General features: G+C 70.2%; 106 protein-coding genes, 4 tRNA genes and 5 pseudogenes. 59 read left to right on the forward strand and 56 right to left on the reverse strand.

The features are described from left to right. From ACGF4C_RS25850 to purS, 3 genes and pseudogenes are all read right to left on the reverse strand, one after another. A pseudogene (locus tag ACGF4C_RS25850) lies at positions 1-338 on the reverse strand (phosphoribosylformylglycinamidine synthase II); the annotation flags it as partial. Further along, entirely contained in the window at positions 338-1,018 is a 681-nt protein-coding gene (gene purQ / locus ACGF4C_RS25855; protein ID WP_393569203.1) for a phosphoribosylformylglycinamidine synthase subunit PurQ, read from the reverse strand. The pseudogene ACGF4C_RS25850 and the gene purQ, both read right to left, overlap by 1 nt. Then, a complete protein-coding gene (purS, locus tag ACGF4C_RS25860) occupies positions 1,015-1,260 on the reverse strand; it encodes a phosphoribosylformylglycinamidine synthase subunit PurS (RefSeq protein ID WP_030414485.1) in 246 nt (81 codons plus the stop codon). The genes purQ and purS overlap by 4 nt, the downstream gene beginning before the upstream one ends. A gap of 300 nt (positions 1,261-1,560) precedes the next feature. On the opposite strand from purS, the gene ACGF4C_RS25865 reads away from it, so the two are divergent. From ACGF4C_RS25865 to ACGF4C_RS25880, 4 genes are all read left to right on the forward strand, one after another. Then, on the forward strand, positions 1,561-1,881 hold the full coding sequence (locus ACGF4C_RS25865; protein WP_030414484.1) for an Lsr2 family protein: 321 nt from the start codon (positions 1,561-1,563) through the stop codon (positions 1,879-1,881). Positions 1,882-2,000: 119 nt separating this feature from the next. Further along, positions 2,001-2,072, forward strand: a tRNA-Gly gene (locus ACGF4C_RS25870). Between the two features lie 74 nt (positions 2,073-2,146). After that, positions 2,147-2,219 (forward strand) — tRNA-Gly (locus ACGF4C_RS25875). A 443-nt stretch (positions 2,220-2,662) separates the two neighbouring features. Then, positions 2,663-2,738 (forward strand) — tRNA-Gly (locus tag ACGF4C_RS25880). A 70-nt stretch (positions 2,739-2,808) separates the two neighbouring features. Here the strand turns inward: ACGF4C_RS25880 and ACGF4C_RS25885 are convergent. Both ACGF4C_RS25885 and ACGF4C_RS25890 read right to left on the reverse strand, forming a co-directional pair. Continuing rightward, positions 2,809-3,708, reverse strand: a complete 900-nt coding sequence (locus tag ACGF4C_RS25885; RefSeq protein ID WP_030414483.1) for a phosphoribosylaminoimidazolesuccinocarboxamide synthase — start codon at positions 3,706-3,708, stop codon at positions 2,809-2,811. 87 nt (positions 3,709-3,795) lie between these two features. Continuing rightward, positions 3,796-4,134 carry a DUF3140 domain-containing protein gene (locus tag ACGF4C_RS25890; RefSeq protein ID WP_362144826.1) on the reverse strand — a complete coding sequence of 113 codons (339 nt, stop codon included), beginning with the start codon at positions 4,132-4,134 and terminating at the stop codon, positions 3,796-3,798. Between the two features lie 185 nt (positions 4,135-4,319). On the opposite strand from ACGF4C_RS25890, the gene ACGF4C_RS25895 reads away from it, so the two are divergent. Beyond that, positions 4,320-4,511, forward strand: a complete 192-nt coding sequence (locus ACGF4C_RS25895; RefSeq protein ID WP_362144823.1) for a DUF2795 domain-containing protein — start codon at positions 4,320-4,322, stop codon at positions 4,509-4,511. 66 nt (positions 4,512-4,577) lie between these two features. After that, positions 4,578-5,030 carry a DUF2267 domain-containing protein gene (locus ACGF4C_RS25900; protein WP_393569204.1) on the forward strand — a complete coding sequence of 151 codons (453 nt, stop codon included), beginning with the start codon at positions 4,578-4,580 and terminating at the stop codon, positions 5,028-5,030. Between the two features lie 82 nt (positions 5,031-5,112). Here the strand turns inward: ACGF4C_RS25900 and ACGF4C_RS25905 are convergent, their stop codons facing one another. From ACGF4C_RS25905 to purD, 3 genes are all read right to left on the reverse strand, one after another. Continuing rightward, complete coding sequence (locus ACGF4C_RS25905) at positions 5,113-6,594, reverse strand: N,N-dimethylformamidase beta subunit family domain-containing protein (protein WP_393569205.1); 1,482 nt, start codon at positions 6,592-6,594, stop codon at positions 5,113-5,115. 273 nt (positions 6,595-6,867) lie between these two features. Next, a complete protein-coding gene (locus ACGF4C_RS25910) occupies positions 6,868-8,682 on the reverse strand; it encodes a hypothetical protein (RefSeq protein ID WP_393569206.1) in 1,815 nt (604 codons plus the stop codon). A 346-nt stretch (positions 8,683-9,028) separates the two neighbouring features. Continuing rightward, positions 9,029-10,294 carry a phosphoribosylamine--glycine ligase gene (purD, locus tag ACGF4C_RS25915; RefSeq protein ID WP_393569207.1) on the reverse strand — a complete coding sequence of 422 codons (1,266 nt, stop codon included), beginning with the start codon at positions 10,292-10,294 and terminating at the stop codon, positions 9,029-9,031. Positions 10,295-10,597: 303 nt separating this feature from the next. Here purD and ACGF4C_RS25920 point away from each other — a divergent pair, with 303 nt between their 5' ends. Beyond that, complete coding sequence (locus ACGF4C_RS25920; protein ID WP_393569208.1) at positions 10,598-11,359, forward strand: SLATT domain-containing protein; 762 nt, start codon at positions 10,598-10,600, stop codon at positions 11,357-11,359. A 38-nt stretch (positions 11,360-11,397) separates the two neighbouring features. Here the strand turns inward: ACGF4C_RS25920 and ACGF4C_RS25925 are convergent, their stop codons facing one another. The 5 genes from ACGF4C_RS25925 to ACGF4C_RS25945 form a co-directional block, all read right to left on the reverse strand. Beyond that, complete coding sequence (locus tag ACGF4C_RS25925; protein WP_030414475.1) at positions 11,398-12,048, reverse strand: hypothetical protein; 651 nt, start codon at positions 12,046-12,048, stop codon at positions 11,398-11,400. 140 nt (positions 12,049-12,188) lie between these two features. Beyond that, positions 12,189-12,857 (reverse strand): GntR family transcriptional regulator, encoded by a 669-nt coding sequence (locus tag ACGF4C_RS25930; RefSeq protein WP_393569209.1) that lies wholly within the window; start codon positions 12,855-12,857, stop codon positions 12,189-12,191. A gap of 142 nt (positions 12,858-12,999) precedes the next feature. Next, entirely contained in the window at positions 13,000-14,370 is a 1,371-nt protein-coding gene (locus ACGF4C_RS25935) for an aspartate aminotransferase family protein (protein WP_393569210.1), read from the reverse strand. Between the two features lie 173 nt (positions 14,371-14,543). Then, positions 14,544-14,789 (reverse strand): hypothetical protein, encoded by a 246-nt coding sequence (locus ACGF4C_RS25940; RefSeq protein WP_393569211.1) that lies wholly within the window; start codon positions 14,787-14,789, stop codon positions 14,544-14,546. Further along, positions 14,786-14,968, reverse strand: coding sequence for a hypothetical protein (locus ACGF4C_RS25945; RefSeq protein ID WP_393569212.1), 183 nt, complete (start codon positions 14,966-14,968; stop codon positions 14,786-14,788). The genes ACGF4C_RS25940 and ACGF4C_RS25945 overlap by 4 nt, the downstream gene beginning before the upstream one ends. Positions 14,969-15,299: 331 nt before the next feature. Here ACGF4C_RS25945 and ACGF4C_RS25950 point away from each other — a divergent pair, with 331 nt between their 5' ends. Beyond that, positions 15,300-16,187, forward strand: a complete 888-nt coding sequence (locus ACGF4C_RS25950) for a Scr1 family TA system antitoxin-like transcriptional regulator (protein WP_393569213.1) — start codon at positions 15,300-15,302, stop codon at positions 16,185-16,187. Next, positions 16,090-16,314 (forward strand): DUF397 domain-containing protein, encoded by a 225-nt coding sequence (locus tag ACGF4C_RS25955; RefSeq protein WP_393569214.1) that lies wholly within the window; start codon positions 16,090-16,092, stop codon positions 16,312-16,314. The genes ACGF4C_RS25950 and ACGF4C_RS25955 overlap by 98 nt, the downstream gene beginning before the upstream one ends. On the opposite strand, the gene ACGF4C_RS25960 is transcribed toward ACGF4C_RS25955, so the two are convergent. The 3 genes from ACGF4C_RS25960 to ACGF4C_RS25970 all read right to left on the reverse strand — a co-directional run bounded on the left by ACGF4C_RS25960 (position 16,298) and on the right by ACGF4C_RS25970 (position 19,276). Next, positions 16,298-17,101 (reverse strand): VTC domain-containing protein, encoded by an 804-nt coding sequence (locus ACGF4C_RS25960; RefSeq protein WP_393569215.1) that lies wholly within the window; start codon positions 17,099-17,101, stop codon positions 16,298-16,300. The genes ACGF4C_RS25955 and ACGF4C_RS25960 overlap by 17 nt on opposite strands. Before the next feature lie 130 nt (positions 17,102-17,231). Further along, the gene (locus tag ACGF4C_RS25965) at positions 17,232-17,819 is read right to left on the reverse strand and encodes a Uma2 family endonuclease (protein ID WP_393569216.1); all 588 of its coding nucleotides are present in this window, start codon (positions 17,817-17,819) and stop codon (positions 17,232-17,234) included. A gap of 170 nt (positions 17,820-17,989) precedes the next feature. After that, positions 17,990-19,276, reverse strand: a complete 1,287-nt coding sequence (locus ACGF4C_RS25970) for an adenylosuccinate synthase (RefSeq protein WP_362144797.1) — start codon at positions 19,274-19,276, stop codon at positions 17,990-17,992. A 237-nt stretch (positions 19,277-19,513) separates the two neighbouring features. Between ACGF4C_RS25970 and ACGF4C_RS25975 the strand changes: the two genes are divergently transcribed. Next, positions 19,514-20,614, forward strand: coding sequence for a hypothetical protein (locus ACGF4C_RS25975; RefSeq protein ID WP_393569217.1), 1,101 nt, complete (start codon positions 19,514-19,516; stop codon positions 20,612-20,614). Between the two features lie 99 nt (positions 20,615-20,713). Here ACGF4C_RS25975 and ACGF4C_RS25980 read toward each other — a convergent pair whose 3' ends face one another. Next, positions 20,714-21,265, reverse strand: coding sequence for a GbsR/MarR family transcriptional regulator (locus ACGF4C_RS25980; RefSeq protein WP_393569218.1), 552 nt, complete (start codon positions 21,263-21,265; stop codon positions 20,714-20,716). A 94-nt stretch (positions 21,266-21,359) separates the two neighbouring features. Between ACGF4C_RS25980 and ACGF4C_RS25985 the strand changes: the two genes are divergently transcribed. Further along, entirely contained in the window at positions 21,360-22,304 is a 945-nt protein-coding gene (locus ACGF4C_RS25985) for an ATP-binding cassette domain-containing protein (RefSeq protein ID WP_393569219.1), read from the forward strand. Beyond that, positions 22,301-23,938, forward strand: a complete 1,638-nt coding sequence (locus ACGF4C_RS25990) for an ABC transporter permease (protein WP_393569220.1) — start codon at positions 22,301-22,303, stop codon at positions 23,936-23,938. Before ACGF4C_RS25985 ends, ACGF4C_RS25990 begins: the two co-directional genes overlap by 4 nt. 130 nt (positions 23,939-24,068) lie before the next feature. Here the strand turns inward: ACGF4C_RS25990 and ACGF4C_RS25995 are convergent, their stop codons facing one another. From ACGF4C_RS25995 to ACGF4C_RS26060, 14 genes are all read right to left on the reverse strand, one after another. Next, positions 24,069-24,725: a response regulator gene (locus tag ACGF4C_RS25995; protein WP_393569221.1), complete on the reverse strand. Its 657-nt coding sequence runs from the start codon at positions 24,723-24,725 to the stop codon at positions 24,069-24,071. After that, complete coding sequence (locus ACGF4C_RS26000) at positions 24,722-26,035, reverse strand: sensor histidine kinase (protein WP_393569301.1); 1,314 nt, start codon at positions 26,033-26,035, stop codon at positions 24,722-24,724. The genes ACGF4C_RS25995 and ACGF4C_RS26000 overlap by 4 nt, the downstream gene beginning before the upstream one ends. Before the next feature lie 148 nt (positions 26,036-26,183). Next, complete coding sequence (locus ACGF4C_RS26005) at positions 26,184-26,945, reverse strand: alpha/beta hydrolase family protein (protein WP_393569222.1); 762 nt, start codon at positions 26,943-26,945, stop codon at positions 26,184-26,186. After that, positions 26,942-28,201, reverse strand: a complete 1,260-nt coding sequence (gene kynU / locus ACGF4C_RS26010) for a kynureninase (protein WP_393569223.1) — start codon at positions 28,199-28,201, stop codon at positions 26,942-26,944. The genes ACGF4C_RS26005 and kynU overlap by 4 nt, the downstream gene beginning before the upstream one ends. After that, positions 28,194-29,036 carry a tryptophan 2,3-dioxygenase family protein gene (locus tag ACGF4C_RS26015; protein ID WP_393569224.1) on the reverse strand — a complete coding sequence of 281 codons (843 nt, stop codon included), beginning with the start codon at positions 29,034-29,036 and terminating at the stop codon, positions 28,194-28,196. The genes kynU and ACGF4C_RS26015 overlap by 8 nt, the downstream gene beginning before the upstream one ends. 176 nt (positions 29,037-29,212) lie before the next feature. Next, positions 29,213-29,626 (reverse strand): DUF3151 domain-containing protein, encoded by a 414-nt coding sequence (locus ACGF4C_RS26020; RefSeq protein WP_030809918.1) that lies wholly within the window; start codon positions 29,624-29,626, stop codon positions 29,213-29,215. 225 nt (positions 29,627-29,851) lie between these two features. Continuing rightward, on the reverse strand, positions 29,852-31,408 hold the full coding sequence (locus ACGF4C_RS26025) for an MFS transporter (protein ID WP_393569225.1): 1,557 nt from the start codon (positions 31,406-31,408) through the stop codon (positions 29,852-29,854). Between the two features lie 250 nt (positions 31,409-31,658). Then, positions 31,659-32,681: a class II fructose-bisphosphate aldolase gene (fbaA, locus tag ACGF4C_RS26030; RefSeq protein ID WP_362144766.1), complete on the reverse strand. Its 1,023-nt coding sequence runs from the start codon at positions 32,679-32,681 to the stop codon at positions 31,659-31,661. A 217-nt stretch (positions 32,682-32,898) separates the two neighbouring features. Further along, a complete protein-coding gene (gene pyrE, locus ACGF4C_RS26035; RefSeq protein WP_393569226.1) occupies positions 32,899-33,441 on the reverse strand; it encodes an orotate phosphoribosyltransferase in 543 nt (180 codons plus the stop codon). Positions 33,442-33,451: 10 nt separating this feature from the next. Beyond that, positions 33,452-34,300, reverse strand: coding sequence for an aldose 1-epimerase (locus ACGF4C_RS26040; RefSeq protein WP_393569227.1), 849 nt, complete (start codon positions 34,298-34,300; stop codon positions 33,452-33,454). A 58-nt stretch (positions 34,301-34,358) separates the two neighbouring features. Continuing rightward, positions 34,359-35,204, reverse strand: coding sequence for a carbon monoxide dehydrogenase subunit G (locus tag ACGF4C_RS26045; RefSeq protein ID WP_393569228.1), 846 nt, complete (start codon positions 35,202-35,204; stop codon positions 34,359-34,361). A gap of 151 nt (positions 35,205-35,355) precedes the next feature. Further along, the gene (locus tag ACGF4C_RS26050; RefSeq protein ID WP_393569229.1) at positions 35,356-37,053 is read right to left on the reverse strand and encodes a polyamine aminopropyltransferase; all 1,698 of its coding nucleotides are present in this window, start codon (positions 37,051-37,053) and stop codon (positions 35,356-35,358) included. Between the two features lie 197 nt (positions 37,054-37,250). Continuing rightward, entirely contained in the window at positions 37,251-37,772 is a 522-nt protein-coding gene (locus tag ACGF4C_RS26055) for a DUF2617 family protein (protein WP_030414451.1), read from the reverse strand. 307 nt (positions 37,773-38,079) lie between these two features. Further along, entirely contained in the window at positions 38,080-38,346 is a 267-nt protein-coding gene (locus tag ACGF4C_RS26060; RefSeq protein WP_393569230.1) for a hypothetical protein, read from the reverse strand. Between the two features lie 233 nt (positions 38,347-38,579). Here ACGF4C_RS26060 and ACGF4C_RS26065 point away from each other — a divergent pair, with 233 nt between their 5' ends. Next, on the forward strand, positions 38,580-39,782 hold the full coding sequence (locus tag ACGF4C_RS26065; protein WP_393569231.1) for a pyridoxal phosphate-dependent aminotransferase: 1,203 nt from the start codon (positions 38,580-38,582) through the stop codon (positions 39,780-39,782). Between the two features lie 106 nt (positions 39,783-39,888). Here the strand turns inward: ACGF4C_RS26065 and ACGF4C_RS26070 are convergent, their stop codons facing one another. Then, positions 39,889-40,425 carry a YbjN domain-containing protein gene (locus ACGF4C_RS26070; protein ID WP_030414448.1) on the reverse strand — a complete coding sequence of 179 codons (537 nt, stop codon included), beginning with the start codon at positions 40,423-40,425 and terminating at the stop codon, positions 39,889-39,891. Between the two features lie 161 nt (positions 40,426-40,586). After that, positions 40,587-43,223 (reverse strand): ATP-dependent chaperone ClpB, encoded by a 2,637-nt coding sequence (gene clpB, locus ACGF4C_RS26075; protein WP_393569232.1) that lies wholly within the window; start codon positions 43,221-43,223, stop codon positions 40,587-40,589. Between the two features lie 209 nt (positions 43,224-43,432). On the opposite strand from clpB, the gene ACGF4C_RS26080 reads away from it, so the two are divergent. The 3 genes from ACGF4C_RS26080 (at position 43,433) to ACGF4C_RS26090 (ending at position 44,638) form a co-directional block, all read left to right on the forward strand. Further along, positions 43,433-43,837 carry a pyridoxamine 5'-phosphate oxidase family protein gene (locus tag ACGF4C_RS26080; RefSeq protein ID WP_393569233.1) on the forward strand — a complete coding sequence of 135 codons (405 nt, stop codon included), beginning with the start codon at positions 43,433-43,435 and terminating at the stop codon, positions 43,835-43,837. Between the two features lie 163 nt (positions 43,838-44,000). Then, a complete protein-coding gene (locus ACGF4C_RS26085; protein WP_078866274.1) occupies positions 44,001-44,237 on the forward strand; it encodes a hypothetical protein in 237 nt (78 codons plus the stop codon). Beyond that, the gene (locus ACGF4C_RS26090) at positions 44,234-44,638 is read left to right on the forward strand and encodes a hypothetical protein (protein WP_030414445.1); all 405 of its coding nucleotides are present in this window, start codon (positions 44,234-44,236) and stop codon (positions 44,636-44,638) included. The genes ACGF4C_RS26085 and ACGF4C_RS26090 overlap by 4 nt, the downstream gene beginning before the upstream one ends. A gap of 124 nt (positions 44,639-44,762) precedes the next feature. Here the strand turns inward: ACGF4C_RS26090 and ACGF4C_RS26095 are convergent, their stop codons facing one another. The 4 genes from ACGF4C_RS26095 to dnaK are packed head-to-tail and all read right to left on the reverse strand — an operon-like array spanning position 44,763 to position 48,944. Further along, on the reverse strand, positions 44,763-45,215 hold the full coding sequence (locus ACGF4C_RS26095; protein WP_362144726.1) for a heat shock protein transcriptional repressor HspR: 453 nt from the start codon (positions 45,213-45,215) through the stop codon (positions 44,763-44,765). Between the two features lies 1 nt (position 45,216). Then, a complete protein-coding gene (gene dnaJ, locus ACGF4C_RS26100) occupies positions 45,217-46,392 on the reverse strand; it encodes a molecular chaperone DnaJ (RefSeq protein WP_362144723.1) in 1,176 nt (391 codons plus the stop codon). 45 nt (positions 46,393-46,437) lie between these two features. Further along, positions 46,438-47,094, reverse strand: coding sequence for a nucleotide exchange factor GrpE (gene grpE, locus ACGF4C_RS26105; RefSeq protein ID WP_393569234.1), 657 nt, complete (start codon positions 47,092-47,094; stop codon positions 46,438-46,440). Beyond that, entirely contained in the window at positions 47,091-48,944 is a 1,854-nt protein-coding gene (dnaK, locus tag ACGF4C_RS26110) for a molecular chaperone DnaK (RefSeq protein ID WP_201811623.1), read from the reverse strand. The genes grpE and dnaK overlap by 4 nt, the downstream gene beginning before the upstream one ends. A gap of 277 nt (positions 48,945-49,221) precedes the next feature. Here dnaK and ACGF4C_RS26115 point away from each other — a divergent pair, with 277 nt between their 5' ends. Both ACGF4C_RS26115 and ACGF4C_RS26120 read left to right on the forward strand, forming a co-directional pair. Continuing rightward, positions 49,222-51,489, forward strand: coding sequence for a (Fe-S)-binding protein (locus ACGF4C_RS26115; RefSeq protein ID WP_393569235.1), 2,268 nt, complete (start codon positions 49,222-49,224; stop codon positions 51,487-51,489). A 353-nt stretch (positions 51,490-51,842) separates the two neighbouring features. Further along, the gene (locus tag ACGF4C_RS26120; RefSeq protein WP_393569302.1) at positions 51,843-52,769 is read left to right on the forward strand and encodes a Yip1 family protein; all 927 of its coding nucleotides are present in this window, start codon (positions 51,843-51,845) and stop codon (positions 52,767-52,769) included. A 160-nt stretch (positions 52,770-52,929) separates the two neighbouring features. Here ACGF4C_RS26120 and ACGF4C_RS26125 read toward each other — a convergent pair whose 3' ends face one another. The 3 genes from ACGF4C_RS26125 to dcd (ACGF4C_RS26135) all read right to left on the reverse strand — a co-directional run bounded on the left by ACGF4C_RS26125 (position 52,930) and on the right by dcd (ACGF4C_RS26135) (position 55,897). Next, the gene (locus tag ACGF4C_RS26125; RefSeq protein WP_393569236.1) at positions 52,930-54,447 is read right to left on the reverse strand and encodes a ricin-type beta-trefoil lectin domain protein; all 1,518 of its coding nucleotides are present in this window, start codon (positions 54,445-54,447) and stop codon (positions 52,930-52,932) included. A gap of 281 nt (positions 54,448-54,728) precedes the next feature. Beyond that, entirely contained in the window at positions 54,729-55,226 is a 498-nt protein-coding gene (locus ACGF4C_RS26130) for a phosphoribosyltransferase (protein ID WP_393569237.1), read from the reverse strand. Positions 55,227-55,321: 95 nt separating this feature from the next. Then, positions 55,322-55,897, reverse strand: coding sequence for a dCTP deaminase (gene dcd, locus ACGF4C_RS26135; protein ID WP_030809865.1), 576 nt, complete (start codon positions 55,895-55,897; stop codon positions 55,322-55,324). Between the two features lie 623 nt (positions 55,898-56,520). On the opposite strand from dcd (ACGF4C_RS26135), the gene ACGF4C_RS26140 reads away from it, so the two are divergent. The 3 genes from ACGF4C_RS26140 to ACGF4C_RS26150 all read left to right on the forward strand — a co-directional run bounded on the left by ACGF4C_RS26140 (position 56,521) and on the right by ACGF4C_RS26150 (position 59,879). Then, a tRNA-Gly gene (locus ACGF4C_RS26140) sits at positions 56,521-56,594 on the forward strand. Positions 56,595-56,895: 301 nt separating this feature from the next. After that, on the forward strand, positions 56,896-57,222 hold the full coding sequence (locus ACGF4C_RS26145) for a trypco2 family protein (protein WP_393569238.1): 327 nt from the start codon (positions 56,896-56,898) through the stop codon (positions 57,220-57,222). 8 nt (positions 57,223-57,230) lie between these two features. Beyond that, positions 57,231-59,879 carry a serine protease gene (locus ACGF4C_RS26150; RefSeq protein ID WP_393569239.1) on the forward strand — a complete coding sequence of 883 codons (2,649 nt, stop codon included), beginning with the start codon at positions 57,231-57,233 and terminating at the stop codon, positions 59,877-59,879. A gap of 48 nt (positions 59,880-59,927) precedes the next feature. Here the strand turns inward: ACGF4C_RS26150 and ACGF4C_RS26155 are convergent, their stop codons facing one another. From ACGF4C_RS26155 to ACGF4C_RS26165, 3 genes are all read right to left on the reverse strand, one after another. Further along, positions 59,928-61,079, reverse strand: a complete 1,152-nt coding sequence (locus tag ACGF4C_RS26155; protein ID WP_393569240.1) for a tyrosine-type recombinase/integrase — start codon at positions 61,077-61,079, stop codon at positions 59,928-59,930. After that, positions 61,079-61,303, reverse strand: coding sequence for an excisionase family DNA-binding protein (locus ACGF4C_RS26160; RefSeq protein ID WP_393569241.1), 225 nt, complete (start codon positions 61,301-61,303; stop codon positions 61,079-61,081). Before ACGF4C_RS26160 ends, ACGF4C_RS26155 begins: the two co-directional genes overlap by 1 nt. 179 nt (positions 61,304-61,482) lie before the next feature. Then, a complete protein-coding gene (locus ACGF4C_RS26165; RefSeq protein ID WP_393569242.1) occupies positions 61,483-62,025 on the reverse strand; it encodes a helix-turn-helix domain-containing protein in 543 nt (180 codons plus the stop codon). 345 nt (positions 62,026-62,370) lie between these two features. Here ACGF4C_RS26165 and ACGF4C_RS26170 point away from each other — a divergent pair, with 345 nt between their 5' ends. The 5 genes from ACGF4C_RS26170 to ACGF4C_RS26190 all read left to right on the forward strand — a co-directional run bounded on the left by ACGF4C_RS26170 (position 62,371) and on the right by ACGF4C_RS26190 (position 67,403). Continuing rightward, the gene (locus tag ACGF4C_RS26170; protein ID WP_393569243.1) at positions 62,371-63,285 is read left to right on the forward strand and encodes a hypothetical protein; all 915 of its coding nucleotides are present in this window, start codon (positions 62,371-62,373) and stop codon (positions 63,283-63,285) included. Further along, entirely contained in the window at positions 63,282-63,989 is a 708-nt protein-coding gene (locus tag ACGF4C_RS26175; protein WP_393569244.1) for an ATP-binding protein, read from the forward strand. The genes ACGF4C_RS26170 and ACGF4C_RS26175 overlap by 4 nt, the downstream gene beginning before the upstream one ends. Positions 63,990-64,074: 85 nt before the next feature. Beyond that, positions 64,075-64,896, forward strand: coding sequence for a DUF2637 domain-containing protein (locus tag ACGF4C_RS26180; protein WP_393569245.1), 822 nt, complete (start codon positions 64,075-64,077; stop codon positions 64,894-64,896). Between the two features lie 432 nt (positions 64,897-65,328). Further along, complete coding sequence (locus ACGF4C_RS26185; RefSeq protein WP_393569246.1) at positions 65,329-65,691, forward strand: plasmid mobilization protein; 363 nt, start codon at positions 65,329-65,331, stop codon at positions 65,689-65,691. Further along, entirely contained in the window at positions 65,688-67,403 is a 1,716-nt protein-coding gene (locus ACGF4C_RS26190; protein WP_393569247.1) for a relaxase/mobilization nuclease domain-containing protein, read from the forward strand. The genes ACGF4C_RS26185 and ACGF4C_RS26190 overlap by 4 nt, the downstream gene beginning before the upstream one ends. Here the strand turns inward: ACGF4C_RS26190 and ACGF4C_RS26195 are convergent, their stop codons facing one another. From ACGF4C_RS26195 to ACGF4C_RS26205, 3 genes are all read right to left on the reverse strand, one after another. Next, positions 67,404-67,961 carry a flavoprotein gene (locus ACGF4C_RS26195; RefSeq protein WP_393569248.1) on the reverse strand — a complete coding sequence of 186 codons (558 nt, stop codon included), beginning with the start codon at positions 67,959-67,961 and terminating at the stop codon, positions 67,404-67,406. A 142-nt stretch (positions 67,962-68,103) separates the two neighbouring features. Then, on the reverse strand, positions 68,104-68,517 hold the full coding sequence (locus tag ACGF4C_RS26200) for an NUDIX hydrolase (protein WP_393569249.1): 414 nt from the start codon (positions 68,515-68,517) through the stop codon (positions 68,104-68,106). Next, the gene (locus ACGF4C_RS26205; protein WP_393569250.1) at positions 68,514-69,173 is read right to left on the reverse strand and encodes an NUDIX hydrolase; all 660 of its coding nucleotides are present in this window, start codon (positions 69,171-69,173) and stop codon (positions 68,514-68,516) included. Before ACGF4C_RS26205 ends, ACGF4C_RS26200 begins: the two co-directional genes overlap by 4 nt. Before the next feature lie 404 nt (positions 69,174-69,577). Between ACGF4C_RS26205 and ACGF4C_RS26210 the strand changes: the two genes are divergently transcribed. The 12 genes from ACGF4C_RS26210 (at position 69,578) to ACGF4C_RS26265 (ending at position 82,134) form a co-directional block, all read left to right on the forward strand. Further along, on the forward strand, positions 69,578-70,087 hold the full coding sequence (locus ACGF4C_RS26210; protein ID WP_393569251.1) for a nucleoside-diphosphate kinase: 510 nt from the start codon (positions 69,578-69,580) through the stop codon (positions 70,085-70,087). Positions 70,088-70,165: 78 nt separating this feature from the next. Beyond that, positions 70,166-70,465 carry a hypothetical protein gene (locus tag ACGF4C_RS26215; RefSeq protein WP_393569252.1) on the forward strand — a complete coding sequence of 100 codons (300 nt, stop codon included), beginning with the start codon at positions 70,166-70,168 and terminating at the stop codon, positions 70,463-70,465. A gap of 162 nt (positions 70,466-70,627) precedes the next feature. Further along, positions 70,628-71,212 carry a CYTH domain-containing protein gene (locus ACGF4C_RS26220; protein WP_393569253.1) on the forward strand — a complete coding sequence of 195 codons (585 nt, stop codon included), beginning with the start codon at positions 70,628-70,630 and terminating at the stop codon, positions 71,210-71,212. Between the two features lie 40 nt (positions 71,213-71,252). Continuing rightward, positions 71,253-72,017 (forward strand): hypothetical protein, encoded by a 765-nt coding sequence (locus ACGF4C_RS26225; protein ID WP_393569254.1) that lies wholly within the window; start codon positions 71,253-71,255, stop codon positions 72,015-72,017. A 2-nt stretch (positions 72,018-72,019) separates the two neighbouring features. After that, positions 72,020-73,411: a hypothetical protein gene (locus ACGF4C_RS26230; protein WP_393569255.1), complete on the forward strand. Its 1,392-nt coding sequence runs from the start codon at positions 72,020-72,022 to the stop codon at positions 73,409-73,411. Between the two features lie 57 nt (positions 73,412-73,468). After that, positions 73,469-74,206 carry a class I SAM-dependent methyltransferase gene (locus ACGF4C_RS26235; protein WP_393569256.1) on the forward strand — a complete coding sequence of 246 codons (738 nt, stop codon included), beginning with the start codon at positions 73,469-73,471 and terminating at the stop codon, positions 74,204-74,206. A 210-nt stretch (positions 74,207-74,416) separates the two neighbouring features. Next, complete coding sequence (locus tag ACGF4C_RS26240; RefSeq protein ID WP_393569257.1) at positions 74,417-75,034, forward strand: ATP-binding protein; 618 nt, start codon at positions 74,417-74,419, stop codon at positions 75,032-75,034. Positions 75,035-76,286: 1,252 nt separating this feature from the next. Further along, positions 76,287-77,081 (forward strand): hypothetical protein, encoded by a 795-nt coding sequence (locus tag ACGF4C_RS26245; protein WP_393569258.1) that lies wholly within the window; start codon positions 76,287-76,289, stop codon positions 77,079-77,081. Further along, positions 77,068-78,237 (forward strand): helix-turn-helix domain-containing protein, encoded by a 1,170-nt coding sequence (locus tag ACGF4C_RS26250; protein WP_393569259.1) that lies wholly within the window; start codon positions 77,068-77,070, stop codon positions 78,235-78,237. Before ACGF4C_RS26245 ends, ACGF4C_RS26250 begins: the two co-directional genes overlap by 14 nt. A 452-nt stretch (positions 78,238-78,689) precedes the next feature. After that, positions 78,690-79,178 (forward strand): hypothetical protein, encoded by a 489-nt coding sequence (locus ACGF4C_RS26255; RefSeq protein ID WP_393569260.1) that lies wholly within the window; start codon positions 78,690-78,692, stop codon positions 79,176-79,178. A gap of 301 nt (positions 79,179-79,479) precedes the next feature. Continuing rightward, positions 79,480-81,300, forward strand: coding sequence for a murein biosynthesis integral membrane protein MurJ (gene murJ, locus ACGF4C_RS26260; protein WP_393569261.1), 1,821 nt, complete (start codon positions 79,480-79,482; stop codon positions 81,298-81,300). Between the two features lie 40 nt (positions 81,301-81,340). Next, positions 81,341-82,134, forward strand: a protein-coding gene (locus ACGF4C_RS26265; RefSeq protein WP_393569303.1) for an IS5 family transposase whose coding sequence is annotated in 2 segments (ribosomal slippage) — positions 81,341-81,683 and positions 81,683-82,134 — 795 coding nt in all. Because the reading frame shifts where the segments join, the coding sequence is not laid out codon by codon here. A gap of 799 nt (positions 82,135-82,933) precedes the next feature. Here ACGF4C_RS26265 and ACGF4C_RS26270 read toward each other — a convergent pair. From ACGF4C_RS26270 to ACGF4C_RS26290, 5 genes are all read right to left on the reverse strand, one after another. After that, positions 82,934-83,413 (reverse strand): ASCH domain-containing protein, encoded by a 480-nt coding sequence (locus ACGF4C_RS26270; protein ID WP_393569262.1) that lies wholly within the window; start codon positions 83,411-83,413, stop codon positions 82,934-82,936. Then, a complete protein-coding gene (locus ACGF4C_RS26275) occupies positions 83,410-85,476 on the reverse strand; it encodes a GNAT family N-acetyltransferase (protein ID WP_393569263.1) in 2,067 nt (688 codons plus the stop codon). Before ACGF4C_RS26275 ends, ACGF4C_RS26270 begins: the two co-directional genes overlap by 4 nt. A gap of 174 nt (positions 85,477-85,650) precedes the next feature. Further along, the gene (locus ACGF4C_RS26280; protein WP_393569264.1) at positions 85,651-86,877 is read right to left on the reverse strand and encodes a tyrosine-type recombinase/integrase; all 1,227 of its coding nucleotides are present in this window, start codon (positions 86,875-86,877) and stop codon (positions 85,651-85,653) included. Continuing rightward, complete coding sequence (locus tag ACGF4C_RS26285) at positions 86,877-87,104, reverse strand: helix-turn-helix domain-containing protein (protein WP_393569265.1); 228 nt, start codon at positions 87,102-87,104, stop codon at positions 86,877-86,879. Before ACGF4C_RS26285 ends, ACGF4C_RS26280 begins: the two co-directional genes overlap by 1 nt. Before the next feature lie 176 nt (positions 87,105-87,280). Continuing rightward, entirely contained in the window at positions 87,281-87,823 is a 543-nt protein-coding gene (locus tag ACGF4C_RS26290; RefSeq protein WP_393569266.1) for a helix-turn-helix domain-containing protein, read from the reverse strand. A 350-nt stretch (positions 87,824-88,173) separates the two neighbouring features. Between ACGF4C_RS26290 and ACGF4C_RS26295 the strand changes: the two genes are divergently transcribed. The 5 genes and pseudogenes from ACGF4C_RS26295 to ACGF4C_RS26315 all read left to right on the forward strand — a co-directional run bounded on the left by ACGF4C_RS26295 (position 88,174) and on the right by ACGF4C_RS26315 (position 93,214). Continuing rightward, positions 88,174-89,091 carry a hypothetical protein gene (locus ACGF4C_RS26295; protein WP_393569267.1) on the forward strand — a complete coding sequence of 306 codons (918 nt, stop codon included), beginning with the start codon at positions 88,174-88,176 and terminating at the stop codon, positions 89,089-89,091. Next, a pseudogene (locus ACGF4C_RS26300) lies at positions 89,088-89,794 on the forward strand (ATP-binding protein). Before ACGF4C_RS26295 ends, ACGF4C_RS26300 begins: the two are co-directional and overlap by 4 nt. A gap of 87 nt (positions 89,795-89,881) precedes the next feature. Then, positions 89,882-90,703, forward strand: coding sequence for a DUF2637 domain-containing protein (locus ACGF4C_RS26305; RefSeq protein WP_393569268.1), 822 nt, complete (start codon positions 89,882-89,884; stop codon positions 90,701-90,703). A 403-nt stretch (positions 90,704-91,106) separates the two neighbouring features. After that, complete coding sequence (locus ACGF4C_RS26310; RefSeq protein ID WP_393569269.1) at positions 91,107-91,502, forward strand: plasmid mobilization protein; 396 nt, start codon at positions 91,107-91,109, stop codon at positions 91,500-91,502. Further along, complete coding sequence (locus ACGF4C_RS26315; RefSeq protein WP_393569270.1) at positions 91,499-93,214, forward strand: relaxase/mobilization nuclease domain-containing protein; 1,716 nt, start codon at positions 91,499-91,501, stop codon at positions 93,212-93,214. The genes ACGF4C_RS26310 and ACGF4C_RS26315 overlap by 4 nt, the downstream gene beginning before the upstream one ends. On the opposite strand, the gene ACGF4C_RS26320 is transcribed toward ACGF4C_RS26315, so the two are convergent. Continuing rightward, positions 93,215-93,769 (reverse strand): flavoprotein, encoded by a 555-nt coding sequence (locus ACGF4C_RS26320; protein WP_393569271.1) that lies wholly within the window; start codon positions 93,767-93,769, stop codon positions 93,215-93,217. After that, a complete protein-coding gene (locus ACGF4C_RS26325) occupies positions 93,766-95,028 on the reverse strand; it encodes a multiprotein-bridging factor 1 family protein (protein WP_393569272.1) in 1,263 nt (420 codons plus the stop codon). The genes ACGF4C_RS26320 and ACGF4C_RS26325 overlap by 4 nt, the downstream gene beginning before the upstream one ends. Before the next feature lie 176 nt (positions 95,029-95,204). On the opposite strand from ACGF4C_RS26325, the gene ACGF4C_RS26330 reads away from it, so the two are divergent. The 10 genes from ACGF4C_RS26330 to ACGF4C_RS26375 all read left to right on the forward strand — a co-directional run bounded on the left by ACGF4C_RS26330 (position 95,205) and on the right by ACGF4C_RS26375 (position 106,437). After that, positions 95,205-95,648: an ATP-binding protein gene (locus ACGF4C_RS26330; protein ID WP_393569273.1), complete on the forward strand. Its 444-nt coding sequence runs from the start codon at positions 95,205-95,207 to the stop codon at positions 95,646-95,648. After that, on the forward strand, positions 95,645-96,967 hold the full coding sequence (locus ACGF4C_RS26335; RefSeq protein WP_393569274.1) for a UDP-N-acetylglucosamine 1-carboxyvinyltransferase: 1,323 nt from the start codon (positions 95,645-95,647) through the stop codon (positions 96,965-96,967). The genes ACGF4C_RS26330 and ACGF4C_RS26335 overlap by 4 nt, the downstream gene beginning before the upstream one ends. Further along, positions 96,964-98,178 carry a metallophosphoesterase gene (locus ACGF4C_RS26340; protein ID WP_393569275.1) on the forward strand — a complete coding sequence of 405 codons (1,215 nt, stop codon included), beginning with the start codon at positions 96,964-96,966 and terminating at the stop codon, positions 98,176-98,178. The genes ACGF4C_RS26335 and ACGF4C_RS26340 overlap by 4 nt, the downstream gene beginning before the upstream one ends. Continuing rightward, entirely contained in the window at positions 98,175-98,714 is a 540-nt protein-coding gene (gene dcd, locus ACGF4C_RS26345; RefSeq protein WP_393569276.1) for a dCTP deaminase, read from the forward strand. The genes ACGF4C_RS26340 and dcd (ACGF4C_RS26345) overlap by 4 nt, the downstream gene beginning before the upstream one ends. Beyond that, positions 98,711-99,247: a deoxycytidine triphosphate deaminase gene (locus tag ACGF4C_RS26350; protein WP_393569277.1), complete on the forward strand. Its 537-nt coding sequence runs from the start codon at positions 98,711-98,713 to the stop codon at positions 99,245-99,247. Before dcd (ACGF4C_RS26345) ends, ACGF4C_RS26350 begins: the two co-directional genes overlap by 4 nt. Further along, positions 99,244-100,341 (forward strand): glycosyltransferase family 4 protein, encoded by a 1,098-nt coding sequence (locus tag ACGF4C_RS26355; protein WP_393569278.1) that lies wholly within the window; start codon positions 99,244-99,246, stop codon positions 100,339-100,341. The genes ACGF4C_RS26350 and ACGF4C_RS26355 overlap by 4 nt, the downstream gene beginning before the upstream one ends. Before the next feature lie 83 nt (positions 100,342-100,424). Beyond that, complete coding sequence (locus ACGF4C_RS26360) at positions 100,425-101,471, forward strand: serine hydrolase domain-containing protein (protein WP_393569279.1); 1,047 nt, start codon at positions 100,425-100,427, stop codon at positions 101,469-101,471. A 258-nt stretch (positions 101,472-101,729) separates the two neighbouring features. After that, the gene (locus ACGF4C_RS26365; protein WP_393569280.1) at positions 101,730-102,338 is read left to right on the forward strand and encodes a hypothetical protein; all 609 of its coding nucleotides are present in this window, start codon (positions 101,730-101,732) and stop codon (positions 102,336-102,338) included. Next, positions 102,338-103,000 carry an ABC transporter ATP-binding protein gene (locus ACGF4C_RS26370; protein WP_393569281.1) on the forward strand — a complete coding sequence of 221 codons (663 nt, stop codon included), beginning with the start codon at positions 102,338-102,340 and terminating at the stop codon, positions 102,998-103,000. Before ACGF4C_RS26365 ends, ACGF4C_RS26370 begins: the two co-directional genes overlap by 1 nt. Then, positions 103,000-106,437, forward strand: coding sequence for an ATP-binding cassette domain-containing protein (locus tag ACGF4C_RS26375; RefSeq protein ID WP_393569282.1), 3,438 nt, complete (start codon positions 103,000-103,002; stop codon positions 106,435-106,437). The genes ACGF4C_RS26370 and ACGF4C_RS26375 overlap by 1 nt, the downstream gene beginning before the upstream one ends. 23 nt (positions 106,438-106,460) lie before the next feature. Here the strand turns inward: ACGF4C_RS26375 and ACGF4C_RS26380 are convergent, their stop codons facing one another. Then, the gene (locus ACGF4C_RS26380) at positions 106,461-107,756 is read right to left on the reverse strand and encodes an ATP-binding protein (RefSeq protein WP_393569283.1); all 1,296 of its coding nucleotides are present in this window, start codon (positions 107,754-107,756) and stop codon (positions 106,461-106,463) included. Positions 107,757-107,758: 2 nt separating this feature from the next. Further along, positions 107,759-108,442, reverse strand: coding sequence for a response regulator transcription factor (locus tag ACGF4C_RS26385; RefSeq protein WP_393569284.1), 684 nt, complete (start codon positions 108,440-108,442; stop codon positions 107,759-107,761). 310 nt (positions 108,443-108,752) lie between these two features. Between ACGF4C_RS26385 and ACGF4C_RS26390 the strand changes: the two genes are divergently transcribed. Beyond that, positions 108,753-109,631 carry a hypothetical protein gene (locus ACGF4C_RS26390; RefSeq protein ID WP_393569285.1) on the forward strand — a complete coding sequence of 293 codons (879 nt, stop codon included), beginning with the start codon at positions 108,753-108,755 and terminating at the stop codon, positions 109,629-109,631. A 591-nt stretch (positions 109,632-110,222) separates the two neighbouring features. Here the strand turns inward: ACGF4C_RS26390 and ACGF4C_RS26395 are convergent. Further along, positions 110,223-110,384 (reverse strand): hypothetical protein, encoded by a 162-nt coding sequence (locus tag ACGF4C_RS26395; RefSeq protein ID WP_393569305.1) that lies wholly within the window; start codon positions 110,382-110,384, stop codon positions 110,223-110,225. 235 nt (positions 110,385-110,619) lie between these two features. Between ACGF4C_RS26395 and ACGF4C_RS26400 the strand changes: the two are divergent. The 5 genes and pseudogenes from ACGF4C_RS26400 to ACGF4C_RS26420 all read left to right on the forward strand — a co-directional run. Beyond that, positions 110,620-110,679, forward strand: a pseudogene (locus tag ACGF4C_RS26400) (hypothetical protein); the annotation flags it as partial. 70 nt (positions 110,680-110,749) lie between these two features. Beyond that, positions 110,750-111,172, forward strand: coding sequence for a PP2C family protein-serine/threonine phosphatase (locus ACGF4C_RS26405; RefSeq protein ID WP_393569304.1), 423 nt, complete (start codon positions 110,750-110,752; stop codon positions 111,170-111,172). Next, a pseudogene (locus tag ACGF4C_RS26410) lies at positions 111,127-112,021 on the forward strand (HoxN/HupN/NixA family nickel/cobalt transporter); the annotation flags it as partial. The gene ACGF4C_RS26405 and the pseudogene ACGF4C_RS26410, both read left to right, overlap by 46 nt. A gap of 468 nt (positions 112,022-112,489) precedes the next feature. Further along, on the forward strand, positions 112,490-113,158 hold the full coding sequence (locus ACGF4C_RS26415) for a DedA family protein (protein WP_393569286.1): 669 nt from the start codon (positions 112,490-112,492) through the stop codon (positions 113,156-113,158). Next, positions 113,155-113,756: pseudogene (locus ACGF4C_RS26420) on the forward strand (phosphatase PAP2 family protein). Before ACGF4C_RS26415 ends, ACGF4C_RS26420 begins: the two are co-directional and overlap by 4 nt. Positions 113,757-113,773 lie beyond the last annotated feature (17 nt).

The raw sequence follows: 113,773 nt of genomic DNA on the forward strand, positions 1-113,773 counted from the left end.
TAGGGCTCGATGTAGGAGGGGTGGTTGTGCGACTCGACCTTGAAGGTCACCGCATAACCCTGACCCACATCCACCACACCGGCGTTCTCACCGATGCCCACCAGCAGCGCATCGTTCTCGGGGGCCTTCTCCCCGAACTGCTTCAGATGCACCTTGCTGGACTTGTACGAGCAGTGCTCGGACCACATCACCGAGTACATCGCCAGCTCCGCCCCGGTGGGACGGCGACCCAGGATCTCCCGGATCCGCGCGTACTCGTCCTCCTTCAGCCCCAGTTCGGCCCACGGCTGGGCGGCCTCGGGGGACTCGGTGGCGTGCTTGACAGTGTCGAGAGTCATCAGGCGCCCACCAGCTTCTTCAGGATCGAGGTGAAGAATCCCAGGCCGTCGGTCCGGCCGGTCCCGATCAGCGGCTCCACCGCGTGCTCGGGGTGCGGCATCAGGCCGACCACATTGCCCGCCGCATTCGTGATGCCGGCAATGTCACGCAACGAACCGTTGGGGTTGCCCTCCAGATAACGGAAGACCACCCGGCCCTCCGCCTCCAACTCGTCGAGCGTGCGCTCGTCTGCGGTGTACCGGCCGTCGATGTTCTTCAGCGGGATGGAGATCTCCTGCCCCGCCTCGTAGTCCGCGGTCCAGGCCGTGGCGTCGTTCTCCACCCGCAGCTTCTGGTCCCGGCAGATGAAGTGCAGATGGTTGTTGCGCAGCATCGCGCCCGGCAGCAGATGCGTCTCGGTCAGCACCTGGAACCCGTTGCAGATACCCAGGACGGGAAGACCGGCCTTCGCCTGCTCGATGACGGTCTCCATCACCGGCGAAAAGCGCGAGATCGCTCCGGCGCGCAGGTAATCGCCGTAGGAAAACCCGCCGGGCAGGACCACGGCGTCGACCTGCTTGAGGTCCTTGTCACGGTGCCACAACGGCACCGCCTCGGCGCCCGCCAGAGCAACCGCGCGCTGGGTGTCGCGGTCATCGAGCGTGCCGGGGAAAGTGATCACACCGATACGCGAGGTCATGACTCGACCCGCACGGTGAAGTCTTCAATGACGGTGTTGGCGAGGAACGTCCCGGCCATCTCGTGGACCCGGGCGAGGGCGGCGTCATCGACCGGTCCCTCCACCTCTAGTTCGAATCGCTTGCCCTGACGGACATCGGCGATCCCTTCGAAACCCAGACGAGGCAGTGCGCGCTGCACCGCCTGCCCCTGCGGGTCGAGGATCTCCGGCTTGAGCATGACGTCGACTACGACGCGTGCCACTGGCACTCCCGGTGGTGTGGTGCGTAAGGCGGTGACATCACAGTACCGTGTTCGAAAATCTACGCGCATAGATATCCTGCCTGCCCGATCACGGTGCGGTATCGGGCGGAGTGCCCCCCAGGGAAAATCCTCGAAAAGATCCGGAGGCCGGATTGCGGGAAGACACGCTGACGAAATTAACTGGGCTTCACAATGCAATGCCCATCGCTGTACAAATGAAAAAGCATTGATCCCAATCAGCCGGATCCGGAGCATCACCCCACGTCAACACGGGGTCGCTCCACGAAAGGACCGATATCCGTGGCGCAGCGCGTAGTAGTAACGCTCTCCGATGACATCGACGGAGGAGAAGCCGCAGAGACGGTCGCCTTCGGATTGGACGGGAAGTCGTACGAGATCGACCTCAATCCCGCCAATGCGAAGAAACTGCGCGGCGCCCTCGCTCCCTTCGTCGAGGCCGGCCGCAAGCGGGCCAAGTCCGGCAAGGCCTACACCCGGACCGCGGTGACCCCCGACCCGGCCGCCGTCCGTGCCTGGGCCCGCTCGCACCAGATGGACGTCCCGCCGCGCGGCCGGATCCCCAAGAAGGTCTACGAGGCCTTCAACGCGGCGAACCACTAACCGACTTGCCGGCGTCCGCCGGCCCGGGCGCAGCCGACTTGCACAGCACCCCTACTGATCAGCTAGAGTCTGGAGCACGCCGAGGGGCGAGGCCGAAAGGCCGGGCCCCGAGGAGTCACGCGGGTGTAGCTCAGTAGTAGAGCGCCCCCTTTCCAAGGGGGAGGCGCAGTGTGCAATCCCTGTCACCCGCTCTGACAGTCTCGACCAGTCCTTTGGATCAGGTAGAGTAGCTGTCGCGCCACCGGTGAAAGCCGAGTGGATGCCTGCGGACGTAGCTCAGTTGGTAGAGCGCAACCTTGCCAAGGTTGAGGTCGCGAGTTCGAGCCTCGTCGTCCGCTCAGAATGAAGGCCCCGGTCCTTGTGACCGGGGCCTTCTGCATTTCCCACCGCCGCCCGGAATCGTGATCTGCGGGAATTGGCGTGATGGATGTCACGGGCGAGTGATCGAGAGGGAAGATCCGGAGAAGATCCGGCCCACAGATCGTTTTCCAGCTTCCGGGCCCGGCCGACGGAGCGGATGCGGAGAGGGTTTGGGCTCTTCCTCGGGCCGTTCTTGCCGGAAGCGGTTTTGCCGGCTGGGGAGTTGGTGTCGAGGGGGGCGGGAGAGGGTGTTCGGGGGCGCCGGGGTCCGGCGCGCGTCTGTCGCCGTCGGCGATGGCCGGGGGCCGGGCGCAGGGGCACCCGGCCTTCGGTGGCGGTCCTGGGAAGCCCTCGGGGTTGGCTATAGTGGACCCCGCACCGCGCGGTGAGCGACTGGGAACAGGAGCTCGGCACGGAGCATGCGGACGTAGCTCAGTTGGTAGAGCGCAACCTTGCCAAGGTTGAGGTCGCGAGTTCGAGCCTCGTCGTCCGCTCCACAGAGGGAGAGCCCCCGGTCGGTGACCGGGGGCTCTCCCCTTTTGTGTCCGGCTGGGTGCCCGGCGGCCGTTACGACCAGCTCAGGCCGGTGAGGCGCTCGTACGCCTCGATGTACTTGGCGCGGGTGCGCTCGATGACTTCCTGCGGGAGGGCGGGCGGCGGCTGTTCGGCGGTGCGGTCCCAGCCGGAGGCGGGCGAGGTCAGCCAGTCGCGGACGTACTGCTTGTCGAAGGACGGCTGGGGGCGGCCGGGCTGCCACTGGTCGGCGGGCCAGTAGCGGGAGGAGTCCGGGGTGAGGACCTCGTCGGCCAGCGTGAGGGTGTCGCCGTCGAAGCCGAACTCGAACTTGGTGTCCGCCAGGATCAGTCCGCGTTCCCGGGCGATGTCGCGGGCCCGGGCGTAGAGGCCCAGGGTCAGCTGGCGGAGGTGGGCGGCGGTCTCGGCGCCGACCTGGCGGGCGACCTCCTCGTAGGAGACGTTCTCGTCGTGGTCGCCGACCGCGGCCTTCGTTGCGGGGGTGAAGATCGGAGCGGGGAGCTCGGAGCCGTCGTCCAGGCCCTCGGGGAGCGCCAGACCGCAGACCGTGCGGGTCCGGCGGTACTCGACGAGGCCGGAGCCGGCGAGGTAGCCGCGGGCCACGCACTCGACGGGGACCATCCGCAGCGACTTGCAGACCAGGGTGCGGCCCGCCCAGTCGGCCGGGGCGCCGGGCGGGAGCTCGGTGGACAGCACGTGGTCGGCGGCCAGGTCGGAGAGCTGGTCGAACCACCACAGGGACAGCTGGGTGAGCACCCGGCCCTTGTCGGGGATCTCGCTGGGCAGCACCCAGTCGTAGGCGGACATGCGGTCGCTGGCGACCATGATCAGCTCACCGGCGGCGTTCTGGTAGAGGTCGCGCACCTTGCCGGTGTGGAGGTGGGTGAGCCCCGGGACCTCCACGGGCTCAGGCTTTTCTACAAAACCGGACACGCTTCCTCCGCGTAGGTTGATCCAGGAGTCGTACCGATTCTCCCGTACGCCGAGGTACGGCGATGTCGCAGGGGTGGGAGTGCTCGTCTAGGCCGGCTTGAGGGGGTCGTGGCCGATGCTCATCAGGCCGTGGCGCCAGGAGTCGCCGCCGGCCTGGGGGTCGCGGGAGGCGTCCCGTTGGGAGCGGATGGTGTCGCAGACCCGCTCCATGATCCGCGCGTCGTCCTCCGTGAGGTCGGTGCGGCGCTTGCCCAGGATTCCCAGGACCCGGCGGCCGGTGGGCTTGCCGGCCCGGTCGGGGACCTCCTCGGTCTCCTCGCCCGCCGCGTCGGTGCTCAGCCAGTCCTGCAGCTCGCGCGAGGTCATATTGACCAGGGCGTGGAACTCGTTCCAGAGCGTGTCGCTCACGGGTCCGGACTCCGCCATGACATGCCTCCTGAAAGTCGGCCGTAGGTCGGGATCTGTCGATGGGTTCCCGGCGTCCGGTGACGACAAACCCGGAAGAAAGGGGCGCTCTGGCGGGCGGGGCAGGCCGGCGGCCGGTTGAGCTCTTGAGGTGGATTGCGGGCGGAGGCGGTACGGGCCGCGCGGGAGCGGTTATCCCTCCCCGCATGAAGGTGAACCCCATCGAAATGCAGAAGTGCCTCGGCGGCGTCGAGTACCCCGCTTCGAAGGACGAGATCGTCAACGAGGCCGGTCGCCACGGCGCCGGCAAGGACATCATGGACGCGCTGAAGAAGCTGCCGGCGAAGGAATATCCCTCCCCGGCGGAGGTCAGCAAGGAAATCGGCAAGGAGAGCTGAACCACCCCGCCCGTGGTGGGCGGCGCGTGCCCCGGGTAGGCGACGGCTGGGAAGGGAGGCAGAACCATGCAGCATCACGAGTTCCTCGCTCTGGTGCAGGAGCGCGCCTCACTGCCGGACCGGGGCGCGGCAGAACGGGCGGTCCGCTCGACGCTGGAGACGGTGGCCGAGCGGGTACCGGCCGGGCTGGCCCGGCACATCGCGGCGCAGTTGCCGCACGAACTGGCAGGTCATCTGACCCGGGAGCCGCAGCAGGCCGGGAGGTCCGCCGGGCCTTCGGCGGAACGGCCCGGCGGGGCGGCCGCTCCCGGCGACGGCGAGCGCTTCGACCTCACGGTCTTCGCCGCGCGGGTCGCCTGGCGCGGCGGGGTCTCCGAGCAGGCGGCCCTGCAGGAGGCGGCGGCGGTCTTCGAGGTGCTGGACGCCGCGCTGGCCCCGGAACTGATGGAGCGGCTGAGCCACTCACTGCCGCACGACATCCGGGAGCTGCTGCCCACCACCAGGGCGGAGGACGCCTGAGACGACCACGGACCTCGCAACGGGGCGGGCCTTCGGGCCCGCCCCGGTCGTGTACGGGGCCGGGGCGCGGCACGGGTCCCCGTCAGTCCCGTTTGCAGATGCGGTCGAGGAGGTTGGCGGTGGCGCGCTGGATGCGTTCGTCGACGTGGCCGGGGCGGTCCAGGGCCGGGGACCAGGCGAAGGTGCCGGAGGCGAAGACCAGGGCGCCGCTGGGGGCGCGGTAGAGGGAGGTCTCCTGGTGGCGGCGGGTGCCTTCACCGTCGCGGTACGGGGAGTGCGCGAGCAGGATGCGGCGGGTGTGGTCGGGGAGGCTGGTGCGCGGGAAGTAGCGGTCGGCCTCGCCGGCGACCAGGCCGGGGAGCTCATCGCCTTCGTGTGCGCCGGTGGCCTCCCAGAGCCAGTGGTCGCCGTTGCGGACGATCAGCGGGGCCGGCTCGGGGACCCGGCCGGCGTACTGGATGCCCATCAGGCGCTGCTCGGGGTCGCCCAGCTCGCGCCACAGGGCGGGGCGGCCGGGGCCCTGGCGTTTTCGGCAGGTGAGCAGGGAGTCGGGGCTGCCCGAGGGGGACGGGGCGAGGTCGACCTGCCAGTACATGGTGTTGGCGGAGAGGAAGACCAGGGAGGTGCCGGTGTCCCGGGCCAGCTCGACCGTGCGGCGCATCGGCACCGACCAGTACTCGTCGTGGCCGGGGAAGACCAGGCCGCGGTAGCGGGACGGGTCGACCCGGCCGGCGTGCAGGTCGCGGGCGTCGGCGTAGGCGAGGTCGTAGCCGTAGCGCTCGGCCCAGCGGATGAAGTCGTAGGCGTGGCCCACATGGAGGGGGAGGCCGGCGCCGGCGTAGGGGCGGTCGAAGGAGACGGTGGTGGCGGCGTCCTGCTCGCCCAGCAGCGCGCCCTTCTCGTCCCAGGCGTGGTAGAGGCTGGCGCCCGTACGGCCGTCCTCGGGGAAGAGGTTGTACGCCTGCCAGGTGATGTCGGGCAGGAGCAGCAGGAGGTCGGCGGCGCGGTCGTCGCGGACCGTGAAGGGGATGTGGGAGCGGCAGCCGTCGGCGGTGGTCAGGACCGCGACGTAGGCGCCGAGCCGCCAGTACGCGGGAACCTGGAGGCGCCAGGACTGCCACCAGTGGTGGCAGGAGACGGTGCGGCCGGCGGCCATCGGGGGCGGCTGGACGATGCCGGACAGCCGGGGGCTGGTGGTGATCTTGGAGGCACCGGTGCCGGCGTAGTGGCCGATGCGGTAGACGTCGATGCTGAACGGCTGGGGCGGGTCGACCGACACCCGGAAGTCGATGGCCTCGCCGGGCGCCACCGCGCCGGTATTGGCGAAGCCCTTGATCTGGCCGTGGACGTCATCGGCGGTGCGCGGGCCGTTGATCTTGCGGGGTGTGGGCACCCGCAGATCGCCCTGGGCAACGGCGGGGTCGACGTACCAGGGGATGATGCGGCCGGATTCGAAGTAGTTCTCGCTGCCGCGCAGCCAGGGCAGCGGGCCCTGGCCGAACGGGTCCGTGACCGCGTGGGCGAGGGCGCCCGACTCCCAGCGCCTGATCTGTTCCGTCGCCACCTTCCACTCCCCTCCCGCGTCCCCCACCGGCGGCGGCCGATCGGGCCGGTGTTGCGTCCGGCTGGGTGAACCCGGCCATCCCCCAGCACATCACATTACGCACTTGCTTCGTCACCCTTCGTCGTGAATTTAGATGCCTTTGGCTCCGAATCACGAACTGGAGGTGTGCGGCCGGCGATCCGGTCGCGTCAGCCGCCCGTCAGCGCCGGGCAGCGCATCCATCCGGAGCGGCGAGGCCCTGCCCGGTGCGGCGAGGCCCTGCACGGCCCCGCGTCATACCAGGCGGACCGGTTTCTCCGGGCGCACGCCGACCGTCGTCAGCCAGCCGCGGAGCGGGCCCGCGTCGCCGTCGTCGACCAGGCTGAGCACCGGGCTGCCCAGGTCGGCCCGGCGGGCCCCGTCGACCAGCAGCGCCGGGCCGTCGAGCCAGTCCAGACCGGGGACCGCGCCGGCGGTGTCCACGGCGGCGCAGCAGACCATGGCCGTGACGTGGTCGGCGAGCAGCTCCCGGCCCGTCCGGGGCGGTTGCAGCGGGAACAGTGGCAGGCCGCCCTCGGCCAGGCCGTCGCCCCAGGCCACGCCCGCCGCGGCGTCCTCGGCCAGGCTGCCGCGGGCGGCCTGCCGGGCCGCCTCCTCGCGCTCCTCGCGCTCGACCTCCGCGCCCAGCCGGGCGGCGACCAGGTCGCCGGCGTGCGCGTCATGGGCGAGCCGGTCGATGACCCGGTCGAGCGTCGGGCCCGGCGGCGCGGTGGGCGCGGACGGCGGGCCGCCGGGGCGCCCGTCGCCGGGCCGGTGGTCCGCCGGACCGCCGCGCCCCGCAGGGGGACCGGCCGGGCCACCGGCGTACGAGAAGGTCGGGGCGGGGGACGGCTCCACCGGGGGCGGGGCCGGTGCGGGGCCGAGCGCCGGGGCCGGGAGGTCGTCGAGGACGCGGTGGAGGCGGGCGGCCTCCAGGCGCCACTTCCGGTCCACGACCTCTTCCGGGTACTGGTTCCAGCCGACCGGGGACCAGTCGGGCCCGGTCTCGGCCGGGCCGCCGTGGAACAGCCGGGCGGCCAGCAGGGAGGCGGCGCGGTCGATGGCTCCGGGCTCCTCCAGAAGGTCGCAGGCCGGGCGCTCGCCCAGCCGGGAGGCGAAGCCGTCGGCGAGGCGGTCGCGGCGGGAGAGCTCGGTGAGCGCGGAGACCACGCCGGCGTCCAGGCGGGACGGCCAGCGGCCCATCCGCCAGGCGGGCAGCGCGACCCGGGTCAGCAGTCGGTCCCAGCCCGCGTAGGCCAGCCCGACCTGCTCCTGGGCGACGATCCGCAGGCCGTAGTCGACGGTCTGGGCGCGCTCGGAGGCGGCGGCCGCGACGGCCCGCTCCATGATCGTGGCGTGTTCGCGGCAGGCGCGGAGCAGCAGCCGGGCCACCTTGCCGACGAAGCGGAGCGCCGGGCCGCGCAGCGGGCCCCGGGCCCGGGCGGCGACCGCGACGGCGGCGTCCAGGCCGCGGATGAAGCGGCGGGCGGCGGCTATGTCCGGATGCGCGGACGGGCCCGTGCCGGCCACTACGGGGGCCAGCAGGGCACGCAGCTCGGCGACCCGCATCCACCACAGGAACGGCGAGCCGATCACCAGGACCGGGGCCTCGGCGGACCGGCGCCCGGCACCGGGCTCGGGCCCGCCGGCGCCGCGGGGCGGGCCGTGCGCGCGGTGCGTACGGTCCTCCAGCCAGCTGTCGCAGTCCGGGGTGAGGGCTATGGCGGAGGGCGCGGGGACCTCCAGCCGGTCGGCCAGGTCACGCACGAGGCGGTAGAGGTCCGGGGCGGATTCCTCGGCGATCGGCACGGAGGGGCTGAGCGCCGGCCGGGCACGCGCGACCACGGCCCCGACCAACGCGGCCAGGAGCAGGCCGACCAGCGCGAGGCCGCCGGCCACCCAGCCGGCCGGGTCCCAGCCCGCGCCGAGACGGCCGGTCGCCCGGCCGACGGCCAGCACCACCGCCACCGCCGCGGGCAGCAGCGCCACGGCCAGCGCGGCGCCGCGGATCCGCAGCACGGCGAGGGCACGGGCACGCGCCGCCAGGACGCCTGTTTCCGGACTTGCCACGAGCCTGTACACCCCCTGCTGTCCTGATGGAGCCGGACGGAGAGAACAGTGGACGGACGCCTTCGAACATTGCGCGTTGTGGTGCGAGCGAGCTCACTCACCACCACTCTGGCACCGGCCACTGACATCGCAATGCCGGTGAGCCACTTGCCGGACGTCCCTGTGGCCACCGCACCGGTAGCGGGCGCAGCGGCGGCAGGACGCTTGCGCGGCACCCTAGTTGGGGGGCTCCGTCACGTCAGCCGGAATCTGGCGTGGTCACTCGATGGAATGGCTTTGGGCAAAGCCGGGAACCGGCGGTGGGGCGCCGTGGGCCCGGGGGTGCGGGGCCCACGGCGCGGGCGTCTCAGGCGCCCGGGGCCTCCGCGGCGGCCTTGGCGGCGATGTCCGTGCGGTGCTGGGAGCCGTCCAGCGAGATCCGGTCCACGGCCCGGTAGGCGCGCTCACGGGCGGTGGCGAGGTCGGCGCCGGCGGCGGTGACGGACAGCACCCGGCCGCCCGCGCTGCGCACCGCGCCGGCCTCGTCGAGCTTGGTGCCGGCGTGCAGCACGTAGGCGTCGGGGGCGTCCTGCGCGGCGACCTCGGCCAGGCCCTCGATGACGTCGCCGGTGCGCGGGGTGTCCGGGTAGTTGTGGGAGGCGATGACGACCGTGACGGCCGCGTCGTCGCTCCAGCGCAGCGGCGGCAGGGCGGCGAGGTTGCCGGTGGCGGCGGCCCGCAGCAGCCCGCCGAGCGGCGTCCTGAGGCGGGCCAGGACGACCTGGGTCTCCGGGTCGCCGAAGCGGGCGTTGAACTCGATCACCCGGACCCCGCGGGAGGTGATCGCCAGGCCGGCGTAGAGCAGACCGGAGAACGGGGTGCCGCGGCGGCGCAGCTCGTCGACGGTGGGCTGCAGCACGCTCGCCATGACCTCGTCGACCAGCTTCGGGTCGGCCCAGGGCAGCGGGCTGTACGCGCCCATGCCGCCGGTGTTGGGACCCTCGTCGCCGTCGTAGGCGCGCTTGAAGTCCTGGGCGGGCTGGAGCGGGACGACGGTCTCGCCGTCGGTGATCGCGAAGAGCGAGACCTCGGGCCCGTCGAGGAATTCCTCGATGACCACGCGGTCGCAGGCCAGCGCGTGGGCGCGGGCGGTGTCCACGTCGTCGGTCACCACGACGCCCTTGCCGGCCGCCAGCCCGTCGTCCTTGACCACGTACGGCGCGCCGAAGGCGTCCAGGGCCTCGTCGATCTCTTCCGGGGTGGTGCAGACGTAGCTGCGGGCGGTCGGGACGGCCGCGGCGGCCATCACGTCCTTGGCGAAGGCCTTGGAGCCCTCCAGCTGGGCGGCGTCGGCCGACGGGCCGAAGACCGGGATGCCGCGCTCGCGGACCGCGTCCGCGACGCCCGCCACCAGGGGGGCCTCGGGACCGACGACGACCAGGTCGGCCGCCAGGCCCGCGGCCAGGTCGGCGACGGCCCGGCCGTCGAGGGCGTCGACCCGGTGCAATTCGGCCACCTCGGCGATGCCGGCGTTGCCGGGGGCGCAGTGCAGCGCGGTGACGTCGGGGTCGAGGGACAGAGAGCGGCACAGGGCGTGTTCGCGGGCGCCGCCGCCGATGACGAGGACCTTCACGACAGGCAGCCTAGACGAGTGGCCGGGACGGCCGGACGGCGGACGGGCGGTCCGGAAACCGTCCGTCGCCGCGGCGGCAACTCTTTCGGGTGAGATCCGGCGCCGTCCCCTACCCGACCCCGCACCACTTCTGGGCGGAAATAGCGTGATCTTGGAGCTGGGGCCAGCCGTTCGGCGGTAGGAAGGGGGCGGCGCGCGACGGCCCTCCCGTACTCCCCCGCAGCCCGCAAGGCCTGGGAGGGGCCCCCGTCGCAGGCACCGTTCGTATCCGTTCCGCAGAGCGCGCAGAGAGGGAGTGCACGGGTGAGTCAGCCGGAGATGCAGCCCGAGGGGCCCCCTCAGCAGGAGGGCCGCCCGCTCCGCCGGTACGGCGTCCGGGGCCGGGCCCGCCGGGACGTCGCCGGGCGGGCCTTCCCGGCGGGCGGCTGGCGCGAGCCGGGCGACCGCCTCGACGCGCTCTACCTCTGGACCGAGGACGGCGCGCTGCGCGCCGCCGAGTGGTACCTGCACGACCGGCTGGCCAAGCGCCGCGGCGCCCGGGCGCTCCGGCTGGGCGCCGCGGCCGGGGTCACGGGGGGCGGGGTGCTGCCGCTGCTGGACCTGGCCGGGGTGTGGGAGGGCGGGGCGCCCTGGGGTTGTCTGTCGCTGCTGCTGGCGGCGGTGTGCGTGGGCTGCGACCGGTATTTCGGGGTCACGGCCGGCTGGATGCGGGACCTGGCGACGGCGCAGGCGATCCACCGGCGGCTGGAGGCGCTGCAGTTCGACTGGGCGTCGGAGGGCGTGCGCGAGGTGCTCGGCCCGACGGAGGGCACCGCGAGCGAGGCGGCCGAGCGCTGTCTGGGGCTGCTCCGGCGGTTCAACGAGGACCTCGGTGAGCTGGTGCGGACCGAGACGGCCGACTGGATGGCGGAGTTCCGGACCGGCCCGGCGCCGCGGGCCACCCAGTCCATGACGCCGTGGGCGGCCCCCCGCCAGGAGCATCCCGGGTCCCCGGGCCGGTACGCGCTGCCGCACCGCGGCCGCCCGAACATGCCGCGCCAGCGGCCGCCGGAACCGCCGCGGTGAGGAGGACCGGGGGCCTGCCCCGCCCTCCTCACCGAGGATCAGCTGAAGACGATCATCGAGCCCTGGCCCAGGCTGCGGGTCGCGGCCGCGTGCAGGCCGAGCCAGACATGGCGCTCCCGGGCGAACGGGCCGTCGTCCATCGGCACCGCGCCCGCCCGCTCCTCCAGAGAGGTCGGCCCGGCCGGCGGCTCCGGCGCGGCCGGCGGATTGGCCGGATCGATACCCAGGGATGGCGCAACCAGTTCCAGGTCCCGCAGCAGACCGTGCGAGGACCCCAGCGGACCGCCGCCCTCCAGCAGTTCGTCGTTGGCGAGCGGATGCGGGAAGTCGACCGGGACGTACGCGCCCGCGTGGTCGTAATGCCAGACCAGGTGGGACTGCTGCGCGGTGGTCTCGAACATCTCCAGCAACTGCTCGTAGTCACCGCCCAGTTCGTCGACCGGGGTGACCTCCAGGCCGCACAGCCGCAGCAGGTAGGCGCGGCGCAGGAAGTGCAGTGCGTCGTAGTCGAAGCCCGCGATGGGGGCGACGTCCCCGGACAGGCCCGGCATGTAGCTGAAGACGGGGACCGGTGGCAGTCCCGCTTCCGTCAGGGCCTTGTCGTAGGCGGCGATCTCTTCGGAGAACGGGTTGTCGGGGCTGTGGCACAGCACATCGACGAGGGGTACCAGCCACAGGTCACATGCCACGGGTGAGGACTCGCTTCCGGTCGGGGACTAGGACACCGGCGCACGCACAACTACGGGGTGCGGCCCATTACGGCCGAGTCGGGACAGCGTAGTGCCCGCGGCGCCATCCGACGAGAGCGGGCGCACCGGACGGTTACCGGCTAACGGACCAGGGCCAGCGCGTGCGCGTTGTACTCGGCGATCAGCCGCTGGGCGGTGGACAGGTCGCGCCGGACCAGGGCGTCGGCCAGGGCGCAGTGGCCCTGCCACAGGCGGTTGGTGAGGTCCGGGGCGCGGCGCAGCAGCGGCACCGCGTACATCCAGGTCTGGATCCGGATGCGGTCCAGGAAGTCGCTGATGTAGGCGTTGTTCACGATGTTGCCGAGCTCGCGCCAGAACCGCAGGTCGTAGCCGATGAGCACGTCCAGGTCGCCGGCCCGGGCGGCCCGCTCGGCCTCGTCGGCGCGGCGCCGGATGGAGATCAGCACCTCGGCGGGGGTGGCCGCGAGCGCCTCCTGGGCGCCGCTGCGGAAGATCCCCTCGATGACCAGGGTGCGGGCCTCGACCATGGCCCGGAAGTCGTCGGCGGTGAAGGCGTGGACCTTGAAGCCGCGGTGCTGTTCGACGTCGAGCAGCCCCTGGGCGCAGAGGTCGAGCAGCGCCTCGCGGACCGGGGTCGCGGAGACGCCGTACTGCTCGGCGATCTCCTTGACGGTGAACGGGTGGCCGCACGGCAGCCGGCCCGCCAGGACCTCGTCGCGCAGGGCGTCGGCGATCTGCTGACGCAGCGTGCTGCGACGTATGACTGTGCTGTCTCCGCCGGCGGCCATCGTGTGCGTCTCCTTCGCGGTCCCTGACCGCGGGTGGCAGCGGCCCCCGCCAACCATAGGCGAGGGCCGCGGGGCGCCGCTCCGCGCGGCGGCCGCTCATGCGGTGGTGTGCGCGCCGGCGCCCTGCACTACGGGCGTGGCCTCAGTGCGTGTGCGCGTCCGCCGTGGTCAGCGCCTCGTCGAGGGCGGCCAGGCCCTCCTTGGCCTCGGCCTCGGTGACCGTGCAGGCCGGCACGACGTGGGTGCGGTTCATGTTGACGAACGGCCACAGTCCGCCGCGCTTGCAGGCCGCGGCGAATTCGGCCATCGGGGCGTTGGCCGCGCCGGACGCGTTGTACGGCACCAGCGGCTCGCGGGTCTCCTTGTTCTTGACCAGGTCGAGGGCCCAGAAGACGCCCAGGCCGCGGACCTCGCCGACGGACGGGTGCCGCTCGGCTATCGCGCGCAGGCCCGGCCCGATGACCTTCTCGCCGATCTCCGCGGCGTTCTCCACGATCCGCTCCTCGGCCATCGCGTTGATCGTCGCGACGGCGGAGGCGCAGGCCAGCGGGTGGCCGGAGTACGTCAGCCCGCCCGGGTAAGGACGCGTCTCGAAGGTCGCGGCGATCTCGGCGCTGATCGCGACGCCGCCCAGCGGGACGTAGCCGGAGTTGACGCCCTTGGCGAAGGTGAGCAGGTCGGGGGTGACGCCGAAGTGGTCGGCGGCGAACCAGTGGCCCGTGCGCCCGAAGCCGGCCATGACCTCGTCGAGGATGAAGACGATGCCGTAGCGGTCGCAGATCTCGCGGACCCCGGCGAGGTAGCCGGCCGGCGGGACCATGATGCCGGCGGTGCCCGGGACGGTCTCCAGGATGATCGCGGCGATCGACTGGGGCCCCTCGAAGGCGATGGTCTGCTCCAGGTGCGCGAGCGCGCGCTCGCACTCCTGCTGCTCGTTCTCCGCGTGGAACGGCGAGCGGTACAGGAACGGGCCCCAGAAGTGGACCACGCCCGCGGAGGCGGTGTCGGAGGGCCAGCGGCGCGGGTCACCGGTCAGGTTGATCGCCGCGGCGGTCGCGCCGTGGTACGAGCGGTAGGCGGACAGCACCTTGGCGCGGCCGGTGTGCAGCCGGGCCATCCGGACGGCGTTCTCCACGGCCTCGGCGCCGCCGTTGGTGAAGAAGATCTTGTCGAGGTCGCCGGGGGTGCGCTCGGCGATCAGCCGCGCGGCCTCGGACCGTACGTCCACCGCGAACCCGGGCGCGAGCGTGCACAGCTTCCCGGCCTGCTCCTGGATCGCCGCGACGACCTTGGGGTGCTGGTGGCCGATGTTGGTGTTGACCAGCTGGGAGGAGAAGTCGAGGTAGCGGTTGCCGTCGTAGTCCCAGAAGTACGAACCCTCGGCGCCGGCGATCGGCAGCGGGTCGATCAGGCCCTGCGCGGACCAGGAGTGGAAGACGTGGGCGCGGTCGGCGGCCTTGACGGCCGCCCCGGCGGCGGGATCGGCGGCGGAAGAGGGGTGCGTCGTGGTCACGGTCAGTACCTCGGATCGGGTCGCTCGGGTCCGCCGAGGGATCGGCACGGCGAACGTCCCCAGCGTAGGGATCACGGTTCGCGCGCTGTACCGACAGTCTGTATGGCACTCACCACGCCCACGGACACACTGTCTACGGCCTGGAGGAAGCTCCAGAGCCTCCGTGGGCCCGCTCACCGCCGCGGCCCGCCCCTCCGGCTCTGCAGCAGCGCCTCCAGCACCACCAGCGGATCCGGCGCGGCCGGCACGTGCGGGGCACACCCTGGGCAGGCGTAGACGTTCCACCCGGGCCCGCTGTTGCCGTGCACCTCGGCGACGAGGACGGGCTCGTCGGTGATCCGCTCGCACCGGACACACATGCGGAGGGGCAGCGGCCGGCCGCTGCCGCCGGTCGCCCCGCCCGCCGCCTCCCCGGTCATCGGGCGACCTCCACACCGTGGATCCAGTACGGGCCGGGCGCATCGACCCCGAACGTCGCGAGCAGCAGCGCCTCCCGCCGCTCCCGCTGCTCGTGCGCGAGGAGGTAGGGCCGTACGAGGGCGGAGGCGTCGCCGTCGAGGGGCAGCTCGACCGTCGGTCGACGGGGGCGGAGGGGCACACGCGGGGCCCGGGGCTCGGTGACGGCACGGTGCCGCCCGCCGCATTCGGCGCGATGTCGCCCCTGGGGACGGGGAGTTCGGAGAAGCCCCACCCGGGCGAGGCAGCGGGCAATACGCTGAAACATGTCGACGTTCTCTCTCAATTGCGCGCGTTGACCATGCCCCCGGACCGGTTGCGACGGTCGCGGGGGTCTGTCGTTGCGGATCACTACGTTCCGTGTCCATATCGTTGCGGTGCGGCATAGGCTGCGGAAGGTGGTAGCTCCTTACTTCTCAAGCCGTAAGGACGGAAGTGACCCTTTGGCCAACGAAGTTGACCCCTCGTCCTCCATGGCAGCCCTCTTCGGACTGCGGGTCCGCAGACTCCGCGGCGCGGCCGGACTCACCCAGTCCGAGCTCGGCAAACGAGCGCATACGCACAGCACGCGGATCAACCAGATCGAACGCACGACGGGCGCAAAGCCGACGCTGAAGCTGGCGCAGGCCCTCGACACGGCCCTCAACGCCGATGGCCTGCTTGTCGACCTGTGGCCGTACGTCTACCGGGAGGCGTTTCCGGACTGGTCGCGGAAGTTCATAGAGCTTTCGGAGCGGGCGGTGGCGATCAGGACCTACGCCGGACAGACCGTGCCTGGTCTGCTGCAAACCGAGGACTACGCGCGCGCTCTTCTCCGTAGAGGTCGAACTCTCACAGGGCCCGCGCAGTTGGAGGAACGCGTAGCGGCTCGACTCGGGCGACAAGCACGGCTCACGCAGTCCGACAGGCCCGATCTCTGTGTGGTCTTGGACGAAGCGGTCCTCCTGCGTCCCATCGGCGGCCCGACCGCGATGCGAAACCAGCTCAGGCGGCTTCTCGACGCGGCGAACGAGCCGCATGTCACGCTTCAGGTGCTGCCGTTCAGTAGCGGGGAGCATGACGCCTTGGGTGGGTCCCTCACACTTCTGAGACTCCCGGACGGGTCCGAAGTGGCTTACACCGAGGGGGCCGAGTACGGCCAACTCATCGAGGAGCAGAAGGATGTGAAGTCGTTCGCACTCACCTACGATCAGGTTCGGGCTCTGGCCTTGCCGCCAAACATGTCGTTCGACATGATCCGAGCCGTGATGGAGGGGACCTACCTTGCTGACCGCATTCCGTCCGGACCTGAGCGCCGCCGCTTGGCAAAAGTCCAGCTACAGCAACAAGGAAGGTGGCGACTGCGTAGAGGTCGCCCCTGACCTCCCCGGCATCGTCCCCGTCCGTGACTCCAAGGACCCGCACGGACCGGCCCTCGTCTTCCCCGCCCGCTCCTGGGCCGCGTTCGTCGGGGCCATCCGCGCGGACGGGTTCACGAACAGGCCGTAGTCGACGGGAAGACCGTGTGCACGGCCGTCCGCCACGGTGCGGCGGTCAGCTCCGGGCGGAGGGCCGACAGCCCGCCGCAGTACTTGGTGAAGTCGGCCGCCCGGAGGCCGTGGTCGTGCAGCAGCCGGTCGGCGGTGGCAAGCCGGCCGGTGGTCCTGGTCTCGACGAGGATCAGGCCACCGTCGGCGCGTACCGTGCGGCCGGTCGTCAGGTCGCAGCAGCTCAGCGCCGCGTCACACGTAATCCGCTGGCCGTCCGCGACGAACGTGGTGCGGGTGTACTCCGTTTCCAGGGCCAGGCCCAGGTCGGTGGGGGCGGCGATGCCGTAGCTGCGGTCCAGTACGGAGGTCAGGAAACCGCGGGCCGCCGGGCCGAGGGCCGGGGCGCCCGGCAGCAGCGGCTGCCGGTGCTTGACCGTTTCGCCGCGCCGCCCCCTGAGCTTGATCTCGAACTGCCGCTGCCCGGTGTCCTCGTAGCGCCGCTCGCGGATCAGGTAGCCGGGCCGGTCGCCCGTCCTGTGGTCGTGGAAGAAGCGCAGGTCGGGGGTGTCGTAGTGGACCGAGCGGTAGCGGAACCAGCGACGGCCGTTGATGCACAGCGCGGCGAACGGGCCGCCGGGGCGGCGCCGGTCGGTCAGTTCGGCGGCGAAGACGGGGAAGAGCTCGAACGGGACGAGGTAGCTGTGGCCGAAGCGGGTGCCGAGCTCGGCCCGTGCCTGGACGTCGGCGAGCGGGACCGGGCGCGCGGCCATGGCGGCGCGGGCGAGGGCTCGTAACGCGGGAATCACACGGTCTCCTTCGCGGGCGAACGGACTGTGCTGCTCGTGCTGGTTCTACGTTCTACGCCCGGGGAAGGTTCCGCCACACGGAATTCGACATCCGCCAGCGCCGGAGACAACCGGCTCCCGTCCCGTGCCGTCAGTGGACGTAGTTCTTCAAGGCCTCGGTGTCGAGGGTGAATCCGACCGGGTCGGGGAGGGTGACCTGCGTGCCGAAGGGGATCTGGTGGACGTCGAGGTAACGACCCTGCTCCGGCGCAGGGTTGGTGTGGACGACCAACTCACAGTGGTCACGGTCCACAAGGAGGTGGACGGGAATGCCCGCGGCAGCGTAGGCGGCCGGCTTCTCCTGCCGGTCGCGGCGCTCGGTGTCGCCGTCGTACGAGGTGACCTCGACGGTCATCAGGACACCGTCGGGGTCGGACCACTCCCCCGTTCCGGCGAAATGGCCGATCGGCGCCAGAACGCCGTCAGGGCGGGCTCGCCCTTTACGGTATTCCTCGACCTTCAGGCCCCTGCCGGTTGGGTAGAGGTCACACTCTGGGCGGGCCTGGATGCACTGCCTGAGCAGCCACATGATGATGGTGTCGTGATCGCCGTCCGGCACGCGCTTCTCCCCGATCCGTCCGTTGATGAACTCCAACGTGACGGTCTCGGGCGCGACGGAGGCGATCTGCTCGAACTCCTCCACCGACATGTATGACGTGCGCTCGGCCATAACCGTCATGCTGCACTCCTTTCGAGATGAAAGCCAGTGTTGCCAGGCTGGCCGGTGCCTGTGGCATATTCCGCCGCAGATCACTCGTTCGAGCACACGAGGAACAGACCGCACGCACAAGGGCCCGCGCCCCGTCCTCGACGGACGGTGCGCGGGCCCTGGTGGTATTCAGCCGATCCCTACGAAAGGAACGAGTTGATCTCGATCGTCTCGTCGCGGCCGGGGCCGACGCCGATGGCGGAGATCGGGGCGCCGGACATTTCCTCCAGCGCCTTGACGTAGTTCTGCGCGTTCTTCGGCAGGTCGGAGAAGGACTTCGCCTTGGTGATGTCCTCGGACCAGCCCGGGAGGGTCTCGTAGATCGGCTTCGCGTGGTGGAAGTCGGACTGCGAGTAGGGCAGCTCCTCGACGCGCTTGCCGTCGATCTCGTACGCCACGCAGACCGGGATCTGCTCCCAGCCGGTGAGCACGTCGAGCTTGGTGAGGAAGAAGTCGGTCAGGCCGTTCACGCGGGTCGCGTAGCGGGCGATGACCGCGTCGAACCAGCCGCAGCGGCGGTCGCGGCCGGTGGTGACGCCCCGCTCGCCGCCGATGCGGCGCAGGGCCTCGCCGTCCTCGTCGAAGAGCTCGGTGGGGAACGGGCCGGCGCCGACGCGGGTGGTGTACGCCTTGAGGATGCCGATGACCCGGCTGATCTTCGTCGGACCGACGCCGGTGCCGGTGCAGGCGCCGCCGGCGGTCGGGTTCGAGGACGTCACGAAGGGGTACGTGCCGTGGTCGATGTCCAGCAGCGTGCCCTGGCCGCCTTCGAAGAGGACGACCTTGTCCTCGTCGAGGGCGTTGTTGAGGATCAGGGTGGTGTCGGCGACGTAGCCCTTGATCTGGTCGGCGTAGCCGAGCAGCTCCTCGACGACCTGGCCGGCCTCGATGGCGCGGCGGTTGTAGAGCTTGGTCAGCAGCTGGTTCTTGACGTCGAGCGCCGCCTCGACCTTCTGCGTCAGGATCGACTCGTCGTAGAGGTCCTGGACGCGGATGCCGACGCGGTTGATCTTGTCGGCGTAGGTCGGGCCGATGCCGCGGCCGGTGGTGCCGATCTTCCGCTTGCCGAGGAACCGTTCCGTCACCTTGTCGACGGTGATGTTGTACGGCGTGATCAGATGCGCGTTACCGCTGAGCAGCAGCTTGGACGTGTCGACGCCACGCTCGTTGAGTCCGCTCAGCTCGGAGAGCAGGACCGCCGGGTCGACGACGACACCGTTGCCGATGACCGGGGTGCACCCCGGCGAGAGGATTCCGGAGGGGAGGAGATGCAGCGCGTACTTCTGGTCGCCCACGACGACCGTGTGGCCGGCGTTGTTGCCGCCCTGGTAGCGCACCACGTAATCGACGGATCCACCGAGCAGGTCGGTGGCCTTCCCCTTGCCCTCATCACCCCACTGAGCACCGAGCAGCACAAGTGCGGGCACAGGCGTACACCCCTTCCGGGCGGGGCATGTCCAACGTGCGTGGATGGCGCGACGCCCGCGTGTTCACGCGTCCGTCATCGCTGCAGCCGTCGAACCGGTGCCCCGGAATAGACGAAGCCCCTGGCGCAATAGCGCAAGGGGCTCTTGCACCGAGATGCTACCTGAGGAAGGACCGAGGTGTCGGCGCAGCCTTCTGGGCACTCTCCCGTGGACTCCGTTCGGGGGTACCCCCTGCTCGTGGTCATCGATCCGGTCGCGCGCAGTACGGACGGGGAGTCTGTCCGGATCGCGCGGGATGTGCTGTGTGCGGGCGCGGGGGGTTCGGGGGCGAAGATCTGCCTGCCGGACGGGCCGGAGGAGTTCGCGCGGGCGCTGGCCCGGCGGGGTCAGCGGCGGCCGGTGGTGATCGGCGACGACCGGGCGCTGCTGCGGGTCGTGGGGCTGCTGCACAAGGAGCGGGAGCTGGCCGGGGTGCCGGTGTCGATGGTCCCGGTGGGGGCGCCGGCGGCGGTGGCGCTGAGCCGCTCGCTGGGCGTTCCGCAGGACACCGTCGCCGCGGCGCGGACGGTGCTGGACGGCGCGGAGCGGGCGATGGACCTGCTGACGGACGACAGCGGCGGGATCGTGCTGGGCGGGCTGCGGATCCCGTGCGGGCGGGACGGCGGACGGAACGGCGGGCGGCGGACGGCGGCCGGCCCGGGACACCGGGTGTTCGTGCCGGGTGCGGCCGGGCCGGTGGATGCCGGGGAGCACACGGAGCACACGGAGCGGGCGGAGGGCGCGGTGGGTGCGGAGCCCGCCGGGGCGGACGGGGCGCCGGCCGGGGTGCCGGGTGCCGATGGGCACCGGCCGTGGTGGGGGCCGGCCGCCCGGACCGCGCGGACGGCGCTGGCGCTGCTGGCACCGGCGGCCGGGTTCTGGGGGGCCTCCCGTGCGGAGGCCGGGGCGGCGGGCGGGCGGCGCGTGCGGGTGCCGGAGCAGCGGCTGCGGATCGAGGCGGACGGGGTGCTGCTGGCGGACCTGGACCGGCCGGTGCGCGGGGTGTCGGTGGTGCCGGGCGGGCAGGCCGGGGCGGGGTGGCCGGGGGCCGGGACCGGGCGCGGCGCGGGTGCCGGCGACGGTCGGGGGGACGGCCGGGACGGCGGCGGGGAGCTGGCCGAGGTCGTGGTGCACTGGCCGGGCGGCGGGCATCCGGTACGGGCCCGGGCGCGGGCCGTGACGGTGTCCGGCGCGGACTTCCACTACCGGGCGGACGCGGTGGTCGGCGGGCCGGTGCGGACCCGTACGTGGACGGTGCAGCCGGGGGCCTGGCGGCTGCAGCTGCCGCGGCGGGGGTAGCTGGGTCGGCGGGGGTAGCTGGGTCGGCGGGGGTAGCTGGGTCGGCGGGTGTGAGGCTCACCACACCGCGGGGAGCGGTGGGGCCGTGGGCCGCCCCGCTCAGCCGTCGGCGTCGTCGTAACCGGCGCGCAGCTGGTCGCGGTGGTCGCGCCAGCGGTCCAGCAGGGCGGGCAGCTCCTTCTGCAGGAACGCGAAGAAGACCAGGGTCTCGTTGAGCCGGCGGCCGGCCGGGGAGTCGGGGCCGAGGCTCTCCACGCCCTCGCGCAGGGTGCCCTCCCAGCGGGCGATGACGTTCTCCCGGCGGGTCAGCGCCTCGTACCACTGGTCGCTGTGCACGCGGTAGCGGTCGCGGCGGGAGCCCGGCTCGCGCTCGCGGCTGATCATGTCGACCTGGGAGAGGTAGCGCACCGCGCCGGACACCGCGGCGGGGCTGATCTGAAGCCGTTCGCCCAGCTCGGCGGAGGTCAGCACGCCGGAGTCGGAGGCGAGCAGGCAGGCGAAGACGCGGGCCGGCATGCGGGCCATCCCGGCGTCCACCATCTGGGCCGCGAACCGTTCGACGAACTGGGAGATCGCCTCCTGGGCGCGCGGGTCGGCAGTCCGCCGCCCGTCGCCGCTGTCCGTGCCGGCCGTACGTTCCGCATTGCTCATGTCCGCATCCTCTCCCCTGATCAGCGCCACCCCGCCCAACTTTATACGGTTTCTTAACTTCACAAATTTGTGAAACTAGCGTAGCTTCCAAAGCATGACCAAGCCAATCGCTCCCGCTCCCGCGATCCGGGTGGACGGTCTCCACAAGTCCTTCGGGCGGACCCGTGCACTGGACGGTCTCGACCTCACCGTCGAGGCCGGCGAGGTACACGGCTTCCTCGGGCCCAACGGCGCCGGGAAGTCCACCACCATCCGCGTACTGCTCGGCCTGCTGCGCGCCGACCGCGGCACCGCCCGGCTCCTGGACCGCGACCCCTGGCACGACGCCGTCGCCCTGCACCGCCGCATCGCCTACGTCCCCGGCGATGTCACCCTGTGGCGCAACCTCTCCGGCGGCGAGGTCATCGATCTCTACGGGCGGCTGCGCAGTGGGATCGACCGGGCGCGGCGGGACGAGCTGCTGGAACGGTTCGAGCTCGACCCGACCAAGAAGGGGCGCGCGTACTCCAAGGGCAACCGGCAGAAGGTCGCCCTGGTCGCCGCCTTCGCCTCCGACGTCGACCTGCTGATCCTCGACGAACCGACCTCCGGGCTCGACCCGTTGATGGAGGAGGTCTTCCAGACCTGCGTCATCGAGGAGCGCGACCGCGGCCGTACGGTGCTGCTCTCCAGCCACGTACTGTCCGAGGTCGAAGCGCTCTGCGACCGGGTCAGCATCATCCGCAAGGGGCGGACGGTCGAGTCCGGGTCGCTCGGCGAGCTGCGGCACCTGACCCGTACGTCGATCGTCGCCGAACTGGCGGGCCCTCCCCATGGTTTGGCCGCGCTCCCCGGCGTCCACGACCTGGACGTCCAGGGGCACCGGGTCAGGCTGCAGGTCGACACCGACAAGCTCGACGCCGTGCTGCGGTCGCTGGGCACCTCCGGGGTGCGCAGCCTGACCAGCACCCCGCCCACCCTGGAAGAGCTGTTCCTGCGGCACTACCAGGACGACGTGCGCGGCGGGGCCGACCACGACGCGACGGCGGTCGCCCGATGACCGCCGTGGCCGCCGCGGTGCCCGCCGGCACCGCCCGCTCCCGCCAACTCGCCGGTACCGGCGCCCTGTTGCGGCTCGCGCTGCGCCGCGACCGGGTGATGATCCCGGCCTGGGTGCTCGGCCTCGGCCTGGTCGTGGCGAGCCTGGGCTCGTCCTTCGAAGCGCTCTACGGCACCGCCGCCGAGCGCGCCGAACTGGCCGGCTCGATGACCGCCAACGGCTCGATGCGCGCGCTGTACGGCCCCGTCTTCAGCGACTCCCTCGGCGGTCTGATCGCCTGGCGGATGGCCGGGTTCGGGGCGGTGCTGGCCGCGGTGATGAGCCTGCTGATCGTCGTCCGGCACACCCGCGAGGAGGAGGAGACGGGCCGTCAGGAGCTGCTGTCCGCGGCCATGGTGGGCCGCCGGGCGCCACTGACCGCGGCCCTGCTGGCCGCGCTGCTCGCCAACGCCGTGCTCGTCGCGCTGATCGCGGCCGGGCTCGCCCGGTCCGGCCGGCCGGCCGCCGGTTCGCTGGCCCTCGGGCTCGCCATCGGTGGCACCGGCATGCTGTTCGCCGGTCTGGCCGCCGTCGCCGCGCAGCTCACCGAGAGCGCCCGGATGGCGAAGGGGCTGACCGGCGCGGTGCTCGGCCTCGCCTTCGGGCTGCGCGGCGCGGGCGATGCCGCCGACGCCACCGCCGGCTCCCCGCTCACCTGGGCCTCGCCGCTCGGCTGGGCGGAGAACCTGCGGGCGTACGCCGACGAGCGCTGGTGGGTGCTGCTGCTCTTCCTGGCGGGCACCGCGCTCACCGTGGCCGCCGCATACGCGCTGACCGCCCGTCGCGACCTCGGCATGAGCTTCCTGCCCGCCCGGCCCGGTCCGACCCGGGCCCCGCGCTCGCTGGCCGGCCCGTTCGGCCTGGCCTGGCGGCTGCAGCGGACGACGCTGGGCGGCTGGACGCTCGGCTATGTGTGCGCCGGCGCGGTCTTCGGCGGGATCGCGAAGGGCGCGTCCGACCTGGTCGGCGGCAACGAGCGGACCCGCGAGATCTTCGAGCGGATGGGCGGGCAGGCGCGGCTGACCGACGCCTTCCTGGCCACGATGGTCGGCATCCTGGGCATGGTCGCCGCGATCTACGCGGCCGGTGCGGTGCTCCGGCTGCGCGGCGAGGAGAGCGCCGACCGGGCCGAACCGGTGCTAGCCGGTGCGGTGGGCCGGCTCCGCTGGGCCGCCGGCCATCTGACCGTCGCCTACGCCGGCACGGTCGTCGTCCTCGGCTTCGGCGGGTTGGCGCTCGGCGTCTCGTACGGCATCTCGGTCGGCGACACCGGCCGGGTGGGGCCGGTGGTGGGCGCCGCGCTCGCCCAGGTGCCGGCGGTCTGGACGCTCACCGGCCTGGCGGTGCTGGCCTTCGGGCTGCTGCCCCGGGCCACCACGGCCGTGTGGGCGGTGATCGGTGGCTGCCTGGCGCTCGGCTGGATCGGACCGTCGCTGAACCTCCCCCAGTGGGCCATGGACCTCTCGCCCTACGGCCACCTGCCCAAGCTCCCGGGCACGGAAGCCACCGCCGCCCCGTTCGTCTGGCTGCTGGTGCTCTCCGCCGTCTTCCTCGCCGCCGGCCTGGCCGGGTTCCGCCGACGCGACATCGACTGATCCCGCCCGGCTGTTTCCAGCCGGACGCCGCCGTTTCACGTGAAACCACCCCCCACAGACGTACGCCGCCGGAGCTGTAGCGGACTCCGGCGGCGTACTCGCGTCCACAGGCTGTGGACGGGGGCGGAACTCAGGCGCCGGGCGTCACCAGCCGGGCCTCGTACGCGAAGACCGCCGCCTGCGTGCGGTCGCGCAGGCCGAGCTTCACCAGGATGCGGCTGACGTGCGTCTTCACCGTCGATTCGGCGACGACGAGATGGGCCGCGATCTCCCCGTTCGACAGGCCCTGGGCGACCAGTACCAGCACCTCGGTCTCGCGTTCCGTCAGATCGGCGATGCGCTCCTGGGCGGGGGCGCGGGGCGTCCCCAGCCGGGAGAACTCCGAGATCAGCCGCTTGGTGACGGTCGGGGCCAGCAGGGCCTCGCCGGAGGCGACGATCCGCACACCCTCGGCAAGCTGACCGGCCGAGGCGTCCTTCAGCAGGAAGCCGCTGGCCCCGGCGCGCAGCGCCTGGTACACGTACTCGTCCAGATCGAAGGTCGTCAGGACCAGGACCTTGGCCTCCGCGTCGGCGGCGACGATCTCGCGGGTCGCGTCCAGACCGTTCATCTCCGGCATGCGGATGTCCATCAAAACCACGTCGGGCTTGAGCTCCGCGACCTTCCGCACCGCCTGGCGGCCGTCCACGGCCTCCCCGACGACCTCGATGTCCGGCATGGCATTGAGCAGGACGGAGAACCCCTCGCGGACCATCACCTGGTCGTCGACGATCAGTACCCGGATCATGCGGCACCCCCCTTCGCGGTGGCCTCGGACGCGGCGACCGGAATGAACGCCGCGACCTCGAAGCCGCCGTCCTCGGTGTGGTCGGCGGTCATCTCGCCGCCCAGCATCTGTACCCGCTCGCGCATGCCCAGCACGCCGTGGCCCGCGCCCGGGGAGGGCTTGGCCAGCCGGCTCGGGGCGCCGTTGAGGATCCGCAGGCCGATCCCGCCGAGCACGTAGGAGATCTCCACCCGGGCGTCGGCGCCCGGGGCATGGCGCAGCGTGTTGCTCAGCGCCTCCTGCACGATCCGGTAGGCGGAGAGCTCCACACCCTGCGGCAGCGGACGCGGCGCACCGGTGATCACCGCCTCGACGGTCAGCCCGGCGCCGCGGACGCTGTCCAGCAGCGAATCGAGGCTGGCCAGGGTCGGCTGCGGGGCCTCCGGGTCGACCTCCCGGAACGCGTCCGGGTCCTCGGAGCGGACCACGCCCAGGATGCGGCGCAGTTCGGTCAGTGCGGCGACGGCGTTCTCGCGGATCGTGGCGAAGGACGTGGCGAGCTCGGGCGGGGTGTTCTCGACCCGGTACGGGGCCGCCTCGGCCTGGATGGCGATCACGGACATGTGGTGGGCCACCACGTCGTGCAGCTCACGGGCGATCGTGGCGCGCTCCTCCAGGAGGGTGCGCCGGGACCGTTCCTCGGCGGTCACGGTCTGCGTCTCGACGACCGTCCGGCGCTCCTCGCGCCAGGCGCGGACCGCGGCGGCGGCGATCAGCACCAGGCCGGAGAAGAACGCCACCGGCGGCACGTCGCCCGCACCGCTTCCGCTGAACACCGACAGCACGGTCGTCACACCGAAGGTGACCAGCCACATCTCCACCGCCAGCCGCGGCCGGGTGCGCAGCACCACCAGGGTCATCACGGCCAGGTGGGTGGGGAAGGCCTCCCGCCCGAACGGACTGCCGTACGGGGAGAAGGCCGACGTGGCGAACCACCCCACGACCACCGCGAACAGCGAGATCCAGTAGGCACCCACCGGGCGGAAGAGCGTCAGCGCGGGCGGGGCGGCCACCAGCAGGCAGTAGCCCGCCACCAGCAGACCCCGCAGCGGGCCGATGTCGTAGCTCACGGCGAAGGTCCCGAGGAAGACGAGCACCGCGAAGCCGAGCACGATGAGGTGCGGCAGCCAGCGCGCCCAGTGCCGCAGCCGCTCCGGCAGCCAGGGGACCCACCGGGCCACCTTGGCGTCCTCCAGCGGCGGCATCGGGCGGAAGGCGAAGGCGTCCACGAACAGGTCCTGGCGCAGCCGGTGCAGCGCACCGTGCGCTATCCGGGCCTCTGAGCGCAGGGTGCCCTGCGACTGGGTCTTCTCGTTCACGCAGACAACGGTAAGCAGAGACGGACCGCCGGGCGTCCCCACCAAAGGGGATCTGCCGGGGTCCGTCTCAAGTACTACCTGGTCGGCGCGGTGCCGGGGATCACCGCGGAACGGGCTCCGGCAGCAGCCCGCACAGCGTGGCGCAGGCCGGGGTGCCCGGTGTCACCGGGGCGTAGTGCCCGACGCCCGGAAGCTCCCGCAGTTCGGCGCTGCCGGGGTGCGCCGCGGCGTACCTGCGGGAGAGCTCCGGGGGGACGTCCGGGTCGTCGGTGCCGTGCAGGAGCGTGACCGGGACGCCGGCCGGCGGATGGCGCACCGGGTCGGCGGCGGCCAGCCGCTCCGCCAGACCGGGCGCCGGTCCGAGCAGTTCGGCCACCGCCCCGTCGCTGAGGCCCAGCTCATGGGCGCGCGCCAGGTCGGCGACCGGCGAGACGGCCAGCACGTGGGCGACCGGGGTGCCGGGCCGGGCCGCGGCGAGCAGCGCGAGATGGCCGCCCGCCGAGTGCCCGACCAGCACCGGACCGCCGACGCCGGGCTCCTGCGCCGCTACGGCCTCGATGGCGGCCGCCACGTCCTCGAAGGTCGCCGGTGCGCCGCCGCCCGCACCGACCCTGCGGTACTCGACGAGCGCGACCGGCCGCCCCTGCCCGGCCAGCAAGGCGGCCAGCGGCGACAGATGGCACCGGTCGTAGGCCGCGCGCCAGAACCCGCCGTGCAGCAGCACCACCGGTGGGCCGGCGGCGGCGCCCCACGGGCCGTAGAGATCGACGAGCTGGTCCGGGTGCGGCCCGTAGGCCAGCGTGCGGTCCGGCGCCACCGGGGCGAGCCCCAGCAGCGCCGGCTCCTCGTCCGCCGCGCTCATCCGACGGCCCCGGGCGCCACCGCGTCCGGCTGCGCGCCCAGCACCTCGCCGAGCACCCGCGCCGCCCGCTCCGCGTCCCCGAAGGAGGTGTAGAGCGGGGTGAAGCCGAAGCGCAGCACGTCCGGGTGGCGGAAGTCGCCGACCACGCCGCGGCGGATCAGCTCGTCCATCACCTCACCGGCACCCGCGCACTGCAGCGCCACCTGGCTGCCGCGCTGCCGGTGGTCGGCCGGGGTGACCGACCGGACCCGGCCCGGCGGCACATGGGCGTCCACGCACTCCAGGAAGAAGTCGGTCAGCGCCAGGCTCTTGGCCCGTACGTCGTCCATGGAGACCCCGTCCCAGACCTCCAGCGCCGCCTCCAGCGCCAGCAGCGACAGGATGTCGGGGGTGCCGACCCGGCCGCGCACGATGCCGTCGCCGGGGGCGTAGCCCGGGTCCATCGCGAACGGGTCGGCGTGCGAGTTCCAGCCCGGCAGCGGCGACTCGAACCGCTCCTGCAGCCCCTCGCGGACGTAGAGGTACGCGGGCGAACCCGGGCCGCCGTTGAGGTACTTGTACGTGCAGCCGACCGCGAGGTCCACGCCGTGGGCGTCGAGGCCGACCGGCAGGGCGCCCGCGCTGTGGCACAGGTCCCAGATGGCCAGCGCGCCCGCGGAGTGCAGCGCCGTGGTGATGGACGGCAGGTCGTTGAGCCGCCCGGTGCGGTAGTCGACGTGGTTGACCAGCGCGACCGCGGTGCGTTCGGTGACCTCGTCGGCGATTCGGGCCGGCTCCACCGGCCGCACCGCGAGCCCGGTCATCCGCGCCGCCGACCGGGCGATGTAGCCGTCGGTCGGAAAGGTCGTGGCGTCGACGAGGATCTCCGTACAGCCCTTCCCGGCCATCCGGACGCCGCCGACCACGGCCTTGAAGATGTTCACGCTGGTCGAGTCGCCGACCACCACCCGGCCCGGGCCGGCCCCGATCAGCGGCGCGATCTTGTCGCCGATCCGCTCGGGCGCGGTCCACCAGCCGGATTCGGTCCATGAGCGGATCCGCAGCTCGCCCCACTCGCGGGCGACGACGTCGGCGATCCGGCCGGGCACCGTGCGGGGCAGCGCGCCGAGGGAATTGCCGTCCAGATAGACGGTGTCGTCGAGGACGAACCGCTCACGGACCGCGGCGAGCGGATCGGCGGCGTCCAACTCCGTTGCACGTATGGCGAGTTCGCTCCCGGACGCGGGAGCCGTGGGGGTCTCGGGGGTCTCAGACATGGCTGCGCGCCGTCCACAGCTCGGGGAACACGTTCTTGCGGGCCCGCTTCTCCAGCCAGGCGACGCCCGCGGAACCACCGGTACCCATTTTCGCCCCCATCGCCCGCCGGGTCGCGACCAGATGGTCGTTGCGCCAACGCCAGACCAGCTCGGCCACCTCGGTCAGCGCCTCGCCCAGCCGGACCAGCTCGGACTCCTGGTCGCCCGCGTAGATCTCCGCCCAGACGGCCTCCACCGCCGGGTCCGGCTCGTAGCGCTGGGCCGGGTCCCGCTCCGTGACGGCCGCCGGAAGCGGGTGGCCGCGGCGGGCCAGCAGCCGCAGCACCTCGTCCCACAGGCTCGGCTCGTGCAGCGCCTTCTCCAGCTCGGCGTGCGCGCGGGGGGCGCCGCGGTGCGGCACCAGCATCGACGCGGACTTCTCACCGAGCAGGAACTCCAGCCGCCGGTACATCGCCGACTGGAACCCGGAACCCTCGCCCAGCGCACTGCGGTAGGCGTTGAACTGGGCCGGGGTCAGCTTGGCCAGCGGCTTCCACGCGGCGTTCAGGGCCTCCAGCTCGTACGCGGAGCGCCGCAGCGCGTCGATGGCCACCGGCAGGTCGTCCCGGCGCAGCGCCTGGGCCGCGGTCTGCCACTCGTGGACGATGACGGTGAACCACAGCTCCATGACCTGGGTGGTGACCAGGAAGACCATCTCGCCGGGATCGTCGGAGAGCGGGTGCTGGAGATGGGTGAGGACGTCCGCCTGGACGTAGTCCTCGTACGGGGTGGTACCTGCGAAGTCGAGGTTCGGGGTCTCAGGCTCCTGAGCCCCGCCGGTTACCTCGTGGGACATCGCTGTCTCCTCGAAACGTACTCCGGGTAGCGGTCCGCCCCTGCCGATTCCGGCACGGGGGCCCCGGTCCCCACCGGGCATCTTCCGCAATGGTCCCCGGCATGTGCAAGGCCCGCCTGGTCAGAGGGCCAGGCGGGCCAGCGGGCGCCCGTCGCGGGCGCGGCGTCGCGGTGCGGTCAGCCCAGGGTCTGGGCGGCCGTCGGCGAGGAGTCCTTCAGGAACTGCGTGCAGCGCTCGTACTCGTCCTGCTCGCCGATCGCCCCGGCGGCCCGGGCGAGGGCGTGCAGCGCCCGCAGGAAGCCGCGGTTGGGCTCGTGCTCGAACGGCACCGGGCCGTGGCCCTTCCAGCCGGCCCGGCGCAGCGCGTCCAGACCGCGGTGGTAGCCGGTGCGGGCGTACGCGTACGACTCGACGACCCGGCCGCCCTCGAACGCGTCGTCCGCGAGCTGCGCCCAGGCGAGGGAGGACGTCGGGTACTTCGCGGCGACATCGGCCGGCGCGGTACCGGCCGCGAGCGCCTCGCGGGGCCCGGGGTCGTCGGGGAGGTGAGTGGGGGGCGGTCCCCCCAGCAGGTTTTCGTGAATGGGCATGCCCTTAGTCTCCCTCAACCCACGTACTCGGCTGCAGCGCCGTGGTCGTTGCTCGTCGTTGCGCTTTGCGGCGCCCCCTACGCACTTGGCCGTCCCGCCGCGGGTGGTCTCGCCGTTGCTCCCCCACTGCCTAAAGGGCGTGGGAGGTACCCCCATGCGGCGGGCTGGGTTTGTGGTGGGTGCGGTGACGGGCCTCCGGGGCCGGTGTTTGGGACTGCTGTCGCTTTACGTCCCAAACACCGGCCCCTCCGGCCCGTCCCCTCCCGTTGGGGGAGGAGTGGAGGTCGGTGGGGGCCGGTGTGGTTCGTCGCCGGGGTCCAAAGGTGGCGAAGCCACTCCGCAGTGGTAGGCGCATTCGGGGTGGCAGGGTTCCTTGGTGAGTGGGGAAGGGCGGGGCGCGGGGCGCACCGTCAGCCAGGCGATCAGGGCGCCGGCCAGGAGGACGGCGGCGCACAGGGGCATGGCGCGGCGGAAGGTGGCGGCGAATTCGCCGGCCGAGCGGTACGCCTCGGGGCCCATGCCCGCCAGGAGGGGCAGGGCGGCCACCGCGACCAGGCCCGCGGCCCGGGCCGCCGCGTTGTTGATGCCGCTGGCCAGACCGGCCCGGTCCACGTCCACCGAGGCCAGCACGGTCGCGGTGAGCGGCGCCACCAGCGTCACCATTCCCATGCCCAGCACCACCAGCGCGGGCAGCACATCGGCCGGATAGGAGGCGCCCGGGCCCACCCGGACCATCAGCAGCATCCCGGCGGCACAGAGCACCGGCCCGACGGTGAGCGGGAGCCGGGGCCCGATGCGCTGGCCGAGTTCACCGGAGCGGGCGGACAGCAGGAGCATCAGCACCGTGGTCGGCAGCAGCGCGACGCCGGCCTGGAGTGCCGAGTAGCCCACGACGACCTGGAGCTGGAGAACGGCCAGGAAGAAGAAGCCGCTGAACGCCGCGTAGACGCACACCGTCACCGCGTTGATCGCGGAGAACAGCCGGATGCGGAAGATCGAGGGCGGCAGCATCGGGTCCGTACGGCGCCCCTCGACGCGGACGAAGGCCACCCCGAGCAGCACACCCGCCACCGCGGGGACGACCACCCCGGGCGAGACACCCCGGCCGGGCGCGGCGATCAGCGCGTACGTCACCCCGGCCAGCGCCAGCGCGCCCAGCACCGCGCCCGCCACGTCGAACCCGCGGCGCGCCTCCGCGTCCCGCTCCCGGGTCTCGGGGACGTGCCGCAGCGCCACCGGTACGCACACCAGCGCCAGCGGGACGTTCACGAAGAACACCCAGCGCCAGCCGGGCCCGTCCACCAGCCAGCCGCCCACGAACGGGCCGATCGCCGCGGCCACCCCGCCCAGCCCCGACCAGGCACCGACCGCCCGGGCCCGGTCGCCCGGGCGGAAGACCGCCTGGATCAGGGCGAGCGAACCGGGCGTGAGCAGCGCCCCGCCGACCCCCTGCAACGCCCGGGCCGCGATCAGCACCCCCGCCTGCGGCGCCAGCCCGCACAACAGCGAGGCCGTGGCGAACCAGACCACCCCGATCACGAAGACCCGCCGCCGCCCGTACCGGTCCCCCAGCGCCCCGCCCAACAGGATCAGCGCGGAGAGGGTGAGCAAATAGGCGGTCACCGTCCACTGCAGCACCGCCAGATCCGCATGCAGGTCCTGCCCGATCCGCGGCAGCGCGACATTGACGACGGTGCTGTCCAGCATCGCCATCCCGGACCCCAGCACGGCGGTCAGCAACACCCACCGCCCTTGCGAGGACCTCAGCCCCACATCACCCATAGCCCGAGCCTGCCCGCCCAGACTCTCCCCCGCACGACGAAGGGCGGACGCCCACAGACGCCCGCCCCCACACACCGTTCTTCCACCCACTCACGGGAGGGGACGGACCGGAGGGGCCTTGTTCGTGGACGTAAAGCGAAGCAGTCCACGAACAAGGCCCCGGAGGTCCGTCACCGCACCCGACAAGCACCCGCCCGCCGCAGGCGCCACGGCGAGCAACAACCGCGGCGGGACGGTGAAAAACGTACGGCTACTTAATCTTGGTGCCGGTGGAGCGAAGGTTCGCGCAAGCCTCGGTCACCCGCTTGGCCATGCCGGCCTCGGCCAGCTTGCCCCAGCTGCGCGGGTCGTAGGTCTTCTTGTTGCCGACCTCGCCGTCGACCTTCAGCACACCGTCGTAGTTGCGGAACATGTGGTCCGCGATCGGACGGGAGAACGCGTACTGCGTGTCCGTGTCGAGGTTCATCTTGACCACGCCGTTCTCCAGCGCGGTGGCGATCTCCTGCTCGGTGGAGCCGGAGCCGCCGTGGAAGACGAAGTCGAACGGGGCGGCCTTGCCGTACTTGGCGCCGACGCCCTCCTGGAGGTCCTTGAGGAGCTCGGGGCGGAGCACGACGTTGCCCGGCTTGTAGACGCCGTGGACGTTGCCGAAGGAGGCGGCGAGCAGGTAGCGGCCCTTCTCGCCCAGGCCCAGCGCCTCGGCGGTGCGCAGCGCGTCGTCGACCGTGGTGTAGAGCTCGTCGTTGATCTCGTGGGTGACGCCGTCCTCCTCGCCGCCGGTCGGGGTGATCTCGACCTCAAGAATGATCTTGGCGGCGGCGGCCTTGGCGAGCAGCTCCTGGCCGATGGCCAGGTTGTCGGCGAGGGTCTCGGCCGAGCCGTCCCACATGTGCGACTGGAACAGCGGGTTCTGGCCCTTGGCGACGCGCTCGGCGGAGATGTCGAGCAGCGGGCGGACATAGCCGTCGAGCTTGTCCTTGGGGCAGTGGTCGGTGTGCAGCGCGACGGTGATGCCGTACTTGTCGGCCACGACGTGCGCGAACTCGGCGAGCGCGACCGCGCCGGTCACCATGTCCTTGTTGTGCTGACCACCCAGGAACTCCGCACCACCGGTGGAGATCTGGATGATGCCGTCGCTCTCGGCCTCGGCGAACCCTCGCAGCGCGGCGTGCAGCGTCTGCGTCGACGTGACGTTGATGGCCGGGTAGGCGAACTTGCCTGCCTTCGCCCGGTCCAGCATCTCGTTGTAGACCTCGGGGGTTGCGATGGGCATCTGTCCGCTCCTTGTATGTGCGGGTGTGCGTTCTTGGCCCTGACCTGGGACGGCGACGTTGCCGAGCACATCTTCCCAGACTCCGCGGATTGCTCCACCTCCCCCATCCGGCCACCACGCGAAAGGGGCGGCCGGTTTCACGTGAAACCTACCGCCCCTGGGCGAACCCGCAGGTCAGACCGTTACGCCCGCGTCAGCGCCGGGTGCCGGGTCACCCTCAGGCGAGGCCGAGGTCGGCGAGCTGGAAGCCCGTGATATAGCGCAGTCCGGCGTCGGCGATAGCGGACGCGGCGCCGCGGTCGACGATGGTGGCCACCGCGACGACCTCGGCGCCCGCCTCCCGGGCCGCCTCGACGGCGGTCAGCGGGGAGCCGCCGGTGGTGGAGGTGTCCTCGACGACCAGGACCCGGCGGCCGGTGATGTCCGGGCCCTCGATGCGGCGCTGCATGCCGTGCGCCTTCTGGGCCTTGCGGACGACGAAGGAGTCCAGCCGCCGGCCGCGCGCGGCGGAGGCGTGCAGCATCGAGGTCGCCACCGGGTCGGCGCCCAGCGTCAGCCCGCCCACCGCGTCGTAGTCCAGATCGGCCGTGATGTCCAGCATCAGCTGCCCCACCAGCGGCGCGGCCTCGCCGTCCAGGGTGATCCGGCGCAGGTCGATGTAGTAGTCGGCCTCCTTGCCGGAGGAAAGCGTCACCTTGCCGTGCACCACGGCCTTGTCCTTGATCTGCTGCAGCAGCTCGCCGCGCACGTCGTCACTCATGGTCCCGAGCTTATGCGGTGTCCCCGGACAGGCTCCGCCAGCTCCAGGTCATGGAGATCTCCAGCGGGTCGATGGGGGTGACCAGGCGGGGCAGGGTGTTGAGGCCGTTGGGCGGGCCGGTCTGCGGTTCGACGCAGACCGCGGCCTCCTGCTCGTCGTAGACCACCACCCACTCGGCGCGGCTGGTGACCTTCAGTTCCAGCCGGCCCGGCCAGGTGAGGGTGGCGGCCACCCCGCGCGGCACGCCGAAACAGTCGTCCCAGGGGCCGGGCCGCGGGGTGATCCGGCGGCCGGTCGGGAGGTGGTCGGGGCCCCGCTCCTCCTGCCACTCGGGCAGGAAGTCGAGGTGTACGTCCGCCCCCTCGCCGAGGTTCCGCCGGAACCACGGGTGCCAGCCGGCCTGCGCCGGGAAGGAGTCGCCGGTCGCCTCGACGCCCATGGTGAGGGTGAGCGAGGTGCCGTCCGCGCCGAGCTGGACGAGCTGGGTGACCCGCCCCGGGTACGGCCAGGGCGCCGCCGGATCGGTGAGGTCGTAGGTGAAGACCGCCTCCGTCGGGCCGGTGCGGGCGGTGTGCCAGCGGAGGTCGCGGCCGGTGCCGTGGATCGCGTGCGGCGGGGCGTTCAGCAGCATGCGGTGCAGCTCGCCGCCGTTGCGGAACTCGCCGTGCGCGAGCCGGCCGCACCACGGAACCATCGGGAAACAGCCGTACTTGTCGCCCTGCCGCAGCAGTTCCGTACCGCCGACCCGGAGGCTTTCGACCCGGCAGCCGTGGTCCGGCCGGACGGTCACTTCGGTGTCTCCGGCGGCCAGCCGTACCCCGTCCGGCGCGCCGCCCTGCGTGGTGTTGTCGGTACTCACGGGGCCCGACCCTAGCGGTGCGCCGGGCCGTGCCGGGGGAAGTCGCCGGGGGTCGCGGTCAGCGGCGGCGGCGCAGCACCCGGCCGACGACGACGGCGGACGCCAGCACCACCGCGGCGGCCGGCGCCGCCCAGCGCAGGGTCAGCGAGGTGGCATTGGGCTCGGGTGCGGGCACCGGCGCGTACCGGCCGCGCGGCGGGGCGTGGTCGACCTCCTCGGCGCTGCGCCCGATCATCGTGCGGCGGGCGTGCGCGGCCTCGGCCGGGGCGACCTCGTCCAGGTCGTCGTCGTAGGCGAGCCCGGGTTCCTCGGCGGCGTCGCCCGCGTCGGCCAGGTCGGCCTCCTCGATGGCGTCCTCGTCGCTGAGCGGGTCCAGGGAGGGCGGCGGCACCTCGGCGTCGAAGACGCCGGTCCGGGCGGGGCCTTCGGCCACCGGGCGCTGCCGCAGGTCGTCGGCGAGGTTCTCGGCGAACCGGTCCAGCAGCCGGCGCCCGGCGGCCTCGGCGGACCGGTCGGTGGCCTCGGCCAGCCGGCCGTCGCTGTGGACGGTGCCGGCGCAGGCCAGGGTGGTGCCGGGGCCGGGCTCGGTGGCCGGGGACAGCCGTACGGTCAAGGTGAGCGCGACCGCCCCGTCGCCCACGGATTCGGTGCCCTTCGCCTCGACGGTCAGTTCGGCGGTGCCGTCGTCGCCGGGGCCGCCGTCCGCCGGTTCGCCGACCGTGAGACTGCCGCGGTAGGTGATGGTGGAGCTTCCGACGCGCAGCCGCAGCCGGCCCTCGGGGCGGTGCGGGGCGGCATCGGCGTCGAGCTGGACTCCGGGGACACAGCGCGCCACCCGCTCCGGTTCGGTGAGCGCCTGCCGCACGGTCCGGACGGGAAACGGAACGTACACCTCATGCTCCATGACAACGGAGCCTACCCAGCGCCCCCGGAACCGTGCCCGCCCACGCACAACTTTCTGCACTCCGGCGCGGGTCGGGGCCGCCGCGCGTACCCTGCCCCGGTCGCGGAGCGGCTCAATCCTGGTGCTCAGTCCTGGTGCTCGGTCCCGGTGCTCAGTCCTGATAGCGCGGACGCATCAGCGTGGAGGCCGGCAGGCCGGGGATGCGGTCGCGGAGGTCGCCGTGCCGGGCGGCCCGGAGCGCCTCGCGGGTCACCGGTGGCGGGGGTGCGTCGGGCGCCGGGCCGAAGCGGGGGCGGTGCCGGGCGGCGAGCACGAAGCCCCAGTAGCCGGGCGCCGGTCCGACGGTGAGCGGTTCGCCGGTCGGGCGCGGGGTGGGGTCGGCCGAGCGGTCCGGTCCGACGAAGGACCCGAGGCGGCCGGGCATGCGGTACGGGTCGGTGGCCAGCCCGACCGAGCGGACCGTCGCGTCCACCGTCCAGTACGCCCGGGCCCGGGCGAGCGGCGGTCCGGCGTGCACCACCAGGCGTCCGCGGTCGGCCAGCAGCCGCGCGGCGAGACCGTAGAACTCCTGGGAGTACAGCTTGGTGCTGGCGGTGATGCCGGGGTCGGGGAGGTCGGAGACGATGACGTCGTACGGCGCCGTGCGGTGGCCGGGGGCGTGCCGGTCGCGCAGCCAGTCGAAGGCGTCGGCGGTGACGACGTGGACCCGGGGGTCGCCGAGCGAGTGACCGTTCAGGCGGGTCAGGCCGGGGTCCGTACGGGCCAGCCGGAGGACGCCGGGGTCGAGCTCGACGACCGTCACCGAGCGGACCGCGCGGTAGCGGAGGATCTCGCGTACGGCGAGGCCGTCGCCGCCGCCGAGGACCAGGACCCGGGCGTGCGGCCCGGCGGCCATCGCCGGGTGCACCAGCGCTTCGTGGTAGCGGAATTCGGTGTCCGCGCTGACCCGCAGCCGGCCGTCGAGATAGAGCTCCAGCGGCCGGCCGGAACCTTTCCTCGCCCGTCCCGCACCGGTCCCCGTCCCGCCGGTCAGCACCACCTCCTGGACGCCGGTCTGCACCGCGACCCGGGCCGCCGAGCCGTACACCGCCCGGCGCGCGGCACGTTCGAAGGGCGCGGCCAGCAGCACGCCGGTGGCGAGCAGCGCCAGGACGAGGACGTTGACCACGAGCAGGGTCCAGCGGGCGCGGGCGGTCAGGTCGCGGCGGAACAGCCAGAGCACCAGGGCGCCGCCGGCCACGTCGTTGACGGTGCCGGTGACCAGCGCGCCGGTCAGCTGGCCGAGGCTGGGCAGCAGCAGGAAGGGAAAGGCCAGGCCGCCGACGAGCGCGCCGACGTAGTCCGCGGCGAACAGGTCGGCGACCGCCCCGCCGGCGTCCTGGCGCCGCACCCGCTGGATCAGGGTCATCAGCAGCGGCACCTCGGCGCCGATCAGGACGCCGATGACCAGGGAGAAGGCGACCAGCGCGGAGCGGGACTGGGCGAACCAGGCGAAGCAGGCGTAGAGCGCCATCGCGGAGCTGCCGCCGACCAGGGCGAGTCCGGCCTCGACCACGCCGAAGCCGACCGCCGCCCGGCAGCGCAGCCGCTTGGCGAGCAGCGCGCCGACGCCCATCGCGAAGACCATGACGGACAGCACGACCGAGGCCTGGGTGACCGAGTCGCCCACCAAGTACGTGGCCAGCGCGACGAGTTCGAGTTCGTAGACCAGTCCGCAGGCGGCGCAGACGAAGACCACGCAGAGCACGAGCAGCCGGCCGAGCCCGGCCGGGACGGGCAGCCGCGCCGATGTCATGGCCTCCGGCGGCTCCAGGGTGCCGGTGAGAGCAGACTCTGGCGGGTCGATCATGCGTGAACGCTACGTGACGATTCCGTGCCCCTTGGTCACCCACACGAGTGCACTCTGCGGGCTACACGCGTCAGTTGAGCGATGCCGGAGCGCAAGTCCGCGGCGGACGGCGGACGTTGCGCGCCCGCGCACGCAACACCGCGCGCGCCCTGCCGCGTCTCCCCCCGCCGGGCGTGCACCGCAGTGCGGAGGCGCCTCTAGACAGCCGCGACCGCCGCGCGTACGCCCACCCGGGTCCGGGTGGCCACCAAACGGCCCTCCTGCGGATACGCGTGCCAGGTCCGCCAGCGCACCTGGTCCCGCTGGCACTGCGCCAGCAGCGCCGTGAAGGCGTGCGGCGAACCGGGGAACGTCCCGGCGAGCCCGTACGGATGCTCGGCGACCAGCGCGAGCAACTCCTGCGCGCGCCCGGCGAACGAACCGCGCGACAGGGTCTCCACATGCGCGGCGAACTCGTACTCCCAGTCCCCCAGGCGCTTGGCCACGCCGAGCGGCAGCGGGGTGCTGCTGCCCGGCATGCAGGCGACGGTCTCGGAACACGTCCCGCGCTCCTCTTCGAGGATGACCTGGTGGGAGGCGCCGAGCAGCCTCAACTGGACCTGCACGTCGTGGTGTTGGAGATCGAGCACGGCCAGCGCCGGCAGGGGTTCCCTGCCCAGCGCCCAGGCCAGGTCGGATGCACGGGTATCGGTGTACGCCGTCTTCAAAGTGGTGAGCATGGGTCGGCTCCGCAAGCACGCAGTGGAATGGTGGGCCGGCCCGCCCGTGAAGGATCAGGAATGTACGTCTGCCTGCCGGCTCGTGCCCACGTGGGAATCGGAGAACGTGGGGGATTCTCTATGAAGAGGGAATCATGAATGCCGGGTCACCCACAGCAGTTTTACCCATCTCCTGGGGGTTTCCATCCCCTAGAGGGCTTAGCAGTTCATCTGTTCAACTACCTTGCGCCCAGCGGGCGTTGACGTCCGTTTCCCGGCCCGCCGGGCGCATATGCGCAGAGGCATGGGCCACGCGCATGTGTACGGTTCAGGACCCTCCGCCGCAGCCCCCGCCACCGCCGCAGCCACCACCGCCGCCGCACGAGTGCCCGCCGTGGTGCCCGCCGCCGTGACCACCGCCGTGGTGCCCACCGTGGTGCCCGCCGTGGTGGCCGCCCGACCCCGAGTCGCCACCCGCCCACCAGCTGGCGCCGGCCGAGCTCCCGCCGCGGGTGCCGCCCCCGTTCCGCACGGCCAGGGCCACGACCCCGAGCACCACCGCACAGACCAGCCCGAAGAATACGAGCCCCATCATCTGCCTCACACTCCTTTCGCTCCCCCCGAAGCGTGGGGCACCTCCCCCGCCCTTCAGGCAGTGGGGGCGCATCGCTCCGTCCGGCGCCCGGTGCGCCGTCACGGCCCCTCCCGGGCCGCCGGCCGCCGCGTCGGCGACCGCTTCCGTCCTTGTGTGCTGGGGCTGATGCCCTCGCCCTGCGCGTCTCAAAGCACAGTTGAGGAACTCCAGAGGTTCGGCGCAGGATGGCGCGCATGGACCGACCGCTGCTCAATCGCCGCCTCGCCGAATTCGGCACCACGATCTTCGCCGAGATGTCGGCACTCGCCGTGCGCACCGGCTCGCTCAACCTCGGCCAGGGCTTCCCGGACGCCGACGGCCCCGAAGAGGTCAGGGAGGCGGCGGTGCGCGCCCTGCGCGACGGCCGCGGCAACCAGTACCCGCCCGGCCCCGGCATCCCCGAGCTGCGCACCGCCGTCGCCGCCCACCAGGAGCGCTTCTACGGCCACCTGGGCCTGTCGTACGACCCCGACACCGAGGTCCTGGTCACCGCCGGCGCCACCGAAGCCATCGCGGCCGCGCTGCTCGCCCTCCTCGAACCGGGCGACGAGGTCGTCGCGCTGGAGCCGTACTACGACTCCTACGCCGCCTGCATCGCCATGGCGGGCGGCCGCCGGGTGCCGGTGACCCTGCGCGCCGAGCCGGAATCCGGTACGTACCGCCTCGACCTCGACGAGCTCCGGGACGTGGTCACCGACGACACCCGCCTCCTCCTCCTCAACACCCCTCACAACCCCACCGGCACCGTGCTGACCCGCGAGGAGCTCTCCGCGATCGCCGAACTGGCCGTGGAGCGGAATCTCCTCGTGATCACCGACGAGGTCTACGAGCACCTCGTCTTCGAGGGCGAGCACCTGCCCCTGGCGTCCTTCCCCGGGATGCGCGACCGCACCGTCACGATCAGCTCGGCCGGCAAGACCTTCTCCTTCACCGGCTGGAAGGTCGGCTGGGTCACCGCGGCGCCGGAGCTGATCACCGCGGTCCGCTCGGCCAAGCAGTTCCTCACCTACGTCTCCGCCGGCCCCTTCCAGTACGCCGTCGCCGAGGCCCTGGCCCTGCCCGACAGCTACTACAGCGGCCTGCGCGACGACCTGCGCGCCAAGCGCGATGTGCTCGCCGCCGGCCTGGCCGACGCCGGCTTCCAGGTCTTCCGTCCCACCGGCACGTACTTCATCACCACCGACATCCGCCCCCTGGGCCCTGAGCTGTCCCACGAGGGCGACGGCTTCGCCTTCTGCCGGTCCCTGCCCGAGCGGGCCGGCGTCGTCGCCATCCCCAACGCGGTCTTCTACGACCACAAGGACGAGGGTGCCCCGTTCGTACGCTTCGCCTTCTGCAAGAGCATCGAGGTCCTCCGGGAGGCGGCCGGGCGGCTGAAGGCGCTGGCGGCCGGATAGCCGGCGGCCGGAAGGCTCCTACCCAGAGGACCCCGACACGACGACGCGGGCCCCGGAGCGGATGCTCCTGGGCCCGCGCAGCCGGGTCCGGGGGTGAAGGGGGGTGTCAGCCCTCCTCCTCGCCCGGCTTGTCGTCGGAGTCGCCGTCGATCTCGGCCTCCAAACCGAGCTGCTCGACGATCCACTTGTCGAATTCGATCGAGGCGCGAACCCAGCTGACCGTGCTCGACACGAAGTGTTCGAGCGAAACACCGGTGCCGATCAGCATCGATGCCTCACCGATCAGACGGACCGTGCCGTCGTCATGGGTGTGGGTGTAGGCCTTGGGCCACAGCGTCCGGCGGTTCCAGTCGTCGATCGCCTCCAGCAGCTTCGACTTCTCGTCGAGGCCGTGGACACGGTCGTAGAACGTGCGGACGGAGAAGATCTGCTGCTCCTCCTCGCCCCGGAACATGAAGTACGTGCGGAACTGCTCCCACGGCGCGGCGAGGTCACCCTCCTCGTCGACTACGTACTTCAGCTCCATCTGGTCGAGGAGCTGCTTGACCAGGTCCTGGTCTGGCAGGACGGGACCATCAGGCCCCGACGGCTGCGGTTCGGGCTGGCCCCCGAAATTCGGAATCGAGGACGGGTCGATGCTCACCGTGGAATTCCCTTCGTATGGTCCCTGCCATCCTCCCCCACATCCGCCCCGTCCTGGCAAGCCCGGACGGGGCCGGTGCGGGCAACGTGTAGGTCAAGGGGACGATCCACCGGCGGCTCCGGCGGCCCGGGCGGTCGGTCCGCCACCCGGGCCGGCCCGGCTCAGGCCGCGGCGCGCCCGGCGGCCGCCACCGTCAGCCGCTCCCCGTCGCCGTCCACGTCCACCCGTACGGTGTCGCCGTCGAGTACCTCGCCGGCCAGGATGGCCCGGGCGAGCTGGTCGCCGATGGCCGTCTGCACCAGGCGGCGCAGCGGCCGGGCACCGTACGACAGGTCGGGCGCGGGTGCGTCGATGACCGGTTCGTGGCCGAGCCAGGCGAGCCAGTCCAGCGCGCGGTCGGTGACGTCCAGGGTGAGCCGGCGGTCGCCGAGCCGGCGCTGGAGGTGGTCCAGCTGGATCCGGGCGATCCGCTGCAGCTGTTCCGTGCCGAGCGGGTGGAAGACCACCACGTCGTCGAGCCGGTTGAGGAATTCGGGCCGGAAGGACGCGCGGACGGTCTCCAGCACCTTCTCCTTCTTCTCCTCCTCCTTCAGCAGCGGGTCCATCAGGAAGGCGGAGCCCAGGTTGGAGGTGAGGATCAGGATGGTGTTCCGGAAGTCGACCGTGCGGCCCTGGCCGTCCGTGAGCCGGCCGTCGTCGAGCACCTGGAGCAGGACGTCGAAGACCTCGGTGTGCGCCTTCTCCACCTCGTCGAGCAGGATCACGCTGTACGGGCGGCGGCGGACCGCCTCCGTCAGCTGGCCGCCCTCCTCGTAGCCCACATAACCGGGCGGCGCGCCGACCAGGCGGGCGACGCTGTGCTTCTCGCCGTACTCCGACATGTCGATCCGGACCATCGCCCGCTCGTCGTCGAAGAGGAAGTCGGCGAGCGCCTTGGCCAGCTCGGTCTTGCCGACGCCGGTGGGGCCGAGGAAGAGGAACGAGCCGGTGGGCCGGTCCGGGTCGGCGATCCCGGCGCGGGTGCGGCGGACCGCGTCCGACACCGAGCGGACGGCCTCGCTCTGGCCGATCAGCCGCTTGCCGATCTCCTCCTCCATGCGGAGCAGCTTCTGGGTCTCGCCCTCCAGGAGGCGGCCGGCCGGGATGCCGGTCCAGGAGCCGACCACGTCCGCGATGTCGTCCGGGCCGACCTCCTCCTTGACCATGGATTCCTTGGCGGCCTCCTGCTCGGCCTCGGCGGCCGCGGCCTCCTCCAGCTCCCGCTCGACGCCCGGGATCTCGCCGTAGAGCAGCTTGGAGGCGGTGTCGAAGTCGCCGTCCCGCTGGGCGCGCTCGGCCTGGCCGCGCAGTTCGTCGAGCTTCTCCTTCAGCTCACCGACGCGGTTGAGGCTCTGCTTCTCCTTCTCCCACCGGGCGGTCAGTCCGCGCAGCTCCTCCTCCTTGTCGGCGAGGTCCTTGCGCAGCTTCTCCAGGCGCGCGAGGGAGCCGGCATCGGTCTCGTTGCGCAGCGCCAGCTCCTCCATCTTGAGCCGGTCGACGGCACGCTGGAGCTCGTCGATCTCCACGGGCGAGGAGTCGATCTCCATCCGGAGCCGGGACGCGGCCTCGTCGACCAGGTCGATCGCCTTGTCCGGCAGGAAGCGGGAGGTGATGTAGCGGTCGGAGAGGGTGGCCGCGGCGACCAGCGCGGAGTCGGCGATCTGCACCTTGTGGTGCGCCTCGTAACGGCCCTTGAGACCGCGCAGGATCGCGACCGTGTCCTCGACGGTCGGCTCGGCGACCAGCACCTGCTGGAAGCGCCGCTCCAGCGCGGGGTCCTTCTCGATCCGCTCCCGGTACTCGTCGAGCGTGGTCGCACCGACCATCCGCAGCTCACCACGGGCCAGCATGGGCTTGAGCATGTTGCCCGCGTCCATCGACGAGTCCCCGCCGGCGCCCGCGCCGACGACGGTGTGCAGCTCGTCGATGAAGGTGATGATCCGGCCCTCGCTGGACTTGATCTCCGCCAGGACGGTCTTCAGCCGCTCCTCGAACTCACCGCGGTACTTCGCGCCCGCGACCATCGCCCCCAGGTCCAGCGCGACCAGCCGCTTGTTGCGCAGCGACTCGGGCACGTCGCCCTTGACGATCCGCTGCGCCAGCCCCTCGACGACGGCGGTCTTGCCGACGCCCGGCTCGCCGATCAGCACCGGGTTGTTCTTCGTCCGGCGGGAGAGCACCTGCACCACCCGCCGGATCTCGTGGTCCCGGCCGATGACCGGGTCGAGCTTGCCCTCGCGGGCGGCCGCGGTGAAGTCCGTACCGAACTTCTCCAGCGCCTTGTACGTGCCCTCCGGGTCGGGGTTGGTCACCCGCTGCCCGCCGCGGTTCGCCTCGAACGCGGCCAGCAGCTTCTTGGCGGAGGCGCCCTGCTGCTCCAGCAGCTCGCCGGTGCGCCCGCCCTTGGCGGCGATCCCGATCAGCAGGTGCTCGGTGGAGACGTAGTCGTCCCCGAGGTCCCTGGCCCGCTGGGTGGCGTCCGCGATGGCGGTCAGCAGCTCGCGGTCCGGCTGCGGCGGGGCGACCGTCGAGCCCTGCGCGCTGGGCAGCCCGGCGAGCTGCCGCTCGGCACCGTTGCGCAGCGCGGCGGCGTCGGCCTCCACGGCGGCCAGCAGGTCCATGATGTTCTCGTTGTCCTGCCCGGCCAGCAGCGCGAGCAGGAGATGCGCGGACGTCATGTCCGCGTGCCCGGCGGTGACCGCCCGCTCATTGGCGGCGCTCAGCGCCTCCCGGCTCTTGTTGGTCAGCTCGGCGTCCACGGCCTTGTGATCCTCCTCGTACTCGTGCCCGTACCCGGTACCGGCGCACGTTCCCTGAGCCAATCCTGCCTATGCCAACGTGCGATAAGTTGAGTCTATTCCACTCAAGGCCACTCCGGCCCGATTCGGGTCCGTTCCACTCAGGCCACTCCGGCCCGATTCGGGCACCGGGGCTCCCTCCAGCCTGCCCCCCAATTACCCTGACCCGCATGGCCCACGACCTCAGCGCCCTCAGTCCCGAGTACCTCGCCTTCTGGGGCGAGTACCAGATGCCGACGCTCACCACGCTGCGGCCCGACGGGACGCCGCACGTCGTTCCGGTGGGGGTCACCTACGACGCCGGGCAGCGGATCGCGCGGGTCATCACCCGCAAGGACAGCACCAAGGTCAAGAACGTGCTGGCCGCCGGGCCGGACGGGGCGCGGGTCGCCGTCTGCCAGGTCGACCGGGGCCGTTGGGCGACCCTGGAGGGCATCGCGCGGGTGCGGACCGAGGCCGAGGCGGTGGCCGACGCCGTCGCGCGGTACGCCGAGCGGTACGGGCGGACGCCGGCCCCCAACCCCGATCGGGTCATGATCGAGATCACGGTGACCAGGGCCATGGGACGGGCCTGAGCCCCCGGGGGAGCCCCTGGTCCAGACCTGTCCGAAAACGGACGCTCCGCATCCGGTGTCACCGCGCCACCTGGTACCCAAGTACGACGGGGACCGAACAGCACCGGACAACGACGGACAACTTCGGCGTCGTCCCGGCCGGAAGAAGGCAGCTGGAGGCGCCATGGCGTCGGCTTTGCGCATCGTGACGACCGTTCCGCGCCGTCCGCACCCCGCCCGCCCACACCCGCACGCCGAGCTCTGTCCGCGCTGCGGCGGCCAGCTCGCGGTCAACCAGGACGGCTGGAAGATCTGCCACGCCTGCGGCTACGCCTCGCCACCCGGTACCGCCCCTCCACCACGGGCCGCCCTCGGGGGTATCGTCGCCCCCACAGTCGCCACGCACCGGAGGGCACGATGAACTCGGTCCGAGTGACGGCGATCGCCTGCCTGATGCCGCTGTCCGAGCTGGACGAGGACCCGTTCCTGGTCGACGACCGCAGCCAGCACGACATGTGCAAACAGTGGGCGGCGGCCCGTGATTACCACCTGACCTGCCAGCTCACCCTGCATCACCTGCGCGCCGACCACAGCGCGCTGTGGCGCGACGTCGAAAAGGGCCTGGTCGACGTGTTCGTGACGCCCAATCGGCGGGCGCTGGAGAACGCCATCGACGGCGCCGACGAATTCAGTGCCCGCTGCGCGGCGGCCGGCGTCCGGCTGGAGACCGCCGATCTCGACGAGCCGGTCTACACGCTCGCGATGAAGTCACAGGTGCACCGCCGGCTTTCGATGCCGACCGCGGGCTACAACGGCTGCTGAGCGCCCCGCCGGGGCCTTCCCCGGCCCGGCACCGCCGTGCGGCCCGCCCCGGACACGACCGAGGGCCGGGGCGGCTCGTCACCACCCCGGCCCTCGGCCGGGAAACTGCCGGGCGCGGCGCCCGTCACTCGGACCGCTTCGGCCGCCACACCACCAGCGCGCTGGTCTGCTGCACGTCCTGATAGGGCACCAGATCACGCCGATACGAGGCGTGCACCGCGGCCTCCCGCTGCTGCATCGCGCTGGCCGCGCCCTCCAGGGCACCCTGCAGCTCGACGATCCGCTGCTGCAGGGCCGCGACCTGGTTCTCCAGCTCGATGATGCGCTTGATGCCGGCGAGGTTGATGCCCTCGTCCTGGGACAGCTGCTGCACCGTGCGGAGCAGCTCGATGTCCCGGGCGGAGTAGCGGCGGCCCCGCCCGGCCGTGCGGTCGGGCGAGACCAGCCCCAGCCGGTCGTACTGCCGAAGGGTCTGCGGATGCAGGCCGGAGAGCTGAGCCGCGACGGAGATGACGTACACCGGCGACTCTTCGGTCAGTTCATACGGGTTACGACGCTGCCCGCCCCGGCTCTCCATCTCAAGCTCCCTTCGCGGCCTGGAACAGCTCCGCCCGCGGGTCGGCCCCCGCGGTCGCCTCGCGATAGGACTCCAGCGCTTCCCTCGCGCCGTCGCTGAGGTCCTGGGGAACGACGACCTCGATGGTGACCAGCAGATCACCCCGGGTGCCGTCCTTGCGGGCCGCGCCCTTGCCCCGGGCCCGCATCGTGCGTCCGTTGGGAGTGCCGGCCGGCACCTTCAGCGTCACCGGCGGACCGCCCAGCGTCGGCACCTTCACCTCGCCGCCGAGGGCCGCCTCCGGGAAGGTGACCGGCACCGTGACGGTGAGGTTGTCGCCCTTGCGGCCGAAGACCGGGTGGGCGCCGACGTGCACGACCACGTACAGGTCGCCGGCCGGGCCGCCCCGCTCACCGGGAGCGCCCTTGCCGCGCAGCCGGATCCGCTGCCCGTCGGAGACGCCCGCGGGGATGCGGACCTGCATCGTGCGCGCGCTGGTGGCCCGTCCGCTGCCCTTGCAGACGTCGCACGGGTCCTGCGCGATCAGGCCGCGGCCCTTGCAGTCGGCGCACGGGTCGGTGAGCGAGAAGCCGCCGCCCGCGCCCCGGCTGACCTGGCCGGTGCCGACACAGGTCGGGCAGACCCGAGGCGTACCGTTTTTGTCGCCGGTGCCCGAACAGGCCTTGCAGGCCGCCTGGCTGGACATCCGCAGCGGGACCGTGGCCCCGTCGACCGCCTCGGTGAAGCTCAGCGTCACCTCGGACTCGACGTCCTGGCCGCGCCGCGGCTGGGTACGCGTACCCGCACCGCCGCCGCGGTTGAACAGACCGCCGAAGACGTCGCCGAGCCCGCCGCCGAAGCCGCCGGCACCACCGCCGCCACCGGCCGAGCCCCCGAACAGGTCGCCCAGGTCGAAGTTGAAGCTGCCGCCGCCGCCCGGCCCCGGCCGGAAGCCGCCGTTGCCGAACAGCGCGCGCGCCTCGTCGTACTCCTTGCGGCGCTTGGCGTCCCCCAGGACGTCATTGGCCTCGGAGATCTCCTTGAAGCGCTCCTCGGCCTTGGCGTCGCCCTTGTTGGCGTCCGGGTGGTTCTCCCGGGCCAGCTTGCGGTACGCCTTCTTGATCTCCGCTTCGGTGGCGTCCTTCGGGACGCCGAGGACCTTGTAATAGTCCTTCTCGACGAAGTCCTTGGTGCTCATCCCCGACGTCCCTCCTCCCGCGCGGTTCTTCTGTTTGTGCTCACGTCAGCCCTCTTCCGGGCCACCGCTCTCCTCGTCCGAAGCCTTGGCGTCGTCATCCGATCCGGACTTGGCGCTCTGCGCGCCCGGCTGCGGTTCGGCGACGGCGACCCGCGCGGGGCGGATCGTTCGCTCACCGATGCGATACCCGGGCTGCAGAATCGCCACGCACGTCGTCTCCGTGACGTCGGGCGCGTACGAGTGCATCAGGGCCTCGTGGATCGTCGGGTCGAAGGGCTCGCCCTCCTTGCCGAACTGCTGCAGACCGAGCTTGGCGACCACGGTTTCCAGCGACTCGGCGACCGACTTGAAGCCGCCGACCAGCTCGCCGTGTTCACGCGCCCGGCCGACGTCGTCGAGCACGGGAAGGAGCTCGGACAGCAGGTTCGCCGCCGCGATCTCCTTGACCGCGACCCGGTCCCGTTCCACCCGACGGCGGTAGTTCTGGTACTCCGCCTGGAGCCGCTGGAGGTCCGCCGTGCGCTCGTTGAGCGCCGTACGCACCTGGTCCAGCTGCGCCTGGAGAGCTACGTCCTGTACGTCCCCGGCCGGGGCCGAGCCCGCCTTGTCGGCGGACTCGGCCTCCTGCGCCGCGTCTTCGGGGGTTGCGGCGTCGGAGGGGACGTCGGGCTTCTCTTCAAAGCCCGGGGTCTCCTCCGTCACGCGGCACCGTCCTTCTTGGGCTTCTCGTCGTCGACGATCTCGGCGTCCACGACGTCGTCGGCGGCGTCGGCCTTGGCCTGCTCACCGGCCGGCGCACCCTCGGCGCCCTGCGCGGCCTGGGCGTCGGCGTACATGGCCTGGCCGAGCTTCTGGGAGACGGCCGCGACCTTCTCGGTGGCGGTGCGGATCTCCGCGGTGTCCTCGCCCTTGAGCTTCTCCTTCAGCTCACCGACGGCGGTCTCGACCTCGGTCTTGACCTCACCGGGGACCTTGTCCTCGTTGTCCTTGAGGAACTTCTCGGTCTGGTAGACGAGCTGCTCGCCCTGGTTGCGGGCCTCGGCGGCCTCGCGGCGCTTGTGGTCCTCGTCCGCGTACCGCTCGGCCTCCTCCCGCATGCGGTCGACCTCGTCCTTCGGCAGCGAGGAGCCGCCGGTGACGGTCATCTTCTGCTCCTTGCCCGTGCCCAGGTCCTTCGCGGTCACGTGCATGATGCCGTTGGCGTCGATGTCGAAGGAGACCTCGATCTGCGGGACGCCACGCGGGGCCGGCGGCAGACCGGTCAGCTCGAACATCCCGAGCTTCTTGTTGTACGCCGCGATCTCGCGCTCGCCCTGGTAGACCTGGATCTGCACGGACGGCTGGTTGTCCTCGGCGGTGGTGAAGATCTCGGACCGCTTGGTCGGGATCGTCGTGTTCCGCTCGATGAGCTTGGTCATGATGCCGCCCTTGGTCTCGATGCCCAGGGACAGCGGGGTGACGTCCAGCAGGAGGACGTCCTTGACCTCGCCCTTGAGGACACCGGCCTGCAGGGTGGCGCCGATGGCCACGACCTCGTCCGGGTTGACGCCCTTGTTGGCGTCCTTGCCGCCGGTCAGCTCCTTGACGAGCTCGGCGACGGCCGGCATACGGGTCGAACCGCCGACCAGGACCACGTGGTCGATCTCGGCCAGCTGGATGCCGGCGTCCTTGATGACGTTGTGGAACGGGGTCTTGCAGCGCTCGAGGAGGTCCGCGGTCAGCTGCTGGAACTGCGAGCGGGTGAGCTTCTCGTCCAGGTGCAGCGGGCCCTCGGCCGAGGCGGTGATGTACGGCAGGTTGATCGTCGTCTCGGTGGACGACGACAGCTCGATCTTCGCCTTCTCGGCGGCCTCGCGCAGCCGCTGCAGCGCCATCTTGTCCTTGGACAGGTCGACGCCGTGGCCGTTCTGGAACTGCTTGACCAGGTAGTCGACGACGCGCTGGTCCCAGTCGTCACCACCGAGGTGGTTGTCACCGTTGGTGGCCTTCACCTCGACGACGCCGTCGCCGATCTCCAGCAGCGAGACGTCGAAGGTGCCGCCACCGAGGTCGAAGACCAGAATGGTCTGGTCGTCCTTCTCCAGGCCGTAGGCCAGGGCGGCCGCGGTGGGCTCGTTGACGATGCGCAGGACGTTGAGGCCCGCGATCTCACCGGCCTCCTTGGTGGCCTGGCGCTCGGAGTCGTTGAAGTAGGCCGGAACGGTGATGACCGCGTCGACGACCTTCTCGCCCAGATACGCCTCGGCGTCCCGCTTGAGCTTCTGCAGGATGAAGGCGCTCATCTGCTGCGGGTTGAAGTCCTTGCCGTCAATGCCGATCTTCCAGTCGGTGCCCATGTGGCGCTTGACCGACCGGATGGTCCTGTCGACGTTGGTGACCGCCTGGCGCTTGGCGACCTCGCCGACCAGCACCTCGCCGTTCTTCGCGAAGGCGACGACGGACGGCGTGGTCCTGGCGCCCTCGGCGTTGGTGATGACGGTGGGCTCACCGCCTTCAAGAACACTGACGACGGAGTTCGTCGTGCCCAGGTCGATGCCGACCGCACGTGCCATTTCGATTCCTCCAGCTGACTTGAGTGGAACAGGCTCAAGAGTGCAACACCAAGAAAAACCTGTCAACAGACCTGAGTCGCGTCCACTCAACTTTTATGTCGCGCTTATCGTCACCCGACCCTCCCCGAGGACGTCCGCCCGCGACGCAGGGTTGCCTGCGCGACACAGATCACCGGCCGGGCGCCTTCATGGCACCGGGGAGAATGGGTAACCTCAGCGTCAGACCCAAAAAGTTACTGCTTAGTAATTCCGCTCTCGCAGGTTCGAGGAGCCCCCAATGCAACTCGCCGCGATCATCGTGGTGCTGGTCCTCACGGCAGTCGGTGTTGCGCTCGTCGGCCGAGCCATCGCCCGGTTCGTCCGGTTCTTCCGGCTCGGTTCGCCGGTTCCGGCGGGCACCCGCACCGATGACCCGAAGCAGCGCACGATCACCCTCGGCAAAGAGTTCGTCGGCCACACCCGCATGAACAAGTGGGGTGTCATCGGCGTCGCCCACTGGTTCGTCGCCGTCGGCTTCCTCACCCTGGGGCTGACGATCGTCAACGCCTACGGCCAGCTCTTCAAGGCCGACTGGGTGCTGCCGGTCATCGGCAACTGGCTGCCCTACGAGCTCTACACCGAGTTCATCGGTACGGCCACCACGCTCGGCATCATCGTGCTGATGGTGATCCGGCTGATGAACCTGCCCTCGCGGGCCGGCCGCAAGTCCCGCTTCGCCGGTTCGACCGCCTGGCAGGCGTACTTCGTCGAGTACGTCATCCTCGTCATCGGTCTGGCCATCATGACGCTGCGCGGCCTCGAAGGCGCCCTGCACCACGTCGACGGCTACGAGCCCGCGTACTTCGCCTCGTACCCCCTCGTCGCGGCGTTCAAGGGGCTCAGCCTCGGCACCCTGCAGAACCTGACCTACTTCGTCGCCATGATCAAGCTCGGCGTGACGATGACGTGGGCGATCACGGTCGGCCTCAACACCGACATGAGCATCGCCTGGCACCGCTTCCTGGCCTTCCCCAACATCTGGTTCAAGCGCGAGGCCGACGGCGACGTCGCCCTGGGCGCGCTGCAGCCGATGACCTCGGCGGGCAAGCCGATCGACTTCGAGGACCCGGGCGAGGACGACCAGTTCGGCGTCTCCCAGATCGAGCACTTCTCCTGGAAGGGCCTGCTGGACTTCTCCACCTGCACCGAGTGCGGCCGCTGCCAGTCGCAGTGCCCCGCGTGGAACACCGGCAAGCCGCTCTCCCCCAAGCTGCTGATCATGGCCCTGCGCGACCACTCGCACGCCAAGGCCCCCTACCTGCTCGCCGGCGGCGGCAAGGACATGGAGGGCACGGAGCAGGCCACCGAGGAGCAGCTCAAGGACGTGCCCGCGTCGGCGCTGGCCGAGGCCGAGCGCCCGCTGATCGGGACGCTGGAGGAGAACGGCGTCATCGACCCGGACGTGCTGTGGTCCTGCACCACCTGCGGTGCCTGCGTCGAGCAGTGCCCGGTCGACATCGAGCACGTCGACCACATCGTCGACATGCGCCGCTACCAGGTCATGATCGAGTCCAGCTTCCCCTCCGAAGCCGGCACGATGCTCAAGAACCTGGAGAAGAAGGGAAACCCCTGGGGCCTGGCCAAGAAGCAGCGGCTCGCCTGGACCAAGGAGGTCGACTTCGAGGTCCCGGTCGTCGGCAAGGACATCGAGGACCTCACCGAGGTCGACTACCTGTACTGGGTCGGCTGCGCCGGAGCCCTCGAGGACCGCGCCAAGAAGACCACCAAGGCCTTCGCCGAACTCCTCCACATCGCGGGCGTGAAGTTCGCGATCATGGGCGGCGACGAGGCGTGCACCGGTGACTCGGCCCGCCGCCTGGGCAACGAGTTCCTCTTCCAGCAGCTCGGTCAGCAGAACGTCGAGATGCTGAACATGGCCTTCGGCGAGGACTCGGAAGACGAGTCGACGAAGAAGCCGAAGTCCAAGAAGAAGATCGTCGCGACCTGCCCGCACTGCTTCAACACCATCGCGAACGAGTACCCCCAGCTGGGCGGCGAGTTCGAGGTCATCCACCACACGCAGCTGCTGCAGCACCTCATCGACGAGGGCAAGCTCATCCCCGTCACCCCGGTCGAGGGCCTGATCACCTACCACGACCCCTGCTACCTGGGCCGCCACAACAAGGTCTACACCCCGCCGCGCGAGATCATCGCCAAGGTGCCGGGCCTGCGGAACGAGGAGATGCACCGCCACAAGGAGCGCGGCTTCTGCTGCGGCGCCGGCGGAGCCCGCATGTGGATGGAAGAGCGCATCGGCAAGCGCATCAACAACGAACGCGTCGACGAGGCCCTCTCCCTCAACCCCGACATCGTCTCCACCGCCTGCCCCTTCTGCCTGGTCATGCTCACCGACTCGGTCAACGGCAAGAAGAACGACGGCAAGGCGAAGGAATCCATCCAGGTCGTCGACGTCGCCCAGCTCCTGCTGGACTCCGTCAAGACCCCCACCGACCCGACGGACGAGCCGGAAACGGCGAACGAGCCGGAGCCCGAGCCGGTGAAGTAGCCCACACCTGAAGAACCTTGAGAAAGACCCCGAGTGGGGGTGCACGTGAGCAATCACACGCACCCCCACTCAGCTTTTCCCCACCCACGGGAGAAGACAGACCGGAGGACGAAGTCCGGAGGGCTGTCACCGCACCCGACAAACACACGCCCGCCGCTGGGGGTACCTCCCACGCCCTTTAGGCAGTGGGGGAGCAACGGCGAGCAACCGACACGGCGCTGCAGCCGAGTACGTGGACCGACAGCCAAGCGCAGCGAACTGTCACAGCTCAGCCCCAAACGCACCCCCATCTCCCCACTCGGCCACCCCGCCCCCGGGGACCAGGTACTTTCGAAGGCGTGGCTGGATTCAGGATGGGTCGCGGACGGGATGCCCGCCCCGCGCAGAACGGACAGCAGGGGCACCAGGGGCAGGCGCAGCAGGCGCCGTACGGACAGCAGGCGCCGTACGGACAGCAGGCCGCGCCGCCACCGCACGGGCAGTGGCAGCAGTACGGCGGCGGACCGCAGGGGCAGCCGCAGCAGTACGGCGAGCCCGAGTACTTCGGCGACGCCGGCGGCGCCGGCTACGCACCGTACGGCGGCGACAACAACCCCGGCAGCACCCGGCAGTTCAGCATCGGCGAGGCCCCGGACGCGTACGGCGGGTACCCCGATCAGTACGGCAACGGCCCGGCCGACGGTGAGTACGCCGCCGGCGGCACGTACCGCGCCGGCCAGTCCTCCGCACCGCCGGCCGGCCCCCGGCTGCACTGGAAGCAGCTGCTGTCCGGCATCGTGCTGCGTCCCGACCCGACGTTCTGGCAGATGCGGGACCACCAGGTGTGGGGCCCGGCCCTGACCGTCACGTTCGTCTACGGCCTGCTCGCGGTCTTCGGCTTCGACAAGGCCCGTGAGGACGTGCTGAACGCCACGCTCTCCAACAGCATCCCCTGGGTGCTGATCACCGCCGTGATGTTCATCGTCGGCAGTCTGATCCTGGGCGCGGTCACCCACACCCTGGCCCGCCAGCTCGGCGGTGACGGTGCCTGGCAGCCGACCATCGGCCTGGCCATGCTGATCATGACGATCACGGATGCGCCCCGGCTGCTGTTCGCGATGTTCCTCGGCGGCGACTCCGCGCTCGTCCAGGTCCTGGGCTGGCTGACCTGGCTCGCCACCGGCTACCTGCTGACCTCCATGGTCAGCAAGTCGCACGACCTGCCGTGGCCGAAGGCGCTCGGCGCCTCCGCGATCCAGCTGGTCGCGCTGCTGGCGCTGCTCAAGCTGGGCACGCTGTAGGCCACGGCCCGGACCGACCCGGCCACACGGCAAGGGCCCGTCCCGGAGCACTCCGCTCCGGGACGGGCCCTTCGCCGTACGGGGCGCCGCGCGCGATCGGCGTACCGGCAGCGGCCGTTACGCGAACCGCTGCCCCGTCGGCCGTTACGCGAGTCGGCCGTTACGCGAACCGCTGCCCCGTCGACCCGTCACACGCCCGCAGCCGCAGCGGCTCCTTCGCGCCGTCCAGCGTCAGGCAGAGCGACTGCGCGGCGGCCGGCCGGACCGTGCCGTCCGCCGGCCGGGCGAACTGCTGGTTGGCCGCGCCCGAGCAGTTCCACAGCACCAGCCCGGCCCCCGGCTCGTACCGTCCGCCCGGGACGTCCAGGCACCGGTCCTGGGTCAGTCCGACGTGCACCGACCGCTGGTCGCCGTCGTACCACCAGTCCTGGTGGCGCTGGCCGTTGCAGTCCCAGCCGCCGACCACCGTGCCGTTGCTGCTGGCGCCGCCGGTCGCGTCCACACAGCTGCCGGTGGCGGTGTTCCGCAGCGGCCGGTACGCGTCGTCCCAGGCGCCCGGGTACAGCTTCGGCCGCCCGGTGCTCGCCGGGTCCGCGCAGGACGCCGCACGCAGTCCCGGCGCCGCGTACAGCTGGGTCAGGCAGGACGCGAACGCCGCGTGCCCGCGCGCGTTGGGGTGGAAGGACTGCCGCACCGAATTGGAGTCGGGCGGGAAGGGGTTGGTGAGGTTCACGTACAGCCCGCGCGCCCAGGTGTCCTCCATGCACACCTCGTGGCCGTGGAAGAGCCGCGAGGCGTCGAGGTAGGTGACGCCGGTGTCCTGCGCGATCTTCCGGACGCCGCGTTCGAAGGCCGGTACGGCGGTGTTGCGGCCCCAGCCGGCGTCGGAGGTGTAGCCCGTGCAGCCGCCCGGCAGCTTCCCAGGGAAGTGCGGGTTGTCCTCCACGTCCGGCCCGATGGGGCTCGGGTACGACATCACCACGAGCCGGTAGTCGCCGTCCGCGTACCCCGCGTTGCGCATCACGGTCCGCAGGTCGTTCAGCGTCCGCTCGATCTTCGGCACCAGCCCGTCGACCCGCGCCTGCCACCCCGGCCGGTACTTCGGCTCGCAGGTGCCCTGGAACAGGAACCAGTGCTCCACGCAGTCCGTCATCACCGGCCCGAACTGCAGGTCGTCATTGGCGCCGGCCACCAGGAGCACCATCTTCAGCCGGGTGTTGCGGGCCGCGATCGCCAGGCTGTCGCTCTGCACCAGCTCATCGGCGTACTGCTTGCTGCCGCCGATGACGATGTTCCCGCTGTACGCGCCCGAGCACGCGACGTTGTACGTGACGTCGGCCGCGATGCCGGTGCGGTGGATCGCCGCGTCCGGTGACCGGTGGCACCAGTTGGTGGGCCCGTCGGTCCCCGGCTCGTACGTCCCGACGCCCTCGCCGGAGATCTCGCTGTCGCCCAGCGAGATCAGCGAGGTCTTGCGCTCGGCGAGCGGCCGCTCGGCCGGGTCCCCGTAGAGCTTGACCGCCTGCTGCGCCCGGACCTTCTCCAGCTCGGGCGGCAGCGGTGTGGTGGCCGTGATCGTCGCCCGCCCGCTTCCGCCGGCGGCTCCGGTGGCGGCACTCGCCCCGCCGCCCGCCGCCAGGGAGAACACCACCCCCAGCACCGCGGCCGAGCCCACCACCGCACCCCGTAAGCCACCGACCCCGCGCCACCCGTGCCCCGCCCGTCTCACGCCTCTCGTACGCACCCTGCGGCCTCCCCTCCGGTCTGCTGTTACCGCGGGTTGTACTCGCAAGTAAGCCCCGGCGGAACACCGACAACGCCATTGGCCGAAAGACGCGCACAGGACGCACAGGACGCACACCCCCACCCACCGCACAGAACGCAAAAGGGAGCCGACCGAAGCCAACTCCCTTGCGTTATTGCGTTATTGATTTATTGAGTTATGCGGAACTTACCGGGTCACGCGTCGAGGATCTGCCCCTCCCGCCGGACCACCGGCGGCTCGACGCTCCACGGGAAGTTGATCCAGTCGTCCGTGCGCTTCCAGACGTACTCGCACTTCACCAGCGACTGCGACTTCTCGTAGATCACCGCGCTGCGCACCTCGGCCACGGTCTCCAGGCAGAAGTCGCGCACCAGCTTCAGCGTCTTGCCCGTGTCGGCCACGTCGTCGGCGATCAGCACCTTCTTCTCCGAGAAGTCGATCGCGTTCGGGACCGGCGCCAGCATGACCGGCATCTCCAGGGTGGTCCCCACGCCGGTGTAGAACTCCACGTTCACCAGGTGGATGTTCTTGCAGTCCAGCGCGTACGCCAGACCGCCCGCGACGAACACGCCGCCCCGGGCGATCGACAGCACGATGTCCGGCTCGTACCCGTCGTCCGCGATCGTCTGCGCCAGCTCGCGGACCGCCCCGCCGAACCGCTCGTACGTCAGGTTCTCCCGTACGTCACTCACGAATCTCTCTCAGACCTTCTCTGTTTCGACCTACGACCTGGTCCACGGCCAACGACCTCGGCCCGACCCGCGGCGCCCCCCGCCGCGGGCGGTTCTCACACCTTCGAACGGTGGAAATTCCGGAACGACCGGGACGGCGTCGGGCCGCGCTGCCCCTGGTAGCGCGAGCCGTACCGCTCGCTGCCGTACGGGTGCTCGGCCGGCGAGGTCAGCCGGAACATGCACAGCTGCCCGATCTTCATGCCCGGCCACAGCTTGATCGGCAGCGTGGCCACGTTGCTCAGCTCCAGCGTCACGTGCCCGCTGAACCCAGGGTCGATGAACCCGGCGGTGGAATGCGTCAGCAGCCCGAGCCGCCCGAGCGAGCTCTTGCCCTCCAGCCGCGAGGCGAGGTCGTCGGGCAGCGTGATGACCTCGTACGTCGAGGCGAGCACGAACTCACCCGGGTGCAGGATGAACGCCTCGTCCCCCTCCGGAACCACCTCACGGGTCAGGTCCGACTGCTCGACGGCGGGGTCGATGTGCGGGTAGCGGTGGTTCTCGAACACCCGGAAGTAGCGATCGAGACGCACGTCGATACTGGACGGCTGCACCATCGACTCGTCATAGGGGTCGATGCGCACCCGGCCGGCATCGATCTCGGCCCGGATGTCCTTGTCTGAGAGAAGCACGCAGACGAGGATACGCGCCCGCACCACCCCCACCGCACGACGAGGGCCCGGCCCCACCAGGGACCGGGCCCACCACCCTCGGACGATCAATCCACTCGCGCCCGACGACGCAGATCACTACCGCTACGGATCGATCACTCCCACTACCAGGGGTTGATCGCCCCCGCTGCTGTTGGATCGATCGCTCCCGCTGCTACGGGTTGATCACTACCGCTTCGCGTGCTCGACGGGCACCGCATGCCGCAGCCGAGCACAGCGCGGGCAGCGCAACAGCCGTCCGGGACCGAGCCGGTCGGTGGTCTGCATCGGGAACGAAGCGGTGCTGAACACGTGGCCCTCGGCACAACGTACGACGGTGCGCTCCATCAAGTCCCTCTCCCAACTGCGTGGACAACAAAAGCCACATTAGGGGATGAACTGGGCGCCACCACACGCGGCACTCCGAGCCCCCACCGTACGCCCCAACTCCCGCCCCGCACACCCGCATCCCACGGACCGCGCACCCCCGCGCCATCCCCTCTTCCCGCCCCGCCCGACCCCACCCGGACATGCCAAATGCACCGCGGGGCGGCGATGGGGTAGAGTGTGCGACGATGTTCCGCTCTCACGCGAGACGGAATAACGCGGGTGTAGTTTAATGGTAGAACATGAGCTTCCCAAGCTCAGAGCGCGGGTTCGATTCCCGTCACCCGCTCCATGCATGAGCCCCAGGTCAGCGGCCTGGGGCTTGTTTGTTGTCTAGACCTCTTGAGGGGTGGCGTGCCCTCCGCGTGCCCCAACTCCCCTCTACTGGCCACCTGGAGAGGGCACGCACACCACCTCAGGCCCACGCAGCGAGCGGCGTCTCGAATCCTGAGACGCAATTCTTGTGACCTGCACCACTAAGGCGCCAAGTGGGCGTGAACTCGCGTCTGCAAAGAGCGCGGCTTCCAGGCTTTGGGTAGCGCCCATCAGCGACTGGCTGGCCTACTGGTGTTCAAGGCGACAAGGGGGAACGTATGGAGTCGAGCGGAACGGAACTGGTCGAGGCTCTCAAGGCCGTTCGGGAGGGCCTCGCGGCAGCACAGCGCGATGGCGAGGGATCTCCCCTCCGCTTCAAAGTCAGTGATGTCACCCTCGAACTTGGCATCGAGTTGCGGCACTCGGCATCTGCGAGCGGAGGAGTCAAGGCGTTCGTTGTCTCTGCTGACGCACGTGGCGAACGGACGAAGGCAGAGACACACAAGCTGACCGTGAATCTGCAAGTGCATCGGCCAGACGACACCCTCATTGGGGATGAGGGACGAGGCTTCGATCCCCTGCCGAGCGAAGTGCCGATGGACTGAGGACCCGAGTGAGCACCCACCTCCGCCAGCGGGCCGTAGAGGTCATCAATCCACGTGACAAGACATTCGGTTCAGGGACCATAATCGCGCCTGGGCTCGTGCTCACCGCAGCTCATGTCGCCTGTCGCCAGGGGCCGGATGGTCAGCCTGTTCTCGTCCGTGCCCTCGATGGAGGAGCACCAGTCAAAGCGCGGGTGACTTGGCATGACGAAGGTCTCGACAGCGCGATTCTGCAAACCGATCGGCAACAACTCGGCGTGGACGTACCGATCGTGAGGTGGGGTGAACTCACCTGCGAGCATCCGGCCGAGCGGCCCGTCTGCACGGCAATCGGTTTCCCCAAGGCGATGCGGCGAAGCCTCTTTCGCAGGTCACGGGAGGCCATGGTCAGCGACCCAAAGGTCGTCAACGGGCATATCTATCCGACAACGGCTGCCCGGTCCCAGCGCTACGCACTCGAAGTGAGTGACGCACGTCCAGCCGAGCGCACCTTGTGGCAGGGCATGTCCGGCGCCGGCATCTTCTGCGAGGGACTTCTGGTTGGCCTGGCAACGCACGCGCCCGAGAATTGGGACGCATCCCTCCTTCTGGCGACTCCAGCCTCGTGGCTCCTCGCAGCCGAGGGCTTCGCCAAGTCGGTCAGCACTGCTACTGGGCTACCGGCCCAACTTCAACCTGCCGATCTGCAGGCGCTGCTCGATGACGCCCCCGACCCACGGCTGTCTGCTTCCTACCTGCTCTCTGCCCGTGCCCAGGTCGTGCCCATGTCAGGGTTAGATGAGCAGTCCGACCTCCTCACGCGGTGGTGCCACAGCGGACGCCGGGTCGACGTTGCCGCAGTCACCGGCACCGGTGGCGTCGGTAAGACTCGGCTCGCCAGCGAATTGCTGCGTCACTTGAGTGAGCCCCAAACCGGTATCGATCCGCCCCGGCCCTGGTCAGGCGGGTTTCTCTCCGAAACCCCGCTGCGGACAGCGCAATACGCGGCCCTCTCCACGGCGAACCGACCGATGCTCTTGATCATCGATTACGCAGAAACGCGCCTTGATCAGGTCGATGAGCTGCTGAATGTTGTGTGTGGCAGCGGCGGCGCCGCTCAGCCCATCCGGCTCCTGCTGCTAGCCCGCGATCAAGGCAGTTGGTGGCAGCCGTTCCGCCGTTCGCACCAGGCCACTGCCTCGATGGGGGCGGGTCTCCGCGTAGAGGTGAACGACTGCATCGGCTCCACCGCCCCGGAATCGGCGTATGAAGCCGCAAGGCATGCCTTCGCCGAGCGCATCCACATCTTGAAGAGGGCAGGCATCGAGGACGACTGGGATTCCGCGGCCGCCACACCGGCAGCGGCAAGGCACGCTGCGCCGGCAGAAGGACATTCCACCGTCCTGACCTTGCACATGACAGCCCTCGCGGATCTCCTCACCGAGACCAATCCGGCATTCGCCGCGTACGGGAACCCAGTCGACGTGCTCTTGGCTCACGAGGAGCGCTACTGGCGGCGTATTGCTCGTACGCGTGACCTGGGCGGCGTCTTCCACCGCCAGCCTGGCCTCCTGCGCACCTTGGTCGCGACGCAGAGCCTGACCGGTGCCGGCGATCGGGCAGAAGCACGAGCAGCCATCGTCGCGGGACTGGAGATCCACCACCATGGACTACCTGCAGGTGCCGGACCAGACGCCCATCTCGTCGACGCAGTTGAGGAAATGCTCGCTGTGCTCTACCCGTCCGGCAGCGGCGCGCGATGGGGGTCCATCGGCCCGGATCTGCTTGCCGGAGAGGTCATCAGCGAGGTCGAGGAGGCCAGCGACCACCGATTCATCGCCGGCCTCCTCCAGCATCCGGAACTGGCGCAGGAACAACGGCAGCAGGGACTCACCGTGATCTCCCGAGCGGCCGACGTTCAGCCCGAACTCGCAGTGAGTGCTGCGAAGGCCGTTGCAGAAGCACCTGATGTGCTGCTCTCGCTGGCGACTCACGAAGTCGCCGACCAACTGGGCACCACTGCTGCGCTGCAGTGGATCACCGAGGTCAAGTCAGCCGTGGAGGAACGGGCGCAGCAAGCCACCACTGACCCGGCCCTCTCCAGGTGGGCGATCAGCATGGCCCAACACGCGTTGAACAGGCTTCGCACCAGATCGGCTGCCGCAACCGAGCCGGTACCTCCCACTGGGCCTCCAGACTGGACAGACGTCCATGACGAGGCCCAGCAGGTCCTCTCTTTGCTGCAAGACGCTCGGTCCCGCGCCATTCAGCATGGCCTGGTGTCCGGCGACGACTCATCCGGTTCTTCCGAGCACATCGCCGACGTGATCGCGCAGCTGAGTTGGGTCAACGGCGCGCGTGTCGATGCGACCGTTGTAGACGACGCCTTCGCAGGCAACGTGGAGCACCTTACGGACAAGCCAGTGGTTATCGGCATCGCCAATGCGTGCCACTCGATTGCTGGCACCCCTTTCGACGACGGGCACACACGCACACTCGGCGAAGCCGTGGACCGCGTGATAGCCCTCGCCAGGCGAGTCCAAGCATCACAAGCGAGATCCGCTCCTCCCACTCCTGCGGGCCCGGTCGGCAGGGGTGGCAGCTATATGTCGCTCGATGACTTCCTCCGTTTGCAGGCTGATCGATACCGCAGTCGGCCGGAAGACCAGGACAAGTAGCCCAGCTACCTCCCAGGGGGACGACCTGCTGTCGTCCCCCTGGGAGGATCAGGCTTCCCTGGCGACCTGCCGCTGGGGCGCGGCCTTATGGCGCGCAGCTCGCACCTTCGCGTCGATACCCTCCGCGACCTCCTGCTGCCGCTCGTCGTCGGAGTGCTGATAGATCAGCGCGGCCTTCTCTGAGGACTGTCCGGCGCGGACCATCGTGTCCTTGAGCGTGGCCCCAGACTGCGTCGACAGGGTGTGGCCCGTGTGGCGGAGGTCGTAGAAGCGGAAGTCATCCGGCAGGCCGACCTTGGCGCGGGCCTTGCGCCACTTCCGGCCGAAGGTGGAGCGCCGGAAGGGCGCACCCTTCTCGCCGACGAACAGCAGCCCGTCCGGGTCCTTCTCAGCGAACCAGTCGAGATGCCGCTTCACCTCTATGTAGAGGAAGCCGGGAAGGTAGATGGTGCGCACCCCGGCGGCCGACTTCGTGTCGCCCTCGACCCGGCGTCCGGTGCACAGCTCGGGCGCAGCCTCGGTGACCTCGACCGCAAGGGGTTCGAGCATGACGTCGGGCCGACGCAGGGCGGCCTGCTCCTCAGGCCGCATCGGTCCGTACGCACCGAAGTACACCATCAGCCGCCACCGAGGCCCCATGGCGTCGGCGAGCGCATCGACCTGCTCGACGGTCGCGGTCGGGCGCTCCTTGGCCTTCTCGGTGCCGGCGCCCTTGATCCGGCACGGGTTGCGGCGGATCAGCTCGTCGTCGGTAGCCGTCTCCATGATGGCCTTGAGCAGGCGGTAGGACTTGGCGACGGTGGTCGCACCGGTGGCTTGGAGCCGCTCAGCCCGCCAAGTGCGCACGCTGGGTGGCGTGAGCTCGTCCAGGTCCATGGCGCCGAAAGTGGGCAGGATGTGCAGGCGCAGGAGCCTGCGGTACAGCTCGTCGGTGGTCGCAGACAGGCCCCGCTCGTCGACCCATTTCAGTGCGTACGCCTCGAAGTTGACCGCGCCGGCATCGGGGTCGATCCAGTGTTTGCGCTCGATGTCGGCCTGGGTCAGGGTGAGCCAGGTCTGCGCGTCAGTCTTGGCCGCGAACGTCTCCGGGGCCGTCCGGCGGCTGCCGTCCGGCGCCCAATAGCGCGCCTGCCACCGACCAGAGGAGAGTCGACGCACGGTCCCGAATTCACGCCGCCGCTGCGGCTTGCGGGCCGTCATCAGGCCGCCTTCCGGTAGGCGGACTGCGCCTCGCGGAGGGTGGGGACGGTGTGGTCGTCGATGTAAGCGTCCAGCACGCTGGCGCGGATGCGGACGTGGCGGCCGACCTTGACGTAGCGGATGCGGCGCTCCTGGACGAGGCGGCGGATGAAGCGGACGCCGGTGCCCAGGTGCTCGGCTGCCTCGACGGGGCTGAGGAGCGGGTCGGGAGTGTTGGTGATCACCTCCTTCGCGGGCTTGGGGGCCTGGATGGGGACATGGGGTATCGCCGGTCGGCGCAAGGGTGGGTCCTCGTCTGGCGGATGTGGCGCGGCAACACCGCACCCGCCGGGGCGTTCTCGGGATGGGCGGTTGGTGGGAGGCACCGGGCAGGCGGTGGCGGCTGTGCCCGGAAGAAGAGACGTCAGCCCTCGGACTCGGCGTCGGGGGTGTCCGTCTTCCGGCCTGGCCGTGGTCGGACGCCATGCTTCATGAAGTGCCAGGGGGAGTCCGGGTCGCCGGTGATCTCCTCAGCGATGGCCTGCTTCACGGCGGCGTCGACCTCCTCGTAGATGTCGGGGTGCTCGTCGAGGTAGTGGTCGAGGGCGTCTCTTGCCTGGCTGAAGGCCAGGTTGGCCCGCTGGGTCTCGCGGAAGGCCCGTCTGATCTGCTCCACGAGCTCCATGGCGCGGGCGTGCTGGGCCATCTTCGGGGGGCCGATGAGGCTTTCGAGCGAGATGCCGAAAACCTCGGCGAAGCCAATCGCCTCATTGAGGTTGAGCCGCCGCTTGCCGTTCTCGATGCGCCACACGGCGGACGGATTCATCTCGTAGTCGGCCTCCCTCATCCGGTCCGACAGGGCGTTCGTGCCCCAGCCGCGGGCTTCGCGCTCCAGCTTGATCCGGACCGCGGCATTCTCCTCGCCCCGGAACACCGGGAGCTCGGCCGACTCCTCGTCGCTCTCCACGGCACCTCCTTCGCTACGTAGCAGTCCACTGCGGTTTGCAGTACGAAAACAGTAGCATGGAATCCTGCGATACGCAGAGGAATCCTGCGATCGGCAGTATGCGTGGTACACTTAACGCAGGACCTGAGCCCGCCTCGGGCCCAGGAACGCAAGAAGCCCCGGTGCGAACACCGGGGCCGAAGCGAAGTCCCCACCACCGCCCATCCCTGAACGATCTACCGGCCAGGCCGAGGTTGCCGCCTCGATGGCCTGCCGTGTGAGGAGCTCTATGCCCCACAGTACGTGCCCGCGTACTGCCCCCGCATCCCCATTGCGTCGCCCGTCCGCGAAGGCGGGGCGATAGGCATGGCGCGCATACGCACCATCAAGCCGGAAGCCTTCGCCTCCGAGTCCCTCGCCCAGGTCTCCCTCTCCGCCGAGCGCACCTTCTTCGGCCTGCTCACCCAGGCCGACGACCACGGCCGCTTCCGCGACCAGGCCGCCGTCATCGCTGGACTGCTGTGGTCGCTGCGCCCCGAGCACGGCCCGATGGGCGTCGAGGACGACCTCAACCAGCTCGACGATGCCGGTCTGGTCTGCCGGTACGAGGGCACGGACGGCAAGCGGTACCTGCACATCGTCACCTGGCGCCAGCATCAGAAGATCAACCGGCCCAGCGGCGTACGCCACCCCGCCTGCCCCCACCACGACGGCTCGCCACACAGTGAGCCCTCACGGCCAGCGCAGGGAGCCCTCACGCAGACCTCCGTGACACCTCACGGAGGACTCACCGAAGGCTCACGCGAAATGCACGAGCCCTCCGTGATACGCGACGAATCCGCAGGTCAACAGGGATTCAGTGAGCCCTCCACGAGGGCTCAGGGAGGACTCACCGAACCCTCCGTGAGTCCTCAGGGTCCGGATCTAGGACCTAGGATCCTGGATCTAGGATCAGTACCTGTGGGGGCCGCAAGCGGCCCCGCGCCTGACACCGTCTCGGCTCAGCAGCTGATCGGCGAATTCGTCGGCGCGTGCGCCCACCGCCCGCCCGAGAAGCTCCTCGGCCATCTCGGGCGCGAGGTCAACCAACTCGTCGGCGAGGGCATCGCACCCGCCCACATCCGTGCCGGGCTGGAGCGCCTGCGCACCAAGGGGCTCAGCCCCAGCGTGCTGCCCAGCCTCGTCAACGAGGCCATGAACGCCACACCGGCCGCACGGGCGACACACCGGCCATGGACCAACCCCACCGACGTCCAAGCCGCTTACGGGGGTGAGCTGTGACCGCAGCCGCCACAGCCACCCGTGAGCCGCAGCGCGCCGGTGCCCTGGCCACCCGGCTCCACACGATCCTCGCCGACCGAGGCATCGACCCCCACGCCACTACGGCCGGGGAACCGCCTGCCGAGCCGGTGACCGCGCTGGAGCTGGCCGACGCTCGCATCCCAGCCCGCTATCGGCGTGCCCTTGCCGACCACCCGCAGGTCACCGACTGGGCCGACGAGATCGCCCGCACCGGCCGCAAGGGCCCTGGTGGCGCCCCTGGCATCGCGGAAGGCCCGTCGTTGCTGATCGTCGGCCCCACCGGCACCGGCAAGACCCACCAGGCGTACGGCGCAGTGCGCTCACTTCTCGCCGCAGGCGTACGGCTGCGCTGGGAGGCCACCACCGCAGCCGACCTCTACGCCAGCCTGCGCCCCCGGCAAGGCCACGACCCCGAGCGCGCCCTGTGGACACTTGGCCGCTGCCCGCTGCTGATCCTCGACGACCTCGGCGCGGCCAAAAGCACAGAGTGGACCGAGGAGCTGACGTACCGGCTGATCAACCGCCGCTACAACGAGATGCTCCCCACCCTGGTCACCACCAACCTGCCGATCGCCGAGCTGCGCAAAGCCGTCGGCGACCGCGTCGCCTCCCGCCTCGCCGAGATGACCGAGCGCGTCCTCCTCACCGGCGCCGACCGCAGAAGGCACCCCGCCGCCCGTTAACGGGCCCCCGCGTCCCCACCTCGCAATCCCTTCTCCGCCCGCACCAGCCTGCCCACTGGTGCGGTGGACTCTCCGGAGACCCCGCATGACACACCTCGCCCTAGCCACCCCTGCCCCAAAACCCATACCCCGGACGCCTAATGAGCGCCGCGCCACCGTCTGGGACCGCGCCGCGATCACCACCCTCGGCGCCGCAGGCTGCGCGCTGTCCTACGACGCACTGCAGCAGATGGCCACCGCGATCCACATCCGCGGACTACTGACCTACCTCTTCCCCCTCGTCATCGACGGGTTCATCGCCTACGGCGTCCGCGCCCTGATCATCCTGCGCACCGCCCCCTTCCGCTCCCGGCTGTACGTCTGGGCCCTCTTCGGCACCGCCACCACCGCCAGCATCTGGGCCAACGCCCTCCACGCCGTGCGCCTCAACCAGCAAGCGCCCAACGCCGGTCTGCGCCTCGGCGATCTGACCGTGGGTGTGCTGTCCACCCTCGCCCCACTCGCCCTGGCCGGAGCCGTCCACCTGCACATCCTCATCGCCCGCCACACCCCGCAATCGGAGCCCCCGGCACTCGACCGCACGGAATCGGCACCGCACCCGCACGAGTACACGGAAGTCGGTCGCCCCCACCCGGAACCCCAGGACGCGACCGACGATCCCCAGCAACCCGCGGTCGCCGATACCACGGCCGGCCGCCGCTTCGGTCGGCCCCCGGGCGCCGAGATGAACGTGCTGCTCGACATCGCACGCCAGGCCATCGACACCCACGGAAGGTCCTCCCGCGCCGTGGTCCGCGACGCAGTCCGCACGGCAGGACTGACCATCGCCGAAGGCCGCCTCACCGAGCTCATGAACCGCCTGCGGGCCGAGACTGACCACCGCGCGGACCAAGGCCGAACGCCCTGACCGGATATCCGGTCACCCCAACCGTGCGCCCTGCGGACCAACAGAAGGTCTGCCCGGGACCAGGACCGGCCCATCGCCCAACCCGCACCACTCCCACCGTGGTCCCCTCGCTGGTTCGCCCCCAGCAGACCGACTCCTCCCCGCCCATCCCGCTCCGACGGAGAACCACTCCACATGCACACCCCGAGCCCCGATAACCTCACCCACCACGACCCCACACAGACCGACACTCGTGCCCCAGGCGGAGCAAGTTGTACCGGGAGCAATGCTCCCGGGAAGCCCGCCCCAGGGGTGGCGGGAGCGGCCCAGCGCCAGGGGCCGCAGGACGAGCCGTCTGCGGCCGAGGGCGGACCGCAGTCGAAGCCGGGCACGCCGAAGGCGCCCCGAGGAAGGGGCCGCCAGCGCCCCCGCGAAACGGGGCCGCACAAGCGCATGCTTCAGCCGAGCTGCCGCATGAACGACACCGAGTACGCACAACTGACAGCCGCAGCCGATGCCTGCGGCATGTCGATCGCAAGCTTCCTCGCACACTCCACACTGAAGGCCGCCCGGAACCTGGACCGCACCGCCGCCGAGATCGCCACCGAGCGGGAGATCGTCCAGGAGCTCTTCGCCTCCCGCCGCTACCTCGGCCGGATCGGCGGACTGCTCAACCAGGTCGCCAAGGCCCTCAACTCCGGTGCCGACGCACCCCAGGTCCACCAGGTGCTCCAGGCGGTCACGCATGCCGCCCAGCGGAGCGATGCCGCCGCCGCGGCCCTTTCCCGCCACCACGACAGTGAGGCGGCTGCGTGATCCCGAAGATCCACAGGCAGGGCAGCAAGACGGTCGGCCTGATCCGCTACCTCTACGGTCCCGGCACCCACGAGGAGCACGTCGACCCGCGCCTGGTCGCCGCTTTCGACCCGCTCACCCCCGACCCCGGCCGTGACCCGCAGGCCACCTACAAGCAGCTCCAGCAGCTGCTCGACCAGCCCGTCGAGGCCCTCCCCAAGCAGCGCCGCCCGGACAAGCACGTCTGGCACCTGTCCGTCCGCGCCGCCCCTGAAGACCCGGTCCTGTCGGATGAGGACTGGGCGGTCATCGCCCGCCGCATGGTTGCTGCCACCGGCATCGCACCGGAAGGGGACGAGGCGGCGTGCCGGTGGGCGGCCGTGCGGCACGCCGACGACCACATCCACATCATCGCCACTCTGGTCCGCGACGACGGCCGCCGCCCCCGCCGCCACAACGAAGCCCGCCGCGCCCAGACCGAATGCCGCAGCATCGAAGCCGACTACGGGCTGCGCCGCGTCACCCCCGGCGACGGCACCGCCGCCAAGCACCCCAGCAGCGCAGAGCGGCACAAGGCCGAACGCCTCGGCCAGGAAGCCGCCTCACGCGAACTGCTACGCGAACACGTCCGCCGCGCCCTGGCCGGCGCTGCCGACGAAGCCGAGTTCTTCGCACGACTCGCCGCCGAGGGTGTACGCATCAACAAGCGCCTCGCGCCCTCCGGCGACGCCCTCGGCTACAAGGTCGCCATCGTCGGCGACCGCAACGGAGCCGGCGAGCCCATCTGGTACTCCGGATCCGAGCTCGCATCGGACCTGTCCCTGCCCCGGATCCGCAAACGGTTCGAGGCCACCGCAGACATGCCCGAGCCGCCCCTGTCCCTGGAGCGCGGCGGCGCCTCGGCTCCGGCGCGCGCCCGTCACTTCGCCACCGAGGCCACCGACACGGCTCTGACCTCGATGGCATCCCGCGACGACGGCACGGCAGCAGCCCAGCTCGTGGGGGTCGGCGAGATCCTCGATGCCCTCGCCCAAACCTCCCTCGGAGCCACGCGAAGCGAACTGCGAGAAGCGGCACAACACTTTGAGCGCGCCACCCGCTCCCACACCCGCGCCAAGGACAAGGAGATGTACGCCCTGCGCCGCGCGGCCAACCAGATCGTCCACTCCGGGACCGCCCTCGGACGCGGCCAGGATGGAGCCGCCACCGCCCTGGTCCTCGACGTCATGATCCTGGCCGTCATCGCCGCTGCCCGCTGGCACGCCGCCCGCAGCCACGCCCAGCAGGCCGAGGCCGCCCAGCGCGCGGCTGACCACTTGCGCGCCGCCTACCAGGCAACGACCGCAGCACCATTGGCCGCCCTGCGCACTTATGGCCAGCGCCTTCCCGCCCAGGCCAAGCAGCGGTACGCCAATACGGTCCGCACCGCTGTCCCCCACCTTGCCGACCGGCTCCAGGCTGAACCGGGCTGGGACGCGCTGACCGCAGTGCTCGACCAGGCCGATCGCGCCGGTCATGACACCGCCGCCCTGCTGACCAAGGCCACCGTGCAACGCGAACTGGACAGCGCGGACTCGGTGAGCGACGTCCTCGTCTGGCGGCTTCACCACCTCGGCTACGTCACTCCGCCCGCGTCCGCACCTCGGTCCCAGCGTCCTCGGACCGCGCCCGCTCCAGTCCCCGCCACGGCCCCCGTCGCCCACCAGGTGGTGAACCGGCCCCGGCGACGGTGATCACTCCGGCCTCGACACCTCCGGGATGAGCAGCTCCAGCGCCTCCTCCCAGCGGAAGCGGTCAGCGTCACCACCGGCTTTGGGCTGGTGAGGTTCATACGCCCCGATCAGGACGCCCATCTCACGCAGCCGGTCCAGGCTCTGCCGGTACGCGGGGTGGGCGACCTGGGCGGAGTTCAGGTACGGGAGGACGGCGGTGGGGATACCGAAGCCGTACGCCTCGCACAGGATGCCCACCGCCAGGGTGTCGGAGATCCCGGCGGCCCATTTGTTGATCGTGTTGAAGGTGGCCGGGGCCACCGCGATGGCGTCCGCCGGCGGCAGCGGACGCGGGTCTCCGGGCGAGCGCCATGCCGAACGGATGGGGTAGCCGGTCTGGGCCACCACGGCGTCGGCGTCGACGAAGCCGAGGCCCTGCGGGGTGGCGATGACGCCGACGTCCCAATCCGCCTCCTGGGCAGCCGTGATCAGCTTGCCGACGTCACCGGCGATTCCGGCTGCGCAGACGACCACGTACAGGAAGGGCTTCTCGGTCTGCTGGTCAGGCTGATCGCTCACGCGCGGGGACCCCCAAGCTATCGGCAGAAGTGACGCGGTTCAGGCTCGGTACGGCTGGTGTCCTCCCCCGCTCGTTGTGAAGGAGGACATCAGCCGGGCCGCCCTTCAGGCCGGACGCAGGAGCCAGCGCGGGGCGGGCCGGTTAGCTGGCGAGACTGGCGTCCAGGTACTCCTGCACCGGCCCGAACAGCCCGTACGGGACGTACTCAGGAATCTCGCCATGGGCGACCCAGGCAAGCTCCGCCAGTTCCTCGGTGTCCGCGACGTGCGCGGTTCCGCTGACCACGTCGCAGGCGGTGTAGGACATCAGCCGGCCCGTTGCCGGGTGGACACGCTCGCCCAGCAGCTTGACGGAGGAGACGTCCAGGCCGGTCTCCTCTTTGGTCTCCCGCACAGCGGCTTCCTCGCGGGTTTCGCCGGGCTCGACTTCGCCAGCCGGGAACTGCCAGGAGAGCTTCCCCTCGCTGACCCGGCGCCGGACCATCAGAACCCGCCCTTCGTGAACGATGATGGCCGCTGCAATGCCGGGGCGCTCATCGGCTGTCTGCTGCGTCACGTCTGCTCCTCCAGGACGGCAAGCACGGGTGCAAAGATCGTATCGACGGGGATGAAACGGGTCACCGCGTTTCTGGGAACCCACATCACGTCGATGTTCTCGACGGCATCGGAGTTAGTGGCCTGGCCCGCGAGGTACTCGCACAAGAAGTATTCGCACAGGACGCCGGTTACCGGGTGAAGCCGGTTTCCGAGATGCTGACGAATCGCGCAGTGCACGCCGGTCTCGTCCAGCGTTTCCCGCACGGTCGCGGTCTCGGCCCTGGCGCCCGGTTTGATCACGCCTGCCGGGAACTGCCAGCTGAGGCCCGTTGCGTCATCGTCTCGCCGACAGACCAGCAGCACCTCGCTGTCACGTACGACCACGGCGATCGCAACGCGCAGGGCTTGCGCACCTGCTGGGCCCGGTGCGGACGGGCCCCGTTCACCGGAGACCAGGAGCGCGAACCGCTGTCGCGCTGTTGGCGGGGCCTTCTCGTGGACGGTGTCGAGGAGCTGTTGCATCTCCTTGCGCGGCACTACGGCTGGGTCGGCGTGCCAGGCCGCCACGGTCCGTACCGCGATGCCCAGCCGGGCCGCGAACTGTTCATTGGTGAGGCGCAGAGCCGACTGCAGCAGGCAGGCGTGGCGGCCGCTCCAGACTTCGATCACATCCACAGTCCACGCTCCTCCTTCGCCCCGCTCTCAGTGCAGGAGCTCACGCACTGAAGGTGCACTCCGGCTGCACTGGCGCTTCATGGCCGCCCCGTGGGTGACTCGGAAGAATGATGGTCGCCAGGGCGGAGTGAGCCGCAGGAGACCCCCTGAGCGGCCAATCCGCCTGTGCGCAAAAGCGCCGGTCGACCAAAAGGAGAGTCTAGGTGAGCACCCCCAACAAGTATGCGTGCCATCGCACTTGGCTGAAATAGGCCCCTGTTTTCAGCCCTATCGTGTCGCCTTCCGCTGTCCGCCATCTGAGCGAAGGTCCGAGCGTCCGGGCGAGCAAGTAAGCGCCGGTAACCTCAGCTACCTGGCGGCTGATCCGCCGTCAATCTCCTTGCATACAAGCCGAAAGGGACTCCATGGCTGAGGATCAGGCAAACCCGGTGGAGCGCACGCTCGTCCTGCTCAAGCCCGATGCGCTCGTGCGTGGCCTGGCGGGGAGGATCATCACCCGGTTCGAGGAAGCCGCGCTGAAGATCGTCGGCACCAAGATGAAGTGGATGGACGAGGAGTTCACCCGGCGGCACTACTTCGACCTCGAGGAGCGGCTGGGCTCGGAGGTCTACCGCGTCACGTCGACGTTCATGCAGCAGGGCCCGGTCATCGCACTGGTGCTGGAAGGGTTCGACGCCATCGCCACAGTGCGGAAGATCGTCGGCAGCACGTACCCGAACCAGGCGCCGGCGGGGACAGTGCGAGGCGACTTCTCGCACTACAGCGCCGCCGGCAGCATCGCCTCGGGCAAGGCCGTGGCCAACCTCGTGCACGCCTCCGGCAACAAGGAGGAAGCGCAGCAGGAGCTTGAGCTGTGGTTCGACAAGGACGAGCTGCACGACTACAAGACCCTCGCGGAGATCTACACCTACTAGCGGCGGGTTACGCGTCACCGCGGGGACGCCGATGCGTTGAGCACCACCAGTGCACGACCGAACTTCCGAGGGGAAACCATGACCATCCAGACCCGCCTGGCCTCCGCCGATGAGCTGGAGTCCATCTTCCAGCGCGAACTGACGACAGACCGGTGGGCCGCCACCGAGACCGCGTACGCCCTGGCGGTACGCCACCGCGACCTGGGGGACCGGCCCAAGTCCCGTGAGTGGGTGCAGCAGTGCCTGCGACTCCTGGAGGGCTTCCCCAGCGACACCGAAGAGCAGGTGGCCACCAGCCGCACCTCGGTGGGAGGCGTCCAGCTCCCGACCTACCTGCACGAGGGCGTGGTCCGGGAACGCTTCGGCGACCTGGACTGACCAGTGATCCATCCGGCGGGGTGGTGAGCCAGGCCGAGTGACGGCCGCACCGCCCCGCCCCGACAAACAACCGCAGAACAGCAGCCGCCCGAACCGGCTACCCACCCCCTTGGCACCGGTCCGGATGGCTCCGTCATGCCTGATTCAGGAGGCGATACGCCCATGCCCATCGAGATCGAGATGCGTGCCCGCTTCAGCAAGGAAGCCCGTGACCAGCTCGTCGACCGTCTGACGAGGGACGGCGAGGACCTGGGGCCCGACGACAAGCACATCTACTTCTACGTGCTGCCGGACCAGTTGCTGAAGGTCACCGACAACACGGCTGCCGGCACCGCCAAGATCACTCTCAAGGGAAGCAAGATCGGCCAGGGCGCCGCATTCGCGGAGACCGAGTTCGCCATCGCACCGGCCGACGTGGATGCCGCGGTGAAGCTGTTCAACGCTCTCGGGTTCGAGGGAGCGATGCACGAGGCGTCCAACCTTCGGCACAACTTCCTCTTCGACGGCGTCGAGATCGCGGTCAAGTGGAGTGAGGCATGGGGTTACCACGCCGAATTCGAGGTCCTGCTGGACGACGGCGCCCCCGACGCCACTCGCGCCGAGGCAGCCGCCAAGATCACGGATGTCGCCAATGAGCTGGGCGTCTCCCTGATGACCGAGCAGGAGCTGGCCGAGTTCACCGCCGCCTTCGAAGCCGCTGAGAAGGAACGCAAGGAGCGCGAGCGGCAGGCCGCGCCCATCCGATAGGAGCACGTCACCGCGGAGACCACCGAGGGGGTGGGCACTGATGAGCACGACCCCAACGACCGCAAGCCTGATCGACCTTGCTGCCCGAGGGCAGCTGCCGCTCCACCAGTACATGGACCGGGCCACCATCGACTGGATCGCAACGAACCGGCCCGATCTCCAGCCGTCGCCGCAGCCGCCCCTTCGGCCGCTCTCGCAGTACCTCCTGCGGCGGGCCGGACTACCGCGTGACTGGATGGCCGAGCCCCGCCTGTACGACTCGATCCATGGCGTCCGGCACGCCATGCGGACGGCAGCACTGGCTGCCGTCCTCGCCGAGGCGAACGGCTTGGACGACGCCGACACCACCACCGCCATCGTTGCCGCCGCCGTCCACGACTGCCAGCGCCATCACGACAAGGACGACCGCGGCCACGGAGAACGCGCGGCGATCTGGCTCGCCGCCAACGCGGACACCGTCTGGGGCCGCTTCGACCTCACGGCCACACCGCGTCGCGTCACACGGGCCGCCACCGCCATCCGGCTGCACGACGTGCCGTACAGCGCGTTCAGCCCCGACGACCAGGCCGACTACCTGCGGAGCCAGGTCATCTGCGACGTGGTGAAGGCCGCCGATGCCCTGGACCGCTACCGCCTGCCGAAGACCAGGTGGTGGCCGAACGCCCAGCACGTCAAAGAGCCCGCCTTCGACACGTTCCGCAGCCTGGCATTCGACCTCGTGAGCATCTCCGAGAAGGCCCACCTGGCCGGCACCCACAGCCCGGCGGCCGTCCTGTACGCGTTTGCCGAGAAGGAGCTGGCGTAACCATGGACTTCCTCGACGCCTACCACCTCTGGGCCGACGCCCACGCCTTCTACGACACCACCCTCATCCCTAGCCCTGCCGACACAAACGACCCGCTGGCCCAGCAGTCGGCAACCTGGGACGAGCGACTAGCCGCCACGCCGAACGGGCGCCTGCTGCGGCAGAACTCCCTCTTCGAAGCCCTCAACGGCAACGGCACACTGCACCTCCTCCACGTCACCCACGCCCTTGAACAGATCAACGAGCAAGGCGTCCTCTACCCGTCCGGCGGCTGCCTCGTCGGCAGCATCTACTGCGCCCCGCTCACGGCCACGGACCGGGGCTTGCGGATGCACAACCTGGCCGCGTACGTCCTAACCAAGGAAGCCCCAGCCTTCCTGACCAAGCTCGGCGTCACCGACCGCGTACCCACCCCACTGATCTTCGAGATCAACACCCCACCACAGGCGTACCAAGGACTGGCGGGAGTGGACTACCTGCGCCTCGGCCTCATCCACCTGCGGATCTACTGCCACCTCGAATACCTGCTGAGCAAGAGCGAGCGCCACCGCTTACGCGAGACCGTAGTGGCCAGGGTGAAGAACTCCGCCGCCTTCCTTGCCACCGCGGCGGCCGTGGCCTACCGAGGCACGCACATCGCCGCCAGGCCCTTCCTCGGCCTGCTCGACGAGACCATCCCCCGCTTACCGATCCTCGGCTACCTGTATTTCGAGGCGCTGGCGGAGTACCTGATGCTCCACTCGACCTCGCAGCACACGCGACGCCTGGCCGACATCGGAGAGCTGAACAACTGGCTGTACAAGGAGATGCTCTTCGCCTCCTACCCGAACATGGCCGGCAAGTTCGACCTCGCGAAGTTCCGCCCCAGGCCCAGCCAACTGGCCGACCTCATCCACCAGGTCGATCCGACCATCGAGATCAACCACGCGGCCGACTACCTGGTCGAACGCATCAGCCACCTCATCGCAGCCCGGCTCTTTGCTCCCGGGGAAGCCCCGGAAGCCTGGCACCACACACGGTGGGAATTCGACGCCCTTTCCACCCAGCTCGGCCCTCTCCTGGGCCACCTCATCCACCGGGAACTGCGCACCTTCGGCCGCTACCCCGACTTCTACTTCTACTTCGACCAGTACAAGGCCCTACAAGCCTGGAACTACTGGAACCACATGGACATCGTCGCCCCGTTCAACGGCACGATGCCCAAGGGCGAGATCGGCATCAACCCCGCCTACCCCAACCTCGACTACCGCGTCTGGCGCGCCGAACAGGACGACGCCGGCCACCTCCACCCGGCCGAGCAGCTCTCCCTGACCATCGCCCCGCGGCTGGTGGACATCAAGTACACCCTCATGCGCAACAACCAGTGGAACGCCCCGGCGCCCAGCGCCGCGTAACCACCACTGCCCTCACCAACAGCTTCTTTGCTGCCTCTTCTTCCCTGGAGCCCCGCCATGAGTTACTTCGGCATGCCCTCCGTCGACCTCCTCGGCGAGCAGATCGACGCCCTACTGAGCGCCCCCTCCACGACCCACGGCCTTGCCCGAGCACTCCGCACAGCGGCCTGGGAGATCGAACTCCACCGCTACCACCACGCCAGCCAGCGGGCCTGGCCTGACGGCCGCGTCGACCGGAAGCCCTCCAAGGTCCAGATCGGCGGCGGAACCCACCGCATCGAGGACTTCTTCAACATCGACGCCGTCCCGCCGGCCGACCTGCTCTGGGATGTCCGCGAAGGCATCCCCCTGCACGACGACACCGTCGAGCTGATCTTCTCCGAGCACTTCCTGGAGCACATCGACTACCCGCGGTCCGTCAAGAACTACGTCCGCGAGGCCCGCCGCGTACTCGCACCGGGCGGCCGGATCATCACCGGCGTCCCCGACGCCGCCTTCGCCCTCAGCCAGTACCCCGGACCGCTGAACCCCGCCGACGAGATGGTCGAGCGCTGGTACGCCAAGCGCGACTGCCTGGGCGACATCAACACCCGGCTCGACCTCGTCAACCTCGTCTTCCGTGACCAGGACGATCACCCCAAGTACACCCCGCATCTCTGGGTCTACGACTACGAGAAGCTCGTCCAGCTCTTCACAGAAGCGGGCTTCGCCACCGTAGAGCCGTGGACGTTCGACCCCACGATCGCCAACCCGAAGCGTCGCTGGGGAAGCGTCTACGTCGTGGCCACGAAGTAGCGACGACGTAGACCACCGACCACCCGGATAGCGACCTCCCCGGCCGCACTCCCCCTGAGGGCTGTCATACCGACAACGGTCGGCATACGGCGCCCCCACGCACAGCCGTCCCCGCTGAGGGAGGCATCCCCCGTGAATCACGTTGGCCTGCCGTCAGCGATCTCCCCTCGCCTCAAGCCCCGGTCTGAAGTCCGTCGAAGGGTCTCCGGCATGCGCCTCCACAGCCAAAGCTTCCTTCTGGTCCGCGATCCGACCTCGGTGCCGATCAGCCGTCGCCGTCTCCAGGATCTGGTGAAAAAGTGGGGGCTCCGCCTCGACGAGTCCTCCGATACCACACTGACCGTCATCACCTCGGAACTGGTCACCAACGCGGTGCGGCACGGCACCGGCACGGTGCTCACCATCACTGTGTCCGCCAACCTCAGCCGACGGCGAATCCTCGTCGAGGTCTACGACGGTTCGCTCGTCCTCCCTGTTCCGCACTGGGCGGATTCCGAGGACGAGTCCGGGCGCGGTATGGCACTCATCGACCGCCTGTCCCTCTGCCACGGAGCCGAACACACCACCTGCGGCAAATGCGTCTGGGCAGAAATCGCCATGCCCCCACAGCGAGTCACCCGTCAACGGCTCATTCTCCGCCCCCGACGGGCCGCCCGAGCTATCGCCCGCCGTGTGGGCGCGGTGCGCCAGCCCCGGACGGCTGTACGCGTAGACAGCCGTGCTGGCCACGGGCGCCATGCGCGGGCCGGTCTGCACAGACCCTCAGCCCCGCGGCCTGGTCACGAGCGGCGGCCGCAGGTCCGTGATCAGAAGGAAGCGGATCGGTGAGCCCGCGGGACAAGGCCAAAGAGCCGAAAGAAGATACGTCGCCGAGATCGACACCGATCCACTTGGCAAAAGCGCAGAGGGCTGTTCTATTGCGTGGCGTCGCACGTTTCACAGCGACTGACCCCGGCGAGGCTGACGTTGCCTTCGGTTGGCTGGAGCGGGTTGGCAACCGATAGTCGCCTCCATGCGCCTGGAGCGGGATCGCGCACCCACCCGAACTTCGGCGCCTGGATGGCACTTACGCTGAGGTGGGCGCATCCGGGTAGGTGTGCTTTGCCTTGGTCGTGAATGATGATCGCGCCTCTCGGCCAGCCTGCCCATGCCGGCTGACCTGCGGCAGTCCGGCGGCCGACACGTCGTATTCCGCCGTCGGGAGCGCAATCAGCGCAGTTGTGCAGTTCATGGCGTTCGCAGTACGACAAAACCGTCCCCCTGTGCGCGTCGTTCGAGCGTCGAGCTTGGAGGTGGCGGTCCTGGCCGGTCATCTGCCGTGCGTCAGCAGGCACAGAGGAACGCTCCGAATGGGTCGCCCACTCGCCCGTCAGATGATCCGCCGGACAGGCTCTAAAGGTCGGTTACCTGGGACAAGCCCAGCGCGGCCACAACGAACACCGTGGTCAACCCTTCAGGCAGGGATTGGCCTGCGGGTGCTACGAGGAAGTTCTGACCTCCCCCTGCATTCGCAATCTGACCGCGAGGGAAGCTCGCGATGATCACGCATCACCAAGAATCGGCAACCGAAGCCACCACAAGAACGCCCCCGCGAATCGCCGTGCCCCATCCGTGGTTGTTGTCTAAACCTCTCTGGCATCGGCGTACCCTCCGCGTGCGCCATCTCGCCAAATCGCCCCAGGCGGCCGGGGCATAGCCCACTGCCACTCGGCAACCGCGCCTCTCCCGGCTGGCGCAGCCCGCCAAACCGAGCAGCGCCGCACGTGCTGAGCCCAGTACCCCACACGGCAAGGAGCCCCTCCTGAAGATCCCCCCTCACCCTCGACAGCCTCGCTCCCACAGCATGCGTCCTCGCCACTCGTCTGACCAGCAAATCCTGACCCCGTAGGCACCGTCCGGGGCCAACGCACCTCAGCGTTGGCCCCGATGGCGTGCTAAGGAGCCGAGGGGCTGAATCCTCGCCACATGGGTGCTGGACACGCCAACCACAAAAGCCGTTGTGCAAAATCTTAGACATCAACTAAAGTCATGGCCGTAAGGGAATGCTTTGATGCGTAGTCCGACCCTAGGAGTCGTCCGCATGAGTGTGCCTCCGTCGCCGTGGGCGACCGACGTGTTCGGCAAGCAGGCCGCAGCTGTACGCCTCGGCGTCGGGCAGGGCCTTCGCAACATGCAGGCCAACGCACAGGCCGCACAGGAACAAGCCGCATCCCGCACCACCCGCACCTACGGCACCACCCGGTATGAGAACCAGTACGAGCGACTGCAGGACGAACTCAAGGACCTGCCCGGCGCCCGCGCGGTCCAGCCGTTCGGGTTCTCTTACGAGCTGATGCTCATCGGCAACGGACTGCTCTACCCGTTCCGGTACGCCAAGACCAAGTCGGACGTACGCAGCACGCGCATCCCCAGCCAGTCCCGGCTGGTGCAGGAACTCTTCACCTTCGCACCAGCGCCGAAGCACACCCAGGACCCGTTCGACCTCGTTTTCGGGCCAGCCGTCCCGGCCGCCGAACCGCGCGGTGGTCTGGCGACCATCCCGCAGGGCACCCAGCTGATCCTGGTGCCCTTCGCCTGCAACGGCTCCGAGCTGCTGGAGGCTTACTGGGGCATTGCGGCGCTCGGGATGAACCGGCAGCTGGAGTGGTCCACCGATCCCGAGCCGCTCCACCTGCCGCAGGCGATCACCTCGTACACGCCGCGGTTGACCACCGTTCCGCACCCGATCACGGCACACACCAGCTTCGCCGACGGAACCGAACCCACCCTTACGCTGTCCTCGCGTACCGCCTCGGACCAGGCGCGGCACGTGCCCGCTCAGACCGAGGCAGAACCCGTCGAGGACCAAACCAGCGAAGACGATGCGACCCATTAAGCAAGACCTCATTCCCGGTACGGAAGAACGAGGCGCCACGCCACGTGCCATTTCCGACGGCTTCGACCCCACCCGGCTGACACAAGCCCGTCGGCTGGCGGAGATGACCAAGAAGGATGTGGCGGCACAGCTCGGGGTGACGCCTGCCGCCGTGGGCCAGTACGAGACGGGCGTCTCGAAGCCTCGACCCGACTTGATCCCCCGCCTCGCCGAGATCCTCGGGGTCCCGATGACGTTCTTCCTGCTGGGAAGACCGGCCAACCGCCTCGACGCTTCGATGGCGCACTTCCGAAGCCTGCGCAGCACGCCGAAGTCCCAGCGAGAGCGCGCGCTCGCCTTCGCCGAGCAGATCTGGGAGCTCACGTACGCTCTGGAGCAGCGGATCCAGTTGCCCCTTGCCGATCTACCCGGCTTCGCGGGCGGGGAGGTCCACCCCGGTGAGGAGCTGTCCACCGACCCCGCATCTGCCGCCCGTGAGCTGCGCAGGCGCTGGGGTCTCGGTGACGGCCCCGTCACGCACCTGGTGAGGCGGATGGAGTCCCACGGGATCGTGGTGGTGACACCGCCTGCCAGTGATCCTTCCGCTGCGAGCGTGGACGCCTTCTCCACCCGGGCCGCGCGGCCGCTCGTCGTTCTGACCGCCAACCGGGCAGACGACATCTACCGGCACCGGTTCACGGCCGCCCACGAACTCGGCCACCTTGTGCTTCACAGTGACGCCACCGGTGACAGCCGCCAGGAAAAGGAGGCCGACGCCTTCGCTGCCGAGTTCCTGACCCCTCAGTCCAGCATCCTGCCCCTCCTGCCCAAGCGAATGGATTTTGCGCGGCTGGCCGAGCTCAGAGGGGTATGGGGCGTGTCCCTCCACTCGCTCGTCTACCGCTGCCGCGAGCTGGGGCTGATCTCCGACGCCACCGCGAGCAGAACGTACCAGCGCCTGCGCGCTCTCGACGGCCAGCCCGGCTTCACCGCGGAATCAGTCTCGAACTTCTCCGGCGAACAGCCTTCGCTGCTCGGACAAGCCTTCGATCTAGCGTCCAAGGAAGCGGGGCTCTCGGTTTCCCAGCTGGCGCATGAACTGGCGTGGACCAATAAGCGAGTTCGGGACCTGTTGGGCGTCCAGGAGCAGAGGCCAGTGCTCCGCCTCGTCCAGTAGCGCACCGCCCGCCTGATGAGCCGGGGCTAGGTTGCGCTATCCCCTCAGGTGTACCGCCACCGGGGCCAACGCGACTCAGCATTGGCCCCAACCGCATGCCGACAATCCACACCTCGACTGCAACCATGGCGCGATGCAGGCAGAAAGAGCGGAACAGTACGGCAGGTGCGCAGCCATCCTGGAACAGGACTCTCAGGTGCCCGGCGCTGGCGGCGTCTTCGACCAGGCTCTAACAAACGGACTGGCCGCCATCGTTGCGCATGAATGGCCAGGTGAGGAGGCGACTGTGCAGAAGAACGGCGACAGACGGATGAAAGCTGCTAGTGGGCTACTGTCAGTCATAAGGACTCACCTCGCCGAGAGCACGCCGGGAGTTCGCACGATCCCGGACAAGAAAGTTTGGTCAGGCACCCCCTTCTGGGGGGGAAGACGAAGATCCGCCATCGTTCGACGTGACGATCGGAGTCGAGGTCCTCTTGGATGCGCTTGACCAGACGCAACCGGTGCGCCATGCACGCGGCATCGGAGCCCTTACTGAAGCCCACGTTGACGCCTTGATAAAACTCGATGACCACATCAGCCTGCGCCGGCTATCCGAAGCCCGCCAGGACTCCGAATGGGTCAAGGACCAGATCCGGGATCGCTACGAACAGCAACGGGCTGCAGACTACTTGCACCTTATCGGGGAGGCCGAAGCTGAACGGCGGGCAAGCGGCGCCATCGAGTACCTGCCGACGGACCCGAAGGAGCGTCTCATCGATTTCGGACTAGACGAATGCCCCGTCTGCTCGTACGAGGCCCTTCGTGTCACAGGCATGGATGACTTCGGGCTCGGCGTCGGCGGCGGGACATGCATCGTCTGCTCGTACGTACGCAGCTCAGCCACCGCGGATGACCAGGCTATGGATTTCATGATCGCTCGCCACATTGCTGATGACTGATTTCCAATGGCGGCCTTAAGAGGCCGTCTCAATTGGCCGGTGGACAGTGAGAAGGACACCGGTCCGATGTGTAGGTGCAGACACGCTCGATGCGCACTGGAGTCTGCCTCCATCGTTGCCCCAAGAGCTGCATGTTCGGCTCCTGGCACGGCGGGCCCTTCGCTGTCCCGCCATCTGTAATGGTGTCCCTACACTGCGCTCACCAGGTGAAATGTTGGGTCGTCAGGAGCCAGGTGAAAGAGTGTCCCGTCGAAACATCGTCGGACATTTGATGGGCTGGGGCTGACAAGGTGGGGCAGGCATGAGGGCGCCGTACGACCAGAACGACGGCTGGGGGCCAGAGACCAGCTACCCGGCGGACGACACGGTGCGACTGCGTCCACCTGCTGCCAACATGCACGCGACCGAGCCTCCCCATGAGCCTGGGCCGAGCAGCTTAGCCACGCTTGATGCTCCCGAGCCGAGCCCGGAGCGGCAACGAGCCCGGGACTCTTCGGGCTTGATGAAGTCCAGCGCCGTGATGGCAGCGGGCACGATCGTCTCTCGTATCACGGGCTTTCTGCGCACCCTGGTCATGGCTGCGGCAATCGGAGTCGGCACGCTCAACGACTCCTACCAGGTCGCCAACGTCCTGCCCACGATGATCTACGTCCTGGTCGGCGGCGGCGCACTGAACGCGGTCTTCGTTCCGCAACTCGTGCGGGCCATGAAGAAGGACGACGACGGTGGCGAGGCATACGCCAACCGTCTGCTCACACTGATCGTGATCGTCCTGGCGGGCATCACGGCAGTGTGCGTGCTGACCGCTCCGCTCCTGGTGCGCATGATGTCGCCGGACATCGCCACCGATCCGCAACGGATGGCCGTCACGGTGGCCTTCGCCAGGTACTGCCTGCCGACCATGTTCTTCATGGGTGTCCATGTGGTGCTCGGACAGATCCTCAACGCCAGGGGCCGCTTCGGCGCGATGATGTGGACCCCGGTTCTCAACAACCTTGTGATCATCGCGTCCTTCGGCAGTTTCATCTGGGCCTTCGGCGCCTTCATCGACTCCGGCGTCAGCCCCTCAACCGTCACCCCGGACGGGGTACGGCTCCTTGGGCTCGGCACCCTGCTCGGCCTCACCGTCCAGGCGCTCGCCATGCTCCCGTACCTGCGCGATGCCGGCTTCCGACTGCGATTGCGCTTCGACTTCCGGGGGCAGGGCCTCGGTAAGGCCCTGGGCCTGGCCAAGTGGACGCTCCTGTTCGTTCTTGCCAACCAGCTCGGCTTGATCGTCGTCACCCAGCTCGCCACCAAGGCGGGCTCCCTCGCCGAACAGTCTGGGCACACTGGCTCCGGCATCACCGCCTACAACTACGCCCTGCTGTTGTGGCAGATGCCGCAAGCCATCATCACCGTGTCCGTGATGACCGCCGTACTGCCGCGGATCTCCCGCGCGGCCCAGGACGGGGACTCAGCAGCGGTCCGTGACGACATCTCCTACGGCCTACGAACCTCGGCCGTCGCCATCGTGCCCTGCGCCTTCGCCTTCCTGGCGCTGGGCGTACCGATGGCCACGCTGCTCTATGCCGGCTCCGGGGCCGAGGGCGCCCGCGGCATTGGCTACGTCCTGATGGCCTTCGGCCTGGGACTCATTCCCTACTCGGTGCAATACGTCGTACTGCGCGGCTTCTACGCCTACGAGGACACGCGCACGCCCTTCTTCAACACCGTCATCGTCGCGATGGTCAACGCCGTCGCTTCCGGACTGTGCTTCGCCTTTCTCAGCCCCCGCTGGGCCGTTGCTGGTATGGCCGCCTCTTACGGTCTGGCCTACGCGGTGGGTGTGGGAGTTGCCTGGCGTCGACTGCGCAAGAGCCTGGGCGGCGACCTGGATGGCTCTCGCGTCCTGCGTACCTACGCTCGTCTTGTCGCAGCCGCTACTCCTGCTGCTGTGGCCGGCGGAAGCGTGGTTTACGCGGTCACCAAAGCCCTCGGTAGTGGCGTCCCGGGCTCGCTCGTAGCGCTGCTCGCCGGCGGGAGCGTCCTGATCGGTGTCTTCATGGCCATCGCTCACCTCATGCGACTGCCCGAAGTCAGCGCCATGGTCGGGATGGTTCGGGGCCGCCTCGGCCGCTGAGTTTCAGTGTGTTGGATGGGGAGACGGTGGTTTGGTGGCTGTGCTGCGCTTGGTGCCGGATGAGTTGTGGAAGCTGTTTCGACGCGTGGTGCCGCCAGCTCCGACGAGGCCACAAGGCGGCGGCCGACGGAGGTATGGGGATCGGGAAGTGCTGGCTGCGATCATCTTCGTGGCGACGTACGGCTGCACCTGGCGACAGCTGCCTTCGTCGTTCGGGCCGTCCGGGTCGACGGCCCACCGGAGATTCAGCGAGTGGAGCAAGGCCCGGGTGTGGGCCAAACTCCACCGCTTGGTCCTGGACGAGCTCGGCTCCCGCGGTGAGTTGGACTGGTCGCGGTGTGCGATCGACTCGGTGAACATGCGGGCCCTCAAAGGGGGGACCTGACAGGTCCGAATCCTGTGGATCGGGGCAAGAAGGGCTCAAAGATTCACTTGATCACGGAGCGGTCGGGACTGCCCCTCTCGATCGGCATCTCCGGAGCCAACCTTCACGACAGCCAGGCCCTCGAACCACTCGTCCGCGGTATCCCGCCCATCCGTTCCCGCTGCGGACCACGGCGTCGCCGACCGGCCAAGCTTCACGCCGACAAGGGCTACGACTACGACCGCCTGCGGCGATGGTTACGCAGCCGGGGCATCACCCACCGCATCGCACGCAAGGGCATCGAGACCTCCCAGCGACTGGGCCGTCACCGCTGGACCATCGAACGCACCATGGCCTGGCTCGCTGGCTGCCGCCGTCTCCACCGACGCTACGAACGCAAAGCCGAGCACTTCCTAGCCTTCACAAGCATCGCCTGCACCCTCATCTGCTTTCGCAGACTCACCAAATGAGACGACTTCTTAAAGCCGCGGAGACACGTCGCCAGCGGTCGCTGGCGGACGGCAGCAACTGACGATGCGGCAAAGCCGTGCCCAGGTAGAAGGCTGCTTGGTTGATGTCGGCTGTCTGAGAGCGCGACCTGGTCCGGTTGACTGCTTGCGGATGCAATCCCGAGCGATGGCAGATCATCGATGCCAGTACGTCGGTTGCGTTCGCGTCGACTCGGGACACACAAGAGCCTCACCGCCAAGAGCGTGCCCTAACCGTGCCCTTAAAGGCGGTAAACAGCGGTCAGAAGCGGCGAGCAAGAGCAGTCCAGAAGGAGGCTTTTGAGGCAAAAAACCGCAGGTCAGAACCCTTTGGATCACTCACGCGCCATTGATTCCCAAGCTCAGAGCGCGGGTTCGATTCCCGTCACCCGCTCCATAGTTCAGCCCCAGGTCAGTGGCCTGGGGCTTGTTTGTTGTCTAGACCATTTTTGAGGCGCGTGCCATTCGCATGCCACAACGTACCGATTACCGCACCGAATTGATGTCGGCAACCCCCTCCCCAGCGATCTGATCAGACGTCATCTCGAATCGCGAGACGCAATTTTTGTGACCTGCGCCACAAAGGACTGAGTGGCCCGCAACGATGCACTTGCGAACACTCCCCGGCATCGCCATGACTGAGGCTCGTACCACCAGGGCCGGGCCGACTTCTCGTCGACCCGGCCCTGGTCATCCACCTCGTTGCCGCTCGGCTGACTCGGAGGCGCTGTGGACTCAGACCAAGAGGTTGACAGTCCGAGGCCCCTCATCCGCGCAGAACCTACGCTGGTACGGCTTCCCCCAGGATTCCATTGAGGACCGCGCCGGCGGCCGGCGAAGCTTCGGCGACCTGCCTCAGCGCTTCACCCGTGAGATACCGGTAGCTCTGTGGCGGATGGAAGGACCCCGCGGCACGCAGGGCACCGAGCGGCACAGGCTCCTCGAAGGGCTGCGCCTCTTCGAGGGTGAGTCCGCTGGCCTGAGTGGCGCCGCTCATGTACTCGTCGAACTCCCGTCGACTGATGCCGGTTTGGGACCGATGGGCGCGCCACACCTCCCGTGGTGAGCCGACGCTGACCGCCGCGATACGTGCCAGTCCCACCAGGGCCATCGTGGGGGCGGTGGCATAGAGGACGACGGTGGTGCCGGGTGGCGCGGCGACGCGCTGACGGCGCACCTCGACCGTTTTACTGCCCGCCAGGATCGCGGTGGCGAAGCGAGGATGCACGGACAGCAGCATGGCGCGGTCCAGATCGTTCACGTCTTTCGGTGTCCCTCTTCGTAGACCGCCTGGAACAGGCTGTTGCTGATCTTCGACAGCGACATCAGCGAGAACTGTAGTTCCAGGCTCTTGGCCAGTGACTTCAATCGCCGCAGCGGTACCGCCCTCGGAAAGACCTCGGTGTCCGAGAACCTCAGGGCCATCGCGCGGCCCGAAGCATCGCCGCGAGCGATGGCGCGTACCTGCCCCCGACCATATACGCCCAGGTGTTCGAATTTCGAGTGCAGGGCATCCGGCGCGTCGATCACCACCTCTTCCAACTGCGAGCAGCCTATGACCATTTGACCCTCCTCGTAGGAGGAGCCCCTGCTGACGTACCAGAGCAAGCGCGCAGGGACGCTCTCGCCGCGGCGCCCGGAAGAGCGGTAGTAGATGTGTTCCCTGCTGATTCCCAGTTCGTCGGGGCGTGGCAGCAGCGTCGCGGGGACGTTGAACAGCTCGGTGGACCAGCGGGGTTCGATGGGCACGAGGAAGGACGGCATCAAGGAGTCCATGACCTTCGCCGGCCACCAGGCGCGCTCGACGACGCCGGCCACCTCGGCCGGCAATCCGGCCTCAAGTGCCGTCTCCTCACGGCCCAGCTCGCGGGCCGCCTCACCGGCGACGGCTGCCACCTCTTGGGCGGTCCCGCAGACATCGACCAGCAGGGCCGCCAGCCCGCCATCGTGCTCGAAGAAGCCGTCGTCGCCCGCGGCTGCCTTGGCGGCGGGCGATGGGAAGGGATCCGTGACGCGTATGACTTGAGCGCCGCAGTCCCGCCCCAGACGCTTCAGCGAGAACAGCATCTGCCGCGCGAGCGTCTCCTCCAGAGGGTGCGCTGAGGTCCTCAGCACGGGCACCGTCAGTGCCCGTCCGTCCATAGCCCACACGTAGAGAGCAACCGGACGACCCTGGCCATCACGAAGCAGCTCGCGGTTCCATATGACCGTGTACGCGGCCAAGGCTTCCAGCCGCCTGGCGAACGCCGAACCTCCGTCGTCTCCTGACTGGTCGAAGAACGCGACGAGTTCGGCCTCTGCCCCCGGTGCCACCTCACTGGTGCGGAATTCTGTGCCCATGAGGTCGGCAGGCCGGTACATCTGTGCCTGTCGCAACTCGTCCACATGCAGTGTCACCGCCGACGGTGCCACCACCTTGACCCTGGCAACGTTCCAGGCGACATCGGCCAGCTGCACCAGCAGTGGATCGCGGGTCACAAGGACCTGCAGGCCGGCGCATGAGGTCTCGGCCACGTACTGCAGGCGTCGCAGCAGCCGGGAGTCGTCCGGGGAGTCGTGGATCTCTGCCGCCCGAGCCGCCTGCAGCAGCTCGCGGCTCCGTACGGCTACTGCGTCTGTGTCTGGAGTGACCCGACGCAACCCGTGCGAGGCGGCCCTCTGGTGCTTGCGCTCTGCCGTGTCGGCGATGTCTCGCAGGTCGTGCAGAAGTTGCGGGGTGAAGGCGAACTCGATGAGGTCCGCCAACCAGCCGGCCTCAAGGGCCTGTGACTGTGCCGCTTCGCTCCCAGGTGTCCGCCCCCGCAAATCGGCGAATACGCCGTGGTCCACGGCTACGACCAGCAGCGCTTCGCTTTGCACGTCGGCGAAGAGGTCGGGGTGGCCATGGTCCAACCACCAGCCGTCGAGGGTCTCCCCGTCCTGTCCGCGCCCACGCGCCTCCCCTTGCGGGACGAAGCCCAGGCTCGTCCACATATCGCTGAGCCCATAGTCACGACGACACTTCGCCTTGACTCCCAGCCGATCCCGGTGCCGACGCCGTATCTCTTCCACCAGCAGCCGCGCCACACCCCTCCCGCGGTGCTCCTCCGCAATACACAGATGCGCGAGCCGCACATGCGGGCTCCGCTTCGGGAGCCCGAACAGCGCGTACCCGACCACCTCGCCGTCGTCGACTGCGACGAGCAGCCCGCCGTCGCTCGCGTGCTTGCGATACGCGGGCGGCGTGAGCAACCCCAGCGTCTTCGTGTAGCGGTCGCCCAAGGCCACGGCCGCATCGATTAACTCGGCTTGCGTCTCCGCCACAGGCAGGATCTTGATCGCCACGAGTCCCCCTCCGGATGAACTTGCCACTGGCCAGTTCGGCTCTCGTGTCAGTACATACAGGGAAAGCCGCGTCGGCCCAAGACCGCCTTCGATCAAGACCGGCTAGAGAAGCGGGTACGGCGAGGGCCGGACCGACAGATAGTCGGCCCGGCCCCTTGCCGCCGGTCGCACCCCTCATTGCTCGGCCGCGTCGGCCACCTCCTCCGGCACCTCGGAGGCGCTGCCGCGCACGATGAGGCGATGGACGGTGGCCAATTCCCCAGCCTGCTCCCCGCGCTCGACCGCCTCCTCACGCTGACGGCGTACGTCGGCGTCCATGGCAGAGGCGATCTTGCGCTGATGCCGCTTCTTGGAGTGCTGGTAGATCAGCTGGGCCCGCTCGCTGGAATGGCCGGCGCGGACCATCAAGTCCTTCAGCTTGGCGCCGGTGTCGGCGGCCAGGGTGTTGCCAGTGCCCCGCAGGTCGTAGAAGCGGAAGTCGTCAGGCAGGCCCACCTTCGTCCGCGCCTTGCGGTACTTGCGCCCGAAGGTGGACCGGCGGAACGGTGCCCCGCGTTCACCGACGAAGACCAGGCCCTCCGGGCCAGGCTCGGCGAACCACTCCAGGTGCTGGCGGAGGTCGGTGAGCACGAACTGGGGCAGCACGATCTCCCGTTTGCCCGCACGGGACTTCGGGTCACCGAGCACCCGGCGACCCGTGGTCAGCTCCGGTGCGGCACGCTTGACCCAGACCGCCCCCTCGTCCCAGTCGATGTCCTTGCGCCGCAGCTCGGCCAGTTCCTCCGGGCGCATCGAGGCGAACGCGCCGAGGAGGATCATCAGCCGCCAGCGCAGGCCGATGGCGTCGGCGAGGTCGAAGACCTGCTCGATGGTGGCGATCGGACGCTCGTCGGCCTCCTCCCTGCCCGCACCCCTGATGCGGCACGGGTTGCGGCGGATCAGCTCGTCATCGACCGCGGTCTCCATGATCGCCTTGAGCAGGCGGTAGGACTTGGCGACCGTGGTCGCGCCGGTGGCCGTAAGACGCTCGGCCCGCCAGGACCGCACCTTCGACGGGCTGATCTCGTTCACGAGCAGTGCGCCGAGGGTGGGCTCCAGGTGCAGGCGGAGCAGCCTGCGGTACAGCTCGTCCGTAGTCGCGGCGAGTCCCCGTTCGTCGATCCACTTCGTGGCGTAGGCAAGAAAGTTGACCGCGCCGGCATTCGGGGCGATCCAGTCGCCGCGCGTCTGGTCCGCCTCGGTCTGGGTGAGCCAGATCTCCGCGTCCGTCTTGGTCTCGAACGTCTCCGGCGCCGCGCGCAGTTCTCCGCTCGCGTCCGGATAGCGGGCTTGCCAGCGTCCCGAGGGGAGCCGACGGACAGATCCGTAACGCCGCCGCTGCGGCTTGCGCTTGCGGGCCATCAGACCGCCAGCCGGTAGCCGGAGCGGGAGCGGGGCGGGCGCACCGGCTCTACGGTGCGGGCCGCGATGTACGCGTCGAGCGCACTTTGCGGGATGCGGACGTAGCGGCCGACCTTGACGTAGCGGATCCGTCGCTCGGCGATCAGCCGACGCGGAAAGCGCTCGCTGGTGCCCAGGAGCTCGGCGACCTCGGGCACGCTCAGCAGGGGGTCGGTGTGGTGGTTCACCTCCCCCGGCGCACGCGAGGACGAAATCTGGGCAGGGGGTATTGCGGGGCGGTGCAAGGGTGGTCCTCATCTGGCAGGCGCGGGGCGGCAACCCCGGCCAGGCCGGTGATCATGGGATGGGCGGTGGTGGCAAGAGCCGGGCGTGCGGCGGCTGAAACACCCGGTGGAGGAGGGCGTTAGCCGTCGGACTCGGCGTCGGGGGTGTCCGTCTTCCGGCTGGGCCGTGGTCGTACGCCGTGCTTCATGAAGTGCCAGGGGGAGTCCGGGTCGCCGGTGATCTCCTCGGCGATGGCCTGCTTCACGGCAGCGTCGACCTCCTCGTAGATGTCGGGGTGCTCGTCGAGGTAGTGGTCGAGGGCGTCTCTGGCCTGGCTGAAGGCCAGGTTGGCCCGCTGGGTCTCGCGGAAGGCGCGTCTGATCTGCTCCACGAGCTCCATGGCGCGGGCGTGCTGGGCCATCTTCGGGGGGCCGATGAGGCTTTCGAGGGAGATGCCGAAGACCTCGGCGAAGCCGATGGCCTCATTGAGGTTGAGCCGCCGCTTGCGGTTCTCGATGCGCCACACGGCGGACGGGTTCATCTCGTAGTCGGCCTCCCTCATCCGGTCCGAGAGGGCGTTCGTGCCCCAGCCGCGGGCTTCGCGCTCCAGCTTGATCCGGACCGCGGCGTTCTCCTCGCCCCGGAACACCGGAAGATCGGCCGACTCCTCGTCGCTCTCCACGGGCACCCCTCCTTCGATACGTAGCAGCCCACTGCGATTTGCAGTACGAAAAGAGTAGCATGGAGTTCTGCGATACGCAGCATCGTCCTGCAATCGGCAATATGGGTGGTACACTTAACGCAGGACCTGAGCCCACCGCGGGCCCAGGAACGCAAGAAGCCCCGGTGCGCATGCACCGGGGCCGAAGCGAAGTCCCCACCACCGCCCATCCCTGAACGATCTACCGGCCAGGCCGAGGTTGCCGCCTCGATGGCCTGCCGTGTGAGGAGCTCTATGCCTCAGAGTACGTGTCCGCGTACCTCCCCCGCACCCCCGTTCTGTCGCCCGTCCTCGAAGGCGGGGCGATAGGCATGGCGCGCATACGCACCATCAAGCCGGAAGCTTTCGCTTCCGAGTCCCTCGCCCAGGTGTCCCTCGCCGCCGAGCGCACCTTCTTCGGCCTGCTCACCCAGGCCGACGACCACGGCCGCTTCCGCGACCAGGCCGCCGTCATCGCCGGACTGCTGTGGTCGCTGCGCCCCGAGCACGGCCCCGTGGGCGTCGAGGACGACCTGACCCAGCTCGCCGGCGCTGGTCTGATCTGCCGGTACGAGGGCGAGGACGGCAAGCGGTACCTGCACATCGTCACCTGGCGCCGCCACCAGAAGATCAACCGGCCCAGCGGCGTCCGGCACCCCGCCTGCCCGCACCACGATGGGGCACCGCGCAGTGAGCCCGCACGGGCGTCGCAGGGAGCCGTCAAGTCGTCCTCCGTGACACCTCACGGAGGGCTCACCGAAGCCTCCCGTGAAATGCGCGAGCCTTCCATGACACGTGACGAATCCGCAGGTCAGGACGGATTCCGTAAGCCCTCCACGAGGGCTCAGGGAGGACTCACCGAGCCCTCAGTGAGCCCTCATGGTCCGGATCTAGGACCTAGGATCCTGGATCTAGGATCAGTACCTGTGGGGGCCGCAAGCGGCCCCGCGCCGGACACCGTCTCGGCCAAGCAGCTGATCGGGGAATTCGTCGCCGCGTGCGCCCACCGACCGCCCGAGAAGGTCCTCGGCCATCTCGGACGCGAGGTCAACCAACTCCTCGGCGAGGGCATCGCGCCCGCCCACATCCGCGCCGGGATGGAGCGCCTGCGCACCAAGGGTCTGAGCCCCAGCGTGCTGCCGAGCCTCGTCAACGAGGCCATGAACGCCACGCCGCCCGCGTCTCGTGCGGCGCACCGGCCCTGGACCAATCCCACCGACGTTGAGGCCGCCTACGGGGGTGAGCTGTGACCGCAGTCGCCACCGCCACCGCCACCCGCGAGCCGCAGCGCGCCGGTGCCCTGGCCGACCGGCTCCACGCGATCCTCAGCGACCGAGGCATCGACCCCGATGCGGCTACGGCCAAGGAGCCGCCGAGCGAGCCGGTCACCGCGCTGGAGCTGGCCGACGCCCGCATCCCCGCCCGCTACCGGCGCGCCCTGGCCGACCACCCGCAGATCACCGCCTGGTGGACGAGATCGCCCGCACCGGGCGCAAGGGGCCTGGTGGGGCGCCCGGCATCGCGGAGGGCCCGTCGCTGCTGATCGTCGGCCCCACCGGCACCGGCAAGACCCACCAGGCGTACGGCGCGGTGCGCTCGCTTCTGGCCGCAGGCGTCCGGCTGCGCTGGGAAGCCACCACCGCAGCCGACCTCTACGCCAGCCTGCGCCCCCGCCAAGGCCACGACCCCGAACGCACGCTGTGGTCCCTGGGGCGCTGCCCGCTGCTGATCCTCGACGACCTCGGCGCGGCCAAGACCAGCGAGTGGACCGAGGAGCTGACGTACCGGCTGATCAACCGCCGCTACAACGAGATGCTCCCCACTCTGGTCACCACCAACCTGCCCATCGCCGAGCTGCGCGAAGCCGTCGGCGACCGCGTCGCCTCCCGCCTGGCCGAGATGACCCAACGCGTCCTCCTCAACGGCACCGACCGCAGAAGGCACTCCGCCTAGGCCCTCGCGCCTGCGTCCTCGCCCCGCAACCCTTCTCCGCCTACACCAGGCCGCCCACTGGTGCGGCGGACTCCCCGGAGACCCCGTATGACACACCCCGCCCTGGCCACCCCTGCCCCAAATCCCACGCCGCAGGCTGTTGATGAACGCCGCGCCACCGCCTGGGACCGCGCCGCCATCACCACCCTCGGCGCCGCAGGCTGCGCCCTGTCCTACGACGCCCTGCAGCAGATGGCCACCGCCATCCACATCCGCCGACTGCTGACCTACCTCTTCCCCCTCGTCATCGACGGCTTCATCGCCTACGGCGTCCGCGCCCTGATCATCCTGCGCACCGCCCCCTTCCGCTCACGGCTCTACGTCTGGGCCCTCTTCGGCACCGCCACCACCGCCAGCATTTGGGCCAACGCCCTCCACGCCGTGCGCCTCAACCAGCAGGACCTGGGACCGGGTCTGCGCCTCGGCGACCTGACCGTCGGCGTGCTCTCCACCCTCGCCCCACTCGCCCTCGCCGGAGCCGTCCACCTGTACATCCTCATCGCCCGCCACACCCCGCAATCGGAACCCCCGGCGCTCGACTGCACGGAACCGGGACCACACCCACGCGACTGCACGGAAACCGGCCGCCCCCACCCGGAACCCCAGGACGAGGCCGACGATCCCGAGCAACGCCCTCTCCCGGAGGCCACGGTCGGCCGCCGCTACGGACGGCCCCCAGGCGCGGAAATGAACGTACTGCTCGACATCGCACGCAAGGCCACCGACGCCCACGGAAGGTCCTCCCGCGCCGTGGTCCGCGACGCAGTCCGCAAGGCAGGACTGACCATCGCCGAAGGCCGCCTCACCGAACTCATGAACCGCCTGCGGACCGAGGCCGACCAGCCCGCGGACCACGACCGCACCGCCTGACCGGATATCCGGTCACCCCACCCGTCCGCCCTCGCGGACCAGCCGACCCTCTGCCCAGCGACCGGCACGGTCCTCGCCCACAGGCGCCGCTCCGGCCATGGCCCCCCTCGCCGGTCCGTCCACCAGCCCGCCAGCGGACCGGCTCATCCCCACCCCAGCCCCGCCCAACGGAGAACCACCCCACATGCACACCCCGAACCCCGATAGCCTCACCCACCACGACCCCACACAGGCCCACACCCCTGCCCCAGGCGGAGCAAGTTGTACCGGGAGCAATGCTCCCGGAAACCCCGCCCCTGAGGTGGCGGGGACTCCTCGGCACCAGGGGGCGCCGAAGGGAGAGGCTGCGACCGAGGGCGGACCGCAGACCAGTCAGGGGGAAGTGCCGAAGCCCCTGTCGTCCGTGCGCCAACGTCCCCGCGAACCGAAGCTGCGCGAGCACCAGCCCAGCTGCCGCATGAACCCCGCCGAGTACAGCCTCCTCAAAACCGCTGCCAAGCGCTGCCAGATGACCGTCGCCGGGTTTCTCGCCCACTGCGCGCTCAAGGCCGCCCGCGACCTGGACCGCACCGCCGCAGACATCGCCACCGAGCGAGAGATCGTCGAGGAGCTGTTCGCCGCCCGCCGCTACCTCGGCCGCATCGGCGGACTTCTCAACCAGGTTGCCAAGGCCCTCAACTCCGGTGCCGATGCTCCGCAGCTCGACCAGATACTCGACGCCGTCACCCGCGCGGCCCGCCGCACGGAAGCCGCCGCCGACACCGTCTCCCGCCACCACGACGGCAAGGCCGCCGCGTGATCCCCAGCATCCACAAGCAGGGCAGCAAGACGAGCGGTCTGATCCGCTACCTCTACGGTCCCGGCACCCGCGAAGAGCACATCGACCCGCACCTGGTCGCCGCCTTCGACCCGCTCACCCCCGACCCCGGCCGCAACCCACAGGCCACCTTCGAGCAGCTGCAGCAGCTGCTCGACCAGCCCCTCAACGCCCTCCCCAAACAGCGCCGCCCGGACAAGCCCGTCTGGCACCTGTCCGTGCGCACCGCTCCCGAGGACCCGATCCTGTCGGATGAGGACTGGGCGGCCATCGCCCGCCGCATGGTCGCCGCCACTGGCATCGCACCGGATGGTGACGAGAGGGCATGCCGGTGGGCGGCCGTGCGGCACGCCGACGACCACATCCACATCATCGCCACCCTCGTCCGCGACGACGGGCGCCGCCCCCGTCGGCACAAGGAAGCCCGCCGTGCCCAGACGGAGTGCCGCAGCATCGAAGCCGACTACGGGCTGCGTCGCGTCGCCCCCGAGGACGGCACTGCTGCCAAGCAGCCCTCCAGGGCCGAGCGTCATAAGGCCGAGCGCCTTGGTCAGAAAGCCGCCTCACGTGAGCTGCTGCGTGAACACGTCCGCCGCGCCCTGGCCGGCGCAGCGAACGAAGCCGAGCTCTTCGACCGGCTCGCCGCCGAAGGCGTACGCATCAACAAGCGCCTCGCGCCCTCCGGCGACGCGCTCGGCTACAAGGTGGCCAAGGTCGGCGACCGCAACGGCGACAAGGAGCCCGTCTGGTACTCCGGATCGGAGCTCGCACCAGACCTCTCCCTGCCTCGGATCCGCAAACGGTTCGCGGCCACCGCCGACATGCCAGAGCCTCCCGAGGCCCTGGAACACAGCGGCGCCTCGGCTCCGGCGCGTGCCCGCCACTTCGCCGCCGAAGCGACCGAAACGGCCCTGGCCTCGATGACATCCCACGACGACGGCACGGCAGCGGCCCAGCTCATCGGGGTCGGTGAGGTCCTTGACGCCCTCGCCCAGACGACCCCCGGATCCATGCGAGCCGAACTGCGAGAAGCAGCGCGCCATTTCGAGCGCGCCACCCGCTCCCACACCCGCGCCAAGGATGAGGAGATATACGCCCTGCGCCGCGCGGCCAACCAGATCGTCCACTCCGGGCCCGCCCTCGGACGCGGCCAGGACGGCGCCGCCACCGCACTGGTCCTCGACGTCATGATCCTGGCCGTCATCGCCGCTGCCCGCTGGCACGCCGCCCGCAGCCACGCCCAGCAGGCCGAGGCCGCCCAGCGCACCGCCGATCACCTGCGCGCCGCCTACCAGGCGACCACCGCAACACCGTTGGCCACCCTGCGCACTTACGGCCGGCGCCTTCCCACCCAGACCCAGCAGCGGCACACCCACACGGTCCGCACCGCTGTCCCCCACCTCGCCGACCGACTCCAGGCCGAACCCGGCTGGGACGCGCTGACCGCGATGCTCGACCAGGCCGACCGCGCCGGCCACGACACCGCCACGCTGCTGACCAAGGCCGCCGCACAACGCGAACTGGACAGCGCAGACTCGGTCAGCGACGTCCTCGTCTGGCGACTGCACCACCTCGGCTACGTCACTCCGCCCGCGTCCGCACCTCGGTCCCAGCGTCCTCGGACCGCGCCCGCTCCGGTCCCCGCCACGGCCGCCGTCGCCCACCAGGTGGTGAACCGACCCCGGCGACGGTGATCACTCCGGCCTCGACACCTCTGGGGTGAGCAGTTCCAGCGCCTCCTCCCAGCGGAAGCGGTCCGCCCCACCACCGGCTTTGGGCTGGTGAGGTTCATACGCCCCGATCAGGACGCCCATCTCGCGCAACCGGTCCAGGCTCTGCCGGTACGCGGGGTGGGCAGCCTGGGCGGAATTCAGGTATGGGAGGGCTGCGGTGGGAATGCCGAAGCCGTACGCCTCGCACAGGATGCCCACCGCCAGGGTGTCGGAGATCCCGGCGGCCCACTTGTTGATCGTGTTGAACGTGGCCGGGGCGACCGCGATGGCATCGGCGGGTGGCAGCGGCCGGGGCTCGCCCGGAGTGCGCCAGGCGGAACGGATCGGATAGCCCGTCTGAGCCCCGATCGCCTGGACGTCTATGAAGCCGAGCGCTTGCGGAGTGGCGACGACACCGACGTCCCAGTGCCGCTCCTGTGCGGCAGTGATCAGCTTGCCGACATCGCCCGCGATCCCGGCCGCGCAGACGACGACGTACAGGAACGGCTTCTTCGGCTGGTCGGGCTGGTCACTCACGCGGGTACTCCCAGCTGTCGGCTGAAGTGGTGCAGTTCGGGCAGGGCGCGGCGGCGGTCACGGGCTGCCATGTCGGCGACCAGTTCCCGTACGGCAGGCCGGCGGATGTCCTGCGCCGCGCAGCTCTCCGCGATCCGCAGGGCCTGGTAGCCGTCGGCCAGCCTCCCCTGCTGACTGTAGGCGCGAGCCGCCTCGACCCATAGGGCGGCCCGTCGCTCGGGGACCGGGATGTGGCGTCGCATGAGGGGACCGGCCGCCTCCAGGGCCACGCCTGCGTCGCCGAAGGTGACAGCGGCACTGACTGCGTGGAGGGCGACGTTGGTGGGGCTGAAGTTCGCCCAGGCGTCGGGGCGGTCGAGATCGACGTAGCGGGCGACGTCCTGTGCCTCGGTGAGGAAGTCCTTAGTGGCGGAGCGGTCGCCGCCGCTGCTGGCGGCTGTGACGCCGCGCAGGAGCAGGAGGCCGAGGGCCGCGAGGTAGCGCGGGGAGCGCTGGTCGTAGGCGCCGGTGAACTGGTCGGCGGTGTGGCGGACCAGGGTGACGGCCTGGGCTGAGTGCTTCTCACGGGCCAGCACGTGGGCGTGAACGCGGACGCTTGAGGCCAGGACGACGGGGTCACCGCAGCGTTCGGCTTCGGCCATGGCGCGGCCGACGGCGAGCCAGGCGTTGCCGTGATCGCTGAGCTTGAGGAGCAAGCTGGCGGAGGTCTGGTACGCGGTGGCCAGCAGCCCGGCAGCGCGAGTGGATCCGGTCGCCGCGTGACGGAGATCGGTGATCAACGCAGGCAGCGCCCGCTCCAGCTCGGTGTAGTCGCATGTACAGAACAGCCGACGGGCCGCGGCGACCCGTTCACCCAGCTCCGGTACGTCCTGAACGTCTCTGGTGGCAGCGGGTATCGGGCCGGGGAGAAGAGAGTGGATGAGGGCGCCGTGGCCGGCGGTGGGCATGCTGGGTGCCGCGAGCGCGGCGACGCTCGCGGCGAGGAAAGTACGGCGGTGCATGTCCTCTGTCTCGGGGTCGCAGGTGCTGGTTTCCGGCGTGGCGGCGAGGCCGACCGCAGGCAGGGGGATGCCCAGTTCCAGTGCGGCTGCACGCACCACCCGGGAGTCCTCGGTACCCCGGCCCTGCTCCAAGCGGCTCACCTTGGACTGGTGGTAGCCGAGCGCGGCGGCGACATCCGCCTGGGACCGTTTCGCGAGCGCTCTCGCCCGCCGGATCACTTCGCCGATCCGTCTCGCCTCGTCGTAAGCATCGACCATCTGCGCCACGGCCCCTTCCGCCGTCGCCGATCCTGCCTGCTCAACCGAGCGTAATGGCAACCGACTTGGCTCTCATGCAGGACCTGCATAAGTGATGCCGCACCGGCGCCCGAGGTGGTCCGTCGTGCACTGGCGACGGTTCCGTGGTGTGGCCGCACTCGCTTGGGAGGCCGCCCATGGAATCGCAGCACCTCAGCTTCGCCGTACCCGGCACCGCACCCGCCGTGGCAACTGCGCGGCATCAGCTCGTCGCCGAGATGCGTGGCTGGGGCCTGCCAGCCGACAGCGATGCATTGAACGACGTTGAGCTGATGGCCGGCGAACTGCTCTCGAACGCTGTGCAGCACGCCGGTTCCGGCGTCATCACCCTGATCGCCCGCTGCGATGGCAACGCCCTACGGGTCGAGGTCAGCGACAGCAGCCGCGAGCTGCCCCGGCCCCGGTCGCCCAGCAAGGACGACGAGCACGGCCGGGGCCTCTGCATCGTCGCGGCCCTGGCCGACCGGTACGACGTCGAGCCGACCGCGTCAGGCAAGCGGTGCTGGGCCGAAGTCCGCCTACCAGCAACGCCAAGTTCCCAAGCCACAGCACGCATTCCACTTCCGAGGAGACAACTGTGACAACCGCCCGGACGCCCGCCGTGACCTCCGAGGTGATCGCCATCCGCCCCGGACCGCCGCTTTCCGGGACCGTGACCGTCGACGGTTCCAAGAACGCCGCCTTGCCGCTCCTCGCCGCGGCGGCCGCTCTGCACCGGCCCGTCCAGCTGTCCAACGTCCCCGCCAACGCGGACGTCCAGGCCATGCTCACCCTGCTCCAGCACGCAGGCCACGGCGTCACCCACCCAGTCGGCAAGCCCAGCACGGCCGTAGTACTGCCGAGCGACGGTACGCACATCGCGCCGGAACTCCACGACACCGCTGCCCGTATCCGTGCCTCGTACTACCTGGTTCCTGCGCTCCTCGCCGTCCACGGGCGGGCCGTGTTGCCCTGGCCGGGCGGCTGCCGGATCGGTGAACGCGGCATGGATCAGCACTTCAAGGTGTACGAGGCGTTCGGCGACCGCACGCTCGTCAACGACCACGGCTACAGCGTCGAAGCCGGCGAGAGCCGCACCGGCTCAGTATCGGTGATGCTGCCGTTCCGCTCCCGTGGCGCGAGCATCGCGGCCATTCTGCGGGCCGTCGTCGCCGGGTGCCCGCTGCGGCTGGGTCAGCCGAACCTCTCGCCCGAAGTCACCAGCGTCCTGCAGGCGCTGCAGGTGGCCGGCTGGGAGACCCGGGCCGACGAGCGCGTTCTCGCCCTGTCCCCGCCTGCGTCTCCCTCGCAGGAACCAGTGGTCTGGGCAGTGCCCGGGGACAAGATCGAAGCAGGCACCCTGGCCTGCGCCATCGCGGCCACCCGAGGAAACGGCCGCATCGAGGGGGTGCACGCCAAAGACGTGGCCCCCATGATGGCCGCGCTCCGTTGGCTCGGCGTCCCCGTCGACGCCCATCAGGGCACCCTCATCGTCCGCGCCGAGGGCACCCGGCCCACCCATCAGCCCCTACGAGCCATCGCCTCACTCTCTCCCGGCGGGCTCGACGCCGATTTCGAGCCCGCCTTGATGGCCCTGACGTTGGGCATGCACGGCACCCATCTCTTCGCCGACGCGATCAACCCTGGGCGTCACAGCAACCTGATCCCCCAGCTCGCCCGCCTCGGCGCCGACATCCACCAGACCTCCCCCACCCAGTGCCGCCTGACCGGACCACAGCAGCTGACCGGCGCCGGAGTGGAAGCCACCGACATCCGCACCGGCTCGGCCCTGCTCATCGCCGGCCTCACCGCCCGCGGCGTCACAACCCTCGGCGGCCTCGAACAGCTCCGCCGAGGCCACGCCGACCTGCCCACCAAGCTGCTCGCACTCGGCGCCGACATCTGCGAGGTCACCCCGTGACGCGACAGCTCCGGAAGATCGTGGCCACGACCGATGTCCACTCCTCGTTCGACAACGCCCTGCCGATGCTGACCCACCTGCATGCCCTCCGACCAGAGGCGCTGATCGTCGACTGCGGAGACTTCTTCGAGGGCAGCGGCTACTACCGGCTCGGCCACGGCCGCATTGAGCAGGCGGCGTTCCTTGGCCTCTACGACGTGATCGCTCCGGGGAATCACGGCTGGAGCCACCACTTCGAGCCTGCCCTTCGGCAGCTCACTGTGTGCGCAAACGCCGTCGATGCCGCCACCGGCCAGCCGCTCTTCCGCCGCCTGCACGCCACCTGTATCGACGGACGACGCATCGCGGTCACCGCGGTCATCGGAACGCGAGCGTTCCACTCCATCCCCATGGACCAGCGAGCCGACCATCGCGTCACCGAACCGGACCGGGCTCTCCGCGAAGTGATGCTGGCCCACCACCACGAGATCGACTCCTGGGTCGTACTGAGCCACTCGGGCTTCGACGAGGACCTGAAGCTGGCCGCCGTCTGCCCCTTCCTCGACGTGATCTTCGCCGGGCATTGCCACAGCGGCCAGTACGGCCCGAACCATGTGGGCGCGACCCTCATTCTCAAGGGCCGGGAACTCGGGGTCGGCTACGCGCTCGCCGAACTCTCTGGCACCCGATGGACCGCCCGCACTGCTCGCTTCCCCAGTACCAGCACAGCAGCACTACCGCCCTACCTCGCCGTCATCCGTGAACAGATCGAGGACCTCAAGGACCGGCTGGCTCTTCCACTCGGTGCCATCGCCAAGCCGTACCGAGGTCAGTTACTCGATCGCCGACTCCTCCTGAGCGACCTTGCCGCCCGCCTCCACACCGGCCTCGGCGCCGACACGGTCATCCTCAACGAGACCGCCCTGCGGCCCACTCAGCTCGGCGATGTCCTCACGCTCGGCGACCTGCTCACCATCGAGCCCTTCAACAACCAGCTGGTCCATGCCCGCATCCCCGATGCGCTGCGCAACAGCCCTCGCGCTCTGATGGACCACCTCACCGAGAGGGCGGGCCCCTTGGTCACCGAGCCGAGCCCGCTGCCACCACAGCTGCCGACCGCGCTGACCACCGACTACCTCGCCGAGAGCCACCTGGGCGGCCGCACCCACCAAGCCGGCCTGCGTCTCCGCCAGGCCATCCAGCGCCTCCTGACCAGAGGGACTCAACGATGATCCTCACCGGCCCCGAAATCACCATGGCCGCGGCCGACGGGCGCCTGCGCATCACCCCCTTCGACGAAGCGCAGGTCAACCCCAACAGCTACAACGTCCGCCTGGGCCCAACACTGCTCACCTACACCACCCCCGTTCTCGACGCCCACCGCCCCAATCCGACGCACCGGATCGACATCGGCACCGACGGATACATCCTCCGACCGGGCCAGCTCTACCTCGGCCACACCATCGAAGAGGTCGGCTCCGACACCTTCGTCCCTCTCCTCTTCGGACGCTCCTCCGTCGGACGTCTCGGTCTCTTCGTCGAGATCACCGCCCCGATCGGCGACATCGGATTCCACGGCCAGTGGACGCTGATGCTCTCCCCCATCCGGCCGTTGCGCGTGTACGCCGGCATGAAGGTCGGACAGATCATGTTCTTCGTTGCCGTCGGCCCCGTCACGCCGTACTCGGGCAAGTACCAGACCGCCACCGGCCCCCAGTCTTCCGCCTACTGGCAGGACCTCGCTCCCCTGGAAGCTGTGGCGCCGTGATCCTCACCGGCCCCGCCATCGCCGCCGCCCGTGCCGCGGGTGAGATCACCATCGACCCGTACGACCCCGACAGGCTCTCCCCCAACGCCTACGACTGGCGGCTCGGTGACAACCTGCGTATCTGCGGCGGAGATCTCGACGCCGCCGCCCCCACCGACTCCACTGAAATCGCCATCCCACGGACGGGGTTCGTCCTGCAACCCGGCGTGCTGTATCTCGGCATCACCCACGAGAAGACCGGCTCGGAGACCTACGCGCAGTTCCTCAACGGCAACCGAGCCATCGGCGCCCGCGGCATCTGGGTCCACGTATCCGCCCCGCTCGGCCACCAAGGTCACGCCATCCACTGGACCCTGGAAATCCGTACCAGCCAGCCGGTCCGCGTCTACCCGCGCATGACGTTCGGCAAGCTCGTCTTCCTGCAGGCCCTCGGCGCCACGGTCAGCTACCAGCAGCACGGCCTCAAGTACACGGCCAGCCAGGGAATCGAGACATCCCGCCTCTACGAGGAGATTCCCGGGGGCCGACCATGAGCCCCGACGTGGCCACCGCCCTCGACCTGCCCTTCCCCAGCCCCGGCGGAAGCATCGAACTCTTCCTCGACCTCTATACGGGCGCCCAACCCCTCATCCCCGCACGAGCATTCATGCTTGCCCCCAACGGGCGTTCCCCGCACACGCCTCCTGGCTTGGACCTCCTCCCCGTCACCGGCAAATGCTTGAAGGGGCCTGCCCTCCGCCAGTACATCTCCGACGTACGCCACGCTCTGGTCTCCGCCATCGACCCAGCACAGATCAACGTCCTTCACCTCCACCACCTCGCCTTCGGCGCGACGCCCGCACTCATCCAGGCCCTGCCCACGCATCCCCGCATCGCCCTCGTCCACGGAACCGATCTGCTCTTCGCCGAGACCCACCGAGACCAGTTGGAACTCCTCCAACAGTCCTCCCGTGCCGCCGACGCGATCGTCGTCCCCACCGGCGCCATGGCCGACCGGCTGCTCCGTCTCGCCCCGAAGACCAACCCGCGAAAGATCGAGAAAATCCCGTGGGGCATCCCGGACCATCTCCTCGCCAGCCCGCCTCCCCGAGCGGACCACCGCCACACTGCCCGGCTACGGCTGCTGTACGCCGGCCGTCTCACCGCCGAGAAGGGCGTCGAGACCCTGCTTCGAGCTCTCCCGCTCACCAGCGCCGTTGAGCTGAGCATCGCCGCCCCACCAGCGCAGTTCCGCACCCTGGTTCCGCTGCTGCGACACCTGGGGGTACGAGCCCGATACCTCGGCTGGCTCCGCCGTCCACAGCTGTGGAAAGCGTTCGCCGATCACGATCTGCTCGTCATGCCTTCCACCACTCTGGAGGCCATGGGCCTGGTCGCCCTTGAAGCGCAAGCCTGCGGCCTACCCGTCCTCTATCAACCGATCCCCGGCCTGAACGAGTCCCTCGCCGCCTCCGGCATGGCCACCGACTTCACCAACCCCAGCGCCCTCGCACAGGACCTCAACCGGCTCCACACCACGCCCGGCCTGATCCCCGCCCTCCAGGCAGCAGGCCAGGCCAACGCAGCCCGCTACCCCCTCAGCGCCACCGCCGCCGCCTTGACCAACCTCGGCGATCAGCTCAGCTGACGACACCGTGGCGCAGCCGGTCCCACCCCGGCCGCGTCACTAACCTGACCATCGGGAAACCCACGGCACACGATCGGGAGACCATGACGCTCGACATCGACAGCATCGACAAGCTCCTCCACAACGGCGTCCGCGACAACGTCTACCCCGGTGCCGTCTGGGCCATCGGCGACGCCATCGGTACGAAGGCGAACGGTGCCATCGGACTCCTCGACCCGACGCGGCCCGATCAGCCGATGCGCCTCGACACGGTCTTCGACATTGCCAGCCTGACCAAGATCCTCGCCGTCTGGGCCTCGATCGGGACACTCGTCGAGGACGGCAAGCTCCAGCTGAACGAGCCACTGGTCAACCTCTGGCCCGAGGTCACCGGCCACCCGCTCAGTGAGGTCACCGCCCACCAGCTCCTGACCCACACCGCCGGCCTCCCCCTCCGGGCCAACCTCAAGAACCTCTACGGAACCGACGCCCAGGACATCCGCGACGGCGTCCTCCACGAGGCTCTGCACCGGCCACCCGGCGAAGCCGTCGAATACACCGACCGCGCCGCCCTCATCCTCGGCTACCTCGCCGAATACCTATCGGGCCAGCGGCTCGACCAGGTCGCCGAAACCCGCATCTGGCGCCCTCTCGGGATGACCGAGACATCCTTCGGCCCCCTGCCCGGCCACTACGCCGTACGCTCCGCGCCGACCGAGCTGAACGACGAGGCAGGAATTCACCTCAAGGGCACGGCCCACGACTTTTCCGCCCGGCTCCTCAACGGCGTGTGCGGCATCGCCGGCGTTTTCTCCGTCCTTGAGGACCTCGCCACCTTTCTGCGCTACATGCTCGATCCGACGGTCGCGCAGGAGCAGCCCGGCTTCGGCCCCGACTGGGTGGCGAAGTCTCTGCAGATCCACACAGGGAGACTGACGCCGGAGCGGGGCTTGTTCTGGCACCCAGCCGCCGGCACCGTTCCCGCGACCGACGACGTCTGGGTGCACTACGGATTCACCGGCACCGGCATGTGGATCTCACCGTCCAAGAACCACTGGGCGGTCCTGCTCACCAACAAGCTCTACTACACACGGGACCGGGAACCCTTGACCGCAGTCCGCAACGCGTTCCGCGCCGAGGCATTCCTGTAGCGCCGGCTTCCGTCAACCTCCCCAGAAACTTCTCTGCACGTCAGCCGCAGCGCCGTCGACGGCAGGCGCCCAACGCCGGGAATGCAGGACGCATCACCGATGCGCGTGCCCCGTGGCCCTTGTCCTGGTAGAGGCCGATCGTTAACCGCACGCTAACCGTGCGCAGCGCGGGCCCTGGCCGGACGGCTCCTAGCGTTGGAGGAAAGGCGGAAATACTGGGCGACGGGCAGCCGCCGCCCTCGCTGGGAGGTGTCGGCCATGCGTCGTCCATTCGCTGCCGCCGCGGCCGGCCTGGTGCTCGTCGCCGGAGCCGGAGCCGGAGCCGCGGCCTGTTCCTCTGCGGCCTCGCCGCCACAGCACGCGCCGTCCTCCACGGCGCCGGCGCCCGCCGACTCGAATCCCCCTGGAGACATCCCCGATACCCAGGTGTACGTACCGTGGTCGCCGCCCGGCGGTGGGTTCACGGTGAAGGTGCCGGAGGGATGGGCGCGGAACGCCCAGGGCTCGGCGACGGTGTTCACCGACAAGTTCAACAGCGTGCGGGTGGAACGCGTCCACACGACGACCGCTCCGACGGTGAACTCCGTACGCGCCAAGGACATTCCGGCGATCCGCGCCGCGAGCACCCACTTCTCGCTGGTCAAAGTGGTCGACGTACAGCGCAGGGCGGGCCGGGCGGTGCTGGCCGAGTACCGCGTCTACTCCGCTCCCAACCAGGTGACCGGCAAGCGCGTTGCCCTGGACGTCCAGCGGTATGTGTTCTACAAGCCGCACAAGGGCGAGGCCGTGCTGACGCTGTCCGGCGGGGTGGGGGCCGACAATGTCGATCCCTGGCGGACCGTCACGGACTCCTTCCGGTGGTCCTGATGGCCGGGCCCGTCCTCATTGCCCATTCCCTCTACCGATTCTTTCGTGCCGGTGAGGAGGAGACGTTCGCGCTGCAAGGCGTCGGACTGGAGGTCGGGCGCGGCGAGACGGTGGCGGTGACGGGGCCGTCCGGGTCGGGGAAGACCACGCTGCTGAACTGTCTGGCGGGGCTCGACGAGCCGGACGGCGGCACGGTGCGGGTCGTCGGTGAACGGCTCAGTCACCGCGCCGAACGCGAGCGCGGCGGTATCCGGGCGCGGCACATCGGGATGCTGTTCCAGACGGGCAATCTGCTGGACCACCTCACCGTGCGGGACAACGTCGCACTGGTGCAGCGGCTGGCGCCCGCCCGGACGCGTATGCCGCCGCAGGAGCTGCTGGATCGGGTGGGGATCGGTCGGCGCGCCGGTGCCCTGCCGGGTGAGCTGTCCGGAGGGGAGGCGGCACGCGCGGGTCTGGCCGTCGCGCTGGCGAACGCGCCGGATGTGCTGCTCGCCGACGAGCCGACCGGTGAGGTGGACGCGGAGACGGAGCGGCGGCTGCTGGCCCTGCTGCGCGAACGTGCCGCCGCGGGTGCCGCCGTGGTCGTGGTCACCCACAGTCGGGCCGTGGCGGGGGCGGCCGACCGGGTGCTGCGGCTGCGGGACGGGAGGTGGGCGTGATGGACGCGCCTATGACCCCGGCCACGACGGCCGTGCGGGACACCGGCACGCCGCTGGTCCGCTGTGAGAACGCGGCCCGGACCTACGGCAGGGGGCCGGGCGCCATCGTCGCCGTTCACGGCCTGAGCTGCGCGGTTCCGCCCGGCGCCCGGATCGCGGTGGTGGGGCCGTCCGGGTCGGGGAAGTCCACGCTGCTGCATCTGATGGCAGGGCTGGACAGCCCGACGGCGGGCCGGGTGAGCCACCCCGGCCTCGGCGCCGGGATTGCGGAGCACCTCGCCCGGTACATCGGCGTCGTCTTCCAGGGCCCGAGTCTGCTGCCCCCGCTCACCGCCGCCGAGAACGTCGCGCTTCCGCTGCGGATCGACGGTGTACCGGAGGACGAGGCGGAGACCCGGGCGCGGTCGGCACTGGCACGCCTCGGGCTGGAGGAGCTCGCGCGGCGGCTGCCGGACGAGCTGTCGGCGGGGCAGGCCCAGCGGGTCGCCGTGGCCCGTGTGTTGGCGCGTCGGCCGCGGCTCGTCCTGGCCGACGAGCCGACCGGGCAGCTGGACCGCGAGACCGGCCGTCGGGTGCTGTCGGTGCTGCTCGACGCGGCCACAGAGCTGAGTGCGGCGGTGCTGGTCACCACCCATGATCCGCGGGTGGCACGGGAGTTGGGCGTCCGCTGGTACATGGCCGACGGGCGGCTGATCCGGCCGGAGTCGGACGACACGACGGACGGCACGACGGATGCCACGACGGGCGGTCCGGCGAGTCCGCTCCGGCGATCCCGAGGGAGGGGAAGAGCCATGATCAGGATCTGGCTGGCCGGTCTGCTGCGACGGCGCAGCGGGCGGCTGCTCGGGGTGGCGGCCGGGGTGGCCCTGGCGGTGGCGCTGCTGGCGGCGCTCGGCGGCTTCCTCGGAGCCACGCGGGCGACGATGACGGCGCAGTCCGTGCGCGGGGTCGTGGTGGATTGGCAGGTGCAGGCGGCGAGCGGCGCCGATGCCCGACAGGTGTTGACCACCGTGCGGCACACGCCGGGCACGTACGCGGCGCTGCCGGTCGGGTACGCCGACACCAGCGGTCTGAGCGCCACCGCCGGTGGTACCTCCCAGACCACCGGGCCCGGCGTGGTGCTGGGTGTTCCGGCCGGTTACCGCACGGCGTTCCCGGGCGAGATCCGCGTACTGGCCGGACGCGGGAACGGGGTGCTGCTGGCCCAGCAGACCGCCGCGAACCTGCACGCGGCCCCTGGTGACACGGTGGCCGTCGGTCGGGCGGGGCTGCCGCCGGTCAAGGTCCGCGTGGACGGCGTGGTGGATCTCCCGTACGCCGACTCGCTGTTCCAGAAGGTCGGCGCACCGCCGCAGTCGCAGCCGACGGCGCCCCCGGACAATGTCGTGCTGCTGCCGCAGCCGCGCTGGCACGCGGCCTTCGCCCCGCTGGCCAAGGCCCGCCCCGGTCTCGTCCACGACCAGGTCCACGCGCGGCGCAGCCACGCTCTTCCGCCCGACCCGGCCGTCGCCTACACCACGGTGACCGGCAGCGCACACCACACGGACCTGCGACTGGCCGGTACCGGTGTGGTCGGCGACAACCTCGGCGCGGTGCTGGATGCGGCCCGGTCGGACGCCCTGTACGCGCAGATGCTGTTCCTGTTCCTCGGCGTCCCGGGCGCGGTGCTGGCCGGGGCGCTCACCGCGGCGGTCGCCGGTGCGGGTGCCGCACGGCGGCGGAGGGAGCAGTCCCTGCTGCGGACGCGTGGCACCTCCGCCGGACGGCTGCTGGCGCTCGCTTCCGTGGAGGCCGGGATCGTGGCCGTCGTCGGCGGGGCCGTGGGGATCGGGTTCGCGGCGTTGTTGGGGCGCACGGCCTTCGGCACGGCCGGAACGCTCACCGCCGGGTGGGCGCTGGCCGCGCTCGCCGTCGGCGCGGTGATCGCCGGCGGGACCGTGCTGGTGCCCGCGCGCCGTGACGTCAAGGCGGCCACCGTCGTGGCCGGACGGGCGACGGTGGAGCGACGCCGGGTGCCGCGTACTGCGTGGTGGGTGCTGGCCGTCGCGCTGCTGGCGGGGGCGCTGGCGGTCTTCCGGATCACCAGCCGTACGAACTATGCCTTGGTCCTCGCTCCCGAGGGCACGCCCACCCTGTCGGTGGACTACTGGGCGTTCGCCGGTCCGGCCCTGCTGTGGACCGGTGGGGCACTGCTGGCCTGGCTGCTGACGGACCTGCTGCTGCGGCGGGGCCGGCCTGTGCTGGCCCGGCTGCTGCGACCGCTGACCGGGGCCCTGTCCGGCACGGCCGCGGCCAGCCTGTCCCGGCAGCGGGGCACCGTGCTGCGCGCCGTGGTGCTGCTCGCCCTGGCCATCGCCTTCGCCGCATCGACCGCCGTGTTCAACTCCACCTACCGCCAGCAAGCCGGAGTCGACGCGGTGCTCACCACCGGCGCCGACGTCACCGTCACCGAATCGCCCGGCTCCTCCGGGGGTGCGGCCGACGCGGCACGACTGGCGTCCCTGCCCGGCGTGCGGAGCGTGGAGCCGCTGCAGCACCGCTTCGCGTACGTCGGGCCCGACCTCCAGGACCTGTACGGGGTGCGGCCGTCCACCGTCGTCGGCGCGGGCCGCCTCCAGAACGCGTACTTCTCCGGCGGCACCGCGCGGCAGCTGATGGACCGGCTCCAGCGACAGCCCGACGGGCTCCTCGTCAGCGCCGAGACCGCCAACGACTTCCAGCTCCACCCGGGCGACCACATCCGGCTGCGCCTCCAGGACAACCGCACCCACCGGCTGCGCCCCGTGGCGTTCCGCTTCATGGGCGTCGTCAAGGAGTTCCCGACCGCTCCCAAGGACAGCTTCCTGGTGGCCAACTCCACCTATGTCACCCGGGCGACCGGCAGTGGCGCGGTCGGCACGCTGCTGGTGGACACCGGTGGGACCGGCCAACGCGCCGTGGCCCGGCACGTCCGGTCCGTGCTCGGTCCCACCGCCCACGTCACCGACCTGCCGTCCGCGCGCACCGTGACCGGGTCCAGCCTCACCGCCGTGGACCTGGGTGGGCTCACCCGAGTGGAACTGGGGTTCGCCCTGGTCATCGGCGCGGCGGCAGGCGGCCTGGTGCTCGCCCTCGGCCTCACCGAACGGCGCCGCACCCTGGCCCTGGCGTCCGTGCTGGGCGCCCGGGGGCGGCAGCTGTCCGGATTCGTGTGGAGCGAGGCCGGCCTGGTGGCGGTGGCGGGCGCGGCCGGCGGCGTCCTCCTCGGCTGGTCGCTGTCCGAGGTTCTGGTCAAGGTCCTCTCCGGCGTCTTCGACCCGCCCCCGGCGGCCCTCGCCGTGCCGTGGGGCTACCTGGGCGCGCTCGCCGCGGCCGTCGCTGCGGCCCTGGCCGTGGCGGCGTGGACGGCGGTACGGCACGCCCGGCGCCCACCGCTCACGGAGCTGCGGGAACTATGACGGCGCCACCGCATGACACCGTGTCACGGGGCGGATTCCTTCCCCCCGCCGGCGACCAGCCAGGTGAAACGCGGATGCGGGGTTCTCCTGGAGACCATCAGGCGCCCGCCCTCGGCCTCCGCCAGGGACCGGGCGAGGGCCAGCCCGATCCCATGACCGCCGCCGTCGGCGTCGCCGCTGCGCCGCGCGAAGACGTCCTGCCCCTCGGGCAGGCCGGGGCCCTCGTCCGCCACATCCACGGCGAGCGCCCCGGCCGCGTCCCGAGCGGCGACGGTCACCGTGCCGCTGCCATGGCCGAGCGCATTGGCGAGGAGCACATCCAGGATCTGCCGCCCGGCGCGCGCCGAGCCGACCGCGTCGGGCAGCGCCTCCTCCACGGTGATCCTCAGCGGCCGGGCCACGGCCGCCAGCTCCCCGTGCCAGCGCCGCGCGGCGCCGTCGAGCAGCGCCACCACGTCGAGCGGCGCCTGCTCGGGCATGTCCCGGGCCAGATCCAGAAGATCGTCCAGCGTGGTCTCCGTGCTGGTCAGCGATTCCAGGGCGGCGCGCAGCGCAGCGTGCGGGCCGCCCGATGCCTGCGCGCTCTCCAGATCCAGTCGCACCTGGGTCAGCGCCGTGCGCAGCTGGTGCGAGGCGTCCGCGCTGAAGGCCCGCTCACGCCGCAAGAGTTCCTCGATGCGTGCGGCGGCGCGGTTGAGCGCGCTCGCGACCTCGTCGGCCTCCGGCAGACCGGACGGCGCGGCCCTGGCCGTCAGATCGCCGGTTTCCAGCCGGCCGGCCGCCGCCGCCAGCGCCTCCAACGGGCGCGCCAGACGCCTGCTGGACCGCACCCCCAGCACGGCGCCCACGCCGACCGCGACCGCGGCCAGTGCGAGCATGCCGGCCCAGGTCAGCGCCGCCCGGCGCAGCGGCCCGTCCGCCGGTGAACTGGCCCGCACGACCGCCCGTACCCGCTCGCCCGACCCCACCGGAACCGCCGCCACCAGCCGATCGCCCAGCTGGGACGGCGAGGCCCGGCCTGCCAGGGCGTCATGCACCGGGCCGTCCCCGCGCGCGGGCCCGGCCCCGACCACCAGTCGCGCCCCTTCGTCGTACACCCCGACCCGGGTGTCGGACTCGACGCGCGGCAGCTCCATCGGGTCGCGTGGATGGTGCACATCCGCCGGGACGGTCACCGCCACCCGGTCGGCAAGTTGCTCCAGCTCGCGCACCTCGTCCTGCCGGTACAGCCGCAGCGTCGCCACGGCCAGCGGTACGGAGAACAGCACCACCGCGCACACCACCGCGACGACGACCGCCCGCAGGATCCGGCGGCGCACGGTCAGCGCTCCCCGGGCGGTTCGAGCCGGTAGCCGAAGTGCCGCAGGGTGGTGATGCGCACCCTGTCGCCCAGCTTGCGGCGCAACGCTGCCACGTGGACGTCGAGCGTCTTGGTGGGACCGAACCAGTTCTCGTCCCATACATCGCTCATCAGGTCCTCCCGGCTCACCGCACGGCCGGCGGAGGCGGCCAGCCGGACCAGCAGGTCGAACTCCTTGGGTCGCAGCTCCACCTCGCCCGCCGGGGTGAGGCAGCGCCGGGCCGTGCGGTCGATCAGCAGGGAGCCGTGCCGGATCCGGCCGGGGCCGCCTTCCTGGCCCGGATCGGCACGCCGCAGATGGGCGGCGATCCGCGCCTGCAGCTCGGCGAGCCGGAACGGCTTGGTCAGATAGTCGTCGGCCCCCGACTCCAAGCCCTGGATCACATCCATTTCCTCGGTACGCGCCGTCAGCACGATGATCACGGCCCCCGGCAGACGATCCCGCAGGCTCCGGCACAGCTCGAACCCGTCCACGTCCGGCAACCCGAGATCCAGCAGCACCAGCTCGGACGGCCCTCGCTCGGCACGGGCCAGCGCCGCCGCGCCATCGGGGCACCAGTCACAGTCATGACCTTCGGCGCGTAGCGTCACCGCGAGCCGGCCTCCGATGGCGTCATCGTCCTCGACGATCACAATCCGTGCCACATCATCACGCTAGCTGTGGCCACGACTCCGTACGACCCGGTGGCGGAGTGCATGGCAGTCATGATCGGGCCTGGGGACGGCGAAACCGAGGAGGACGGCGCGCGTGCACAGGATGCGTTCAGGTTGCGGGTGGCGCGGTCGGGCGCCATTCCCCCGTCCGGGCGCTTCGTGCGGGCGACCGGGCGGCTTCCGGATGCGTACAGGTTATGGCTGAGAGGTTCGGGTGGCCTGCGACGTACTACTCCACAGTGATGCCTCGTAGCTGAACAAGACATTGCCTCGTGCCTGCCCCCACCAGGAGAGATCGAAAGTGGAAAAGTCCGAATTCCTGACCGACTTGGATATCGCCAGCGCCGACCGATCTGTCATGAAGAAGCTGCCGGAGGTGACCCTGGCCTTCTGGATCATGAAGATCGCCGCCACGACCCTCGGCGAGACCGCCGGTGACCTCTTCGCCCAGACCCTCAAACTCGGATACTTCCTCACCACGATCGCGCTGTTCCTGATCTTCGTGGTCACGCTCGTCGTCCAGCTCCGCTCCCGGCGCTACAACCCGTTCTTCTACTGGACCGTCATCCTGTCCACCAGCATGGCCGGGACCACGATGTCCGACTTCATGAACCGGGACGCGAGCGCCAAGTTCCTCACCGGCGGGGCCACTTCGCTGGGCTGGGGGCCGCAGGGCCTGGGCCTGGGGTACCCCACCGGCGCAGCGATCCTGATCTCGCTGCTGATCGCCATCTTCATCATCTGGAAGTACACCGGGCTGACGTTCTCCATCCGCGACATCGTCACCTTCCGCGCGGAGGCCCTCTTCTGGGCAGCGATCCTCGTGTCGAACACACTGGGCACCTCGATGGGTGACTTCCTGTCCGACAGCTCCGGACTCGGCTACGCAGGCGGTGCGCTGCTCGTCGGGGGCGTACTTGCGGTACTCGTCGCCCTCATGCGGGTGCCTGCCGTGCCGAACGTCCTGCTGTTCTGGGTCGCCTTCGTGCTCACCCGCCCCCTCGGGGCCACCGCCGGCGACTTCCTCACCAAGCCCCGCGCCAAGGGCGGCCTCGACCTCGGTACGGCGGGCTCGTCGGCCGTACTCCTCACCATCCTCATCGGCCTCATGGGCTACGCCCACGTGCAGGAGCGGAAGGACACCGCCCGTCGGGAAGAGAAGCTGGCAGGCGTTTCCTGAACACCACGAACTTGGCCGCCCGAAGCCCCGCGCCGGCTCGACCGCTGATTGGGATACGCGACTCGATCACTGTGCAGGGCAACGTCGACCAGGTCGTCTGCGGGACGGTCGCCGACCTGGGCATTCTCCAGAAGCTGAGACGGCCTTCGTCTGATCATGCGCTCCGACCAAGGTGCACCGATCAAGATGAAGCCCGTGATGTGGGAAGCCCACGGATATAACCTCAGCGGTTGCAAAGCCCCCTGCCCCAGCCTCCGCGGTGACGTCCTCACGCGAACATCAGCGCCCTGCCGCGAAAGGCCAGCGGCTGTCCGGGTGATCCTCGGCGGCCCCGGTCCCCTGGTGGATCTCGGTAAGGGCCTGCCGCAGGCCAGGAGATCGTTGACGGTGACGTCGATCTCCGCGATGCGGGCATCTCCTGCCAGCCGCGGTGGTCAGCTGCTGCGGCGCGGTGCAAGGTGGAGGCGTGGGCTCCCAGCTGCAGCCTGCTGGTCTGCGGCAGCCCCGGTGGTCGAGCCGTGCGCTGCTGGTGATTCCCGTCGCGCTCATCGCGGTGATCACGGTGGCGGACATTCGCTCTCCCGCGGACATTCATCTGGGGCCTACGCTGGTCATCGCGCCCGCGATCGCCGCGGCGTTCGCGGGCCCCTTGGTGACCGGGGTCATCGGCGTGCTCGCCGTGGCGGCCCAGGTGATCATCGCGGTGTTCCACGGCGGCCTGGCCACGACGAACCACATAGTGCAGATCGCCACTCTCGCGCTACTGACGGTTCTGGTCGTGTTCCTGTCTGCCGTGCGCGAGCGGCGTAGCGCCCAGCTGGCTCAGGTGCGGTCGGTGGCCGAGGCGGCGCAGCATGTCCTGCTGTGGCCGCTGCCGGAGAAGATCGGACCGCTGAAGATCGCCTGCCTGTACCTGGCGGCCGAGGACGAGGCGCAGATCGGCGGTGACCTGTACGCCGCCACCCGATGCGACGGCGCGGTACGCGTGATGATCGGGGACGTACGGGGCAAGGGCCTGTCCGCCATCGGCGAGGCTGCCCTCCTGCTCGGGGCCTTCCGTGAAGCCGCTTATCGGCACCGTTCCCTGCCGGAGCTGGCCGCCGCCCTGCGCGCAGAGCGTGGCCCGCTACCTGGCCGACTTCGAGCAGGCGGAGGAGCCCGGGGAGAGCTTCGCCACCGCGCTGCTGCTGGAGATCCCCGATCGGGACCAGATCACCCAGATGACCAGCTGCGGGCACCCTCCCCCGCTGCTGCTCAGCCGCGGCAGCGCCGTCACCACCCCGAGCCTGCACCCTGCACCGCCGCTGGGGCTCGGCGGCCTGGGGCAATCGGACTACACGGTGGATGTGTTCTCCTTCGAGCCCGGCGACACCCTCCTGCTCTACACCGACGGTGTGATCGAGGCACGCGACGGCGACGGCGGCTTCTACCCGTTCGAGAGGCGGGCCGCGCAGTGGACCGAAGCCAGCCCCGCCTCGCTGCTGCACCACATCCGGATGCCGACCACATCGCCGCCATCGACAACACCACCCGCAAGCTGATGGAAGACGGCCAGCGCCCGCTGTCGGTCGGCTTCTGGTTCTCCCTGGGGCACTCCAGCATCGTCTTCGGCCTGGCCTTCCTGCTCTCCCTCGGCATCAAGACCCTCGCCGGACCGGTGCAGAACGACAATTCCGAGCTGCACGACGTCACCGGCCTGATCGGCACCACCGTCTCCGGCACGTTCCTCTACATCATCGCGATCATCAACATCGTCATCCTGGCCGGCATCTGGAAGGTCTTCCGACAGATGCGCGCCGGCCACTTCGACGAAGCCGCCCTGGAGGAGCAGCTCAACAAGCGCGGCTTCATGAACCGCCTCCTGGGCCGCGTCATGAAGTCGATCTCCAAGCCGTGGCAGATGTACCCGCTCGGCCTGCTCTTCGGCCTCGGCTTCGACACCGCCACCGAGATCGCCCTCCTCGTCCTCGCCGGCTCCGGCGCCGCCTCCGGGCTCCCCTGGTACGCCATCCTCTGCCTGCCCGTCCTGTTCGCGGCCGGAATGTCGCTGCTGGACACCATCGACGGCTCGTTCATGAACTTCGCCTACGGCTGGGCCTTCTCCAAGCCGGTGCGCAAGGTCTACTACAACCTCACCATCACCGGTCTCTCCGTCGCCGTCGCCCTGATCATCGGCACCGTCGAACTCCTCGGCCTCCTCGCCGAGAAACTCGACCTGCACGGCTTCTTCTGGGACTGGATCGCCGGCCTGGACCCTCAACATCATCGGCTTCGCCATCGTCGGCATCTTCTTCGCCACCTGGGTCATCGCCCTCGCCGTCTGGAAGTTCGGCCGCATCGAGGAGAAGTGGTCGGCGGACATCCGGCCCGCCGGCCAAAGCGCCGACTGACATCCCGCAGACCCGCTCGCGTGTGCGTACTGCTGGCGAATGGGGCCGCGAGCAAACGTGCCAGCGCAACGCAGCAAGCGTCTCCTCTCGCCTCGCGCGGCTCACCGCGAGACCCGATCTCCGGGACCAGCGGATATGCCTGTCCACTCGGAAAGAGACCCTGCGCGGACCTCCGCCACAGCGGGTTCAGCAGCGGCTGCCACCGCAGACTGAGGCTGGCGGGTGAGCGCTGCGATTGGCTCGCAGGATGGGCGACAGACGCCACCCCGTGGCCCGGCCGCCGGGTGCCGCTCCCTGGCGCCCCTGTGTGCCCGGTCCGGCGCAGGGTGGTGACGTTCACCTGCCGCTGTCGGTGCCCCAGGTCACTGACAGCCGTTAGGTCACGGGGAACACTCCTCGCTCGCCATTCGTCTACAGTCCATGAATCGTCTACATGCTTGTAGTCACTTCTAGGAAGGCCCGAGGCCGATGACCACACCGTTGCACCTCGCCTCGCAGCTGGCCGTCAACGTACTGGACGCACGGTCGTTGCTGGCCGCGTTCGGTGTCCTGGGCGTGGGTGTGGTGATGTTCGCCGAGACGGGGCTGCTGGTCGGCTTCTTCCTTCCCGGGGACTCGCTGCTGTTCACGGCGGGCCTGCTGTGTACAGGTACGGCCGACCAGGCCGTTCACCTCTCGCTGGGGCCATTGCTGGTCGCGGCGGCCTTCGGCGCGCTGGCCGGTGCGCAGTGCGGGTATGTGCTCGGACGGAAGGCGGGCGGGGCGCTGCTCGCCCGCAGCCGCTCCACGCGACTGCAGGAGGGGGCACAGCGGGCCGAGGAACTGCTGGAGCGGTACGGACACGCGAAGGCCGTCATCTTGGCCCGCTTCGTGCCGGTGGTGCGCACGGTGCTCAATCCGATGGCGGGCGCGCTCGGCGTGCCGATGCGGACGTTCACGGTGTGGCAGGTGATCGGCGGGCTGGTGTGGAGCCTCGGCCTCACTCTCGCCGGCTATGCGCTGGGTTCCTCGATCCCGAATGTCGACCGCTACCTGCTACCGATGGTCGCGTTGATCGTCGTCGTCTCGCTGATCCCCCTGTTCTCCGAGGTCCTCCGCTCCCGCCGGGCTGCCAGGGCACGCGAGGAGCGCGGATGATCCTGGCTTTCGACGGGTCCTCGATCGACGGATCCGGCTACCGGGACGTGGTGCGTCTGGCGCAGCACTCGCCCGGCGGTCTGGACGCCCTGGTGTCGTTCTGGTCAACGTACGGACTCGCGCTCTTCGCTGTCCTCGCGACCCTCGGCTGGTGGCGCGCCCGACAGGCGGGGCCACAGCCGCGGTCACGGCGCTGGCCGTACCGGCGATTGTCGTGGTGGCGTACGGTGTCGATGCTGTGGCGAAGATGGTGGTGCGCGAGGACCGGCCGTGCCAGAGTCTGCATGTGAAAGTGCTGGAGGCGTGTCCGGCACCCGGCGACTGGTCCTTCCCCAGCAACCATGCGGCGATCGCGGCTGCCGCCGCGATGGCGCTGCTGTTCGTCTCACGGCGGCTGGGTACGGTCGGGGCCGTTGCCGCCCTGGTGATGGCGGCCTCCCGCGTCTGGGTCGGCGCGCACTATCCGCACGACGTCGCCGCCGGGATCACCGTCGGCGCGCTGATCGCGCTGTTGTCGATGACCCTGGTGCGGAGACAGTCGGAAACCCTCGCACGGTGGATCACCTCCGGGCGGCTGCGTCCACTCCTCATTCCCTGATGAACCGACCGCTCGTC

The organism is Streptomyces sp. NPDC048197 (assembly GCF_043202395.1).
In the GTDB taxonomy this organism is placed as follows: Bacteria; Actinomycetota; Actinomycetes; order Streptomycetales; family Streptomycetaceae; genus Streptomyces; species Streptomyces siderophoricus.

Coding starts and splice junctions, on each gene's coding strand:
- ACGF4C_RS26250 (WP_393569259.1), top strand. CDS start 77,068: ATGCGACCCATTAAGCAAGACCTCATTCCCGGTACGGAAGAACGAGGC.
- ACGF4C_RS26095 (WP_362144726.1), bottom strand. CDS start 45,215: ATGGAGAGCCGGGGCGGGCAGCGTCGTAACCCGTATGAACTGACCGAA.
- ACGF4C_RS26220 (WP_393569253.1), top strand. CDS start 70,628: ATGCCCATCGAGATCGAGATGCGTGCCCGCTTCAGCAAGGAAGCCCGT.
- ACGF4C_RS26215 (WP_393569252.1), top strand. CDS start 70,166: ATGACCATCCAGACCCGCCTGGCCTCCGCCGATGAGCTGGAGTCCATC.
- ACGF4C_RS26025 (WP_393569225.1), bottom strand. CDS start 31,408: ATGGGTGATGTGGGGCTGAGGTCCTCGCAAGGGCGGTGGGTGTTGCTG.
- ACGF4C_RS25990 (WP_393569220.1), top strand. CDS start 22,301: ATGACCGCCGTGGCCGCCGCGGTGCCCGCCGGCACCGCCCGCTCCCGC.
- ACGF4C_RS26370 (WP_393569281.1), top strand. CDS start 102,338: ATGGCCGGGCCCGTCCTCATTGCCCATTCCCTCTACCGATTCTTTCGT.
- pyrE (WP_393569226.1), bottom strand. CDS start 33,441: ATGAGTGACGACGTGCGCGGCGAGCTGCTGCAGCAGATCAAGGACAAG.
- ACGF4C_RS25940 (WP_393569211.1), bottom strand. CDS start 14,789: ATGACCGGGGAGGCGGCGGGCGGGGCGACCGGCGGCAGCGGCCGGCCG.
- ACGF4C_RS26180 (WP_393569245.1), top strand. CDS start 64,075: ATGACACACCTCGCCCTAGCCACCCCTGCCCCAAAACCCATACCCCGG.
- ACGF4C_RS26375 (WP_393569282.1), top strand. CDS start 103,000: ATGGACGCGCCTATGACCCCGGCCACGACGGCCGTGCGGGACACCGGC.
- dnaJ (WP_362144723.1), bottom strand. CDS start 46,392: ATGAGCACCAAGGACTTCGTCGAGAAGGACTATTACAAGGTCCTCGGC.
- ACGF4C_RS26185 (WP_393569246.1), top strand. CDS start 65,329: ATGCTTCAGCCGAGCTGCCGCATGAACGACACCGAGTACGCACAACTG.
- ACGF4C_RS26060 (WP_393569230.1), bottom strand. CDS start 38,346: ATGATGGGGCTCGTATTCTTCGGGCTGGTCTGTGCGGTGGTGCTCGGG.
- ACGF4C_RS26230 (WP_393569255.1), top strand. CDS start 72,020: ATGGACTTCCTCGACGCCTACCACCTCTGGGCCGACGCCCACGCCTTC.
- murJ (WP_393569261.1), top strand. CDS start 79,480: ATGAGGGCGCCGTACGACCAGAACGACGGCTGGGGGCCAGAGACCAGC.
- fbaA (WP_362144766.1), bottom strand. CDS start 32,681: ATGCCCATCGCAACCCCCGAGGTCTACAACGAGATGCTGGACCGGGCG.
- ACGF4C_RS26050 (WP_393569229.1), bottom strand. CDS start 37,053: ATGATCGACCCGCCAGAGTCTGCTCTCACCGGCACCCTGGAGCCGCCG.
- ACGF4C_RS26045 (WP_393569228.1), bottom strand. CDS start 35,204: ATGGAGCATGAGGTGTACGTTCCGTTTCCCGTCCGGACCGTGCGGCAG.
- ACGF4C_RS26280 (WP_393569264.1), bottom strand. CDS start 86,877: ATGGCCCGCAAGCGCAAGCCGCAGCGGCGGCGTTACGGATCTGTCCGT.
- ACGF4C_RS26365 (WP_393569280.1), top strand. CDS start 101,730: ATGCGTCGTCCATTCGCTGCCGCCGCGGCCGGCCTGGTGCTCGTCGCC.
- ACGF4C_RS26360 (WP_393569279.1), top strand. CDS start 100,425: ATGACGCTCGACATCGACAGCATCGACAAGCTCCTCCACAACGGCGTC.
- ACGF4C_RS26090 (WP_030414445.1), top strand. CDS start 44,234: ATGAACTCGGTCCGAGTGACGGCGATCGCCTGCCTGATGCCGCTGTCC.
- ACGF4C_RS26225 (WP_393569254.1), top strand. CDS start 71,253: ATGAGCACGACCCCAACGACCGCAAGCCTGATCGACCTTGCTGCCCGA.
- ACGF4C_RS25890 (WP_362144826.1), bottom strand. CDS start 4,134: ATGGCGGAGTCCGGACCCGTGAGCGACACGCTCTGGAACGAGTTCCAC.
- ACGF4C_RS25995 (WP_393569221.1), bottom strand. CDS start 24,725: ATGATCCGGGTACTGATCGTCGACGACCAGGTGATGGTCCGCGAGGGG.
- ACGF4C_RS26080 (WP_393569233.1), top strand. CDS start 43,433: ATGGCCCACGACCTCAGCGCCCTCAGTCCCGAGTACCTCGCCTTCTGG.
- ACGF4C_RS26055 (WP_030414451.1), bottom strand. CDS start 37,772: ATGCTCACCACTTTGAAGACGGCGTACACCGATACCCGTGCATCCGAC.
- ACGF4C_RS26355 (WP_393569278.1), top strand. CDS start 99,244: ATGAGCCCCGACGTGGCCACCGCCCTCGACCTGCCCTTCCCCAGCCCC.
- ACGF4C_RS25930 (WP_393569209.1), bottom strand. CDS start 12,857: ATGGCCGCCGGCGGAGACAGCACAGTCATACGTCGCAGCACGCTGCGT.
- ACGF4C_RS26240 (WP_393569257.1), top strand. CDS start 74,417: ATGCGCCTCCACAGCCAAAGCTTCCTTCTGGTCCGCGATCCGACCTCG.
- ACGF4C_RS25950 (WP_393569213.1), top strand. CDS start 15,300: ATGGCAGCCCTCTTCGGACTGCGGGTCCGCAGACTCCGCGGCGCGGCC.
- ACGF4C_RS25965 (WP_393569216.1), bottom strand. CDS start 17,819: ATGACGGTTATGGCCGAGCGCACGTCATACATGTCGGTGGAGGAGTTC.
- ACGF4C_RS26115 (WP_393569235.1), top strand. CDS start 49,222: ATGCAACTCGCCGCGATCATCGTGGTGCTGGTCCTCACGGCAGTCGGT.
- ACGF4C_RS25895 (WP_362144823.1), top strand. CDS start 4,320: ATGAAGGTGAACCCCATCGAAATGCAGAAGTGCCTCGGCGGCGTCGAG.
- ACGF4C_RS26305 (WP_393569268.1), top strand. CDS start 89,882: ATGACACACCCCGCCCTGGCCACCCCTGCCCCAAATCCCACGCCGCAG.
- ACGF4C_RS26015 (WP_393569224.1), bottom strand. CDS start 29,036: ATGTCCCACGAGGTAACCGGCGGGGCTCAGGAGCCTGAGACCCCGAAC.
- ACGF4C_RS26065 (WP_393569231.1), top strand. CDS start 38,580: ATGGACCGACCGCTGCTCAATCGCCGCCTCGCCGAATTCGGCACCACG.
- ACGF4C_RS25900 (WP_393569204.1), top strand. CDS start 4,578: ATGCAGCATCACGAGTTCCTCGCTCTGGTGCAGGAGCGCGCCTCACTG.
- ACGF4C_RS26235 (WP_393569256.1), top strand. CDS start 73,469: ATGAGTTACTTCGGCATGCCCTCCGTCGACCTCCTCGGCGAGCAGATC.
- ACGF4C_RS25980 (WP_393569218.1), bottom strand. CDS start 21,265: ATGAGCAATGCGGAACGTACGGCCGGCACGGACAGCGGCGACGGGCGG.
- dnaK (WP_201811623.1), bottom strand. CDS start 48,944: ATGGCACGTGCGGTCGGCATCGACCTGGGCACGACGAACTCCGTCGTC.
- ACGF4C_RS26020 (WP_030809918.1), bottom strand. CDS start 29,626: ATGCCCATTCACGAAAACCTGCTGGGGGGACCGCCCCCCACTCACCTC.
- ACGF4C_RS26145 (WP_393569238.1), top strand. CDS start 56,896: ATGGAGTCGAGCGGAACGGAACTGGTCGAGGCTCTCAAGGCCGTTCGG.
- ACGF4C_RS26295 (WP_393569267.1), top strand. CDS start 88,174: ATGGCGCGCATACGCACCATCAAGCCGGAAGCTTTCGCTTCCGAGTCC.
- dcd (WP_393569276.1), top strand. CDS start 98,175: ATGATCCTCACCGGCCCCGAAATCACCATGGCCGCGGCCGACGGGCGC.
- ACGF4C_RS26085 (WP_078866274.1), top strand. CDS start 44,001: ATGGCGTCGGCTTTGCGCATCGTGACGACCGTTCCGCGCCGTCCGCAC.
- ACGF4C_RS26210 (WP_393569251.1), top strand. CDS start 69,578: ATGGCTGAGGATCAGGCAAACCCGGTGGAGCGCACGCTCGTCCTGCTC.
- ACGF4C_RS26245 (WP_393569258.1), top strand. CDS start 76,287: ATGAGTGTGCCTCCGTCGCCGTGGGCGACCGACGTGTTCGGCAAGCAG.
- ACGF4C_RS26155 (WP_393569240.1), bottom strand. CDS start 61,079: ATGACGGCCCGCAAGCCGCAGCGGCGGCGTGAATTCGGGACCGTGCGT.
- ACGF4C_RS26325 (WP_393569272.1), bottom strand. CDS start 95,028: ATGGTCGATGCTTACGACGAGGCGAGACGGATCGGCGAAGTGATCCGG.
- ACGF4C_RS25985 (WP_393569219.1), top strand. CDS start 21,360: ATGACCAAGCCAATCGCTCCCGCTCCCGCGATCCGGGTGGACGGTCTC.
- ACGF4C_RS26005 (WP_393569222.1), bottom strand. CDS start 26,945: ATGAGCGCGGCGGACGAGGAGCCGGCGCTGCTGGGGCTCGCCCCGGTG.
- ACGF4C_RS26415 (WP_393569286.1), top strand. CDS start 112,490: ATGACCACACCGTTGCACCTCGCCTCGCAGCTGGCCGTCAACGTACTG.
- ACGF4C_RS26330 (WP_393569273.1), top strand. CDS start 95,205: ATGGAATCGCAGCACCTCAGCTTCGCCGTACCCGGCACCGCACCCGCC.
- ACGF4C_RS26120 (WP_393569302.1), top strand. CDS start 51,843: ATGGGTCGCGGACGGGATGCCCGCCCCGCGCAGAACGGACAGCAGGGG.
- ACGF4C_RS26170 (WP_393569243.1), top strand. CDS start 62,371: ATGGCGCGCATACGCACCATCAAGCCGGAAGCCTTCGCCTCCGAGTCC.
- kynU (WP_393569223.1), bottom strand. CDS start 28,201: ATGTCTGAGACCCCCGAGACCCCCACGGCTCCCGCGTCCGGGAGCGAA.
- purQ (WP_393569203.1), bottom strand. CDS start 1,018: ATGACCTCGCGTATCGGTGTGATCACTTTCCCCGGCACGCTCGATGAC.